Origin of the sequence: Nocardia sp. JMUB6875, assembly GCF_041154655.1 — a bacterium.
Classification (GTDB): Bacteria; Actinomycetota; Actinomycetes; order Mycobacteriales; family Mycobacteriaceae; genus Nocardia.
The window spans coordinates 1-102,181 of record NZ_BAAFGR010000004.1 but is presented as its reverse complement, the minus strand read 5'-3'; the positions used below and the strand labels follow the sequence as shown (position 1 = coordinate 102,181).

At 68.4% G+C, this 102,181-nt stretch carries 101 protein-coding genes and 2 pseudogenes; 56 read left to right on the top strand and 47 right to left on the bottom strand.

Going from position 1 to position 102,181, the window contains the following annotated elements:
* Positions 1 to 130: 130 nt before the first annotated feature.
* Positions 131 to 307: an SDR family NAD(P)-dependent oxidoreductase gene (locus ACAM49_RS02275; protein ID WP_369633769.1), complete on the bottom strand. Its 177-nt coding sequence runs from the start codon at positions 305 to 307 to the stop codon at positions 131 to 133.
* 8 nt (positions 308 to 315) lie between these two features.
* Positions 316 to 720, bottom strand: coding sequence for a DUF3224 domain-containing protein (locus tag ACAM49_RS02270; protein ID WP_369633763.1), 405 nt, complete (start codon positions 718 to 720; stop codon positions 316 to 318).
* Between the two features lie 142 nt (positions 721 to 862).
* Between ACAM49_RS02270 and ACAM49_RS02265 the strand changes: the two genes are divergently transcribed.
* The 3 genes from ACAM49_RS02265 to ACAM49_RS02255 all read left to right on the top strand — a co-directional run bounded on the left by ACAM49_RS02265 (position 863) and on the right by ACAM49_RS02255 (position 4,149).
* Positions 863 to 2,245, top strand: a complete 1,383-nt coding sequence (locus ACAM49_RS02265; RefSeq protein ID WP_369633762.1) for a DUF1731 domain-containing protein — start codon at positions 863 to 865, stop codon at positions 2,243 to 2,245.
* Between the two features lie 90 nt (positions 2,246 to 2,335).
* On the top strand, positions 2,336 to 3,913 hold the full coding sequence (locus ACAM49_RS02260; RefSeq protein WP_369633768.1) for a cytochrome bc complex cytochrome b subunit: 1,578 nt from the start codon (positions 2,336 to 2,338) through the stop codon (positions 3,911 to 3,913).
* Positions 3,910 to 4,149: a hypothetical protein gene (locus ACAM49_RS02255; RefSeq protein WP_369633761.1), complete on the top strand. Its 240-nt coding sequence runs from the start codon at positions 3,910 to 3,912 to the stop codon at positions 4,147 to 4,149. The genes ACAM49_RS02260 and ACAM49_RS02255 overlap by 4 nt, the downstream gene beginning before the upstream one ends.
* Positions 4,150 to 4,300: 151 nt before the next feature.
* On the opposite strand, the pseudogene ACAM49_RS02250 reads toward ACAM49_RS02255, so the two are convergent.
* A pseudogene (locus ACAM49_RS02250) lies at positions 4,301 to 4,486 on the bottom strand (hypothetical protein); the annotation flags it as partial.
* A gap of 130 nt (positions 4,487 to 4,616) precedes the next feature.
* Positions 4,617 to 7,070, bottom strand: coding sequence for a DNA helicase PcrA (gene pcrA, locus ACAM49_RS02245; protein WP_369633760.1), 2,454 nt, complete (start codon positions 7,068 to 7,070; stop codon positions 4,617 to 4,619).
* A 359-nt stretch (positions 7,071 to 7,429) separates the two neighbouring features.
* On the opposite strand from pcrA, the gene ACAM49_RS02240 reads away from it, so the two are divergent.
* Positions 7,430 to 7,735, top strand: a complete 306-nt coding sequence (locus ACAM49_RS02240) for a chorismate mutase (RefSeq protein WP_040812813.1) — start codon at positions 7,430 to 7,432, stop codon at positions 7,733 to 7,735.
* A 167-nt stretch (positions 7,736 to 7,902) separates the two neighbouring features.
* Here the strand turns inward: ACAM49_RS02240 and ACAM49_RS02235 are convergent, their stop codons facing one another.
* Complete coding sequence (locus ACAM49_RS02235; protein WP_369633759.1) at positions 7,903 to 9,354, bottom strand: NAD-dependent succinate-semialdehyde dehydrogenase; 1,452 nt, start codon at positions 9,352 to 9,354, stop codon at positions 7,903 to 7,905.
* Between the two features lie 109 nt (positions 9,355 to 9,463).
* Here ACAM49_RS02235 and pgi point away from each other — a divergent pair, with 109 nt between their 5' ends.
* On the top strand, positions 9,464 to 11,104 hold the full coding sequence (gene pgi / locus ACAM49_RS02230) for a glucose-6-phosphate isomerase (protein ID WP_369633758.1): 1,641 nt from the start codon (positions 9,464 to 9,466) through the stop codon (positions 11,102 to 11,104).
* Positions 11,105 to 11,199: 95 nt separating this feature from the next.
* On the opposite strand, the gene ACAM49_RS02225 is transcribed toward pgi, so the two are convergent.
* The gene (locus ACAM49_RS02225; protein ID WP_369633757.1) at positions 11,200 to 12,477 is read right to left on the bottom strand and encodes a M23 family metallopeptidase; all 1,278 of its coding nucleotides are present in this window, start codon (positions 12,475 to 12,477) and stop codon (positions 11,200 to 11,202) included.
* Between the two features lie 427 nt (positions 12,478 to 12,904).
* On the opposite strand from ACAM49_RS02225, the gene sucC reads away from it, so the two are divergent.
* The 6 genes from sucC to purH all read left to right on the top strand — a co-directional run bounded on the left by sucC (position 12,905) and on the right by purH (position 20,140).
* On the top strand, positions 12,905 to 14,071 hold the full coding sequence (gene sucC / locus ACAM49_RS02220) for an ADP-forming succinate--CoA ligase subunit beta (RefSeq protein ID WP_040812808.1): 1,167 nt from the start codon (positions 12,905 to 12,907) through the stop codon (positions 14,069 to 14,071).
* 15 nt (positions 14,072 to 14,086) lie between these two features.
* On the top strand, positions 14,087 to 15,001 hold the full coding sequence (sucD, locus tag ACAM49_RS02215) for a succinate--CoA ligase subunit alpha (RefSeq protein ID WP_369633756.1): 915 nt from the start codon (positions 14,087 to 14,089) through the stop codon (positions 14,999 to 15,001).
* Positions 15,002 to 15,174: 173 nt separating this feature from the next.
* Complete coding sequence (locus tag ACAM49_RS02210; RefSeq protein ID WP_369633755.1) at positions 15,175 to 16,182, top strand: DUF5336 domain-containing protein; 1,008 nt, start codon at positions 15,175 to 15,177, stop codon at positions 16,180 to 16,182.
* Between the two features lie 120 nt (positions 16,183 to 16,302).
* Positions 16,303 to 17,832 (top strand): DUF6350 family protein, encoded by a 1,530-nt coding sequence (locus tag ACAM49_RS02205; RefSeq protein WP_369633754.1) that lies wholly within the window; start codon positions 16,303 to 16,305, stop codon positions 17,830 to 17,832.
* An 80-nt stretch (positions 17,833 to 17,912) separates the two neighbouring features.
* Complete coding sequence (gene purN, locus ACAM49_RS02200) at positions 17,913 to 18,569, top strand: phosphoribosylglycinamide formyltransferase (protein ID WP_369633767.1); 657 nt, start codon at positions 17,913 to 17,915, stop codon at positions 18,567 to 18,569.
* Positions 18,566 to 20,140, top strand: coding sequence for a bifunctional phosphoribosylaminoimidazolecarboxamide formyltransferase/IMP cyclohydrolase (gene purH / locus ACAM49_RS02195; protein WP_369633753.1), 1,575 nt, complete (start codon positions 18,566 to 18,568; stop codon positions 20,138 to 20,140). Before purN ends, purH begins: the two co-directional genes overlap by 4 nt.
* A 72-nt stretch (positions 20,141 to 20,212) precedes the next feature.
* Here purH and ACAM49_RS02190 read toward each other — a convergent pair whose 3' ends face one another.
* Positions 20,213 to 20,674 carry a hypothetical protein gene (locus tag ACAM49_RS02190; protein ID WP_369633752.1) on the bottom strand — a complete coding sequence of 154 codons (462 nt, stop codon included), beginning with the start codon at positions 20,672 to 20,674 and terminating at the stop codon, positions 20,213 to 20,215.
* A gap of 215 nt (positions 20,675 to 20,889) precedes the next feature.
* On the opposite strand from ACAM49_RS02190, the gene ACAM49_RS02185 reads away from it, so the two are divergent.
* Positions 20,890 to 21,450 carry a LysM peptidoglycan-binding domain-containing protein gene (locus tag ACAM49_RS02185; protein ID WP_369633751.1) on the top strand — a complete coding sequence of 187 codons (561 nt, stop codon included), beginning with the start codon at positions 20,890 to 20,892 and terminating at the stop codon, positions 21,448 to 21,450.
* 93 nt (positions 21,451 to 21,543) lie between these two features.
* On the opposite strand, the gene rpsR is transcribed toward ACAM49_RS02185, so the two are convergent.
* The 4 genes from rpsR to rpmB are packed head-to-tail and all read right to left on the bottom strand — an operon-like array spanning position 21,544 to position 22,558.
* Entirely contained in the window at positions 21,544 to 21,798 is a 255-nt protein-coding gene (gene rpsR / locus ACAM49_RS02180; protein WP_040695439.1) for a 30S ribosomal protein S18, read from the bottom strand.
* Positions 21,799 to 21,830: 32 nt separating this feature from the next.
* The gene (gene rpsN / locus ACAM49_RS02175; RefSeq protein ID WP_369633750.1) at positions 21,831 to 22,136 is read right to left on the bottom strand and encodes a 30S ribosomal protein S14; all 306 of its coding nucleotides are present in this window, start codon (positions 22,134 to 22,136) and stop codon (positions 21,831 to 21,833) included.
* 4 nt (positions 22,137 to 22,140) lie between these two features.
* Complete coding sequence (gene rpmG / locus ACAM49_RS02170; RefSeq protein WP_040812798.1) at positions 22,141 to 22,311, bottom strand: 50S ribosomal protein L33; 171 nt, start codon at positions 22,309 to 22,311, stop codon at positions 22,141 to 22,143.
* 10 nt (positions 22,312 to 22,321) lie between these two features.
* Complete coding sequence (rpmB, locus tag ACAM49_RS02165; protein ID WP_040812952.1) at positions 22,322 to 22,558, bottom strand: 50S ribosomal protein L28; 237 nt, start codon at positions 22,556 to 22,558, stop codon at positions 22,322 to 22,324.
* 113 nt (positions 22,559 to 22,671) lie between these two features.
* Between rpmB and ACAM49_RS02160 the strand changes: the two genes are divergently transcribed.
* Genes ACAM49_RS02160 through rpmF form a run of 3 tightly spaced genes read left to right on the top strand, consistent with a single transcriptional unit; the run spans position 22,672 to position 24,426 of the window.
* Positions 22,672 to 23,961 carry a GTP-binding protein gene (locus tag ACAM49_RS02160; RefSeq protein WP_369633749.1) on the top strand — a complete coding sequence of 430 codons (1,290 nt, stop codon included), beginning with the start codon at positions 22,672 to 22,674 and terminating at the stop codon, positions 23,959 to 23,961.
* A 4-nt stretch (positions 23,962 to 23,965) separates the two neighbouring features.
* The gene (locus tag ACAM49_RS02155; protein ID WP_369633748.1) at positions 23,966 to 24,250 is read left to right on the top strand and encodes a type B 50S ribosomal protein L31; all 285 of its coding nucleotides are present in this window, start codon (positions 23,966 to 23,968) and stop codon (positions 24,248 to 24,250) included.
* Between the two features lie 2 nt (positions 24,251 to 24,252).
* Positions 24,253 to 24,426 carry a 50S ribosomal protein L32 gene (gene rpmF, locus ACAM49_RS02150; RefSeq protein ID WP_369633747.1) on the top strand — a complete coding sequence of 58 codons (174 nt, stop codon included), beginning with the start codon at positions 24,253 to 24,255 and terminating at the stop codon, positions 24,424 to 24,426.
* Positions 24,427 to 24,447: 21 nt separating this feature from the next.
* Here rpmF and ACAM49_RS02145 read toward each other — a convergent pair whose 3' ends face one another.
* Positions 24,448 to 24,672 (bottom strand): hypothetical protein, encoded by a 225-nt coding sequence (locus ACAM49_RS02145; RefSeq protein ID WP_033085769.1) that lies wholly within the window; start codon positions 24,670 to 24,672, stop codon positions 24,448 to 24,450.
* 325 nt (positions 24,673 to 24,997) lie between these two features.
* Positions 24,998 to 26,026, bottom strand: a complete 1,029-nt coding sequence (locus ACAM49_RS02140; protein WP_369633746.1) for a DUF1906 domain-containing protein — start codon at positions 26,024 to 26,026, stop codon at positions 24,998 to 25,000.
* A 163-nt stretch (positions 26,027 to 26,189) separates the two neighbouring features.
* Here ACAM49_RS02140 and ACAM49_RS02135 point away from each other — a divergent pair, with 163 nt between their 5' ends.
* The gene (locus tag ACAM49_RS02135; RefSeq protein WP_369633745.1) at positions 26,190 to 27,026 is read left to right on the top strand and encodes a VOC family protein; all 837 of its coding nucleotides are present in this window, start codon (positions 26,190 to 26,192) and stop codon (positions 27,024 to 27,026) included.
* Between the two features lie 23 nt (positions 27,027 to 27,049).
* Here ACAM49_RS02135 and ACAM49_RS02130 read toward each other — a convergent pair whose 3' ends face one another.
* The 5 genes from ACAM49_RS02130 to ACAM49_RS02110 are packed head-to-tail and all read right to left on the bottom strand — an operon-like array spanning position 27,050 to position 32,317.
* Positions 27,050 to 27,796, bottom strand: a complete 747-nt coding sequence (locus ACAM49_RS02130; protein ID WP_369633744.1) for a hypothetical protein — start codon at positions 27,794 to 27,796, stop codon at positions 27,050 to 27,052.
* Between the two features lie 13 nt (positions 27,797 to 27,809).
* Complete coding sequence (locus tag ACAM49_RS02125) at positions 27,810 to 28,505, bottom strand: ATP/GTP-binding protein (RefSeq protein ID WP_369633743.1); 696 nt, start codon at positions 28,503 to 28,505, stop codon at positions 27,810 to 27,812.
* Complete coding sequence (locus ACAM49_RS02120) at positions 28,486 to 28,863, bottom strand: DUF742 domain-containing protein (protein WP_369633742.1); 378 nt, start codon at positions 28,861 to 28,863, stop codon at positions 28,486 to 28,488. The genes ACAM49_RS02125 and ACAM49_RS02120 overlap by 20 nt, the downstream gene beginning before the upstream one ends.
* 11 nt (positions 28,864 to 28,874) lie before the next feature.
* Complete coding sequence (locus tag ACAM49_RS02115) at positions 28,875 to 29,285, bottom strand: roadblock/LC7 domain-containing protein (protein ID WP_369633741.1); 411 nt, start codon at positions 29,283 to 29,285, stop codon at positions 28,875 to 28,877.
* Positions 29,282 to 32,317 carry an ATP-binding protein gene (locus ACAM49_RS02110; RefSeq protein WP_369633740.1) on the bottom strand — a complete coding sequence of 1,012 codons (3,036 nt, stop codon included), beginning with the start codon at positions 32,315 to 32,317 and terminating at the stop codon, positions 29,282 to 29,284. The genes ACAM49_RS02115 and ACAM49_RS02110 overlap by 4 nt, the downstream gene beginning before the upstream one ends.
* A 331-nt stretch (positions 32,318 to 32,648) precedes the next feature.
* On the opposite strand from ACAM49_RS02110, the gene ACAM49_RS02105 reads away from it, so the two are divergent.
* The 9 genes from ACAM49_RS02105 (at position 32,649) to ACAM49_RS02065 (ending at position 40,948) form a co-directional block, all read left to right on the top strand.
* A complete protein-coding gene (locus tag ACAM49_RS02105) occupies positions 32,649 to 33,338 on the top strand; it encodes a response regulator transcription factor (protein ID WP_040812943.1) in 690 nt (229 codons plus the stop codon).
* A 113-nt stretch (positions 33,339 to 33,451) separates the two neighbouring features.
* Complete coding sequence (locus ACAM49_RS02100) at positions 33,452 to 34,837, top strand: ATP-binding protein (RefSeq protein ID WP_369633766.1); 1,386 nt, start codon at positions 33,452 to 33,454, stop codon at positions 34,835 to 34,837.
* 504 nt (positions 34,838 to 35,341) lie between these two features.
* A complete protein-coding gene (locus ACAM49_RS02095; protein ID WP_369633765.1) occupies positions 35,342 to 36,715 on the top strand; it encodes a S1C family serine protease in 1,374 nt (457 codons plus the stop codon).
* Positions 36,716 to 36,813: 98 nt separating this feature from the next.
* Complete coding sequence (locus ACAM49_RS02090) at positions 36,814 to 37,308, top strand: molybdenum cofactor biosynthesis protein B (RefSeq protein WP_218003406.1); 495 nt, start codon at positions 36,814 to 36,816, stop codon at positions 37,306 to 37,308.
* Positions 37,305 to 37,559, top strand: coding sequence for a hypothetical protein (locus ACAM49_RS02085; RefSeq protein ID WP_369633739.1), 255 nt, complete (start codon positions 37,305 to 37,307; stop codon positions 37,557 to 37,559). Before ACAM49_RS02090 ends, ACAM49_RS02085 begins: the two co-directional genes overlap by 4 nt.
* Positions 37,560 to 37,806: 247 nt before the next feature.
* Entirely contained in the window at positions 37,807 to 38,478 is a 672-nt protein-coding gene (locus ACAM49_RS02080; protein WP_369633738.1) for an MspA family porin, read from the top strand.
* A 58-nt stretch (positions 38,479 to 38,536) separates the two neighbouring features.
* Positions 38,537 to 39,220, top strand: a complete 684-nt coding sequence (locus ACAM49_RS02075; protein ID WP_369633737.1) for an MspA family porin — start codon at positions 38,537 to 38,539, stop codon at positions 39,218 to 39,220.
* Between the two features lie 301 nt (positions 39,221 to 39,521).
* Positions 39,522 to 40,202 (top strand): MspA family porin, encoded by a 681-nt coding sequence (locus ACAM49_RS02070; RefSeq protein ID WP_369633736.1) that lies wholly within the window; start codon positions 39,522 to 39,524, stop codon positions 40,200 to 40,202.
* A gap of 65 nt (positions 40,203 to 40,267) precedes the next feature.
* On the top strand, positions 40,268 to 40,948 hold the full coding sequence (locus ACAM49_RS02065) for an MspA family porin (protein WP_369633735.1): 681 nt from the start codon (positions 40,268 to 40,270) through the stop codon (positions 40,946 to 40,948).
* 69 nt (positions 40,949 to 41,017) lie between these two features.
* Here the strand turns inward: ACAM49_RS02065 and mscL are convergent, their stop codons facing one another.
* The 5 genes from mscL to ACAM49_RS02040 form a co-directional block, all read right to left on the bottom strand.
* The gene (gene mscL / locus ACAM49_RS02060; protein WP_369633734.1) at positions 41,018 to 41,422 is read right to left on the bottom strand and encodes a large conductance mechanosensitive channel protein MscL; all 405 of its coding nucleotides are present in this window, start codon (positions 41,420 to 41,422) and stop codon (positions 41,018 to 41,020) included.
* Positions 41,423 to 41,500: 78 nt separating this feature from the next.
* Positions 41,501 to 42,148, bottom strand: coding sequence for an SAF domain-containing protein (locus ACAM49_RS02055; RefSeq protein WP_369633733.1), 648 nt, complete (start codon positions 42,146 to 42,148; stop codon positions 41,501 to 41,503).
* A gap of 87 nt (positions 42,149 to 42,235) precedes the next feature.
* A complete protein-coding gene (locus ACAM49_RS02050; RefSeq protein WP_369633732.1) occupies positions 42,236 to 42,538 on the bottom strand; it encodes an FmdB family zinc ribbon protein in 303 nt (100 codons plus the stop codon).
* 70 nt (positions 42,539 to 42,608) lie between these two features.
* Positions 42,609 to 43,196, bottom strand: coding sequence for a 5-formyltetrahydrofolate cyclo-ligase (locus ACAM49_RS02045; RefSeq protein ID WP_369633731.1), 588 nt, complete (start codon positions 43,194 to 43,196; stop codon positions 42,609 to 42,611).
* 25 nt (positions 43,197 to 43,221) lie between these two features.
* Positions 43,222 to 44,877 (bottom strand): purple acid phosphatase family protein, encoded by a 1,656-nt coding sequence (locus tag ACAM49_RS02040; RefSeq protein WP_369633730.1) that lies wholly within the window; start codon positions 44,875 to 44,877, stop codon positions 43,222 to 43,224.
* A gap of 197 nt (positions 44,878 to 45,074) precedes the next feature.
* Between ACAM49_RS02040 and ACAM49_RS02035 the strand changes: the two genes are divergently transcribed.
* The 4 genes from ACAM49_RS02035 (at position 45,075) to glpR (ending at position 49,345) form a co-directional block, all read left to right on the top strand.
* Positions 45,075 to 46,031: a UTP--glucose-1-phosphate uridylyltransferase gene (locus ACAM49_RS02035; RefSeq protein ID WP_369633729.1), complete on the top strand. Its 957-nt coding sequence runs from the start codon at positions 45,075 to 45,077 to the stop codon at positions 46,029 to 46,031.
* Positions 46,032 to 46,143: 112 nt separating this feature from the next.
* A complete protein-coding gene (gene glp / locus ACAM49_RS02030; RefSeq protein WP_369633728.1) occupies positions 46,144 to 47,403 on the top strand; it encodes a gephyrin-like molybdotransferase Glp in 1,260 nt (419 codons plus the stop codon).
* Positions 47,404 to 47,412: 9 nt separating this feature from the next.
* Complete coding sequence (locus ACAM49_RS02025; RefSeq protein WP_040812934.1) at positions 47,413 to 48,063, top strand: GNAT family N-acetyltransferase; 651 nt, start codon at positions 47,413 to 47,415, stop codon at positions 48,061 to 48,063.
* Between the two features lie 193 nt (positions 48,064 to 48,256).
* Positions 48,257 to 49,345, top strand: a complete 1,089-nt coding sequence (gene glpR, locus ACAM49_RS02020; protein WP_369633727.1) for a gephyrin-like molybdotransferase receptor GlpR — start codon at positions 48,257 to 48,259, stop codon at positions 49,343 to 49,345.
* Positions 49,346 to 49,401: 56 nt separating this feature from the next.
* Here glpR and ACAM49_RS02015 read toward each other — a convergent pair whose 3' ends face one another.
* Positions 49,402 to 50,385 carry a hypothetical protein gene (locus tag ACAM49_RS02015; RefSeq protein WP_369633726.1) on the bottom strand — a complete coding sequence of 328 codons (984 nt, stop codon included), beginning with the start codon at positions 50,383 to 50,385 and terminating at the stop codon, positions 49,402 to 49,404.
* Positions 50,385 to 51,131 (bottom strand): ParA family protein, encoded by a 747-nt coding sequence (locus ACAM49_RS02010; protein WP_369633725.1) that lies wholly within the window; start codon positions 51,129 to 51,131, stop codon positions 50,385 to 50,387. Before ACAM49_RS02010 ends, ACAM49_RS02015 begins: the two co-directional genes overlap by 1 nt.
* 322 nt (positions 51,132 to 51,453) lie before the next feature.
* On the opposite strand from ACAM49_RS02010, the gene ACAM49_RS02005 reads away from it, so the two are divergent.
* The gene (locus ACAM49_RS02005; RefSeq protein ID WP_369633724.1) at positions 51,454 to 52,359 is read left to right on the top strand and encodes a C40 family peptidase; all 906 of its coding nucleotides are present in this window, start codon (positions 51,454 to 51,456) and stop codon (positions 52,357 to 52,359) included.
* Here ACAM49_RS02005 and ACAM49_RS02000 read toward each other — a convergent pair whose 3' ends face one another.
* The gene (locus ACAM49_RS02000; RefSeq protein ID WP_369633723.1) at positions 52,360 to 53,832 is read right to left on the bottom strand and encodes a family 20 glycosylhydrolase; all 1,473 of its coding nucleotides are present in this window, start codon (positions 53,830 to 53,832) and stop codon (positions 52,360 to 52,362) included.
* Positions 53,833 to 54,023: 191 nt separating this feature from the next.
* Here ACAM49_RS02000 and ACAM49_RS01995 point away from each other — a divergent pair, with 191 nt between their 5' ends.
* Entirely contained in the window at positions 54,024 to 54,974 is a 951-nt protein-coding gene (locus ACAM49_RS01995; RefSeq protein WP_369633722.1) for an SMP-30/gluconolactonase/LRE family protein, read from the top strand.
* On the opposite strand, the gene ACAM49_RS01990 is transcribed toward ACAM49_RS01995, so the two are convergent.
* A complete protein-coding gene (locus ACAM49_RS01990) occupies positions 54,923 to 55,579 on the bottom strand; it encodes a TetR family transcriptional regulator (RefSeq protein ID WP_369633721.1) in 657 nt (218 codons plus the stop codon). The genes ACAM49_RS01995 and ACAM49_RS01990 overlap by 52 nt on opposite strands.
* A gap of 147 nt (positions 55,580 to 55,726) precedes the next feature.
* On the opposite strand from ACAM49_RS01990, the gene ACAM49_RS01985 reads away from it, so the two are divergent.
* Together ACAM49_RS01985 and ACAM49_RS01980 are read left to right on the top strand one after the other, a co-directional pair.
* The gene (locus tag ACAM49_RS01985) at positions 55,727 to 56,584 is read left to right on the top strand and encodes an SGNH/GDSL hydrolase family protein (protein ID WP_369633720.1); all 858 of its coding nucleotides are present in this window, start codon (positions 55,727 to 55,729) and stop codon (positions 56,582 to 56,584) included.
* A 188-nt stretch (positions 56,585 to 56,772) separates the two neighbouring features.
* Positions 56,773 to 57,480, top strand: a complete 708-nt coding sequence (locus ACAM49_RS01980) for a helix-turn-helix domain-containing protein (RefSeq protein ID WP_369633719.1) — start codon at positions 56,773 to 56,775, stop codon at positions 57,478 to 57,480.
* Between the two features lie 16 nt (positions 57,481 to 57,496).
* On the opposite strand, the gene ACAM49_RS01975 is transcribed toward ACAM49_RS01980, so the two are convergent.
* Positions 57,497 to 57,745 carry a hypothetical protein gene (locus ACAM49_RS01975; RefSeq protein WP_369633718.1) on the bottom strand — a complete coding sequence of 83 codons (249 nt, stop codon included), beginning with the start codon at positions 57,743 to 57,745 and terminating at the stop codon, positions 57,497 to 57,499.
* A 129-nt stretch (positions 57,746 to 57,874) separates the two neighbouring features.
* On the opposite strand from ACAM49_RS01975, the gene ACAM49_RS01970 reads away from it, so the two are divergent.
* Positions 57,875 to 58,831, top strand: coding sequence for an undecaprenyl-diphosphate phosphatase (locus ACAM49_RS01970; protein WP_369633764.1), 957 nt, complete (start codon positions 57,875 to 57,877; stop codon positions 58,829 to 58,831).
* Between the two features lie 73 nt (positions 58,832 to 58,904).
* On the opposite strand, the gene ACAM49_RS01965 is transcribed toward ACAM49_RS01970, so the two are convergent.
* Positions 58,905 to 60,545, bottom strand: a complete 1,641-nt coding sequence (locus ACAM49_RS01965; RefSeq protein ID WP_369633717.1) for a cutinase family protein — start codon at positions 60,543 to 60,545, stop codon at positions 58,905 to 58,907.
* Positions 60,546 to 60,758: 213 nt separating this feature from the next.
* On the bottom strand, positions 60,759 to 62,165 hold the full coding sequence (locus tag ACAM49_RS01960) for a lipase family protein (RefSeq protein ID WP_369633716.1): 1,407 nt from the start codon (positions 62,163 to 62,165) through the stop codon (positions 60,759 to 60,761).
* 178 nt (positions 62,166 to 62,343) lie between these two features.
* On the opposite strand from ACAM49_RS01960, the gene ACAM49_RS01955 reads away from it, so the two are divergent.
* Positions 62,344 to 63,162 (top strand): SDR family oxidoreductase, encoded by an 819-nt coding sequence (locus ACAM49_RS01955; RefSeq protein WP_369633715.1) that lies wholly within the window; start codon positions 62,344 to 62,346, stop codon positions 63,160 to 63,162.
* Between the two features lie 11 nt (positions 63,163 to 63,173).
* Here ACAM49_RS01955 and ACAM49_RS01950 read toward each other — a convergent pair whose 3' ends face one another.
* The gene (locus tag ACAM49_RS01950; RefSeq protein ID WP_369633714.1) at positions 63,174 to 63,377 is read right to left on the bottom strand and encodes a hypothetical protein; all 204 of its coding nucleotides are present in this window, start codon (positions 63,375 to 63,377) and stop codon (positions 63,174 to 63,176) included.
* A gap of 528 nt (positions 63,378 to 63,905) precedes the next feature.
* Here ACAM49_RS01950 and ACAM49_RS01945 point away from each other — a divergent pair.
* Genes ACAM49_RS01945 through xdhC form a run of 3 tightly spaced genes read left to right on the top strand, consistent with a single transcriptional unit; the run spans position 63,906 to position 68,717 of the window.
* A complete protein-coding gene (locus ACAM49_RS01945) occupies positions 63,906 to 65,393 on the top strand; it encodes a xanthine dehydrogenase small subunit (RefSeq protein WP_369633713.1) in 1,488 nt (495 codons plus the stop codon).
* On the top strand, positions 65,390 to 67,861 hold the full coding sequence (xdhB, locus tag ACAM49_RS01940; protein WP_369633712.1) for a xanthine dehydrogenase molybdopterin binding subunit: 2,472 nt from the start codon (positions 65,390 to 65,392) through the stop codon (positions 67,859 to 67,861). Before ACAM49_RS01945 ends, xdhB begins: the two co-directional genes overlap by 4 nt.
* A gap of 1 nt (position 67,862) precedes the next feature.
* On the top strand, positions 67,863 to 68,717 hold the full coding sequence (gene xdhC, locus ACAM49_RS01935; protein ID WP_369633711.1) for a xanthine dehydrogenase accessory protein XdhC: 855 nt from the start codon (positions 67,863 to 67,865) through the stop codon (positions 68,715 to 68,717).
* Between the two features lie 62 nt (positions 68,718 to 68,779).
* Here xdhC and ACAM49_RS01930 read toward each other — a convergent pair whose 3' ends face one another.
* The 5 genes from ACAM49_RS01930 to ACAM49_RS01910 are packed head-to-tail and all read right to left on the bottom strand — an operon-like array spanning position 68,780 to position 73,742.
* Positions 68,780 to 69,418: a histidine phosphatase family protein gene (locus tag ACAM49_RS01930; protein ID WP_369633710.1), complete on the bottom strand. Its 639-nt coding sequence runs from the start codon at positions 69,416 to 69,418 to the stop codon at positions 68,780 to 68,782.
* Complete coding sequence (locus tag ACAM49_RS01925; RefSeq protein WP_369633709.1) at positions 69,415 to 71,217, bottom strand: carbamoyltransferase; 1,803 nt, start codon at positions 71,215 to 71,217, stop codon at positions 69,415 to 69,417. Before ACAM49_RS01925 ends, ACAM49_RS01930 begins: the two co-directional genes overlap by 4 nt.
* Entirely contained in the window at positions 71,165 to 72,265 is a 1,101-nt protein-coding gene (locus ACAM49_RS01920) for an NAD(P)/FAD-dependent oxidoreductase (RefSeq protein ID WP_369633708.1), read from the bottom strand. The genes ACAM49_RS01925 and ACAM49_RS01920 overlap by 53 nt, the downstream gene beginning before the upstream one ends.
* Entirely contained in the window at positions 72,262 to 73,245 is a 984-nt protein-coding gene (locus tag ACAM49_RS01915; RefSeq protein WP_369633707.1) for a hypothetical protein, read from the bottom strand. Before ACAM49_RS01915 ends, ACAM49_RS01920 begins: the two co-directional genes overlap by 4 nt.
* Before the next feature lie 32 nt (positions 73,246 to 73,277).
* Entirely contained in the window at positions 73,278 to 73,742 is a 465-nt protein-coding gene (locus ACAM49_RS01910) for an SRPBCC family protein (protein ID WP_369633706.1), read from the bottom strand.
* 693 nt (positions 73,743 to 74,435) lie between these two features.
* On the opposite strand from ACAM49_RS01910, the gene ACAM49_RS01905 reads away from it, so the two are divergent.
* The 9 genes and pseudogenes from ACAM49_RS01905 to ACAM49_RS01865 form a co-directional block, all read left to right on the top strand.
* Positions 74,436 to 74,933, top strand: a complete 498-nt coding sequence (locus ACAM49_RS01905) for a nucleoside deaminase (protein ID WP_369633705.1) — start codon at positions 74,436 to 74,438, stop codon at positions 74,931 to 74,933.
* Positions 74,934 to 75,072: 139 nt separating this feature from the next.
* Positions 75,073 to 75,435, top strand: coding sequence for a YidH family protein (locus ACAM49_RS01900; protein WP_369633704.1), 363 nt, complete (start codon positions 75,073 to 75,075; stop codon positions 75,433 to 75,435).
* Positions 75,432 to 75,740 (top strand): DUF202 domain-containing protein, encoded by a 309-nt coding sequence (locus ACAM49_RS01895; RefSeq protein WP_369633703.1) that lies wholly within the window; start codon positions 75,432 to 75,434, stop codon positions 75,738 to 75,740. The genes ACAM49_RS01900 and ACAM49_RS01895 overlap by 4 nt, the downstream gene beginning before the upstream one ends.
* Before the next feature lie 49 nt (positions 75,741 to 75,789).
* Positions 75,790 to 77,694 (top strand): alkyl/aryl-sulfatase, encoded by a 1,905-nt coding sequence (locus ACAM49_RS01890; RefSeq protein WP_369633702.1) that lies wholly within the window; start codon positions 75,790 to 75,792, stop codon positions 77,692 to 77,694.
* A 111-nt stretch (positions 77,695 to 77,805) separates the two neighbouring features.
* The gene (locus tag ACAM49_RS01885; RefSeq protein WP_369633701.1) at positions 77,806 to 78,678 is read left to right on the top strand and encodes an aldo/keto reductase; all 873 of its coding nucleotides are present in this window, start codon (positions 77,806 to 77,808) and stop codon (positions 78,676 to 78,678) included.
* Between the two features lie 124 nt (positions 78,679 to 78,802).
* Complete coding sequence (locus ACAM49_RS01880) at positions 78,803 to 79,654, top strand: alpha/beta fold hydrolase (protein ID WP_369633700.1); 852 nt, start codon at positions 78,803 to 78,805, stop codon at positions 79,652 to 79,654.
* 48 nt (positions 79,655 to 79,702) lie between these two features.
* A complete protein-coding gene (locus tag ACAM49_RS01875) occupies positions 79,703 to 80,149 on the top strand; it encodes a VOC family protein (protein WP_369633699.1) in 447 nt (148 codons plus the stop codon).
* A gap of 22 nt (positions 80,150 to 80,171) precedes the next feature.
* On the top strand, positions 80,172 to 81,623 hold the full coding sequence (locus ACAM49_RS01870) for an NAD(P)/FAD-dependent oxidoreductase (RefSeq protein ID WP_369633698.1): 1,452 nt from the start codon (positions 80,172 to 80,174) through the stop codon (positions 81,621 to 81,623).
* A gap of 302 nt (positions 81,624 to 81,925) precedes the next feature.
* Positions 81,926 to 82,304, top strand: a pseudogene (locus tag ACAM49_RS01865) (ATP-binding cassette domain-containing protein); the annotation flags it as partial.
* A gap of 70 nt (positions 82,305 to 82,374) precedes the next feature.
* On the opposite strand, the gene ACAM49_RS01860 reads toward ACAM49_RS01865, so the two are convergent.
* The 3 genes from ACAM49_RS01860 to ACAM49_RS01850 form a co-directional block, all read right to left on the bottom strand.
* Positions 82,375 to 83,418, bottom strand: coding sequence for an alpha/beta fold hydrolase (locus ACAM49_RS01860; RefSeq protein WP_369633697.1), 1,044 nt, complete (start codon positions 83,416 to 83,418; stop codon positions 82,375 to 82,377).
* 86 nt (positions 83,419 to 83,504) lie between these two features.
* On the bottom strand, positions 83,505 to 84,023 hold the full coding sequence (locus ACAM49_RS01855; RefSeq protein WP_369633696.1) for a LuxR C-terminal-related transcriptional regulator: 519 nt from the start codon (positions 84,021 to 84,023) through the stop codon (positions 83,505 to 83,507).
* Positions 83,953 to 86,211, bottom strand: a complete 2,259-nt coding sequence (locus ACAM49_RS01850) for an AAA family ATPase (RefSeq protein ID WP_369633695.1) — start codon at positions 86,209 to 86,211, stop codon at positions 83,953 to 83,955. Before ACAM49_RS01850 ends, ACAM49_RS01855 begins: the two co-directional genes overlap by 71 nt.
* A 130-nt stretch (positions 86,212 to 86,341) precedes the next feature.
* Here ACAM49_RS01850 and ACAM49_RS01845 point away from each other — a divergent pair, with 130 nt between their 5' ends.
* The 3 genes from ACAM49_RS01845 (at position 86,342) to ACAM49_RS01835 (ending at position 88,405) form a co-directional block, all read left to right on the top strand.
* Positions 86,342 to 86,770, top strand: a complete 429-nt coding sequence (locus ACAM49_RS01845) for a hypothetical protein (protein ID WP_369633694.1) — start codon at positions 86,342 to 86,344, stop codon at positions 86,768 to 86,770.
* A complete protein-coding gene (locus ACAM49_RS01840) occupies positions 86,770 to 87,660 on the top strand; it encodes an alpha/beta fold hydrolase (RefSeq protein ID WP_369633693.1) in 891 nt (296 codons plus the stop codon). Before ACAM49_RS01845 ends, ACAM49_RS01840 begins: the two co-directional genes overlap by 1 nt.
* 160 nt (positions 87,661 to 87,820) lie before the next feature.
* A complete protein-coding gene (locus ACAM49_RS01835; RefSeq protein WP_369633692.1) occupies positions 87,821 to 88,405 on the top strand; it encodes a DUF308 domain-containing protein in 585 nt (194 codons plus the stop codon).
* Here ACAM49_RS01835 and ACAM49_RS01830 read toward each other — a convergent pair.
* Together ACAM49_RS01830 and ACAM49_RS01825 are read right to left on the bottom strand one after the other, a co-directional pair.
* A complete protein-coding gene (locus ACAM49_RS01830; RefSeq protein ID WP_369633691.1) occupies positions 88,394 to 89,422 on the bottom strand; it encodes a phosphotransferase family protein in 1,029 nt (342 codons plus the stop codon). The genes ACAM49_RS01835 and ACAM49_RS01830 overlap by 12 nt on opposite strands.
* A 2-nt stretch (positions 89,423 to 89,424) precedes the next feature.
* On the bottom strand, positions 89,425 to 90,537 hold the full coding sequence (locus tag ACAM49_RS01825) for a hypothetical protein (protein ID WP_369633690.1): 1,113 nt from the start codon (positions 90,535 to 90,537) through the stop codon (positions 89,425 to 89,427).
* Between the two features lie 119 nt (positions 90,538 to 90,656).
* On the opposite strand from ACAM49_RS01825, the gene ACAM49_RS01820 reads away from it, so the two are divergent.
* Complete coding sequence (locus tag ACAM49_RS01820; protein WP_369633689.1) at positions 90,657 to 91,274, top strand: TetR/AcrR family transcriptional regulator; 618 nt, start codon at positions 90,657 to 90,659, stop codon at positions 91,272 to 91,274.
* Positions 91,275 to 91,324: 50 nt separating this feature from the next.
* Here the strand turns inward: ACAM49_RS01820 and ACAM49_RS01815 are convergent, their stop codons facing one another.
* The 3 genes from ACAM49_RS01815 to ACAM49_RS01805 form a co-directional block, all read right to left on the bottom strand.
* Positions 91,325 to 91,687 (bottom strand): hypothetical protein, encoded by a 363-nt coding sequence (locus ACAM49_RS01815; RefSeq protein ID WP_369633688.1) that lies wholly within the window; start codon positions 91,685 to 91,687, stop codon positions 91,325 to 91,327.
* A gap of 205 nt (positions 91,688 to 91,892) precedes the next feature.
* Positions 91,893 to 92,843 (bottom strand): LysR family transcriptional regulator, encoded by a 951-nt coding sequence (locus tag ACAM49_RS01810; RefSeq protein WP_369633687.1) that lies wholly within the window; start codon positions 92,841 to 92,843, stop codon positions 91,893 to 91,895.
* Position 92,844: 1 nt separating this feature from the next.
* The gene (locus tag ACAM49_RS01805; RefSeq protein WP_369633686.1) at positions 92,845 to 94,074 is read right to left on the bottom strand and encodes an MFS transporter; all 1,230 of its coding nucleotides are present in this window, start codon (positions 94,072 to 94,074) and stop codon (positions 92,845 to 92,847) included.
* A gap of 143 nt (positions 94,075 to 94,217) precedes the next feature.
* Here ACAM49_RS01805 and ACAM49_RS01800 point away from each other — a divergent pair, with 143 nt between their 5' ends.
* Positions 94,218 to 95,105 carry a LysR substrate-binding domain-containing protein gene (locus ACAM49_RS01800; RefSeq protein WP_369633685.1) on the top strand — a complete coding sequence of 296 codons (888 nt, stop codon included), beginning with the start codon at positions 94,218 to 94,220 and terminating at the stop codon, positions 95,103 to 95,105.
* A gap of 4 nt (positions 95,106 to 95,109) precedes the next feature.
* Here ACAM49_RS01800 and ACAM49_RS01795 read toward each other — a convergent pair whose 3' ends face one another.
* Positions 95,110 to 96,495: an ammonium transporter gene (locus ACAM49_RS01795; RefSeq protein ID WP_369633684.1), complete on the bottom strand. Its 1,386-nt coding sequence runs from the start codon at positions 96,493 to 96,495 to the stop codon at positions 95,110 to 95,112.
* A 198-nt stretch (positions 96,496 to 96,693) separates the two neighbouring features.
* On the opposite strand from ACAM49_RS01795, the gene ACAM49_RS01790 reads away from it, so the two are divergent.
* From ACAM49_RS01790 to ACAM49_RS01780, 3 genes are all read left to right on the top strand, one after another.
* The gene (locus ACAM49_RS01790; RefSeq protein ID WP_369633683.1) at positions 96,694 to 97,344 is read left to right on the top strand and encodes a TetR/AcrR family transcriptional regulator; all 651 of its coding nucleotides are present in this window, start codon (positions 96,694 to 96,696) and stop codon (positions 97,342 to 97,344) included.
* Positions 97,341 to 98,264 carry a TauD/TfdA dioxygenase family protein gene (locus ACAM49_RS01785; RefSeq protein WP_369633682.1) on the top strand — a complete coding sequence of 308 codons (924 nt, stop codon included), beginning with the start codon at positions 97,341 to 97,343 and terminating at the stop codon, positions 98,262 to 98,264. Before ACAM49_RS01790 ends, ACAM49_RS01785 begins: the two co-directional genes overlap by 4 nt.
* Positions 98,265 to 98,420: 156 nt before the next feature.
* The gene (locus ACAM49_RS01780) at positions 98,421 to 99,725 is read left to right on the top strand and encodes a protein kinase (protein WP_369633681.1); all 1,305 of its coding nucleotides are present in this window, start codon (positions 98,421 to 98,423) and stop codon (positions 99,723 to 99,725) included.
* A 13-nt stretch (positions 99,726 to 99,738) separates the two neighbouring features.
* Here ACAM49_RS01780 and ACAM49_RS01775 read toward each other — a convergent pair whose 3' ends face one another.
* Positions 99,739 to 100,203, bottom strand: a complete 465-nt coding sequence (locus ACAM49_RS01775) for a DUF4189 domain-containing protein (protein ID WP_369633680.1) — start codon at positions 100,201 to 100,203, stop codon at positions 99,739 to 99,741.
* A gap of 11 nt (positions 100,204 to 100,214) precedes the next feature.
* Positions 100,215 to 100,655, bottom strand: coding sequence for a DUF4189 domain-containing protein (locus tag ACAM49_RS01770; protein ID WP_369633679.1), 441 nt, complete (start codon positions 100,653 to 100,655; stop codon positions 100,215 to 100,217).
* 167 nt (positions 100,656 to 100,822) lie between these two features.
* Here ACAM49_RS01770 and zomB point away from each other — a divergent pair.
* A partial coding sequence (zomB, locus tag ACAM49_RS01765) for a flagellar motor control protein ZomB (protein ID WP_369633678.1) occupies positions 100,823 to 102,181 on the top strand: 1,359 nt, incomplete at its 3' end.

Sequence of the window (102,181 nt, the reverse complement as noted above, 5' to 3'; positions counted from 1 at the left end):
CACCCCCATCGGTGAGATCTGGGTGTAGCGACACCGGAGGAGGTCCCGGTCGCGCCGCTGCTCGGGAGGCAGTTTCAGAACTCTGAAACCAGCTGCGCGACCGGGGCTTCCGTGTATTCCGGCGATGCGGCTAGGCCGTGCTGCCGTTCACCCGGATATTCTGCGCCGTAACCCAGTTCGCCTCGATTTTCGCGACCACCTCGTCGGCGAGATCGGGGGTGTGCGGATGATTGATGCCCACTCGGATGCCCTGTGCGGCAAGGGTTTCCGCGATCGAGCGACCGATACCGGTGGCGGCGCCGGTGATCGGGGCGGTTACTCGTACCAGTAGTCGAGCCAGATCTGCGCGCCCTCACCGAGATTGGCCTTGAAGCCGCCCTCGCCGCGCAGTCCGGTCAGGTCGCCGGTGCCGGAACCGGGAATCACGAACCACTCGCCGCTGACGATATTGTCGGCGACGGTGCCGGCGTCCTGCAGCAGGAAGGTGCCGGACTTGCCGTCCACCGTTCCCGTAATGCGTTCGATGCCAACGAAACTGGCGGTGCCGTCGGGGGAGGAGGACTGCAGGAATTCCACCACGCCGTCACCCTCGATACCGCCGGAGAAGCTCTCCTCCACATGGATTCGGGTGAGGACCGGGCCCTGTTCGGGCTCCTCGTAGGGGACGGGCTCGTACTTGTGCACCGTGATGGCGCCTTCGACGCGAATCTTCTCGCTCATTGCTCGCCTCTTGTTCTGGAATGCGCCGAAAGGGCGCATGGGTATCCTCCCTCACCTTCGAGCCGTGCGCGGGGTTCATCAAGCCCCCGCTGCGACGAAGGCCACGCTTCCGGCCGCCGCCCAGCGGTAATAGCGTCGGGGCATGCCTCGTACAACGACGTACACCCAGTGGATCGCGCTTCCTCCGAAGCGGTTGTGGAGCGTGCTCGGCGATCCGGCGCGCTGGCCCGAATGGAATCCCGCCGTCAGCGCCCTGAAACTGCATGCCGCGCCGGGTGCGGGCGTCACCGGCGACTACCTGCCGCGCGGGCGCGTGAACGAGGCCGTGCACGGGCGGCTCGCCAAGCCGTTCGTGCTGTCCACCTTCGTACCCGAGCACGAGCTCACCATCGAGCAGCCCGAACCGGCGGGCACCATGCGGATGCGCTGGGTGCTCACCCCGCGTGACGGCGGCACCGAACTCACCCAGCAGCTCACCTTCAGCGGCATCTCGGGCGCGGCCATGCGCAAGGTGGTCGGCGATCTGCTCGAGACCGACACCCACACCTGCTTCACGCGGCTGGCGCGCCTGGCCGGGCTCGAGCCCGCCGCCGACGCGCTGACCGTCGTGATCGCCGGTGGCACAGGGGCATTGGGGCGCATCCTCGCCGCCGACCTCGCCTGCCGGGGACAGCGCGTGGTCATCCTGACCCGCCACACCGTGCCGGAACTGCCCTACCCGCAATACGAATGGGACGGCCGCACGGTCGGCGCCTGGGCCGACGCCCTGCGCAATCCCGGCCGCACCGCGGTCATCAACCTGGCGGGCAAGCTCGTCGACTGCCGCCCCACCGCCCGCAATATCGCCGAATTGCGCCGCAGCCGTGTGGATTCGACCCGCGCGCTGGTGGAGGCGTCCAAGACCCTGGACCGTCCGATCGATTACTGGATCCAGGCCAGCACCACCGCGATCTGGGCCGACGCCGGTGAGACCCGCTGCACCGAGGCCACCCCGCTGCCCGAACCCGGCCTGCCGCAGATGACCGGCGTGGCCGCGCCCTGGGAGGCGGCCTTCGACGGGGCCAATGCCGCGCACTGGACGATCCTGCGCACCTCCATCGTGCTGGATCCGGACGCGCCCGCGCTGAAACGCCTGGCGGCCCTGACCAAGGCCGGGCTCGGCGGCAGCGTCGGCACTGGGCGGCAGTGGTTCAGCTGGATCCATTTCGAGGACTGGCTGGCCATCGTGCGCGCCGGACTCGGGCTGGACTCGCGGGTGACGCTCCCCAATGGCGTGCTGGTCGCGGCCACCGACTTCCCGGTTCGCAACAAGGAACTCATGGCCACCCTGCGCAGGCAGCTGCACCGGCCGTGGTCGCCGCCCACTCCGGCGCCCGCGCTGACCATCGGCGCGGTCTTCCTGCGCACCGATCCCGCGCTCGGGCTGACCGGTCGGCACGCCACCTCCGAGGTGCTCCGGCACAACGGTTTCCGCTTCCGCTACCCGACCCTCGACGAGGCGCTGTCGAACCTGCTGCCGCGGTGATCGCGCACCGCTGACAACCGAAAAGTGTGATCTACGACAAACTGTCGTATTCGGATGTCACGTTTCGAGGCCCGCCGGCGTCTGGTGTTCATGGGTACCACCGCGAACCGCGCCGATGCCGCCGACCAGCGGTATCACTTGGCCGCGGGCCTGAAACGCTCCATCAACAAGGTCTTCCCGACGCACTGGTCGTTCCTGCTCGGGGAGATCGCCCTCTACAGCTTCATCATCCTGCTGCTGTCCGGGGTCTACCTGACCCTGTACTTCGAACCCTCCATGACCGAGGTCGTGTACGAAGGCTCCTACCAGCCGCTGCGCGGCGTGCAGATGTCCGCGGCCTACCGCAGCGTCCTGGACATCTCCTTCGACGTGCGCGGCGGGCTGTTCGTGCGCCAGCTCCACCACTGGGCCGCCCTGCTGTTCCTGGCCTCGATGATCATCCACATGCTGCGGGTGTTCTTCACCGGCGCGTTCCGCAGACCGCGCGAGGCCACCTGGGTGGTCGGCGCGATCCTGTTGATCCTGTCCATGTTCGAGGGCTACTTCGGGTATTCGCTGCCCGACGACCTGCTCTCGGGCACCGGACTGCGCTCGCCCCTGGGCGGCATCACCATGGCCATCCCGGTCATCGGCACCTGGACGCACTTCCTCCTGTTCGGCGGGGAATTCCCTGGCACCGTGCTGATCCCGCGGCTCTACATCACCCACGTGCTCCTGTTCCCGGGAATCATGCTGGCGCTCATCGGCGCACACATCGCGCTGGTCTGGTACCAGAAGCACACCCAGTTCCCCGGACCCGCCCGCACCGATCGAAATGTGGTGGGCGCGCGCATCATTCCGGTCTTCTCGCTGGATCAGGGCGCGTTCTTCGCGTTCACGCTGGCCACCGTGGCGCTCATGGGCGGACTGTTCCAGATCAACCCGATCTGGAATCTGGGCCCCTACAACCCGGCCCAGGTGTCGGCCGGATCGCAGCCCGACTTCTACATGATGTGGACCGACGGCCTGGCCCGGCTCATGCCGCCCTGGGAGATCTACATCGGCAACTACACGATTCCCGCGCCGTTCTGGGTGGCGGTGGTGATGGGGCTGGTGCTGGTGGTCATCCCCATCTATCCGTGGATCGAGAAGCGCCTCACCAAGGACACCGCGCACCACAATCTGCTGCAGCGACCGCGAGATGTGCCGGTGCGCACCGGGATCGGGGCCATGGCCATCGCGTTCTACCTAGTGCTCACCTTCGCCTGCGTCAATGACATCATCGCCCTGAAGTTCGATGTCTCACTCAACGCCACCACCTGGTTCTTCCGCATCGCGCTGCTGGTGTTGCCGCCCCTGGCCTACTTCGTGGCCTACCGGTTCTGCCTGGGCCTGCAGCGCAGCGACCGCGCGGTGCTCGAACACGGCATCGAGACCGGCATCATCAAGCGCCTGCCGCACGGCGAATACATCGAGGTACATCAATCGCTGGGGCAGAGCGGCTATCAGGGCGCGCCGGTGCCGAAGAAGATGAACAAGCTCGGCGCCGCGGGCAAGCCCGGAATCGGCAGCTTCCTGACCGCCGACCCACCCGAAGAACGCGCGGCCCTCGACGCCGTCCATCATCATGAGGAACAGGCACAGCTCACCATGCTGAAGGCCAAGCAGGACACCGGGAGTCGGGAATGAAGCTCCGAACGCACACCGACGAAGCCGAATTCGGGCTGTTGGTGCCGGCGGCCACCGTCTACGACATGGTCTCCGCCCGCACCGTGCGCCAGTTGCTGCGCGAGCACGGGGTGCGCGCCACCATGGGTCGCACCCGTATCCACCGCTGGCGAAACCTCAAGGACCGCTTCCAAATCCTGGTCTTCCCAGAAGACGCGGTACGGGCCTACGACGTTCTCAGCCGCCACACCAGCTGACAGGACTAGGCGACCTTGATGGTGTGGGGGCCGACGCTGAGGGTGATCTCCACTCGCCCACCCAGCGCCTCGGCGTAGGCCCGGAGGGTGTCGAGTTCCATGGCGCGCCGAGATCGCCGTTCTCGATTTGAGATACGCGTGACTGAGAAACGCCGAGCACCGCGGCGATCTCGGACTGGGTCTTGCCCAGGGGCTTGCGGAGCTCCTCAAGGTGGTAGCCCGCGACGTAGGCATCGAGCCGCGCCGACGCCTCGGCACGAACTGCCGGATCCGCCAGTTCCGGGTGTAGGTGATGGGCTTCCGCCTTGATCTCACGCCAATTCCGCGCAGGGCTCATGACCTCTGCTACTTGTCCATGTCTTTCTCGGTCGGGATCGTTCCGGGCGGGCGGGAACCCATCCCCGTGGTCGCGCTCGTCACCGGCACGTGGGCGTGCTGCGCCCACGTGCCGAGCCCGCACCGATCAGTTAGAGCTTGGTCAGGGTGCGGCTGAACTTTGGGATCAGGCGGATCTTGCCGGCTGTGCCGAAGTCGATGGTGACGGTGGCCAGGTCGCCGAAGCCCTCGGCGGCGATGACTCGGCCCAGGCCGTACTTGTCGTCGTTGACGCGGTCGCCTACGGCCAGTACGAGATTGGTGTTGTTGCGTTTGGCTGCCGCGGCGGGGGCGGGGCGGCGGTCGCCGCGGTCGCGGAGGCCGGGGCGTTGGTCGGACCAGCCGTCGCCGCGGGTCCAATCACGTTCCAGGCCATCGTCTTCGCCGCGGCGGCGGAAGCCGCGCGAGGTTTGGGACGGGGTGGGCTCCAGGCGGCGCCAGTCCATCAGGTGGCCCGGGATCTCCTGCAGGAAGCGGGATTCGGGATTGGAGACGGGCTGGCCCCAGCCCGAGCGGACCACGGCGCGGGTGAGGTACAGGCGCTTGCGGGCTCGGGTGATGCCGACGTAGGCGAGGCGGCGCTCCTCCTGGAGCTCGGTGGGATCGCCCAGGGCGCGCATGTGCGGGAACTGGCCGTCCTCCCAGCCGGTCACGAAGACCACCGGGAACTCCAGGCCCTTGGCGGTGTGCAGGGTCATCAGAGTGACCACGCCCGAACCCTCTTCGGGGATCTGGTCGGCGTCGGCCACCAGCGAGACGCGCTCCAGGAACGCGGCCAGCGAGCCCGGCTCCGGCTCGCCCTCGGCCTGCTCGGGAATGATGCCCTCGGCCCGGGCGGCCTCCACATTGTTGCGCGCCTCGGAACTGAATTCGCGTGCGACGCTGACCAATTCGTTGAGGTTGTCCAGCCGCGCGCCGTCCTGCGGATCGTCGGAGGCCTCCAGTTCGGCGCGATACCCGGTGCGGTCCAGCACCGCCTCGACGATCGAGCCGACGTCGGGGAAGTCCATATCCGCCTGCGCGCCCGCGGCCCGGATCTCGTCGAGCAGCTCCAGGAATCCGGCGATCAGCCGCTGCGAACGGGAATTGAGCAGCGCCACCTTGCCTTCGGCCGCATCCCGGAGCGCCTGCGCGAAGCCGATATCGCGCTGCTCGGCATGCACCGCCACGCACGCCTCCGCGCGATCGCCGATGCCGCGGCGCGGGGTGTTCAGAATCCGGCGCAGGCTCACCGCGTCGTCGGGATTCTCCAGCACCCGCAGGTAGGCCACGATGTCGCGGACCTCCTTGCGCTCGTAGAAGCGCACACCGCCGACGACCTTGTACGGCAGGCCCATCCGGATGAAGATCTCTTCCAGCGCACGGGAATTGTTGTTGGTGCGGTAGAAGACCGCCACATCCGAGTAGTTGGCCTCACCCTGATCGACCAGCTTGTCGATCTCCCGCGCCACGAACGAGGCCTCATCGTGCTCGTTGTCGGCCACGTACCCGACGATCAGCTCACCGTCACCGTGATCGGTCCACAGCTTCTTCTCCCGCCGCCCCTCGTTGCGCGAGATGACCGCGTTGGCGGCCGACAGGATGTGCTGTGTGGAGCGGTAGTTCTGTTCCAGCAGAATGGTTTCCGCGTCCGGGAAGTCGCGCTCGAACTCCTCGATATTGCGGATCGTCGCGCCACGGAAGGCGTAGATGGACTGATCGGCGTCACCCACCACGCACAGCTCCGACGGCGGCACCCGGTTGTCGTCCTCCGGGGCGTCCGGCTCGTCGCCCCACAGGTTCCGGTGATGGCCCACCAGCTCGCGCACCAGCACGTACTGCGCGTGGTTGGTGTCCTGGTACTCGTCGACCAGCACGTGCCGGAACCGCCGCCGGTAGTACTCGGCCACCTGCGGATGCCGCTGCAGCAGCGATACCGTCTCGCCGATCAGATCGTCGAAGTCCAGGGCATTGGCCGCGCGCAGCCGCCGCTGGTACTCGGCGAAGACCCTGGCCACGATGCGCGGCAGTTCGGCATCCTCGGTCTCGGCGTCGGCCGCGGCCTGCTCGGGATCGATGAGCTCGTTCTTGAGATTGGAGATGGCGGTGGCCAGCAGCCGGGGCGTGTACTTCTTCGCGTCGATATCGAAATCGCGAATGATCATGCCCAGCAGCCGCCGCGAATCATCCGCGTCGTAGATGGAGAAGTTGGTGTTCAGCCCGGCCAGCAGCGAGGCCTGGGTGCGCAGGATGCGCACGCAGCTGGAGTGGAAGGTGGACACCCACATGCCCTGCGCGCGCGGGCCGACCAGCCCGGTGACGCGTTCCCGCATCTCGGCGGCGGCCTTGTTGGTGAAGGTGATGGCCAGGATCTCACCCGGCCGCACCCCGCGGGCGTCGAGCAGATAGGCGATGCGACGGGTGAGGACCGCGGTCTTGCCCGACCCGGCCCCGGCCACGATCAGCAGCGGCGTGCCCGAGTGCATCACCGCGGCCCGCTGTTGCGGATTCAATCCTTCGAGCAACTGCTCGGTCTTCATACCGTCCCGTGCCGCCGTTGTATTCATCGCCACCGTCGTAGTCATCGCCCGTCCACGCTACCGGCGCACACCGACAGACGACGGGCGGGATCGCACAGGTGTCCGATAAGTGCCGGTCCGGCGAACCCCCGGTGAACCGAATCGGGTCCGGAAACTCAGAAGATTCACAAACGAAGTTGTTTTGCTCGGGTCACTCTGCGTGGCACACTCGTCGAATGACCGGCTCGATGGCGACGCATTGCACTTGAGCTCGACCACGGGGGACGTGACCCCGATCCCGGGGGGACAATGTATGGCCAACAGGTCTGATTCTTGGTGAAGAACCGATCGGTAACAGGACGGGTCCAACCACCGATCGACGTTCGGGACCACGAGGAGTTGAAAGTATGAGCATCTCGACGACGGGACAATCCGAGTCCGCCACCGGGTCGGATTCCGCCCTGCCCTCCGAGGCTGAGATCGAAAAGCTGCGCTTGGAAATCGACAAGCTGGACGCCGAAATCCTCGCCGCCATCAAGCGCCGCACCGAGGTCTCGCGCATCATCGGACGCACGCGCATGGCGAACGGCGGGCCCAAGCTCGTCCACTCCCGCGAGATGAAGGTGCTGGAGCGATTCAGCGAGCTGGGCCAGGAGGGCCACACCCTCGCGATGCTCCTGCTCCGCCTCGGCCGCGGCCGACTGGGCCACTGATCACACCGACTCGTTAACGGACAGCACCGCTCGACCCGATACATCGGGCGGTGTGTCTTTCGGCGTGCCCACAGATCACGCTGCACACGGAGTTTCGGATGCAGCATCCCCAGGCCGCCCCGGGTGTTCAGACCCCGGGGCGGTTGTTCTGTTTCCGGGCGACGCCGCTACGGCAGTGCGATGTACTTCGTGTCGAGGTACTCCTCGATGCCCTCGAAACCGCCCTCGCGGCCGAATCCGGACTCCTTCACGCCGCCGAACGGCGCGGCCGGATCCGAGATGACACCGCGGTTGACGCCGACCATGCCGGTCTCCAGACCCTCGGCGACCCGCAGCGCGCGATCCAGGCTGCGCGTGTAAACGTATGCGACCAGCCCGAATTCGGTGTTGTTGGCCGCGGCGAGACCCTCCTCCTCGGTCTCGAAGCCGACGATCGGCGCGACCGGGCCGAACACCTCCTCGCGCAGGATGCGGGCCGCGGGCGGGATATCGGTGAGCACGGTGGCGGGATAGAACCAGCCCGGGCCGCCGGGAGCCTTGCCGCCCAGCTTGACCTGCGCGCCCGCCGCCACCGCGTCGTCGACCAGTTCGCTCACGGTGTCGAGCTGGTTCTCGTTGATGAGCGGTCCGAGGGTGGTCTCCGGATCGACGCCATTGCCGAGTTTGTAGTCGGCCATGGCCGCCGACAGCTTGTCGGTGAATTCCTGGCGAACCGCATTCTGGACGTGGAAACGGTTGGCGGCCGTGCACGCCTCACCGCCGTTGCGCAATTTGGCCAGCAGCGCGCCCTGCACCGCGGCATCGATGTCGGCGTCGTCGAAGACCACGAACGGGGCATTGCCGCCCAGTTCCATGGAGGTGCGCAGCAGGCCGTGCGCGGACTGCTCGACCAGCTTCTTGCCGACCGGCGTGGAACCGGTGAAGGTCAGCTTGCGCAGGCGCGGGTCATTGAGCAGCGGGGCGGTGACCGCGCTCGACCGCGAGGTGGTGATCACCGACAGCACGCCGTCGGGCAGCCCGGCCTCGCTGCACAGCTTGGCCAGCAGCAGCATGGTCAAAGGCGTTTCGCCGGCGGGCTTCACGATCATGGTGCAACCGGCCGCGAGCGCCGGGCCGATCTTGCGGGTGCCCATGGCCAGCGGGAAATTCCACGGCGTGATGGCCAGGCACGGGCCGACCGGCTGCTTGTGCACGAGGATGCGGCCGGTCCCGGCCGGGGCGGGCTGATAGCGGCCGTGGATGCGCACGGCCTCCTCGCTGAACCAGCGGAAGAATTCCGCGCCGTACTTCACCTCATTGCGGCTCTCGGGCAGGGCCTTACCCATTTCGAGCGTCATGAGCAGGGCGAACTCCTCGGCCCGCGCGGTGATCGCCTCGAACACCGCGCGCAGGATCTCCCCGCGCTGCCGCGCCGGGGTCGCGGCCCATTCGGCCTGCACCGCGGCCGCCGCGTCGAGGGCGCGGACCGCGTCGTCGGGAGTGGCGTCGGCGACGCGGGCGATGACCTCGCCCGTGGCCGGATTGTGCACCGGGAACGTCGCGCCCCCCGTGGCGTCCACCGGTCCGCCGATCCAGAGTTGCGTGGGAATGGATGCGAGTAATGCGGTTTCGGTCACCATTCCGCCAGCCTATGCCTCACCCCCGAATGTGACTCCTACGCTGGACGAATCCCGCGAATCACCGATGGTTACCTGCGGGTCAGATCGGCGACGTTGTAACCTCGCCCGAGTGAGCAGCGACATCACCGCGTCGGCGGTCTGGCGGAAACTGCACGACCATCATGCGTCGATCGGCACGCGACATCTGCGGGAGTTCTTCGCGGAGGATCCGGCCCGCGGCGACGAGCTGACCGTCCAGGTGGCGGACCTGCGCATCGACTACTCGAAGCACCGGGTGACGCGTGAGACCCTCGATCTGCTGGTCGAATTGGCGCACACCGCCGGGCTCGAGCAGCGGCGCGACGCCATGTTCGCGGGCGAGCACATCAATACTTCCGAGGACCGCGCGGTCGGGCACGTGTGGCTGCGGCGGCCGGGCGGGGAACCGCTCACGGTCGACGGCCAGGATGTCGAGTCCGATGTGCACGAAGTCCTGCGGCGCATGGGCGAATTCACCGATCAGGTGCGCTCGGGCCAGTGGCGCGGCGCGACGGGGGAGCGCATCACCACCGTCGTGAACATCGGCATCGGCGGCTCGGACCTGGGCCCGGCCATGGTGACCCTGGCGCTGCGGCACTACGCGGACGCGGGCATCTCGGCCCGCTTCGTCTCGAATGTCGATCCGGCGGACCTGGTTTCGAAGCTGCAGGGCCTGAACCCGGCGACCACGCTGTTCATCGTGGCGTCCAAGACCTTCTCCACGCTGGAGACGCTCACCAATGCCACCGCGGCCCGGCGCTGGCTGGTGGCCGCGCTCGGCGAGGAGGCGGTGGCCAAGCACTTCGTTGCCGTGTCCACGCACGCGCAGCGGGTGGCCGACTTCGGCATCGACACCGCCAATATGTTCGGCTTCTGGGACTGGGTGGGCGGGCGCTACTCGGTGGATTCGGCCATCGGCCTGTCGGTCATGGCGGTCATCGGCAAGGAGCGCTTCGCCGAGTTCCTCGACGGAATGCACCGGGTGGACGAGCATTTCAAGACCGCGCCGCTGCACGAGAACGGTCCGGCGCTGCTGGGTCTGCTCGGCGTCTGGTACTCGAATTTCTTCGGCGCGCAGTCGCGCGCGGTGCTGCCGTATTCCAATGACCTGGCCCGCTTTCCGGCCTACCTGCAGCAGCTGACCATGGAGTCGAACGGCAAATCGGTTCGGGCGGACGGCACTCCGGTGTCGACCAGCACCGGCGAGATCTTCTGGGGCGAGCCCGGCACCAACGGCCAGCACGCCTTCTACCAGCTGCTGCACCAGGGCACCGTGCTGTGCCCCGCCGATTTCATCGGATTCGCCCGCCCCACCGACGATCTGCCCACCCTCGACGGCACCGGCAGCATGCACGACATCCTCATGTCGAACCTCTTCGCCCAGACCAAGGTGCTGGCCTTCGGCAAGACCGCCGAGGAGATCGCCGCCGAGGGCACCGACCCGAAGATCGTGCCGCACAAGGTGATGCCCGGCAACCGCCCCACCACCGCCATCCTGGCCCCGCAGCTGACCCCGTCGGTCCTCGGCCAGCTCATCGCCCTCTACGAACACCTCGTCTTCACCGAGGGCGCCATCTGGGGCATCGACAGCTTCGACCAGTGGGGCGTCGAACTCGGCAAGCAACAGGCCCTGGCCCTCGAGCCGCTCCTGACCTCGCCGGAAGCTCCCGCCCCGCAAGGAGATTCCTCCACCGACGCGCTGATCGGCTGGTACCGCTCCAACCGTCGCTGAGTCCCGCTCGAGCCCGCTCCGGGGTCGTGAGGGCCCCGGAATACGCGAAAGGCGCGCCCGTCCGGGCGCGCCTTTCGTCTGTGTTCGTTTGCCGCTCAGTCCCGTTCGGGGCCCAGGGAGATGCCGCGGGAGGCGAGCCAGGGGAGGGGATCGATCTTGTCGACGCCGTTGAGCCAGACCTCGAAGTGGCAGTGCGGGCCGGTGGAGAAGCCGCGGTTGCCGACGGTGGCGATCTGGTCGCCCGCCAGGACGCGCTGGCCCTGGGAGACGGTGGCGGTGTCGATGTGGCCGTAGATGGTGACCGTGCCGTCATCGTGCAGCAGGCGCACCCACATGCCGAAACCCGAAGCGGGACCGGCCTCGAGGACGGTGCCGTCGGCCACCGCGTAGATCGGGGTGCCGATCGGGGCGGCGATGTCCACGCCCTGGTGCGCGACGCCCCAGCGGATGCCGAAGCCGGAGGTGAAGGTGCCCGCGGCGGTGAACTTGGTCCACAGCGGCCGGTACTTCGAGGCCTCCTGATTAGCCATATCGGCGGCGAACTGCTTGCCCTTGGCCAGGATGTCGTTGAACTGGTCCAGGCTGGCGGGCGCGCTCGGGTTCAGCACTTGCGGCGAGCCGGGCGCCCCGTCGCCGACCACCGAGGTGGCCGCGACTTCCTTGACCTGGTTGGCGGCCTGGTAGTCGACATTGGCGCTGTCGTGGCCACTCGCCTCGATGGTGGCCTGGCCCGCGGCCACGACCGCACCGGCGGCCACCGCGACGACCGCGGCGCGGCCCTTGAGCGCGTTGGGCGGTGCGGGCAGGCGGTGGGTGCCGCCCGCGCGGCGCTTGCCGGCGACCCGGGTGGGGCGCTCGACATCATCGGAATCCGCTTCGGGCGCCTCACGATTCACGCGCGCGCCGTCGCCGGAGAACTGGAGCTTCTCACCGGAGGCGGTCTTGAACGTGTAAACGGGGCGATACTCGTCGGAGGGGGTCGGATCCGCGTTCGGATCCCAGTTGGTCCGCGACCGCGCGGCCCAATCACTCGGATTCGGTGCGGCCCAACCGTTCGCGGTGGTCTGGGCGTTCCAGTCGGTCTCGGGCTGCGCGTCCCAGCTCTGCTGCTGATCCCAGTTCTGCTGTTCGTCCCAGTTCCGCTCGGACTGCCAAGGGGATTCGTCCCACTGCCGGGGTTCACCCCACTGCTGAGCGTTGTCCCAGCTCGCATCGGAGTTCCAGGCCTGCGTGGCGTCCCAGTCGCCGTGGGCGACCGCGCTCTGCGCCGCGAACGGGGCGTCGAAAGAGGTTGCGCCGCCGTAGGTCTCCGCGTCCTCTTTGTAGCGGTGGCCGCGTCGGGGCCGGTGCTGCGGAGCGTCGTGCTGCGTCAAGCCTGCCGTCCTCCTGTCCGTGACCGGGTTGTGACATCGACCGCAACGACGGTAACGAAACGATTGCGGCTCAGCAAGCGATGGACCTGGTTCGACACGCGGCTGTGACATTCATCACTCCGCGGGCGGGAATGTGCTCACTGTGCTGGGGGTAACCAAGTGAAGTTTGTCAACGACGCTGCGTAGTAGCCAGTGTCACTCTTCGGGATTCGTGTGCTCCACCTGGCACCGGGTCAACAAGCTACCGATGAGTAGCATTGACGAGGGGTTTTAGGGGCGCGGAGACAGTACCGTGACCTGCGCCACTTAGGCTGTATGCGGCTGATTTCCGCTCCATGTGACTGATTAGAGTCCGATCCGACCCGCCTCCGACGACGGGCCGCCAACCAAGACGTTGTCACAACAACGCAGACGAGACGGTGAGTACATGGATCTCTTCGAATATCAGGCGAAGGAACTCTTCGTGAAGCACGGAGTGCCTTCGTCGGAGGGCCGCGTCACGGACTCGGCAGAGGACGCGCGTGCGATCGCCGAGGAAATCGGCAAGCCGGTAATGATCAAGTCGCAGGTCAAAGTCGGTGGCCGCGGCAAGGCCGGTGGCGTGAAGTACGCCGCCACCCCGGACGACGCCTTCACCCACGCCTCCAACATCCTGGGCCTGGACATCAAGGGTCACATCACCAAGAAGGTCCTGGTCGCCGAGGCCAAGGACATCGCGGCGGAGTACTACATCTCCTTCCTGCTGGATCGTTCCAACCGCACCTACCTGGCCATGTGCTCGGTCGAGGGCGGCATGGAGATCGAAGAGGTCGCGGCCACCAAGCCCGACCGCCTGGCCAAGGTTCCGGTCGACGCCGTCAAGGGCGTGGATCTGGCCTTCGCCCGCAGCATTGCCGAGCAGGGCCACCTGCCGGCCGACATCCTGGATGCCGCGGCGGTCACCATCCAGAAGCTGTGGGAGGTCTTCATCAAGGAAGACGCGACCCTGGTCGAGGTCAACCCGCTGGTGCGCACCCCCAACGACGAGATCCTGGCCCTCGACGGCAAGGTGACCCTGGACGAGAACGCCGAGTTCCGCCACCCCGACCACCTCGAGTTCGCGGACATCGACGCCACCGATCCGCTCGAGCTCAAGGCCAAGGAGAACGACCTCAACTACGTCAAGCTCGACGGTGAGGTCGGCATCATCGGCAACGGCGCGGGTCTGGTCATGTCGACCCTCGATGTCGTCGCCTACGCGGGTGAGAACCACGACGGCGTCAAGCCGGCCAACTTCCTCGACATCGGCGGCGGCGCCTCGGCCGCGGTCATGGCCGCCGGCCTCGATGTCATCCTGGGCGACTCCCAGGTCAAGTCCGTGTTCGTGAACGTCTTCGGCGGCATCACCGCCTGTGACGCGGTCGCGAACGGCATCGTCGGCGCGCTGCAGACCCTGGGCGACGCGGCCTCCAAGCCGCTGGTCGTCCGCCTGGACGGCAACAAGGTCGAAGAGGGTCGCAAGATCCTCGCCGACTTCAACCACCCGCTGGTGACTCTCGCCCAGACCATGGACGAAGGCGCCGACAAGGCCGCCGAGCTGGCCGCGGCCAAGTAAAGGACACGAACCAACATGTCTATCTTCCTGAACAAGGACAACAAGGTCATCGTCCAGGGCATCACCGGCGGCGAGGGTACCAAGCACACCGCGCTGATGCTGAAGGCCGGCACCAACGTGGTCGGCGGTGTCAACGCGCGCAAGGCGGGCACCACCGTCAAGCACGTCGACAAGGACGGCAACGAGGTCGAGCTGCCCGTGTTCGCGTCCGTGGCCGAGGCCATGGAGAAGACCGGCGCCGACACCTCCATCGCCTTCGTGCCCCCGGCCTTCTCGAAGGACGCCATCATCGAGGCCATCGACGCGGAGATCCCGCTGCTCGTGGTCATCACCGAGGGCATCCCGGTGCAGGACACCGCCTACGCGTGGGCCTACAACGTGGAGAAGGGCAGCAAGACCCGCATCATCGGCCCGAACTGCCCCGGCATCATCACCCCGGGTGAGTCGCTGGTCGGCATCACCCCGGCCAACATCGCGGGCAAGGGCCCGATCGGCCTGGTCTCCAAGTCGGGCACCCTGACCTACCAGATGATGTACGAGCTGCGGGACTTCGGTTTCTCCACCGCCATCGGCATCGGCGGCGACCCGGTCATCGGCACCACCCACATCGACGCCATCGAGGCGTTCGAGAAGGACCCGGAGACCAAGCTCATCGTCATGATCGGCGAGATCGGCGGCGACGCCGAGGAGCGGGCCGCGGCCTACATCCAGGCCAATGTCACCAAGCCGGTCGTCGGCTACGTCGCGGGCTTCACCGCGCCGGAGGGCAAGACCATGGGCCATGCGGGCGCCATCGTGTCGGGCTCGGCCGGTACCGCCCAGGCCAAGAAGGACGCCCTCGAGGCCGCGGGCGTGAAGGTCGGCAAGACCCCGTCCGAGACCGCCGCTCTGGCGCGCGAGATCCTCGAGAAGGCTTCGATCAGCGCTTGATCGCTGTTGTGAACAGCTGAATACGAAGGCCGCCCGTCGAATTCGACGGGCGGCCTTCGTGCTTGTTTTCGGGTATTGCGGTAAGGCCACGGCTGGTGGTAGATGGTGCCCCCGGCCGTCAAGTGCAGTAGCGTCGGTGGAGGTTCGTGAACGACTCGATAGGAGACGACGACATGTCATACCCGACCGGGGGCTCGGGATTCAACGCGCCCCAGCCGACGCCCTCCTCCGCATCCGGATACGGCTCGCAGCCCGCAGGCGCTCCCGCTGCCGGTTCGGGAACCTCTCCAGTCGCGGGGAAGGGACTGCCCTTCTTCCTCACCGTTGGCATCGCCGCGCTCGGCGTCATCAACTTCCTGCTGGGCTTCGCGCCCTACATCGGGACCAAGTCCGTCGAGATCGGCGGCACCCGGGTGGGCGGTGACACCAGCTTCAGCCTGTTCGAGAACGCGGGTTCGGCCGCGCTGGTGACCATTCTGCTGGTGGCCGGTCTGGTGGCGGGCCTGTCGCTGCTGCCCAAGCAGGGCGCCAATACTGCCGTGGTGGCGGCCCTTTCGCTGGCGGCGTTCCTCGGCATCCTGTTCAGCTCCTTCGACCTCGGCGACAGCGTCACGCTGAAGTGGGGCGGCTGGGTGATCCTGTTCCTGAGCTTCGTGCAGGCCGTCGTGGCCGTGCTGGCGCTGCTGTTCGAGCTGGGCATCGTCAAGGCCCCGGAGCCGAAACCGGCTGCGGCGCAGGGTGGTTACGGCCAGCCGCAGCAGCCGTTCAGCACCACCGGGCCGCAGTCCTACCAGCAGCCCTCGTTCGGTCAGCAGGGCGGATACGGCCAGCAGCCGCAGCAGCCCTCCTTCGGCCAGCAGGGCGGTCAGCAGTCCTACGGTCAGCAGCCGTCCTACGGTCAGCAGGGCGGATACGGCCAGCAGCCCGCCGGATACGGCACGGGTTCGCAGCCGACCTACGGTCAGCAGCAGCAGCAGCCCTACGGTCAGCAGCAGCCGGGCTACGGCCAGCAGCCGTCCTACGGTCAGCAGCCGGCGCAGCCCGCGGGCAGCTCGGACGCCACCCAGCACTTCGGTGGCCAGCAGGCGCAGCGTCCGGCGCAGCCGTTCGGCGGCGAGCAGGCCGCGGATCCGGCGGCCGACGCCACCCGCGCCTTCCGTCCGGGCCAGGACGACAAGTAATTCGGTTCGTGGGAACGGCCCCCGGTGTGTCCGCCGGGGGCCGTTCTCTTTGCCCGCCCGCCGTTCTCACCCGGCGCGCCTGACCCCCCGGTTTCCGAGATGCTGCCACGCTGGTTGTCCATGAGTGCCCCGAAGACTGCCCTGGCTCGCCTGAGCGACCCCGACCTACGGGAGTCGCCGCGGCCGCCGGTCCGGCGGCGGGGCGGGGGTTTCGGATCGCTGACCCCCGAACGCGCCCGGGTGCTCATGCTGGTGGCTGCCCGGCCCTCGGCCATCACCATGCTGGTGATCTTCATCCTGGTGTACGGCACGCTGTTCGCGGCGGGCGGCGGGATGAGCGGTTCCTCGGGTGCGATCGCCGCGAGCTGGCTTGCGGTGCACCAGGTTCCGCTGGTGATCGGCAAGACGAGCATCGGGTTGTGGCCGCTGGTGCCGACCGCGATCATGCTGTGGATGGTGGCCCGCGAGAGCGCGGAGGCAGCCGGACCCGATTGTGAAACCGAGGAATTGGGCTGGGTGATCGGCGCGGCGGTCGGCGGGCCGCTGCTCATCACCGCGGTATGCCTGGCGGTCGCGGACGACGCGTCGGCGGTGGTGGCCTTGCAGCCGCCCGACACCCTGGCCGCGTTCGGCTGGGTTCTGGGTTTGAGCGCGCTGGCGGCGGCCGTCGGCATCGCGTCCCAGCGCTGGCGCGACCTGACCGATCTGCTGCCGATTCGCCTGCCGGACTGGGTGGTTCCCGGTTTCCGCGCGGGCATGACGGCGGTCGGCCGACTGCTGGCGGCCGGTGCCGCCGCCACCGTCGCGTCCTTCCTGATCCACTGGTCCCGCATCGGCGACACCTATCAGGCCGCCGGCGGAAGTGTCTTCGGCGTACTGGGTTTGACGCTGCTCTCGCTGGCCTACCTGCCGAACGTGGCGGTCGACGCGGTGAGCGTGCTGGCCGGCGGCCAGGTGCGGATCGGGCCGGGATCGCTGAGCCTGTTCCGGATCGAGGGCGCGCCGGTGCCCGCGGTGCCGGTGACGGCGGCGGTGCCGTCGGGTCCGGTGGCGGTGTGGTGGCTGGCGCTGCTGGTGGTGCCCGCGGCGGCCGGGGTGCTCGCGGGTCTGGATTGTGCTCGTACATCGAGGGATCGGGCGGCCGCGCCGTGGGCGACGTTGACCGCGGCCGGGGTCGCGGCCGTCGCCGTGGCGCTGCTCGGCGCGGTGGCCGGGGGCGAGCTCGGGACCTTCGGCCGGATCGCGCCGACTCTGGTGACGGCGGCGCTCGTCTTCGTCTGGGTGGCCGTCGCCGGATATGTCGGCATGGTGGGGTCGCGGTGGTTCGGCGGTCCGGCGGTGATCGCCGCCGACGAGTACGGGGACGAGTACTACGACGACGAGTACTACTACGAGGACGACGAATACGAATACGCGGACGACGACTACTACGACGACGAATACGAGGACGAGGAGGACGCGGACGACGAGCCCGCGCCCGCGTCCGCCGGGACCGGCGGCTGGTACGACGAGTCCGATCTGGACGGCGCGCTGGAGGCCGAACTGGTCGAGGACCAGGACGAGGACGTCGCCGCGGCCGGTGTGAAATCCGTCGAGAACTCCGACATCGTGGACGCGGAAGTGGTAGAAGGCGACCTGCCGGACAAGTAGCAATCGGGCGATAGTTACTCTTTAGGCGGCGGATTCGCCCCCGCCGTCCCTTCCCGCTCCGATACCCAGGGAGTAGTGCGCTGACGTCCACGCCCGCCCAGCTGCTGCCGCCGACCGCGCCCGCGACCATTGTCGTGCTGGCCTCCGGCACCGGATCTCTGCTGCGTTCGCTGCTCGAGGCGACCCGGCGACCCGGCTATCCGGCGCAGGTCGTCGCGGTCGGGGCCGATCGCGACTGCGCCGCCCTCGACCATGCGGAGGCCTTCGACGTCTCCTCGTTCAAGCTCGCGCTGAACGAGTTCGACAGCCGCGCCGAATGGGATGCCGCGCTCACCGAGATCGTCTCCGCCTTCGGGCCGGATCTGGTGGTGTCCGCGGGCTTCATGAAGATCCTGGGCCCGAAGTTCATGGACCGCTTCGGCGGTCGCATCATCAATACCCATCCCGCGCTGCTGCCCGCGTTCCCGGGCGCGCACGGGGTGCGGGACGCGCTCGCCTACGGCGTCCGGGTCACGGGTTCGACCGTGCACCTGGTCGATTCGGGTGTGGACACCGGGCCGATCCTCGCGCAGGAGGCGGTCGCGGTGCTGCCCGACGACGACGAGGACAGCCTGCACGAGCGCATCAAGGTCGTGGAGCGGCGGTTGCTGGCGGAGGTCGTCGCCGCCGTCGCTACCCGAGGCGTTGTCTCCGATGGACGAAAGGCAGTTATTCCAGATGAGCGAGTTCTCCGGTGAGTGAACGCAAGCCGATCAAGCGGGCCCTCGTAAGCGTCTACGACAAGACCGGTCTGATCGACCTGGCCCAGGGCCTGCATCAGGCGGGCGTGGAGCTGGTCTCGACCGGCTCCACCGCCAACAAGATCGCCGACGCCGGCATCCCGGTCACCAAGGTCGAGGACCTGACCGGTTTCCCGGAGACCCTCGACGGCCGCGTCAAGACCCTGCACCCGCGCGTGCACGCCGGCATCCTGGCCGACACCCGCAAGGAGGAGCACGTCGACCAGCTCGTCGAGCTCGGGGTCGAGGCGTTCCAGCTCGTCGTGGTGAACCTGTACCCGTTCACCCAGACCGTGGCCTCGGGCGCGAGCGTCGACGAGTGCGTGGAGCAGATCGACATCGGCGGCCCGTCCATGGTGCGCGCCGCCGCCAAGAACCACCCGTCGGTCGCGGTGGTTGTGAACACCGGTGACTACGCCGATGTGATCGCGGCCGTGCAGCAGGGCGGTTTCACCCTGCCCGAGCGGACCGCCTTGGCCGCCAAGGCCTTCCAGCACACCGCCACCTACGACGTGGCCGTGGCCAGCTGGATGACCAATGTGGCCGTCCCGGCCGCCGCGCCGGAAACCGATGCGGCGGACAAGTTCCCGGCCTGGATCGGCGCGACCTGGAACCGCGAGAACGTGCTGCGCTACGGCGAGAACCCGCACCAGGGCGCGGCGCTCTACGTCAACGAGGCCGGTCCGGCCGGGCTGGCGCAGGCGAAGCAGTTGCACGGCAAGGAGATGTCGTACAACAACTACACCGACGCCGATGCCGCCTGGCGCGCCGCCTACGACTTCGACGAGCCGGCCGTGGCGGTCATCAAGCACGCCAATCCGTGCGGCATCGCGGTCGGCGCGGATATCGCCGAGGCGCACCGCAAGGCGCACGCCACCGACCCGGTCTCCGCGTACGGCGGCGTGATCGCGGCCAACCGCGAGGTCTCCGTCGAGATGGCCGAGCAGGTCGCCGATATCTTCACCGAGGTCATCGTGGCCCCGTCCTACGCCAACGGCGCGGTGGAAGTGCTGCAGCGCAAGAAGAATGTCCGCGTGCTGGTGGCCGAGCCCGCCCAGCGCAAGGGCGCGGAGCTGCGCCCGGTCAGCGGCGGCGTGCTGCTGCAGGACCGCGACATCCTCGACGCCGACGGCGACAGCGCCGCCAACTGGACCCTCGCCGCCGGTGAGGCCGCCGACGAGGCCACCCTGCGTGATCTCGAATTCGCCTGGCGCGCTTGCCGGGCCGTGAAGTCCAACGCCATCCTGCTGGCCGACGAGGGCGCGGCCGTGGGCGTCGGCATGGGCCAGGTCAACCGGGTCGACTCCTGCAAGCTGGCCGTGGAGCGGGCCGGGGACCGGGCCAAGGGTTCGGTGGCCGCCTCCGACGCGTTCTTCCCGTTCTCGGACGGTCCGCAGATCCTGGTCGCGGCGGGCGTGCGCGCCATCGTGCACCCGGGCGGTTCGATCCGTGACAAGGACACCATCGACCTGTGCCGCGAGGCGGGGGTCACGCTGTACCTGACGGGCTCGCGCCACTTCGCGCACTGAGGCGGCGGCACAACGTCATTCACGAAGGGTGCGGATCGCGATCGCGATCCGCACCCTTCGTCGTTTCCATATCTACTTGGCGCTCAGTACTTTTCGATCACCCAGCGGGGACTTCAGCGGAATCTCCAGCGTGCCGAAGACCGCGATCATGGTGCACATCTTGCCGACGGCGGTGGGCAGGGTGCCGGACTTCAGATCCACGGTGACGGTGGACGAGGTCTCGGTGACGGCGGCGTCGACGCCGTAGCACTCCGGGGAGCCGGTCTGGAAGTTCACCGCGATCTTGTCGGGGGCCAGCCGGGTCCAGCTGTCGAAGGAGATGCTGTGCGGGCTGACGATGGTGGGGTCGGCGGTGAAGGCTCGCCCGATTTGTCCGTTGGGCGCCTCGGTGGGCGCACTGGTCGCGCTGGTGCTGGCGGTGCTGGATTTCGCTTGGCCGCCAGTGTCTTTCGAGTCGCCGCACCCCGTCACGGCGAGCCCGATCGATGCGGCCGCGGCGGCAGCGATCAGGCGGCGTCCCCTTGTCCCGGTCATGGCTGACACCCTAACGGCAGGGACCGGTCGGATGGTTCCGCGCGCGCGATCCCTTACTTTGGCGAATTTCTGGCGACGACACGCCGAAATCTTCGCAGACCCGGCGCGTATCCCTGCGCTGACCGGTGCAACGTGAGTAATCTCGATTCAGATGCGCCAATGCACTTCCGTGCCATCGCCTTACCTATGATCACCATCTCCCGAAAGGACACACCGTGGGCGACACATTGAGGGTCGGAGAAGAACTCAAGGCTGGGGAGTCGCTGACGGGTGGTGCCTACACCCTCGCGCTGCAACCCGACGGCAATCTCGTGCTCTCGGAGCCGGACGGCAACGTCGTGTGGTCGACCCTGACCCACGGCCAGGGCGTCGAGCGGCTGGCCCTGCAAGACGACGGCAACCTCGTGCTCTACAAGGGTGACGGCGCCGCCTGGTCCACCGAGACCAATGGCAAGGACGCGGACCGTCTGGTCGTCCAGGCCGACCGCAACGTCGTGCTGTACGGCAAGGACGGCAGCGCGCTGTGGTCTTCCGGCACCAACACCGACAACCCGCTGCCCGCGCCGGAGCCGGTTGCCACCCAGGCCGCCGCGGTCGAGGAGGTTCCCCCGCCGCCGCCCGCCGCGCAGACCTACACCGTCGAGCCGGGTGACACGCTGTGGGCGATCGCCGAGCGCTTCTACGGCGACGGCAACCGCTACCAGGAAATCGCCAACGCCTCCGGCATCGACAACCCGGATTCCATCAACCCGGGTCAGGTCCTGACCATCCCGTAATCGGCACTCCGCCAAGGATTCTGGGACGACAGCAAGAGGCTCCGATGCGAAAGCATCGGAGCCTCTTTCCTTTTCGTCGTTACGGGGTAACCGCTACCGGCTCGTGAACGGGAGCAGTGCCATCTCACGGGCGTTCTTCACCGCCACCGCCACCTGGCGCTGCTGCTGCGGGGTCAGGCCGGTCACGCGGCGCGACCGGATCTTGCCGCGGTCGGAGATGAACGTGCGCAGCAGGTTCACGTCCTTGTAGTCGACGGTCTCGACACCCGCTGCGATCAGGGGGTTCTTCTTCGGCCGACGGGCCTGCTCGGCACGGACCTTCTTCGACGGTGCTCGCTTCACTGCCATGTCAGCGGTTCCTCACACTCGATCGCGGATTCTTACCAGCTCGATTTGTGCACACCGGGCAGCTCTCCTCGATGAGCCATCGCGCGTACGCGTACGCGCGAAAGTCCGAACTTCCGGAGATGACCGCGCGGGCGTCCGTCCGCGGCGTCCCGATTGCGCAATCGTACCGGACTGGCATCGCGCGGCAGCTTGGCCAAGGCGGTCTGCGCGGCCAGGCGATCCTCGTCGCTGCTGGTCGGTTTGCGGATGATCTCCTTGAGTTCCGCTCGCCGTTCCGCGTAGCGGGCCACGATCAGTTTGCGCTGTTCGTTCTTCTCGATCTTCGACTTCTTGGCCATGAGATCAGCGGTCCTCGCGGAAGTCGACGTGCTTGCGGGCGACCGGGTCGTACTTCTTGAGCACCATCCGATCCGGATCATTGCGCCGGTTCTTGCGGGTGACATAGGTGTAGCCGGTCCCGGCCGTGGACTTGAGCTTGATGACAGGCCGGATGTCGGTCGATTTCGAGGCCATCTTCTCCCTTTCAGATCTTCTCGCCGCGTGCCCGCAGGCGAGTGACGACCGCTTCGATGCCGTCGCGGTCGATGGTCTTGATGCCCTTGGCCGAGACGGTCAGCGTGATGCGCCGGTCCTCGCTGGGCAGGTAGTAGGTCTTGCGCTGGATATTGGGGTTCCAACGCCGGTTGGTCCGCTTGTGCGAGTGCGATACGGACTTGCCGAAGCCCGGCTTGCGGCCGGTGACCTGGCAGATGGCCGACATGGGCACTCCCTTCCTGGGTGGTGGACGTTACTGACAATCGTTTTCGACAACGAAGTTATTCCAAGGTACATTGACTCGTCGGTAATTGAAAATCATTGTCGAAAGGGGGACCGGTGCCGTCCCAACGCAAGCCCGTGCTCGTTCTCGCGGGACTCCCCGGCCGCGCCGCCGACGGTGTGGATCGGGTCGCCCGCCTGCTCGGGTCCGAGCCCGGCACGGTGGTGGTCCGCCACGATCTGAGCGAACTGCGCGAGGGCGTGGTGCGCCGCACCGTCCGCCTCGACGGCCGCGAGTCCGTCTCCGTGCTGGAACTCGCGCACGGCTGTGTCTCCTGCACGCTGCGCGCCGACCTGCTGCCGTTCCTGTGCCTGCTGGCCGAGCGGGATTCGGTGCGGCGCATCGTGCTCGCGCTGGATCCGGCCTTCGAGGCGGAAGCGGTGTGCCAGGCCATCGAGGACGTCGTGGTGACCGGCGTCCTGGGGCGCGTCGACGGCCCGGCCGGGCGCAGCGTGCGCGTCGAGACCGTGCTCACCTGTGTCGACAGCCGGGACTGGCTGGCCGACGCCACCGGCGACGAGACCCTCGCCGAGCGCGGTCACGCCACCGCCGAGGACGAGCGGACCGTGGCGCAGCTGGCCGTGGGTCAGGTCGAATTCGCCGATGCCCTGGTGGTTTTCGACGGCGGAGCCGATCTGGTCGAGCGCGAGCGCACCAATGCCGTGCTGGCGCGGCTGACCCCGCGCGCCCCCATCACCTGGGTCGCCGCACCCGAGGTGCTCGACACCGAGGACCTGACCTGGCTGCTGCGCCGGGTCCCCGCCGACGCCCGCCGCGGCGCGGCCTTCGATCCGCACGCCCCGCTGCTGGCCGGCGAACCGCCGCTGGAGCCGGATTGCGGTGTGGCACTGGTGGAATTCGCCACCGACCGCCCCTTCCATCCCGACCGGCTGCACTCGGCCATCGACGTGCTGCTCGACGGCGTGGTGAGCGCGCGGGGCCGGGTCTGGCTGGCCACCCAGCCCGACGAGGTGGTGTGGCTGGAGTCCGCGGGCGGCGGCCTGCGGGTCGGCGGCGCGGGAAAGTGGCTGGCCGCCATGACATCCCGGGAAGTGGACGAGGTCGATCCGGAGCGCCGCACGCTGGCCTCGCTGCGCTGGCACGAGGAGTTCGGGGACCGGCACTCGTCGTTGGTGATCCTGGTCGCCGACGCCGATGCCGACGAGATCCGCCACGCGCTGCACTGGGCGCTGGTCGACGAGGACGAACTGCGGCAGGTGCGCTTCGCGCCGGAACGGGTGGCGCTGTGGGCGGACCCGTTCGGCGATCAGCACGAAGAACCGTGCGACACCACCCGATCCACACCCGTCGCGGGCGACAGCTCGACCCGAAACAACGAAAGGTGAAGTGATGAGAGAGGGAATCCATCCTGATTACCATCCGGTGGTCTTCCAGGATGTGAGCACCGGAAAGTGCTTCCTGACCCGATCCACCGCGGTATCCACCCGGACCATCGAATGGGAGGACGGCAATACCTATCCGCTACTGGTGGTCGACGTGACCTCGGATTCGCATCCGTTCTGGACCGGCAATCAGCGCGTGCTCGATACCGCGGGCCGGGTCGAGAAGTTCGAGCGCCGCTACGGCAAACGCGTTCGCGGCGGCCGCAATTCGACTACCGATAAGGAGAACTGACAATGGCCGTTCCGAAGCGCAGAATGTCGCGGGCCAATACCCACGCCCGGCGTTCGCAATGGAAGGCGACGCCGCCGGATCTGATTCCGGTGAAGGTCGGGGGAGTCGAGTACCGGATTCCGCGTCGGCTCGCGCGGGCGGTGGAGCGCGGCCTGATCGATCCGGGGAAGCTCTGACCGATCAGGCCGCTCGGGTCGCTAACCTTCCTTGGCGGCCAGGTCGACCAGCGTCGCCGCGAGGCGGAAATACTTGTTCTTGCCGAGATCGGCGATGGTCTTGATGCCCAGCGCATCCAGCAGCTTCTCGTCGTGCTTGTCGGTCAGACCGGCGAGTGCGGACGGGGGTGCGGCCAGGATGTCGTCGAGGGACTTCGTTTCGTAGGCCTTGTCGAGAGCTTTGTCGAGTACCACGCTGACGGCCACGGGGGCCTCCTTCATCTGGAACTGAGCAAGAGATCGGACGACGCCGACAATAGCCCCGAAGTTGCTGTCCCACCAGAGATCTGCCCGAGTGTTGCGGACCCGTGAACCCGCTGTCCGATTGTTTCCGGCGTGCGAAAAAGTCTTCCTAAAGTTGTGAACTCGTGGCCTGGCGACGGTATCCTCGTGCCTTGAGGGCGGGTTCTTCTGATCACAGAAGAACCCGCTCATCGCCACTTCAGGGCCAGTTCAGCGGGTGTTTCGACACCGTACGCGGACCCGTCGGCCGACATTCACACTCCGGATAAAATCCGACAAATCGACCAATTCAGTTGCTGGATGGCGTATTCGGCGCGCCCGCAACCGGAGCTTGTCCAGTTTCCACCGTCTGGTCCGAATGGCCGTCGGGTCCGGTGCCCCAGCCGGGTAACGGGACGCCCGGCAGCAACTGTTCGAGCCGGGCCAGCTGATCGGCGAACGCGGTGGCCGGGCCCTCTACGAGCGAGAAGGGGAACGGCCAGTGCCGCCCGCCGCCCAGCCGGTCCACCTCGGCCTTCAGCTCGGCGGTCGTGGCCTCCAGATCGCTGATCTCGGTGCGCAGTTCGTCGATCTTGGCGAGTGCGGCCGCCAGCCCGTCCACCACCGTCCGGTCGTGCCCCTGGGCGTCCTTGCCCAATTGCGGCCAGCCATTGAGGCCGGGCCCGCGCAACTGGGTCTGGATATCGCGCAGCACTTCGTCCTGTTCGGGTGTCAAGTCCGGTTCCTCCGTTTCCACGTCCCACTGGCCGAAATCGGCTCGGTCGGTTTGGTTCACATCGCAGCGCACGCCGTCGACCGTCACCTGCTCGCCGGTCTGATAGATCGAGATACGCGGATCGATATTCCCGCCGGACCAGGCCACCGTCTGCCACGCCCAGGTGGCGGCGCTCGTGTCCAGCGCCCGGCTCACCGGCCAGAACCCGCCGTAGATACCGACATTCGCGCGCCCGATGACGCTGGCCGCCCCGTCCAGGTAATCATTGATGGGCACCTGCTGCTGCGGGGTGGCGTCGAAATCGGCGGAGAAGTAGATGGGCCGATCCGCCCGCCCGCCGCAGCGCAGCACCCGGGCCAGCGCCGCGCGCGCGTCCGTCACGCCCGCGCCGTAGCCGTCGAGCATGCGCGCGGCGGTGGTCTCCCAGTTCGAGACGATCGAAATGCCGTGTGCGCGCAGGTCGTCCGCTTCGGCCGGAGTGAGCAGTTTGCCCGGCAGGGTGGGACCGCCGTCGGACAGATACCGGACGACGAAGTCGTACCCGGCGGCTTTGATGGCACTGGGGGCGGGCCTACCTGCGGCGTAATCCAGCCCGAAACGCATGCCTCTCACTGTAATTCGCGAGGCGGGCCCAATGTGCCGCTCTGACCGTTTTGCCCGCCGGAACGTGACGCGCCGCGAACCATCGCGGTGATCGTTCGAGAGTGGTTGACTGAGAGGCAATTTGTGATGTGCATCACTAGTTTTTCAGAAACGGAGATGACCGATGCCTGTTCGCAACGAAGCCTGGCCCCCGGGCACACCGTGCTGGGTCGACTGCCAGGTCGACGATCCGGTGAAGGCGGGGGAGTTCTATTCCGCGCTGTTCGGCTGGACCATGCAGGGCGGTGGGGAGGACGCCGGGGGCTATCTGATGGGGCTACGGGACGGGCAGGCGGTGGCCGGGATCGGGCCCAAACCCGAGGTGGGGGTGCCGTCGGTGTGGACCACGTATTTCGCGGTGGCCGATGCCGACGCCAGCGCCGAGCGGGTGACCGCGGCGGGCGGCAGCCTGCTGGTGCCCGCCTTCGACGTGATGGAGTTCGGCCGCATGTTCGTGGCCGCCGACGCCTCGGGCGCGCCCTTCGCGGTGTGGGAGGCGCGGGCGCACGACGGCGCGGCGGTGTACAACGAGCACGGCTCCTATGTCTGGAACGACCTGCACACCGGCGATTTCGAGGCCGCGAAGAGTTTCTACGGCGACGTCTTCGGCTTCACCTTCACCGAATTCGGCGACGAGGCCATGCGATACGCCACCTTCACCCCGCCCGGCGGGTCAGACGCGGTGGGCGGCATCAATGACGACAGCGTCAACGGCGTGGCCGCCGAGGTGCCCTACTGGCTGACCTGGTTCCAGTTCGAGGGCATCGACTCCGGCATCGCGCACGCGGTGGAACTCGGTGCGACCGTGCTCATGTCGGCCACCGACGGGCCGTTCGGCCGGATGGCCATCATGGCCGCGCCGCAGGGTGAACTGTTCGGCCTGCTCGATCCGACCACCACGGTGCCCGATCCGGATACCGCGGTGCTCGAGCCGGATACCACGGTGGCGCAGACCGACTGAACAGGCCGACAGCGATAAATCGTCTACCGCACCGCCGCCATGGGCGCCCGCGCCTCGCGGCGGTCCGGCGCGACCAGGATGGCGGTGATCGGAACCGCCAGCGACAGCGTGCCGATGATGAAGAACGGCACGAAGAAGTTGAACAGCACATTGCCCTGCGGCGTGGACTTGGACGGGTCCACGTGCACCTGCAGCCCGGTCAGCCCGGCGTAGTGCATGCCGGTCACCAGGATCGCGTAGACCACCGCGCCCAGCAGCACCAGCGGCACCGAGGACACCCAGAGGCTGAACCACAGGGTCAGCGCCGAGAGCACGAAGGCGATCACGTACACCGCGACCGTGGCCACCAGGCTGGTGTCCACGCTGCCCTGAATGCGAATCGCCTTCAGCAGCAACAGGTGCACGTCGCCGATGCCGAAGGCCATCACGGCCGCCGCGACCAGCAGCCGCCACCAGACCAGCCGCTTGCCGTTGATGAGCATGGCGATGAACACCGTCGCCGCGGCCAGCACCGAGAACAGCGTGATCGAGGCGTTGTCGTAGCGCAGCTGGGTGCCCTTGATGTCGAAACCCAGCATGGACACGAAGATCGGCATGGCGACCCCGACGCCGCCGATGGAGACCGCGGCCACGAACTGCCACACCAGCCGGAAGCGCTGGGTCACCGACTTGGTGGACTGGCGAATGCAGGCCAGCCCGCAAGCGGCCCCCGCGAAGGACACGATCAGTGCCAGCGCGATGACCCAGTAGCCCATCGAGAAATAGATCATCCGGTGATTCCCCCTAACCGCGAGCGGCGTTTTCGCGTTGTGCCGCCATCAGCCTTTCGATCGCGTACTCGGTGACGGCGGCGAGCGAGCGGCGCACCTCCGCCGGGTCCCGGGCGTCGATGTCCACGATCGGCACGCCGTCGCGCACGCTGAGCGCCTCGCGCAGTTCGGTGACCGGGAAGCGGGGCGCGTCCGGGAAGCGGTTGACCGCGATCAGGAACGGCAGCGATTTGGCCTCGAAGAAGTCGACGGCCGCGAAGCTGTCCTCGATGCGGCGGGTGTCGACCAGCACCACCGCGCCGATGGCGCCCTTGATCAGGTCGTCCCACATGAACCAGAACCGCCGCTGCCCGGGCGTGCCGAACAGGTACAGCACCAGGTTGCCGGGCAGGATGATGCGCCCGAAATCCATGGCCACCGTGGTGGTTTCCTTGCCGGGCGTGGCGGCGAGGTCGTCGACCCCGTCCGAGTAGCCGGTCACCATGGCCTCGGTGCGCAGCGGCACGATCTCCGAGACCGCGCCGACGAAAGTGGTCTTGCCCGCGCCGAATCCGCCCGCTACGACGATCTTGGTCGAGGCGGTGCGGGCCTCCTCGCCCGGTCGCGGGGGGTACTGCAGGGCCGGGTTGGGGAACTGCCCGGTCGTGTACGCGGGGGCCCCGTGCGGGCCACCGGGGTACCCTGCGCCGTCAAAGGGCGCGGAGTCCATGCAGGGTCCTCTCCATCAGGGAACGACGCTCGTCGAAGGTGGCCTGATCGCTCAAAGTCGAATGCACGCGCAGGGTTCCGGCGACGACGAGATCGCCGATCACCACCCGCACCATGCCCAGTGGCCGTCCCAGGTGCGCGGCGATCTCCGCGACCGAGAGCCGGGCGGTGCCCAGGCGCAGGATCTCGGTGCGCACGTCACCCGCGGGCCAATCGAAATGAGCGGTGTAGGACAGGGTTTCGACGACCGCCTCGAGCGGCAGGTCGACCGCCGGCTCGGTGCGGCCGGAGGTCAGTGCGTAGGGACGAACACGTGTGGTCGGTGGCCGATTGCCGCCACCGCCAAGGGGATTGGTCATGGGCGGCTCATCTACGAGGCCGTGCGGGCGGTGGCCGAGACCACGGACCCGACCCGGTCGACCAGCAGCGCCATCTCGTAGCCGATGCGGCCGATATCGTGCTGCTTGTTGGCCAGCACCGCCAGGTGCGAGCCATTGCCGACGCTCATGACCAGCAGGTATCCGCGCTGCATCTCCACGATGGACTGCATCACCTTGCCGCCCTCGAAAAGCTGTGCGGCACCGGTGGACAGGCTGGCCAGACCGGCGGTCACGGCGGCCAGCTGCTCACCGCGATCGGACGGCAGATGCGGGCTGGTGGCCTGCAGCAGGCCGTCCGCGGAGACCAGGACGGCGTGTGAGACGCCCGGAACCTCGCGGGTGAAGCGGGTGACCAACCAGTTCAGATTCTCGTCCGTGGTGGTGCTCTGGGTGTCGCTCATGCATGCCCTCCGTCGTTGTACTGGGAGTCGGCCCGCCCGGAACGGACGCCGCTGAGATGCCTGCTGAGGCTGTTGCGGATCTCTTCCGGATTGCGGCCTTCGCCGTCGTCCTCCTGGACGACGGCACCGGGCACCAGCTGGGCTCCGGGCCGCCGAATCGGCAGCCCGCCCTGGGTCCGGCTACTACTGGTGGGGTTGGCCGCCTCCTCGGCCGCGGCCCAGCCGGCGTCCGAGTTCGACGACCATGCCGCGCCGTTCTGCTCCCCGGCGGCGGGTTCGACCAGCCACTCGGAGACCATGCGCTGATAGATCGGGGTCGGGGCCCCGCCGACCGGACGCAGCCCGGTCGACGGCGCGGCCGGCCGCTGCGCGGCGGGTGCGGCGTCATTGCCGCGAATCTCGTTCTGGGCGTCGTCTTCCGGGGCTTCCGCCTCGGGTGCCGCGGCGACGACCTCGGCCGGGTTGCCGACGACGTAACCGTTCTCGGTCGGACGGGCCACGGGGTGCTCGCCGGTGCCGAAAGCGCTGTAGCCGTTGCCGAACGAGGTGCCGGCGCTCTCCGCCTCGGCGCTGAAGCCGTAGCCGGAGTTGTTGCCGCTGGCGGTGATCGGCGCGACCGGCTCGGGAATGTCCTCGGCCGGATCGGTGCCGCGCACCTCGCCCCAGAAGTCCATGGGCGCGGGGGCCGCCTCGGATTCCGGCTCCGGGCGCAGGATCTCCGGCTCCGGGCGCAGTGCCGTCACGCCGTAGGCGCGGGCCTCGTCGGGTTCGGTGAACGCGTCGGTGAAGCCGTCGGAGAAGCGGTCCTGCGACGCCTGCTCGCCCCGGACCGGCAGCTGACCGCGCACCGGAAGCTCGCCGCCGAAGACGGGCACCGCCGGCTGCTCACCGGTATCGCCGCCCGGCTTGCGCTGCGGCAGGCCGGAACTGGTGGTGAAGCGTCCGGTCGTGGTGGCCGGAACCGGTTCGGGCAGATTCGGCACCGGCGTCAGCCGCGGCGGCGTGATCACCGGCTGGGGCGCGGAGATCGGCCCCATGGGCACGCCGATCGGCCCGGAGGCCAACGGATTCGGAGCGGTCACCAGCGGATTCGGTCCGGTGGCCAGGGAATTCGCCCCGGGCGGCACCGGTAGCGCCGTCGGCACCGCGTACTGCCCGGTCGGATCCCCGCCGCGCTCCGGCGCGGGCGAGACCAGGCTGCCCGGCAGGTGCACGCTGGCGGTGATGCCCGGCTGCTGCACCATGGCCGAGGTGCGGCGCAGGCTCACGGTGATGTTGTGCCGCTTGGCCAGGCGGCCGACCACGAAAAGACCCATGCGGCGGGCGGTCTCGACATTGACCTCGCCACCGGAGGCCAGGCGGTCGTTGATGCCCTGCAGGTCCTCGGCGTTCATGCCGAGACCGCGGTCGGTGATCTCGATGAGGTAGCCGCCGTCCACCGCGCGCGCCACCGACACCGCCACCGGGGTGGTGGGCGGGGAGTAGCGCAGCGCGTTGTCGATCAGCTCGGCCAGCAGGTGCTCGATGTCGACGGCCGGTTCACCGGCGACGATGCCGTCGGGCACGGTGCCGATCTCGACGCGCTGGTAGTCCTCCACCTGGGAGACCGAGGACCACAGCATGTCCGACAGCGGCACCGGCGCGAGATGGCCGCGGCGCAGCGCGGTTCCGGCCAGCACCAGCAGGTTGTCGCCGTTGCGGCGCATGCGGGTGGCCAGGTGGTCGAGGCGGAACAGTGACTGCAGGCGCTCGGAGTCGTCCTCGTCGCGCTCGAGTTCCTCGATCAGGCCCAGCTGCTGCTCCACGAGGGATTGGCTGCGGCGGGAAAGGGTCTCGAACATGTTGCCGATCTGCAGGCGCAGTCGCGCCTGCTCGGCGGCCAGGTGCAGCGCCTGGGAGTGGATGTCGTCGACGGCGCGGGCCAGCTGGCCGATCTCCTCGGTGGTGTGCACGTCGACCGGCGTGATCTCCGGGGTCGCGCCGCCGGCGCGCACCACCTCGAGCTCCTGGGGCAGGTCGATGTGGGCCACCTGCAACGCATCTCGCCGCAGGCGGCGGACCGGGACGACCAGCGAGCGGGCCACGATCAGGGCCAGCGCCAGACCGGCCAGCAGCATCCCGATCACGATCGAGGTATCGCGCAGCACGTTGTTGCGGGCCTCGGTGGTGAGCTGGGCGAGCTTGTCGCCCATGGAGTTCGCGACCTGCTGGACTTCCTTGGCATAGGCGTCGGCGCTGGCGCGCAGCGAATCCTGCATGGCCGGCAGGCTGCCCGCGTCGGGCACGTTCTGCATCAGGATGCCGACGCGCGCGCCCGCACTGTCCTTGAGCACGTTGGCGTTCTCCGCCGCGTCCGGCACCAGGCCGCGGTACACCTCGATCATGGTGATCTCGGCGCCGATGGCGGTGAGCAGCTTGGTGCGCAGCGCCGGGTTGTTGCCCGCGCCCGGCACCGCGAGCATGACGCGCTCCTGGGTCAGCAGCCGCGAGGCGGTGAGCGCCGCGCCGTACTGCAGGAAGGACTGCTGCACCCGGAGGTCACCCACGGTGGGCGCGTTGGTGAGGGCCGTCTGGGTCCGGGTCTGGACCTCGTCGGCCTGATCGCCGATGGTCTGCGGGGAGCTGGTGCGCAGCGTGTTGCGCATGGTCTTGGCCACCGCGACGGCGGTGCCGAGCTCCTTGGTCACGCCGGGATCGGCGTTGGAGGCCTTGATGACGGTGTCCATGGCGGCCGTCGCCTGATCGAACTTGGCCGTGGCCGCGTCCAGCGCCGGGTCGACATCCTGGTTGCCGCCGGAGATGGCCGCGACCGCGAGTTCATTGGTGGAGGTGATGAATCCGACCGTGGCGTGCATGACGTCCATCTGGTCGGTCGCCGCGCTCAATTTCGAAATGGTCTGCAATTCGCTGTTGATGCGCAGTACCGCGAACGTCGCGGCGAGGAGCACCGGGAGCACCAGCACGATCCCGACCTTGCGGGTTACGGGCCAGTTGGACAGGCTGAATTGCCAGGACCGGGGTGCTGCTTCCATCCCGCTTCCGTCGCCTCCGCTTTCACGATTGACCCCCGGGTACGTATGCGGTTGTACGGCTTTGGGGTCGAACCCGCGCGGAACCAACTAGAGGTCTTCTTTTACGGCCTGCAACATACCGCGTGAGCTGAGTAACGGCAATTCGGGCGACTCAGAGGTTTAGTTTCCGAATGAGGGCTTGCCCCAACGCATTTCGCGCGGATTTGGGTGACACCGCAACCACTCCGCATCGGTCCTCCGGGAAACGCGCAGGTCAGCTTCCTCACTTGCCCGGCGTGTCGGAGGGGACCTTCTCAGTCACCTCTCAGTCGCTGTGGGCAGACTGATTGTCATGCGCATTCTGGTAGTCGACGACGACCGCGCGGTTCGTGAATCGCTGCGTCGCTCGCTGACCTTCAACGGGTACACCGTCGACCTCGCCGTCGACGGTCTGGACGCTTTGGAGAAGACCGCCAGTCAGCGACCCGACGCCCTCGTCCTGGACGTCATGATGCCCCGGCTCGACGGCCTCGAGGTGTGCCGCCGCCTGCGCAGCACCGGCGACGATCTGCCGATTCTGGTACTCACCGCACGCGATTCGGTCTCCGAGCGAGTGGCCGGGCTCGACGCCGGCGCCGACGACTACCTACCCAAGCCCTTCGCGCTCGAGGAACTGCTGGCCCGGCTGCGCGCCCTGCTGCGCCGCACCGCCGCCGATCCGGTCGACGCCGCCTCGGAGGCCATGACCTTCGCCGACCTGTCGCTGGACCCGGTCACCCGCGAGGTGCTGCGCGGCGAGCGCCCGATCAGCCTCACCCGCACCGAGTTCTCGCTGCTGGAAATGCTGATGGCCAATCCGCGCCGGGTGCTCACCCGCAGCCGCATCCTGGAAGAGGTGTGGGGCTACGACTTTCCGACCTCCGGCAACGCGCTCGAGGTGTACATCGGCTACCTGCGCCGCAAGACCGAGGCCGATGGTGAGGCGCGACTCATCCACACCGTGCGCGGCGTCGGCTACGTGCTGCGCGAAACCCCGCCGTAGGAGCCGAGCTCGTGGGTAGAACCGTTCCCCGGCGCCCGGTGGTGGCCGGGCTCGGCACGCGGACCGTCGCCGGTCCCGGGCCGCGGACCGAGGCGTCCGAACTGCGGCCGCCGATGCCGCTGACCCGATCGGTGTCGCTGCGCTGGCGGGTGACGCTGCTGGCCGCCTCCGTCGTCGCGGTGGCCGTGGCCTTCACCTCCATCGCCGCCTACGCCATGGTGGCGCGCTCGCTGTACGCCGACGTGGATTCGCAACTGCGGGCGCGGGCCTCGGTGATGATCGACAACAACCTCGACAGCCTCGGCTTCCAGTCGCTGGTGTTCGCCGGGCTGTACTCCAGCGATGTCGGTGTGGCCCTGGTCTTCCCGGACCAGTCACAGTACGTGCCGCCGCAGACCACCATCCCGCCGATCGGCCCGCAGGAGCGCGAGGTGGCCAGCGGCAAGCTCGGCTTCTCGCTGCGCACCGTCGACGATCAGCGGGTGCTGGCCCGGCGCACCCACTCCGGCTCCACCCTGGTGGTCTCGCAGCGGCTGCAGCCCACCAAGGAGGTGCTCGACCGGCTGGCCTGGCTGCTGTTCGTGGTCGGCGGCTGCGGGGTCATCGTGGCGGCCGCGGCCGGAACCACGGTGGGGCGCACCGGCTTGCGGCCCATCGCCCGGCTCACCGCGGCCACCGAGCGGATCGCCCGCACCGACGACCTGACCCCCATCCCGGTCACCGGCGACGACGAACTCGCCCGGCTCACCGAGAGTTTCAACACCATGCTGCGCGCCCTGGGCGAATCCCGGGAGCGGCAGCGGCGACTGGTGGCCGACGCCGGACACGAGCTGAAGACGCCACTGACCTCTTTGCGCACCAATATGGAATTGCTCATCGCCTCCTCGCGCCCGGGTGCGCCCCGCATTCCGGACGAGGACATGGCCGAGCTGCGCTCCGACGTGATGGCCCAGATCGAGGAGTTGTCCACGCTGGTGGGCGATCTGGTCGACCTGGCCCGCGAGGACGCGCCCGAGACCGTCTACGAGCAGATCGACCTCGGCGATGTGGCCGAACGGGCGCTGGAGCGAGTCCGGCGGCGGCGCACCGGAATCGAATTCGACGCCAAGCTGCGCCCCTGGTTCATCTACGGCGACGAACCGGGCCTGGAACGCGCGCTGCTCAATGTGCTCGACAACGCGGCCAAATGGAGTCCGGAGGGCGCGAAGGTATTCGTCACCATGCGTGAGAGCGGGCGCGGGCTGCTGGAATTCGCGGTCGACGACGCCGGGCCCGGCATTCCGCCCGCCGAACGCGAGTTGGTGTTCGAGCGGTTCTACCGGACCACCGCCTCGCGCTCCATGCCCGGTTCCGGGCTCGGACTGGCGATCGTGAAGCAGGTCGTGACCAAACACGGCGGCACCATCAACATCGATACTTCCGACCGCGGCGGCGCTTTGATCCGTATCGTGCTGCCTGGAGAAGGCGCTCCACCGCAATCCGTGGTGGCGGACAACTGAAAGCTCGGCGAAAAGCAAGCACGGTCTCAGTCCACTCTCAGTCGTTCCCGCCAGGCTTGGCGACGAGACTCGAGGAGAAAACGAGAAATGACCGAGGATTCGAACCAGCGGGGCACCGAGCCCGAGCGCAACGCCGCCGAGGCCGCCCAGCCGAACCCGCCCGCGACGCCGGGCGCCGAACCCGCCGCGCCCGAAACCCCAGAGACCACCGCCTCGGGCCTCCCCAAGCGCGACCCCAGCGGCACGGCCGCTCCCGAGGCCCCCGCGGCCGCGGACAAGCCCTTCGACGGCTTCGATGCCGCGGCCCCGCGCCCGCATCCCGCCGCGCCCGCCGGTTTCGGTGCGGCACAGTCGTTTTCCGGCGGCGCCGCACAGGCCCAGGGCCCCGGCGCCCCGCAGTCGCAGGGTTATGGCGTTGCGGGACAACCGGGTTCGGGTCCGGTCGGACCGCAGGGGCAGCCGCCCGCGCCGGGACCGTACGGCGCTGATCCGGCCACCCAGGTCATTCCGGGGGCGCAGCACCCCGGCGCTCCTGCCTACGGTGCGGCTTTCGGTGGGGGGCAGGCCTATTCGGAGCAGTTCGGCGGCAAGCATCCGACCCAGGAGATTCCGGTCGGCGCCGCCCAGCCGCCCTACGGGCAGGCGTACGCGGCGTCGGGGGCCGGGTACGCGACCGGTCAGCATCCGGCCTACGCGACGGGACAGCATCCGACACAGGTGATTCCGGGCCAGCCGGGACAGCCGGGCGTGCCCTACGGCCCGCCGCCGCAGAAGCGGTCCGGCAAGGCCGGTCTGGTCGCGGGTGCGGTGGCGCTGGCATTGCTGAGCGGCGGTATCGGCGGCGGCGTGGTGGCCCTGGCCAACCACAACGACTCCCATACCACCGTCACCAACGCGCTGGAGCAGCCGGTCGGCAAGGGCAAGGCCGAGCCCGCCCCCGCCGGATCGGTGCAGGCGGTGGCGCAGAAGGTGCTGCCGAGCGTGGTCATGATCCAGGTGGCCGGGACCCGCGCCGAGGGCGAGGGCTCCGGCGTGATCCTGTCCTCGGACGGCTTGATCCTCACCAACAATCACGTGGTCAGCGGAGCGGGACAGAACGCCAAGCTGACCGTGGCCTTCAGTGACGGCTCGACCTCCCCGGCGACGGTGGTGGGCGCGGATCCGATCTCGGACATCGCGGTCATCCGGGTCACCGGCAAGACCGATCTCAAGCCCATCGAGCTGGGTCAGTCCGCGAATCTGGCGGTCGGCCAGGGCGTGGTGGCGGTCGGTTCGCCGCTCGGCCTGGCGGGCACCGTGACCAGCGGCATCGTGTCCTCGCTCAACCGTCCGGTCTCGACCAGCGGCGAGCCGGGCTCGCAGGGCACGGTCATCGACGCCATTCAGACCGACGCCGCCATCAACCCGGGCAACTCCGGCGGCGCGCTGGTCGATATGGACGGCAAGCTGATCGGCATCAATACCGCCATCGCCACCATGGGCACCGCCGAGTCGGCGGGTGCGCAGAGCGGCTCCATCGGCCTGGGCTTCGCCATCCCGGTGGATACCGCGCGCCGGGTGGCCGACGAGCTGATCAAGAACGGCAAGGCCACCTACGCCCAGATCGGCATTACCGTGAAGGCGCAGGACGACGTGAACGGCGCGCGCGTCATGGACGTGTCGCCGGACGGCCCGGCCGCCAAGGCGGGCATCCCGAAGAACGCCATCATCACGAAAATCGATGACCAGGTGGTGGATTCGGGTAATTCACTGATCGCCGCGGTGCGCTCGCACCGGCCCGGCGACAAGGTCAAGGTGACCTACACCGATGACCAGGGCAAGAACCCGAAGACCGTCGAGGTGACCCTCGGCGAGGCAGCAGTGGAGGGCGGCCGATGATGATTCACCAGAAGGACCGGGAAGCGACACCGACGATCCGTGTCACCGCGGACGGGGGATGGGAGCTGTTGTCGGACAAGGACGCTACGGTGAGCACCATGGAAATCGATGCCGCTGTGGCGGGCCGTGCTCTTGTCGTGGTCGTCGACGACCGAACCGCCCATGGCGGCGTGGACTCGCTGGGTCCGCTGGTCACCGAACTACTCACCGAGGCCGGGTTCCTGGTGGACGCCTCGGTGTCGGTGCAGGCCGATGAGGTGGAGATCCGCAATGCGCTCAATACCGCGGTGATCGGCGGTGTCGACCTGGTCATCTCGGTCGGCGGCACCGGCATGTCCCCGCGCGATGTGACGCCGGAGGCCACCGAGGAGGTGCTGGACCGGGTGCTGCCCGGCATCAGCGAGGCGCTGCGCTCCTCCGGGCTGGCCTCGGGTTCGCTGGACGCCGGGCTCTCGCGCGGGCTGGCCGGCGTCTCGGGCAGCACGCTGGTGGTGAACCTGCCGGGTTCGCGCGCCGCCATCCGGGACGGCATGGCCACCCTGGGCCCGCTGGCCAGCCGCGTCATCGATGAGCTGTCCGGCCTGTCGGAATGACCGACGCCGAAAACCCACCCGAATCGAAGGACTCCGCCGAGCCGGAGCCGAAGGATTCCCCCGAGTCACCCCGTCCGGCCGAGCGCCGGGCGGGGTCTCGTCGTTTGACGCCCGCCGAGCGGGCCCGCCTAGCGCGCATCTTCGGTGACGAGCTGCCGTCCACGACCAAGGACGAGCGCACTCCCGAGCCCGAATCCGGTCGTGGCACCGATGAGTGGCTGCGTTCCCAGGTCCCGCCACATCACGGTTGAATCACGCTCGCATTGCGGGTGCTGAATATTTGCCATGGCTCTCACGTGGGGGATTTCCGTGTCCTTAATGAATTTGTTGCCATCTGGTAGCTGTTGTGGCTAAGGTCTCTCTCGGGTCAACAAAGCTACGGCTCTATCAGGTTTGAGTAGCGTGCTTGTGCGTTGCTCGGGGTGGCAAAGCCATGCCGTAGTGACCTCTTCAACCCCGGTGGTCGGGGTTGTCCGCAGAAAAACTGATGAGGGAACTATGAGCGAGAACCGGACTGCCGGTTTGCGGCGTGCCGCCCGTATCGCGGGTATCGGCGCGGCCGCCTCCGTGGCCTTGGGCCTGATGTCGACCGGCGCCGCCAACGCCGACACCTTCGTGCCGTTGCCGGACGGTCACAAGGTCGGAGCGGGCGTCACCATCGATCGTGTCGGCGAGCACGCCGTCATCTCGCCGTCGCTGTCGGCGAACGGCGCGGGGCGCACCGCCTGGCTCTCGGGCAAGGTCATCGCGAACGTCGACACCCCGGACGGCACCGTCGGCCCGAACAACGGCCCGAAGAACGGCCCCGGTTCGAACAACTCCTCGACCCACGGCACCTCGCAGGTCAACACCGGTTACATCATCGGCTGCCAGGTGAACATCTCCGACACCGCGATCAGCGCGGGCGTCTCCGGCGGCGTGAACCTCGGTGGCGCGAACGCGGGCGGCTCCGTCGGCCTCAACCTCGGCCCGGGCCAGGTCACCTTCGTCCAGGTGCAATCCAAGGACATCCCCAAGTCGGGCACCTACTCGATCGACTACAAGGACGTTCCGGTCGACGTGCAGGGCTGCGCGGGCTACGCCCAGGCGCGCGCCTACACCGTCGTCGAGGTCATCGGCGACAACTACTCGAAGACCACCCTCTACGGGCAGCCGTTCAGCCTCGGCTGACGTTCGGTCACCAATTCATTTCTCGCGTAAGCGAATTCGACCCTAGAGGGAAACAATCATGAACGTTCGCAAGACGATGGCGCGGGCCGCCGGCGTGGCCGCGGCCGCCACTGCCGCCCTGGGCCTGCTCTCGACCGGCGCGGCCAATGCCGACACCTTCGTGCCGCTGCCCGGCGGCTCCATCACCGAGACCATGGACGACGGCACCGTCGTGACCATCTCCATGACCGGTGAGTCGGCCAACATCAACCCGTCCATGGGCTCCACCCCGCTGCACCGCAACGCCTGGGTCTCGGGCACCGCGCGGGTGACGCTGTCGGGCACCAACGGCGCCGTCGGCGGCAAGATCGTCCCCGGCTACGTGGTGGGCTGCCAGGTCAACATCTCCGGTGGCGGCGCCAGCGGCGGCGCGAGCGGCGCGCTCGACGCGGGTGACCAGGTCTCGGTCAACAAGTCCGGCACCGGCCTCAACGGCGGCGGCAACCTGACCCTGGGTCCGGGCCAGTCCAAGGCCTTCTACCTGCTCGACCAGGAAGCGCCGGACGACTTCGGCAGCGAGGCGCACTACGTGCGCAACAAGTTCTCCGGCAGCTCGGGTTCGGTGAGCTGGTCGGATGAGACCATCGGCCTCAACGGCTGCGGCGGCTACGCCCAGGCCCGCTCGTTCGTGGCGGTCCAGGTCGAGACCGACAACGTCATCACCGCCTACACGCTGTGGGGTCAGCCCTTCAGTCTCGGCTGATCCAGTTTCCGCTCAGCGGAAACCCAAGGGGCCCGGTGCTAATCGCACCGGGCCCCTTTTGCTATGTATGAATTTCTCGACATACCTGCGGGTTTGTGTTCGGGAGTGAGCGGTCTTGTTCGCTCACGTCTCAAAGCTCACAGCGGTGATGTAAAGTGCCCTCCGTCGCTACGCGAAAAGAAATTGTTACCAGTAACACAGTGGCAACAATGTGGCGACAAACTCTACCGGGGATTCGGCCAGGATCCCATTTCAACCTCGGTGGTCGAGGTTGAACCGCTAGAACCTGATGAGGGGAAGTATGAGCGAGAACCGCACCCACGGTGTGCGTACCGCGGCCCGTTTTGCGGGCATCGGCGCGGCCGCGGCCGTGGCCATCGGCCTTATGTCCACCGGTGCCGCGAATGCCGACACCTTCGTGCCGTTGCCGGACGGCCAGAAGGTGAACCCGGCGGGCACCGTCACGATCACCCGTACGGGCGAACACGCCATCGTGTCGCCGTCGCTCGCAGCCAACGGTGCCGGCCGTGTGGTCTGGGTGAGCGGCAACGCCTCCGCGGTGATCACCGATACGCCGGAAGGCACCGCGGGCCCGAACAACGGCCCGGCGGGTGGCGCCGGAACGAACAACTCGTCCACACACGGGATTTCGCAGATCAACACCGGCTACATCGTCGGCTGCCAGATCTCCATCGGCGAGGACGCGATCTCGGCCGGCATCTCCGGCAGCGTCAGCCTGAACAGCGCGGGCGTCGGCGGTTCGCTCGGCGTCAGCCTCGGCCCGGGCCAGGTTGCCTTCGTGCAGATCGACTCGAAGGACGTCCCCAAGGCGGGCACGTACTCCGTCGAGTACCGCGATGCGGAGATCGAGATCCAGGGTTGCGCGGGTTACGCCCAGGCGCGTGCGTACACCGTCGTCGAGATCATCGGCGACCACTACTCCAAGACCACCCTCTACGGCCAGCCTTTCAGCATCGGCTAAGTGGTCTCCGCCCGCCAAAACCTTTCTCGCGTAAGCGAATTCAAAACCTGAGGGACAAACCAGAAATGAACATCCGTAAGACCGTGGCGCGGGCAGCCGGCGTGGGTGCCGTCGCCACCGCAGCTCTTGGCCTGTTCTCCGTCGGCGCCGCCAACGCCGACACCTTCGTGCCGCTGCCGGGCGGCGAAATCACCCAGACCCTCTCCGACGGCACCGTGGTCACGGTCAAGCTGGTCGGCGAGTCGGCCAATATCAGCCCGTCGATGGGTGCCACCCCCGTGCACCGCAACGCCTGGGTCTCGGCCTCGGCGCAGGTCCACATCTCCGGTGACACCACCGCCACCGGCGGCAAGATCTTCCCGGGCTACGTGGTCGGCTGCCAGGTCAGCATCGACGGCGGCAACGTCAGCGGCGGCGCCAACGGCGGCGTGGAGTGGGACAGCGAGGGTAATGGCAAGCCGACTGCCAGCATGAGCACCGGTGCCAACCTGACCCTGGGACCGGGCCAGGCCAAGTCCTTCTACGTTCTCGACCAGGAAATGGCCGACGACTTCGGCAACGAAGTCCACAAGAAGCGCAACAAGTTCAGCGGCACCGACGGTTCGGTCACCTGGTCGGATGAGACCATCGGCCTCAACGGCTGCGGCGGCTACGCGCAGGCTCGTGCCTTCGTGAGCGTCGAGGTCGAGACCGACAACGTGATCAGCTGGGTCACCCTGTGGGGCCAGCCCTTCAGCCTGGGCTGAGTTCCCGCGCTGTTGTAATACCAACGGACCCGGCGCTTTTCGCGCCGGGTCCGTTTGCGTTGTCCGCCTTCAGCTTTCGTGTTTGCCGCCCGCGCTGCGTTCGGCCAGCAGGTCCCGGATCTGGTGCAGCAGTTCGTTGTCCGAGAGTGCGGCGTCCTCGGCGGTCCCGCCCCAGCGGGCCTTGGCCCGGTTGGCCGGGACCACCACGATGAAGTACAGCAGCGCCGCGATGATCACGAAGTTGATCGCCGCGGTGATGATCGGCCCGACGGCCACGAAGGTGGCGGGCTTGCCGGCCACCAGTTGGAAGCCCAGCCCCAGATTGTCGGTCTTGCCGAATACCGCCAGCAGCGGGGTGATGATGCCGTCGCTGAACGCGGTGACGATGGCGACGAACGCGGTGCCCATGACGACCGCCACGGCCAGGTCGACCACATTGCCGCGGAGCAGAAAATCCTTGAAACCCTTGAGCATTGCCGAAACTCCTCTACCTGAGGGATCGAACGCAGTGTTATGGGGTACCGGGCGATGCTAGTTCACGGGCGCGCCGGTTCAGTGGAACACCACCGTGAGGGCGCTGCGCAGGGAGGCCGCGGCCACCGCGGTGGCGCGCCGGGAATCCAGGGCCACCAGCACCACGCGGTCGGTGCGGCCGCGCGCGTCCTCCGTCCCCGATACCAGCACCACGGCCGCGTCGGCGGCCAATAGCCGTGCTGGACGGCCACTTCCGCCCGAATCCTCGCCCGCCACCACGTCCACCCGGTCCCCGGCGCGCAGGATCTCGGCAACGGCGTTGTCCGCCAGGCGAATCGGCACGATGCGCGCATCCGGCGCGTGCGCCGCGACGGCCGCCAGCCGCGGTCCCACCACCCGCAGCTCGGTGACGATCTCCCCGGCCGCCAGCGCGCCCGCCAGCGTGGCGCCGCGCAGCCGCCCGGCCTCGCGCACGGCCCCGGCGGGCAGCGTGGCCGTCTCCCGCGGCGCGGACCGCAGATCGCCGTCGCCGAGCACCCGGCCCGGCGGCAGGTCCCGCGCGGCCACCAGCACCTCGGTGCGCCCGGCGGCGGGATCGGTGCGAACGGCGAGGAAGGCCGCCAGAACGAGCAGCGCGACCGCCCCGACCCGGCGGAGCAGTACGGTGTCCGCCCAGGTCGGGCGGCTGCGGAACTCCCGGAGGAAGGCTCGGTACGGTCGCGTCATGCCGGGCAGCCTACGACCGCCCGAACGCCGACATGCCCGGGGGAAACCCGGGCTGTGGATAACAGAGAGGCTGTGGAAAAGCTCGAATCAGGCGGCGGAGGTGGAGCCGCTCGCCGAAGCGGTCGAGGCAGCCGGAGCCGGCGCGCTCGACGCGGTGGAGCTGGAGCCATTGTCGGAGGAAGACGGCTTGGCCGGCTCTGAGGAGGTCGAGCCGTTGCGGCTGTCGGTGCGGTAGAACCCGCTGCCCTTGAAGACGATGCCGACCGAGTTGAACAGCTTGCGCAGCTTGCCATTGCACCGATCGCAGGTGGTCAGTGCGTCATCGGAGAAGGACTGCACGATGTCGAACTTGTTGTCGCACTCGGTGCATGCATACGAGTAAGTAGGCATCGGGTAACCTCCACGCTCTTCGTCGATTTAGCACTCTACAGCTGGCAGTGCCAACGCTGCCAATCGGGTGTCAATTCCCGACGTGATCTTCGAGCCTCCGCAGCCCGCCGAACGGGGTCAACGCCCATCCCATTCGATGGTCGTGGGACTCCTCCGGCAAACGCCGCACGAGTTCGTCGTCGCGCACCACCGCGACCAATCGCGCATCGGCGCGGCATGCGCCCAAACTGCGATCGTAATAACCCGCGCCGCGTCCCAATCGGACTCCCCGCTCATCGACCGCCAATGCCGGAACCAGAATGGTCGCCGCCATTGCGATCCCATTCGCGACCGGGGCGCCCGACGGTTCCCGGAGGCCGAACCGGCCGCGCCGCAAGCCCTCCGGACCGGTGTACTCGGCCCATTCCAGGGGACCGGGCTCACCGGTCACGGGGAGCAGTACCCGCGCGCCCGCGGCGCGCAGCGCGTCCAGCATGGCGAGCGAGCCCGGCTCGCCGCCGACGGGCACGTAGGCGCAGACCACCTCGCCGCCGAGATCCGCGGCGGCCACCGCCGCGGCGAGCGCCGCCGCCTCGCGCGCGCGGACCTCGGCGGGCAGCGCCTTGCGGCGCGCGAGGATCTCCTCCCGCCAGGCCCGTTTGTCGCGTTCGTCCGTCACGCACCCAACCCTAGGGCGGGCGGGGTCAGCGATCCGAGCGCGGGCGGGTGAGGGTGAACGTGTCGATCGCCTTCAGCTCGCTGGTCGGCCCGGTGAGCGCGTAATAGGTGCCCTTGATCGTGGTGTCGCCGCCCGGCCGTCCGGCATCCACGTCGAAAGCGCAGAAGCCGTAGGGATGTTCGGCGTCCTTGAACGCCGACCAGGGCGCGTCCTCGAGCACGTACACCGGCGTCTTCTTCCCGGTGGCCGGGTCCGCGGCGCCGACGGCGGTGATGACGCGGCACTTGTCGCCGGGGAAGAACAGCTGGTTGGACGGCGCGGAGGTGCCGCCACCGCCGATCACCAGGTGCACGGTGCCCTTGCTGGTGTCGACGAGGTCCTTGCGGGTGTCGGCGGGCTTGGGTGTGAGGGTCTCGGACCCGGTCACCCCGCGCACGGGATGCGAACGCTCGTAATGGTGTTCGTGCCCGCACAGCACCAGGTCGACCTGGTACTTGTCGAACAGCGGCAGCCAGTCCTGCCGGATGCCCAGATCCGCGCCGTTGAACTTGTCGGCCGAGGAGATGGCGACCTGGTGCATGAACACCACCACCCAGTCGATGCCCTTGTCGGCGCGCGCCCTGGCCAATTCGGCTTCCAGCCACCGCTTCTGGGCCCCGCCGCTATACCCCTTGACGTAGCTGTTGCCGCCGTCCTGCAGGCAGATGTCGTCATTGGCGACCGCGATGACGCGCACGCCACCGACAGTGAAGGAGTACCAGAGGCCCTTGGCGTGCTCCTCGGCCCCGGCGTCGGGCACCGTGAAATAGGTCTGGAAGGCGGCGAAGCCGATCGGCCCGTTGCCGAGTTCGTTCTCGTGGTTGCCCGGCGCGGGCATCCAGGGCCGGTAGCGCGCGGAGCGGGAGTTGTTGGCCCACCAGTCGTTCCAGGTGCGCAGCCGGTCGGTGGCGATATTGGCGTAGCAGAGGTCGCCGTTGACCAGGTTGAACAGCGGGGCCAGCGATTCCACGGCGGAGGTGACGTCGCCGGCGTACTGGGAGCCGAGGTTGTCGTTGAGGGCCTTGCCGTCGACGATCTTGCCGACGGTCGGGGTGCCCTGGTCGCCGAAGCTGGTGAACCGGAACCTGGCGCGGCCCGCGGGCGCGGTGCGGATGGTGCCGAGCTCCGGCGGCGCGCCGTCGTGCCCGGCGGCGTAGACGTAGTCGGTGTCGGGGGACAGGCCGGTGAGGCGCGCGTGGTGGGCCTGAATCTCGATGCCGGACTTGGCATCCCGATAGGTCCGGGTCTGCGCCTGGACGCTCTTGCCGAAGCCGGCGTCGGCGGTGCCGTAGCGCACGGTGGGCGCGGTCACCGAGCCGGTGGTGTGCCAGCTGACCACGACCTCGCGCGCGGCGTCGGCCCCGAACTGCAGGTGCAGTCCCGAAACCCGCGGCGCGGCAGCGCGATCGGGGGTGGTCACCAGTTCGGCCGAGCGCGGCCAGGCCGCGGCGCCGGATCCATTGCCGCGCAGTGCCACGGCACCGCCCGCACCGGCCGCGATTCCGGCGATGCCCGCGATGGCCGAGGCCCCGAACAGCCGGCGGCGGCTCAGGCCGCGCCCGGCATCGGGGGAGTTCACGGCCGGTGTGGCGGGATTCTCGGGGGTGGAGTCCGGGCTGTGGGGATCCTCACGGTCGGTCATAGGTGTCAGTCAACAACCGCTGGGTACGACCTAGATCACGGCGCGGCGAACGCCAAATGAAATGAACGGGTCGGTCTGCCAGATGGGCCCGGGTCGGCGTTCGGTGCGCCCTCGGCCGTCCGGCCCCTTAGGCTCTCGGAGATATCGAGGCGGCCACGAGCGACTTCGAGCAGATGACGATGGATAGGGTGAATTTCATGACAGCTAATGGCGGCGGAGCCGTGTCGCCCGGCGGAGCAGACGCCTGCTTCCGCACCGCGGTGGTTCCCGCGGCGGGGCTCGGCACCAGGTTCCTGCCCGCGACCAAGACGGTGCCCAAGGAGCTGCTGCCGGTGGTCGACACCCCGGGCATCGAATTGGTCGCCGCCGAGGCCGCGGAGTCCGGCGCCAACCGGCTGGTGATCGTGACCTCGCCCGGAAAAGACGGCGTGGTCGCGCATTTCGTCGAGGACCTGGTGCTGGAGAGCACCCTCGCCGAGCGCGGCAAGTTCCATCTGCTGGAGAAGGTGCGCAAGGCCCCGGGGCTGCTGGACGTGACCTCGGTGGTGCAGGAGGAGCCGCTGGGTCTGGGTCACGCGGTGGCGCAGGCGGAATCGGCGCTCGACGACGACGAGACCGCGATCGCGGTGCTGCTGCCCGACGACCTGGTGCTGCCCTCGGGCGTGCTGGAGTTGATGGCGAGTGTGCGCTCGGCGCACGGCGGTTCGGTACTGTGCGCCATCGACGTGCCGAAGGAACAGGTCAGCGCCTACGGCGTTTTCGACGTCGAGGAGCTGCCCGACGGGCCGTCGGATGTGCTGAAGGTCAAGGGCATGGTGGAGAAGCCGGCCGTCGAGGACGCGCCCTCCACCTTCACCGCCGCCGGGCGATACCTGTTGGACCGCGCCATCTTCGACGCGCTGCGCCGCATCACCCCGGGCGCGGGCGGCGAACTGCAGCTGACCGACGCCATCGCGCTGTTGATCGCGGAGGGCCACCCGGTGCACGTGGTGGTGCATCGTGGGTCGCGACACGATCTGGGCAACCCGGGCGGTTATCTTCGTGCTGCGGTCGATTTCGCTCTGGAACGCGAGGAATACGGTCCGGCCCTGCGCGAGTGGCTCGAGCAGCGGTTGGCGCCGGGCTGGAATCCCCAGCTGACCTCGCACGAATAGAGTTCGTGCGCGGGAAGATGGAACCTCGTGCGCGGGAACATGGATAGGGTGCGCACCGACACAGGCGAATCGGTCGCGACGGACGCGGCGGGCGAGACAACGGAAGGGCGGCATGCGCTCGGTTGAGGATCAGCAGATCAAGGTGACCGCCGCGGCTGTGGCCCCGCGGCCGGTTCGGGTCGCGATCAGCGAGGCCCAGGGACTGCTGTGTGCCGAGGATGTGGTGACCGAGCGCCCGCTGCCGGGTTTCGATCAGGCCGCCATCGACGGATACGCCGTGCGCAGTGTGGATGTCGCGGGCGCGGGCGCGAATATCCGCGACGAGGACGGCAATTCGGTGGATCTGAGCCTGCCGGTGGTGGGCGAGGTGGCCGCGGGTTCGCGGCAGCCGATCCGCCTGCAGCCCCGCCAGACCGTGCGGGTGGACACCGGCGCGCCGCTGCCCACCCTCGCCGATGCCGTGCTGCCGCTGGAGAACACCGACGGCGGCCGGGCCCGGGTGAAGGTCTACGAACCGGTGCGCTCGGGCGATTACGTGCGCCGCATCGGCGATGACGTGCAGCCCGGCGATCTGGCCGTGCGCGCGGGCACCATCATCGGCCCGGCCCAGGTGGGGCTGCTGGCCGCGGTGGGCAAGGACAAGGTGCTGGTGCATCCGCGCCCGCGCCTGTCGGTGCTGTCGGTGGGCGGCGAGCTCGTCGATATCGACCGCACTCCCGGGCCTGGTCAGGTCTACGACGTGAACTCCTACGCCCTGGCCGCGGCCGCGCGCGACGCGGGCGCGGACGTGAACCGGGTCGGCATCGTCAGCTCCGATCCCAAGCGGCTGCGGGATGTGGTGGAGGGCCAGCTGGTTCGCTCCGAGGTCGTGGTGATCGCGGGCGCGGTCGGCGGCTGGGCCTCGGAGCAGGTGCGCGAGGCCCTGGAGGGTCTGGGCGAGCTGGAGATCACCCGGGTGGCCATGCATCCGGGTTCGGTGCAGGGTTTCGGCCTGCTCGGCCGCGACGAGGTGCCGACCTTCCTGCTGCCCTCGAATCCGGTTGGCGCGCTGGTGGTTTTCGAGGTCATGGTGCGGCCGCTCATCCGGATCGCGCTGGGCCGCCGCCATCCCATGCGGCGCGTGGTGCGGGCGCGCACCATCCTGCCGATCGCCTCGATCCCGGGCCGCCGCGGTTACCTGCGCGCGCAGCTCATGCGCGACGAGCAGACCAGCGACTACCTGGTGCAGCCGCTGGGCGGGCCGAACGGCGCGTCCTCGCATCTGCTGGCCACCATGGCCGAGGCCAACAGCCTGATCGTCATCGATCCGGACGTCACCGAGGTGCGTACGGGGGACGAGGTGCGGGTCGCTTTCCTCGCGCAGCGTGGGTGAGGCGTGGACATGAACGTCTTCCGGACCGCCCAGCATCCGGGGTGGCCCGCGCATCTCGGGCCGGTGCGCGTCGCGGCGGGCACCGTGACGCTGCGGCCGATCCGGCTGCGTGACGCCTCGGCGTGGAGCCGGATTCGCATCCGGGACCGGGATTATCTGGAGAAGTGGGAGCCGACGGGCCGCGGCCCGTGGGAGGCCCGCAACCATTCCAGCAACTGGCCCGCGCTGTGGTCGGCGCTCAAGGCCGAGGCCCGGCGCGGCGCCATGATCCCGTTCGTCATCGAGGTGGACGGCTCGTTCGCGGGCCAGCTCACGGTGGGCAATATCGTGCGCGGCGCACTGCGTTCGGCGTGGATCGGCTACTGGGTGTCGAGCGAGCTGAGCGGCCGGGGCGTGGCCACCGCGGCGCTGGCGCTGGGCCTGGACCACTGCTTCGGCGAGGTCGGCCTGCATCGGGTGGAGGCCACCGTGCGCCCGGAAAACCTTGCCAGCCAGGCGGTTCTGCGCAATGTCGGCTTCCGCGAGGAGGGCCTGCTGCAGCGCTACCTCGATGTCGACGGCGCCTGGCGCGACCACCTGCTGGTCGGCATGACCGTCGAAGAGGTCTCGGGCACGGTGGTGGACAGGCTGATTCGCGCCGGACGCGCCACCAAAGCCTGAAAACTAGCTGTGTGTTTCCACCTTACGGGGTGGTTGTTACTAGTGTTGCGGGTGTGGTCGGCGCGCCTGTGGGGAATTACCTTGCGGTGGATTTACCCTACGGACGTCGGTGGTGCGTCCGCCTACCAACCGGTAGGCGCTGCGGTGCACGTCGAAGGGACAGCTATCTGGGCGGGACGGAGGTGTGACGGCAATGCCGAATTCGATCTTGTGGATCGGTTTGGTGGTGCTCTGGGTCTTCGTCCTGTTCCCCATGCTCGCCAACCGTCATCCCCGCATCCGTCAGCACACCGACGCCGCCCTGTCCACGCGGGTGTTGCATCGCGGTGGTGCCAAGCGACGCACCAGGAAAGGTCCGGCGACCGGACATGAGACCGACCCGGACTACGTGCCGGTTCGCAGGAAGCTTCAGCACCCGAGCGAGGATCCGGAGGATCGGATGACCAGATCGGACGATAGCCCCACTGCGTCGGACGAGAAGGAAGTCGAGACCGAGGGGCCGGGGGACGGGGCCCAGGTGACCGCCGAAGCTTCCGAGCCCGAGAAGGATTCGGTCGAGGTCGTCGCCGAGGCGGAGGAGGAAGCCGAATCCGCTTCTGCCGCAACAGAATCCGAGACGGAACCCGAAACCGCAACGGACGAGGGGGAATCCGGGACCGGCAGCCTCGATGAGGCGGATGCCGAGACCGACAGTACCGACGAACCCGAACCCGAGCCGGAGGCCCCCCAGCGCGCCCGTATGCCCGCGCTGCGCGAACCCGAGCCGGAACCGGAACTGGATTCCGACGACGAGGATTTCGTGCCCACCCGGCGCGGACGCGGCGGCTACGACCCCGAGGCCGACGCCGCCGCCCGCGCGGCCCGCTACACCTTCCGCCAGCGCGCCGTGCTGGGCCTGGTGCTGTCCACGCTGATCTTCGCCGCCGCCGGATTCGCCGTCCTGCCGGTGTTGTGGTGGCTGGCGGCCCTGTCCGGCGCGGGCCTGGTGGGCTACCTCGCATACCTACGCAAACAGGTCCGCCTGGAGGAGGACATCCGGCGTCGCCGCGCCGCCCGTGCGGCCCGCCGCCGTACCGAGGAGGCCGAGGAGCCGCCCGCCACCCGCGAGCGTCCCCGCCCCGACCGCGAGCAGACCCGCACCCAGCTGCGTCGCGCGGTCCTGGTCGAATCCGATGACGAGGATCCGCTTTTCGAGCACCTGGAGCTGTTCGACGCCGCGGCCGCCCGCGCGACCCGGCAGCGGGCCACCGGCGGCCGGGAGTACCGCGCCGTCGGCGAATAGCCCGGAGCAACGAGAAGGGGCCCGGCCGTCAGGCCGGGCCCCTTCTCTGTCTGCGCTCAGTTCGGGATCTTCTGCTCGATCAGTTCCGCGAGAGTCCGGAGCTTGGCGGCGAATTCGCGGGCCGCGTCCGGATGATCGGTGGAGCCCTTCACCACCTTCTGCGTCAGCGCGGCGAGCCGGGACTCGACGGAGCTGAACACATCCGTGGTCTGCGGCTGCTCCTGCTCGGCGAGATCCCCGCGCAGCCACGCCTGCAGCCGCTGTACGACCTCCTGCTCGTCGTAGTCGTCGCGCAGCACCGCGACCGCCTCGCGGAGCTTGCCCGCGGTGACCTTCACATCGGCGGCCAGCGTGGTGTACACGGTGACCGCCGCCTCCTCGCCGTGCGCCGCGGCCACCGGCAGCAGTTCGCGGATCTGTCCCTCGTTGATGGACGGCGCGACCGGATGCAGCCGCGCGGCCAGCGGCCAGGCCCGGATCAGCTTGTGCGCGTAGGACCGCTGCATGTCCCAGCGCTTCTCGACGTAGTCGTCGAAGGTGGCGTGATCGGCCCGGTAGAGGCGACCGTCGCGCACGATCTGCAGGGCGCGCCCGGCGGTCCAGAATGCCACCCGCAAGGCGTCGATGGAGGATTCGCAGACCTCGAGCTGTTCGGACTCCGAACGGCTCAGCGGGCCCTCGCCGCCCGTGGCGGGCAGGGGCAGGTCCAGCACCGAGGGCGCGGGCGCGGCCGCCGCGGGTACCGGATCGGGTGGCGCGGGTTCGGGTTCGGCGGCGATCACCTCGAGCACCGGCCGGACCGCCTCGGCGGCGGGTCCGGCCTTCGGCGCGGTGACGGTCTTCGCGGCGGCCTTCGGTTCGGCCTCCGCTGCGCCGGGCGACATCAGCACCGCGGTCGCCGCCTTCGACAGTTGCGGCGTGCGCGGCCATTTGGCGTCGCGCAGCGGCGAGACCGGGGGAGTGTGCTCGGCCTCGTCGGAGAGCGGGTTGCGGCCCAGCCCGCCGCCACCGATGGAACTCTTACGACGCTGCGGTGGCATCAGGCAGACACCTCCACCGGTACGAGGTCGGCCGCCGCGGCCTCGAGATACGGTCGCACCAATTCGTCACCGACGGCACGATATTCGCCGAGATCCTCGATCGGGTTCTCGGCCCCGTCGCCGACTTCGCCGTCGGCGGCCTCGCGATACCACTTCCAGGCGCTGACACAGGAATCGAAGACGTCGTATCCGGCGTCCTCCAGATTGCCGCGCTGGGTGCGGTATTCGGTGGACACATTGACGCCGTTCTTCATGGTGACGGGAACCTTTGTCATGAGCACGCGCACCCGAATGGCGCGATCGCTTTCCGCGGCGGCCTCTTCGGCGGCCCGATAGGTACTCGGCACGCGCTTGACTTCCGAGGGGCTGACGCTGGTGACCAGAATCAGTTCGTCGCTCACCGGGACCGCCGCCTTGAAGATCTCCGCGGATTCACCGCCGGCGTCGACGATGATCACATCGTATTTCCCGGAATTGTCGGTGATGCAATCGTTCACATGCCTGGACGGGAAGGCCAGCAGTTCGAAGGGGATCTCCACCTCGGCCTTCTGCAGGCGCCGATACCAGGAGTAGCCGGTCTGGCTGAGCGGGTCGGCGTCGATCACGAGCACTCGAAGTTCATGCACCGTGGCGAAATACGAGGCGAGGAAGAAGGCGGAAGTCGTCTTGCCCACGCCCCCTTTCAGATTCCCGAGCGTCACGACCAGTGGTTCGGGAAGATTCGGTAGTACACCGGATTCGGTCATCGATCATCCTCCTGATGATGGGGAGGGCGGTTTTTTCCGTTCGCCAGTCTCACACGCGCGGGGGTGCGCGCCCGTCATGGCGCGCGCGAAGTCGTGGATTCGGTGCGAAATCGGCTGTGTCCAAGCGTGAAATCCGCTGTGTCCAATTGGACACAACCGTCAATGGTTACCGTTTCGTAATGAATAACACGCATGTCATTCATTGCACCCCCTGCACTTCCGGCGAAATATGCAATCTCGGATCGGCTGGCAGTACCGAACATTCGCGAGTGTTGGACGGAAACCGAATAGCTTTCACGGCTTGATCGGAGGACGACCGCTCATGGAAACGATCGGTGATAGACAGAAGGTTCGAGTTCTTCCGCGGCTGAGCCTGCGGGCCCTGGTGACAGGAGTCCTCGGCGCGGCGGCCGTCGGAGCCGCCCTGCTCTTCACGGCGGGCGAGGCGCACGCGGCGCCGGTGACCGTTCCGGGTATCGGCGAGATCGAGATCCCGAACGAGATCGCGGCGCAGTTCGGAATCATCGTTCCGGCACAGGAATCCACGGCTGGGGAAGCCGGGGATTTCCGTCCCGTGACGAATCCCGACAACGATGCCAGGACCTCGGGTGTGGGTGAGGCGGACGCCTCCCGCATGGTCGCGATTCCGGAACGGGTCGCCATCACCCCCGCGGAGCCGGGCGCGGATTCGATTCCGGTGCAGGCGCTCTCACCCGAGCCGCTGCGTCCGGCCGCCCCGGCCCCCGCGCCGGAGGTCCGCTCGGTGGTGGTGGCCGGACTGGGCAGCTTCTCGATTCCCAGCAGCCTGCCCCCGCTGGTCGGCATTCCCGGCGTGACCGATGCCGCGGCCGTGCCCGCCCCGATGCCCGCGGCCATGCCGAAGCGGACCGCTGGACAGCGCGCGATCGAGGCGGCCACCAGCAAGCTCGGCGCGTACTACCGCGCGGGCAGCAACGGCCCGGACTCCTTCGACTGCTCCGGATTCGTGCAGTGGTCCTATCGCGAGGCCGGAGTCGAGTTGCCGCGCACCAGCTATTCGCAGCTGGCTTCGGGAACCCCGGTTCCGCTGGACGAATTGCAGCCGGGCGATCTGGTGTCCTACTACGGCGGCGGCCACTCGGCCATGTACCTCGGCGACGGGAAGATCATCCACGCCAGCGACTACGGGTCGGGAGTGAAGATCTCGCCGCTGAACAATATGCCGGTGACCGGAGCCCGCCGCTTCTGATCAGGGCCAGGCGACAGCCGCGGTACGGGCGATGAATTCCGGATACGCGAGACCGCCGGTGCCCGACCACAACTGCTGGGCCATGACCGCCAGGCGAGCGCGCAGGGGAGTGACGATCTGCTCGGGAGTCAGCGCCGTCGGATCATCGCACCAGACGAAGACCATGGAACCCCGCAACCGGGACCGATCGGATTCGGGCAGCCGCTGCCCGTTGACGAAGAGTCCGGGATCCCACGCCCAGAGCAGTTCGGGCGGAGCGTTCAGCGCCGCCGCCGGACCGCCGGTAGCGAAGTAGGTGGGCGTGAACGCGGCATTGAGGATCGAATGTCCGGCCCGGGTGAACTCCTCGGGCGTGCGACCGCCGGGCAGCCAGGGCAGGCCACCGGCGCTGGACGACCAGTACTGCACCACCAGTTCGGGTTTCGGTGACAGCAGGCCCGCATGGTCGAACCCGTCGTTCCAGACCCGCGGGGTCTTGCCGAAGGACTCGACGATCTCGGCGGCCCAGTTGGCGAAGCCGACGATCACATCGCCGGGTTCCGCGCCGGGGCCGAAAGTGCCTGTGGCGTAATCACCCAGCTGCGGATAGCGGGTGTAGTCCGAGACGTACTCGTCGCAACCCAGATGCCAGTACCGGCCCGGGAACTGCGGCACGAACTCCCGCAGGATGTCGCTGATCAGTTGGTAGGCAGCCGGATTGGTGAGATCGATCTTGCCGCCTACGCCGCCCGCGATCGTATTGTCCTGTGCCGCATCCTGTGCGGTGGTCCGCGCCGGGCGCAACACCAGATCCTGATGCTCGGCGAGGATGGCGTTCATATGGCTGGGCATATCGATCTCGGGCACGATCTCGATGCCGTAGGAGCGGGCGTAGGCGAGGATCTCGCGGAGATCGGCGGCGCTGTAGTGCTCCGGTGAAGTGATCTCCGGGTGCGTGATGCTGGCCAGCCGGAAGCCCTGGGTGTCCGACAGATGCAGCTGCAGCAGATTCATTCGCAGGTACGCGGCATCGCGGATGCGAGCCTTGACCCAGTCGACCGGAAAGAACTCGCGCCCGGTGTCGAGCATGAGCCCGCGCTCGGTGTAGTCCGGATGATCCTCGACCGTGCCGCCGGGGAGCGTGGAACTCTGGCGCAGCCATTGCAGCGCGGTTTGCGTGCCGTGTGTCATGCCCGCCGAATCATTGGCGGTAATGGTCAATCGGTCGGTCAGGACAATGCGATAGGACTCCGCGTCCGGGGTTCCCGTTTCGCCGCGACGCAGCACGATATCGCCAGGTCGATCATCATTTTCGGCGGTGGAAATCGGTTTTCCGGCCCGCGTCAGATCCTCGGCCAGGCGCTGCGCGGTTTCCCGATATTCGCCGTCCGCGACAATGCGGGATTCGGGCCCGAGGGTGAATCCGGTCGTCCCCGCGGCCGCCGGTTCCCAGTGTCGAATGCTCGGTACCGTGACTGGAAGTTGTTGTGCCACAACGGGATCCGCTGAACCCGTTGATATGTGGACAACTGCCCAGCTGGCTGCCAGGGCGAGGCAGGCGGTGAATCGGCGCACCGGCCGACCGCGGCGAAAAGAATTTCCGGGCACGGCGACCATTGAACCCGTCAAGCCCCGAAAACGTCATACGATGCAGAGATTCATCGGCGAAATCCGTGAGGTGGGTCATGGGGATCAATAAATCGGCGGCGGTCGCGTTGGCGACGCTCACCTTCGCCGCGCTGTCGATATTCACCGCCGCCCCGGGATCGGCCGCCCCGGTCTGCGCCGGCGCGGGCCAGCCGACCTTCACGGTCGCCTCGGTGCCGGGCGCCGCGCTCGAGGGGTTCACCGTGGACCCGGCGGGCCGGGCCTTCGTCACGGATCTGGTGAGCGGTCAGGTCTTCCGCATCGACGCGCCGGGCGCGCCCGCGATCCCGATCGCGCGGGTGCCCAGCGGCGGCGCGGGCGCGCTGGCCTGGCTGCCGGACGGCCGCCTGCTGGTCGGATACGGCGCGGACGCACGGGCCGCGATCGGCGACGCCATCCGCGCGGCCGGGATCGTCACCGTCGATCCGGATACCGGCGCGATGGCCCCCTTCGCGTCCGGACTCTCGGCCGCGGACGGCATGGACGTCGCCCATGACGGAACCGTCTATGCCACAAACGATTTCGGATCGCTGGTAGGCCGCGTGTATCCGAACGGCGCGGTGCAGGCGGACTGGGCGAACTTCCCCAGCGCCAATGGCGCGGTGCTGAACCGGGACAACTCGTTCCTGTACGTTTCGCGCACCTTCGTCAATCCCGGCGTCAGCCGGATTCCGACCAACGCCCCCTGGGCTCCGCAATCGCTGCTGGACCTCTCCGGCGGTGACTTCTTCAATGCCCCGGACGGTTTGACGCTCGATTCACTGGAACGCCCTGTGCTGCCGTTCAATACGTTGGGCCAGGTCGTCCGCATCGACGCGCCGGGCGCCTACTGCGTGCTGGGCTTCGGCCCGCAGCTGACCAGCGAGGTGCAGTACGGCCGTGGCGGCCAGGGCTTCTCGGCCGGGCGGCTGTTCGGCATCACCTTCACCGGTCAGGTCTACGAGATCCCCGGCGGCTTCGATCCGGACGCCCGCACCGCCGCGCCCTGAGCCGCGACCGGCTCGGTCAGCAGTCCGACGATCATGGCGATAATGCTGGCCTGCGCGTCGTTCCGCTCGGCGGCGGTGGGCAGGTCCTGGCGCTCGTAGTCGGCGAGCAGGGCGAACATGACGGTGCTCATGGCCCGCAGCCGATAGGTCTTCTGCGCCCGGGTCAGATCGGGCATGGCCTTGTAGAGCCGCGCCACGATCACCCGGGTGGCGTGCCAGCGTTTCTCGTGCAGGTCGGGTCCGCTCACGGCCGGATGCGCCCGCGCCTGTTCCAGGAATCGTGCGTAGTGCGTGGAGCCCTCGGCGTAGGGCACGTCGAACATGGGCCGCACCAGCACCGCGACCAGCGCGGCCACGCTGTCGGGCGCGCCGGAGGCCTCGTGGTCGGCGAGCAGTTCGGTGCGCCGGGACTCCAGCGCGGGTTGGTGCCGCTCGATGATGGCGGTGATGAGCCCGTCGCGGGAGCCGAAGTGGTAGTGCACCGCGGAGTTGTTGCGCTGTCCCGCCGCCACCGCGATATCGCGCAGCGCCACATCCGGTCCGCGTTCGGCGATGGAGCGCTCACCGGCGAGCAGGATCAGCTCGCGCGCGTCAGGACTGTTCACCGGGGTCACTATAGGGCCGGGCGCGGTTCGGAGCGCACACGGCTCACCCGGCGAGCTGACCTGCTAGTTAATCGAACATGCTTCATAAATTAAGCAACTATGTTTAACGGGGCGGGTTCCGAATCCCGGCCTGCTCAGGGGAACATGATGAGAAGACTGCCGATCATGCTGGCCGCCGTCGCCGGAATCGTGCTGGCCACCGTCCCCGCGCACGCCGATCCGGGTATCGGAAGGTATGTGGCACTGGGTGATTCGTACGCGGCCGTCGGAGACCTGCTCGATCAGTACGGTACGCCCGGCTGCTTCCGCTCCCGGAAGAATGTCGCCAATTACGTTGCCGCCGAACTACGCCCGGCCGAATTCGTCGATATGACCTGCGGCGACGCCACCACCGCGAATATGACCGTCGCCCAATCGGTCACCCTCGCGGTGAATCCGCCGCAGTTCGACGCGGTGACCCCGGATACGGATCTGATCACCATCAGCATCGGCGGCAATGACCTGAATCTGCCGAATACCTTCGGCCCGTGCGGGGCGCTGGCCGTCACCGATCTCGACGGGAATCCGTGCGAGCGCTACTACACGGCCGGCGGGGTCGATCGGCTCGGCGATCGCCTGGAGAACGAGATCCGGCCGCGCATCGCGGCGGTGCTGCGGGCGCTGCGCGATCGCGCGCCCGCCGCGCGCATCGTGATGGTGAACTACGCGAGCCCCCTGCCGGAGTCCGGGAGTTGCTATCCCGCAGCGTCTTTCGTGCGCGGCGATGTGCCGTACCTGCACGGCGTCGTCGCCCGCTTCGCGGCCGTCCAGCTCGAGGAGGCGCGGTGGATCGGAGCCATCGGCGTCGATGTTTTCGGGGTGCCCGGTCATGACATGTGCCAGCCGGTGGGTCCGCGCTGGATCGAGCCGCTGGTGCCCGCCGCGGCGACCACGCCGTTCCATCCGAATTCCACTGCGACGGCGGCGATCGCGCGTCTGGTGACGGCGGCGCTGAATTCGAACTAGGGCGAACGCTACGTTGCGTTCACAAGACGGGTAATGAACGAATGCCGTGGGGAACGGGAGAATGCCTGTAGTACACGGGAATTCGAGTTGCGGTGCGATTCCAACCTAATGCAATCACGCAGGTCGTGTGTTGCAATAGGTTGGGAGCCGCGCCGCTTCGGCGGCAATCTGATGAAGGAGCCGCGCAGGTGCCCGGAGGAAGACTCAATCAGGAGGATCGCCGTCTCATCGCCGCGGGTCTGTCCCGCGGGCTCGGCTACGCCGACATCGCCCGTCAGCTCAATCGCCCCACCTCCACCGTGAGCCGGGAGGTGACCCGCAACGGCGGTCCGGGCCGCTATCGGGCGGAGACGGCGCAGGCCGCCACCACGGTGCGCTCGCGCCGCCGCGTGTCCCGACCCAAGCGCGTCGAAAAGCCTTCCGGTGCAGACGAATACGGCCGCAGCCCGGCTCTGCTGGCGGAATTCAGCACGGCGATCGCGGTGCTGTTCGCGCAGACCGGGATGCCCAAGACGGCCGCCGCGGTATTGGCCCGGCTCTATGCCGCGGATTCGGGCAGTCTCACCGCCGCCGAGCTGGTGGCGCAGCTGCGGGTGAGTCCGGCGACGGTGTCGGCGGCGGTCGGCCAGCTCGAGCAGCGGGCGCTGATCCGGCGCGACCGGGATCGGGGCAGTCGCCGGGATCGCTACGTGATCGAGGAATCCGCCTGGTATCGGGTGACTCTCGCGGCGGCGCGCGTCAACGAGCGTTTGGCCGCGCAGGCCCGGGACGGTGCCGAGGCGCTGGGCGCGTCCACGCCCGCCGGGGTCCGGCTGCTGGGCATGAGCGAGTACCTGGAGCGGGTGGGCCTGGATATGGTCCGCTCCGCCGAACGCTGGCGTGAACGTCTCGGCTAGCGACCCGACCGCCCGCCTACAGATTCGCGATGGCGATTCCGGGGAATCTGCGGTGAATGCGATCCACATACCGGCGCACCGTGGAAAGTTCGGCATTGATGGTCTGCCGGGCTTCAGCGGTGGGTGCGGATTGCAAACGCCGCGTCAGTTTGACTACATGTCTTTCCAATTCATTCAGGAAGATGCGAGCCTGCGCTAACTCGGGATCCTCGCTGGTCTCGGGATTGTCGAAACCCCTGTACTGCATATCGCGGAAGTATTCCACGCAGCAAGGCTCCGCGCGGCGCAATTGGATTGCGTCCGGGCGGGATCGGACCGGTGGTATGCCCTGAACCCCACCGACCCCCGATCGAGTAGCCTCGCGAATCGATCCCCGCACCGCGCTCCGACAGGAATTCGTATGGCCATCAGCTACCTGGAATCGATCGTCGTCGGCGCGCTGCAAGGGGTGAGCGAGCTGTTCCCGGTCTCCAGCCTGGGTCACAGCATCCTGCTGCCCGCCTGGGCGGGCGGCAAGTGGGCCGACGATCTGAGCATGTCGGCCAAGGACTCCCCGTATCTGGCGCTGCTGGTGGCCATGCACGTCGCGACCGCACTGGCCCTGGTGATCTTCTTCTGGCGGGACTGGGTCGGCATTCTGCGCGGCCTGTGGGATGTCGTGCTGACCCGCCAGATGCGTACGCCCGAAGCACGATTGGGCGTGCTGCTGGTGGTCGCGACAATTCCGGTGGGCATCGCGGGGCTGCTGCTGGAGAAGGCCGTCCGCAACTATCTCGGGACGCCGGTCCCGACGTCGATCTTCCTGGCGATCAACGGCTTCGTGCTGCTGTCCGCGGAGATCATGCGCAAGCGCGAGCCCGAACCCGATTTCGTGGTTTCGAGCCCGACCGGGCGCACCGGCGACCTGTCCATGGAGGACACCGTCGTGCTGCCGATGACCGATCCGGCGCACGCCTCCGATGTGCGCCTGTCCCGCCTGAGCTTTCGCGACGTCACCCTGATCGGCTCGGCTCAGATCGCGGCCCTGTTTCCGGGCATCAGCCGCTCGGGCAGCACCATCGTGGCCGGCCTGTTCAAGGGCATGCGGCACGAGGACGCCGCCCGCTTCGCCTTCATGCTGGCCACCCCGGTCATCCTGGCCGCGGGCGTGCTGAAGATGCCGGAGCTGTTCAAGCCCGAGAACCACGAGATCCTCGGCCCGGCGCTGGCGGGCAGCGTGGTGGCGGGCGTGCTGTCCTATATCTCGGTCAAATTCCTCACGGCCTACTTCGAGACCAAGACGTTGACGCCGTTCGCGATCTACTGCCTCGTGGCGGGGCTGGGCAGTTTGGTCTGGTTCAGCATTCGCTGAGCCTTTATCCGCATACGAAAAATGCGCTGGTGCGAAACCCGAAAGGGTCCCGCACCAGCGCATTGTCGTCAGATCAGTGACCCGCGGTGGTGGTCGTCGTGGTCGTGGGCGGAACCGTCGTGGTCGTCGTCGGCGGCACCGTGGTGGTGGTCACCGGCGGCGTCGTCGTGGTGACGGGCGGCGTGGTCGTCGTGGCCTCCGGCTTGACCGTGGTGGTCGGCGGCGCCGTGGTGGTGGTGGTGGTCGGCGGCGTGGTGCCCGTGGTGGTCGGGGTGGTGGTCGCCGGAGTCGTGGAACCCGTTGCCGGAGTGGTGGTTCCGGAGGTGCTGGCGCGCGTCGCGGCGGCCAGGGCCTTGGGCGCGGTGGTGGTCGTGGTCGGGTTCAGCGTCTTGGGATCGAGCTGCTTGGCCTGCGCCTGCTTGGCCAATTCGGTCAGCCACGCGGCCGCGTACTCCGCGGAGCTCACCTGCTTGCCGTTGTCCGGATTCTGGTCGTGCCAGTAGTCGAAGTGGTGGCCGGTGCCATTGGGGCCCAGGGTCAGGTTGTACGGGTCGTTCAGCAGCACCGGAATGGTGTTCTGGTTGGTGGTGATCAGCCCGATGACCTCGTTGAACACCTTCTGCGGCAGGTACGCCAGCGGCGACATGTTCTCGGCCGCGATATTGTCCGCGGCCACCGGCGTCGGATTGTCCTGGTTCGGCTTGTAACCCGGCGCCGACACCTTCAGCAGCACATCGAGGAAGGTCTCCTTGCTGGTCCACCAGCTCGGATTGTGCGCGATGTCGGCGAAGGCGTCGCCCGCGATCTTGCCCAGCACCATCGCCACGTCGATGCCGGTGGTCGGCGTGATGGTGTTGTCGTTCTGAATCTGGTCGACATTGATCTGCCGGCCCACATTGATGGCCAGCTGCAGCAGCGAGATGTTCTTGGGCGCGGCGCAGGTGAGATCGCCGTCGGAGCAGAAGGAGGCGATGCGCCCGTTCAGCGCGCCGAAGTCACCGGCCTGGTCCGGCAGCGCGCCCTGGCCACCGGCCACGTACTTGCCGTTCTGGTACTGCTGCCCGAAATTGTCGGGATGGTTGGGGTCCTTCGCGCCCGGGAACGGGCCCTCGCCCTCGGTGCGGCCCGCGTCGGCGAGGATCACCACACCGGCCACATTGCCCGGATCGACGATCCCGTATTTGCCGTCCGCTCCGGCACTCTGGTGCCCGACGTCCATGGCCACCCGGCGCGCCACATCCGCGCCCTCGCTGTAGCCGACAATGGCGTACTTGGTGTTCGGGCAGGCCGCGGAGATATCGCGCATGACCTGCTCGGTATTGGCGACACCGGTCTTGACGGCGTCCTCGTAGCTGTTCAGATTCGCCGGGTAGGAGACGTAAACCGCCCAATACGAATTGGAGTCGACCTGACCGCCCGGCGCGTTCACCACCGGGTCCACCCAGTGGCTCTGGTAATCGTCCGACAGCGCGGCGGGCAGTTCGTTGCCGTTCGCGTCGACCAGCATCTTCGTGGTCCCCGGCTGCGGCGAGTCATTGCGCCCGGCCACCGAGATGGTGACCATGTCATGGCATTCGGTGACCGATGCCTTCAAGGCCGGATCGGCCTGCTTCGAGTCCGGTGACGACGTGATCGCGAAGGTCGCCGCGACCGCCGCCGCCACACCCAGCGCGGCCGGTGCGGCAACCGCCGATGCGATGCGATGTCGCTTCATGAAGTCGCGAATATCCACGCGAGAAATCCCCATTTCACCCCGACAGTGAACCGTCAGGCCCCCTGTTCAGGTCGGGCCATCTACCGACAGACACGTCGTCGCGGGAGATCCGAGCGTTACTTTTGCGAATGAGTCGTTATCGCACCATGACTCGAATGCGCCGCCCCGGAGTGGGCTGGGTCACACCGGCGCGCGGTCCGCTCCTCGATTCGGTCAAGCCCCGATCGGCTTGCCGAAGAAGGAGGCGAGGGTTTCGCCGATGGTGTCGCCCAGGGTTTGGAGTTCGCCCGGGGTGCCGAGCATCGAGGGGGAGTCGGTGGTCGAGCAACCCGGTTGGGCCGCAACGCCGTTGAGGCGGTCGAAGAGCCACATGAGGGCGGCGGGGCCGCCGACCACTTCGGCGACGACGTGTTCGCTGGCCCAGTCGCGGGTGTAGGTGATCTGGGCGGACGGGTCCTGGCAGTAGGTGTTCACGAGTTGGTCGGCGGAGGCGAGGGGGAGGATCTCGTCCCACTTGGAGTGCCACATGAAGATCGGCATGTCGGGGAGGCTCTTGCCGAGGCGGGTGTCCTCGAGGACGGCCTGGACGGCCGGTTCTCGCAGCGGGTCAGGCGAATTGATCAGGCCGGTGATGTTCAGGAACGGCAGGATCGAGGACTGGTACTGCACGCAGAACGGTGATTTCACCGTGCGCAGCAGCTGGCCGAGCGGATTGAGTTTCTGATCCAGCAGGGCGTCGAAGTCCGGGTACTCGCGGGCCAGGCCGAGGACGGCGCCGAGGACCAGGCCCGCGGTGGCCTGGTTGTTGGCCATGAGCAGGGCCGCGCCCAGATCCGCGCCGGTGCCGCCGGAGGCCGCTCCGACGATATTCAGTTCCGGCGCATAGGTTTTGCGCAGTTCCGCGGCGTGCATGGTGGGCATCGAACCGCCCGAGTAGCCGTACATGGCCACGGGCGCGGTCGCGCCGACGCCGAGCGGCGCGAACGAGGTGGCGGCGCGAATCCCGTCGAGGGTGATGCGCCCGGCCAGCGGGCCCGCGGCGTAGGCCGAATTCGGGCCCTGGTGGTCCGGGATCACCACCGCGTCGCCCTTCTGCAGGGCGGCCTGCGCGAACAGGAATTCGGCGGGCGCGACGATCTGGCCGACGAAGGTCGCGGCCGAGAACTGTTGCAGCGCATAGGAAGGACTGCAGTAGCCCGCGGTGGAGTCCTCGGCGATCTGCACCGAGAGCAGCTTGCGCGGCGTGGGGGAGACCCCGCGCGGCTTGAGCAGCGTGGCCACCGCCGGGATGGCCTCGTCGCGAGAGTTGTTGGAGCGGTAGGAGACCTGCCAGGCGTCCACATTGAGCGGGATGAGCCCGAAGTTGGCGATGTTCACCTGCCGGACCGCGAGGATCTGGCCGGGCGCGGCGGCCGCGACCTGGTCGGCGGGCGGATTGTAGAAGCCGGGATCGAGTTCCGGCGGCAGCGGAAGAATCCGCGCCGGCTGGATCGATGGCAGCGCCGGAGCGTCCGCCGGATCGGCCTGCGCCGGTGCCGCGGCCAAACCCGCCACCACGAGCGCGCTGACGGATATGGTCCCGAGCCGCACCAGCCGCCCGGTCAGTCTCCTGGTCCTCATCGACCTGTTCCTCACCCTGAATCCCACTTGTGAGACTAAGTAGTCTCAATATGCCGCGATCACTATCGCACGCATGTGAGCTGGCTCGCAATATCCGTAGGTGGCGGAAAAGGTCCATTCAAATTGAGCTGGTCGCGACCCTTGCTTGGAGCGCACTCCAACTCGCTAGGGTCGATTCATGAGCAAAGTCTGGTTCATCACCGGTGTCTCACGGGGTTTCGGACGCGAGTGGACCCTCGCCGCCCTGGAACGCGGCGACCGGGTCGCGGGTACCGCCCGCGAGCTGAGCACGCTCGACGACATCGTCGCCAAATATCCCGATGCCTTCCTGCCGCTGCGCCTCGACGTCACCGACCGGGCCGCCGACTTCGCCGCCGTCCAGCGCGCCGCCGAGCACTTCGGCCGCCTCGACGTGGTCGTGAACAATGCCGGCTACGGTCAGTTCGGCATGATCGAGGAACTCTCCGAGCAGGAATTCCGAGATCAGCTGGAGACCAACGTCTTCGGCGCCATGTGGATCACCCAGGCCGCCCTGCCCATCCTGCGCACCCAGGGCGGCGGCCACATCCTCCAGGTCTCCAGCATCGGCGGCATCTCCGCCTTCCTGAACCTGGGCGCCTACCACGCCTCGAAGTGGGCGCTCGAGGGCTTCTCCCAGTCCCTGGCCCAGGAGGTCGCCCCCTTCGGCATCCACGTCACCCTCATCGAGCCCGGCGGCTTCGACACCGACTGGGCGGGTCCCTCGGCCCGCCACGCCACCCCGAATCCTGCCTACGACCCGGCCCGCGCGGCCCGCGCCGCCCAGCGCAACGCGGTCAAGCGCGGCGACCCGACCGCCACCGCCACGGCCGTCTTCGCCGTGGTGGACGCGGAAAAGCCGCCGCTGCGCATCTTCCTCGGCGAGGCGCCCCTGGGCATCGCGACCGCCGACTACGAATCGCGGCTGGCCACCTGGCGGGAGTGGCAGCCGGTTTCGATTGCGGCCCAAGGCAACTGATCGACCGGAGCTCAGACGCGGCGGCGGCCGAAGAGCGGCCGCCGCGAACTCCATTGGCGGGAACGGGAAACGCGGGCGCTGAACCCGGCCATGTGCAGGGCCAGGCCCAGTAGCCCGGCGATGACGAAGACGCTGACTCCGAAACCGGAAGTGCGGTCGGCGAGCTCGAGCAGCAGGGCGATGCCGAACAGGACCGCGGCGACGATGGCGAACATACCGGTGAGATACCCACCTCTGGTCGGTGAAACATACAAAGCCCATCCGCGAGTCGGATGGGCTTTTCGTATGTTCTGACGAAAGCGTGTTTATTTGTGCGATAAACCGATTCGCGTGAAGGTCGTCGAACCGCTGGTCATAGGTTCGTGCAAACTGTTCGCGACCACCCCGGATCAGCTTGACCGATGTGCTCCGCGCCACGTACTTTCGGGGTTACCGACACATGTGAGCTGAACGAAGGAGGCGAGTCGGATGTCGAACGGTCCCATCGAAGGCACCCCCGACCTGCGTCACCTGGCTCACCGGACCGCCTGGGTTCCGGGTCGTGTAGCGCACGGCTTCTGAGCAGCCCTTTTCCGGCGTGCCCCGAACGTGGCCCCGGCACATTTCGATCTCTGTCACGGCCTTCGGCATGCCCGCGTGCCGTTTCGCGCTCCGGGTTCTCGGGCGGCGTCACCGAAATAGAAAGCTCCTGAAATGGCGACTAGGATTATCAGATCGACCGCGCAGCGAAATGAGGTTGTGCAATGGTAGAGGCGCGGATCACGGTCAACGGGAAAGTCACCCCGATTTCCCCGGCGGCTCCCCACACCACCGTCTTGGATTTCCTGCGGGACCGCGGTTTCACCGGGAGCAAGGAAGGCTGCGCCGAGGGCGAATGCGGCGCCTGCTCGATCATGGTGGCGCGCCCCGGCGTGGAGCAGCCCACCGACTGGATCGCCATCAACGCCTGCCTGGTGCCCGTCGCCTCGCTCGACGGCCAGGAGATCGTCACCGCCGAGGGCCTCGGTGAGCTCGACGGCTCCGGCGCACCCACCGAACTGCACCCGGTGCAGAAGGAGATGGCGGTGCGCGGCGGCTCGCAGTGTGGTTACTGCACCCCGGGCTTCATCTGTTCCATGGCGTCGGAGTACTACCGGCCGACCCGTTGCGCCTCCGCGCACGCGGCCGAGGACAACGCCGCAGAGTCGGCCGACGGGCACGATCACGAGCACGGCCCCAATGGTTTCGACCTGCACTCGCTGAGCGGTAACCTGTGCCGCTGCACCGGTTACCGCCCGATCCGCGATGCCGCCTTCGCACTCGGCGAGCCCGAGGCAGACGACAAGTTCGCGCAGCGCCGCGAGCAGGAGGCCCCGGCCCCGGTCGCCACCGAGTACAGCCAGGACGGCCGCACCTTCCGCCGCCCGGAGACCCTCGCCGAGGCCGTGCAGCTGCTGCGCGACCGCCCGGACGCGGTGCTCGTCGCCGGTTCCACCGACTGGGGCGTCGAGGTCAATATCCGTTCGCGCCGTGCGGATTACGCGATCGCCATCGACCGCCTGCCCGAACTGCGCGGCCTGCAGATCGAGGCCGATCACATCGAGATCGGCGCGGCCGTGCCGCTGACCGAGATCGAGCGCCGCCTCGACGGCAGCGTGCCGCTGCTGGCGGAACTGTTCCCGCAGTTCGCCTCCCGCCTGATCCGCAACAACGCCACCTTCGGCGGCAACCTGGGTACCGGTTCCCCGATCGGTGACTCGCCGCCGGCGCTGCTCGCGCTGGGTGCGTCGGTGGTGCTGGCCTCCGCCGACGGTGAGCGCGAGGTCGAGCTGGCCGACTACTTCACCGGCTACCGGCAGAGCGTGCGCCGCGCGGACGAGCTGATCCGCGCCGTGCGCTTCCCGCTGCCGCTGGCCAAGGTGACCGCGTTCCACAAGATCGCCAAGCGTCGCTTCGACGACATCTCCAGTGTCGCCGTCGCTTTCGCGCTCGATATCGAGGACGGCGTGGTCAGCCGGGCCCGCATCGGCCTGGGCGGCGTGGCCGCCACCCCGATCCGCGCCCTCGACACCGAGGCCGCGCTGATCGGCAAGCCGTGGTCCACCGAGACCATCGAGGCCGCGGCCGCGATCCTGCAGGGCGAGGGCACGCCGATGAACGATCACCGCGCCAGCTCCGAGTACCGCGCCGCGATGCTCGGCCAGAGCCTGAAGAAGCTGTACGCGCAGACCACCGAGGCGGTGCTGTCATGAGTCATCTGTCCGAGCGTCCCGAGAAGCCGGTCGTCGGCGTCCCGATGCCGCACGAGAGCGCGTCGCTGCACGTCACCGGCACCGCGCTCTACACCGACGACCTGGTGTACCGCACCAAGGACTGCCTGCACGCCTACCCGGTGCAGGTGTTCAAGGCGCACGGCAAGATCAAGTCGCTGAACACCGACGCCGCGTACGCGGTGCCGGGTGTGGTGCGGGTGCTCACCATCGCCGACGTGCCGGGCGTCAATGACGCGGGCATGAAGCACGACGAGCCGCTGTTCCCCGAAGAGGTCATGTTCAACGGCCACGCGGTCGCGTGGGTGCTGGGCGACACCCTGGAGGCGGCCCGGCTCGGCGCCGCGGCCGTCGAGGTGGAGCTCGAGGAGCTGCCCTCGCTGATCACCGTGCGCGAGGCCATCGCGGCCGAGAGCTTCCACGGCGCGCGCCCGACCATGATCCGCGGCGATATCGATGAGGGTTTCGCCAACTCGACGCATGTGTTCGAGGGCGAGTTCGAGTTCAAGGGCCAGGAGCACTTCTACCTCGAAACCCATTGCGCCCTGGCGCAGGTCGACGAGGCCGGGCAGCTCTTCATCCAGTCCAGCACGCAGCACCCGTCGGAGACGCAGGAGATCGTGGCGCACGTGCTCGGGCTGCACAGCCACGAGGTCACCGTGCAGTGCCTGCGCATGGGCGGCGGCTTCGGCGGCAAGGAGATGCAGCCGCACGGGTTCGCGGCCATCGCCGCGCTCGGCGCCAAGCTCACCGGTCGCCCGGTTCGCCTGCGGCTCAACCGGACCCAGGACCTCACCATGTCCGGCAAGCGGCACGGCTTCCACTCCTCGTGGAAGATCGGCTTCGACGCCCAGGGCCGCATCCAGGCCCTGGACGCGACGCTGACCGCCGACGGCGGCTGGAGCCTGGACCTGTCGGAGCCGGTGCTGGCGCGCGCCCTGTGCCACATCGACAACACCTACTGGATCCCGAACGCGCACGTCGCGGGTCGCATCGCCAAGACGAATACGGTGTCCAACACCGCGTTCCGCGGTTTCGGCGGCCCCCAGGGCATGATCGTGATCGAGGACATCCTGGGCCGCTGCGCCCCGCTGCTGGGCCTGGATCCGGCGGAGCTGCGCGAGCGCAACTTCTACGCGCCCAACCAGACCACGCCCTACGGTCAGCCGGTCGGGCAGACCGACCGCATCGGCAAGATCTGGCACCAGACCCAGGACAACGCGGACTGGGCCGAGCGGCAGCGCGAGATCGCGGCGTTCAACGCCGCGCACCCGAACACCAAGCGCGCCTTGGCGATCACGAATATCAAGTTCGGCATCTCGTTCAACCTGACCGCCTTCAACCAGGGCGGTTCGCTGGTGCTGATCTACAAGGACGGCTCCGTCCTGATCAACCACGGCGGCACCGAGATGGGCCAGGGCCTGCACACCAAGATGATGCAGGTGGCCGCGACCACGCTGGGCATCCCGCTGCACAAGGTGCGGCTGGCGCCGACGCGAACGGACAAGGTGCCCAACACCTCCGCGACCGCGGCCTCCTCGGGCGCGGACCTCAACGGCGGCGCGATCAAGAACGCCTGTGAGCAGCTGCGGGCGCGCCTGGTCCAGGTCGCGGCAACCCAGTTGGGCGGCAACGCTTCCGACATCCGCATCATCGACGGTGTCGCGACCCTGCTGGGCAGCGACAAGACACTCGACTGGGACACGCTGGTGCATACCGCGTACTTCCAGCGGGTGCAGCTGTCGGCGTCGGGCTACTACCGGACCGAGGGCCTGCACTGGGACGCGAAGATCTTCCAGGGCTCGCCCTTCAAGTACTTCGCCTACGGTGCCGCGGCCGTCGAGGTCGAGGTGGACGGGTTCACCGGCGCGTACAAGACCCGCCGCGTGGACATCGTGCACGATGTGGGCGACAGCCTCTCGCCGCTGATCGACATCGGTCAGGTCGAGGGCGGGTTCGTGCAGGGCGCGGGCTGGCTGACGCTGGAGGACCTGCGCTGGGACACCAGCGACGGCCCCAACCGCGGCCGGTTCCTGACCCAGGCGGCCAGCACCTACAAGCTGCCGTCCTTCTCGGAGATGCCCGAGGAGTTCAATGTGACGCTGCTCGAGGACGCCACCGAGGAGGGCGCGGTCTACGGCTCCAAGGCCGTCGGCGAGCCGCCGCTCATGCTGGCCTTCGCGGTGCGCGAGGCGCTGCGGCAGGCCGCCGCCGCGTTCGGGCCCGACGGCACCAGCGTCGATCTGGCGTCGCCCGCGACGCCGGAGGCGGTGTACTGGGCCATCCAGGGCGCGCGCCGCGGTGACGTGGCCGCCAAGGCGCTCACCAACGGGCACGCCGGCAACGGTCACGCCGCGAATGGCAACGGCCACAACGGCAATGGCAACGGCCACGCCAATGGCAACGGCAACGGCGTCGCCGTCGGCACGACCGCGCTGAGCGGAGTCTGACATGACCTGGGTGGCCGCGGTCGAACGGTTACGAGCCCGCCGGGAACCCGGCGTGCTGGTGACCGTCGCGACCGTGCGCGGTCACGCGCCCCGCAAGCCGGGTGCGAAACTGGTTGTGGGACAGACGGAGTCCTGGGGTTCGATCGGCGGCGGCAATATCGAGGCCGTCGCCATCGACCGGGCGCGCGAGCTGATGGCGTCGTCCGATCCGCAGACGGAGATCATGGACTTCGCCCTCAACGACAAGGTCACCAACCGGCACGGCGTGCAGTGCTGCGGCGGCGCGGTCAGCGTGCTGCTGGAACCGCTGCCGGTGGTGCCCGCCGTGGCGCTGTTCGGCGTCGGGCACGTGGGCTACGAGCTGGCCCGCATCCTGGCCCGCCAGGAGCTCGACCTGCATCTGATCGACACCCGGCCGGAACAGCTTGCCCCGGAACGGCTCACGGTGCTGGACGACGCGGTGGCGCAGGTGCACGTGCACCGGCCGCTCATGCTCCCCGAGGAAGTCATCGCGGAGCTGCCGCCCGGCACCCACGTGCTGATCATGACCCATGATCACGCCGAGGACGCCGCGCTGTGCGATACCGCCTTGCGCACACCGGAACTCGGCTCGATCGGCCTGATCGGGTCGGCTGCCAAGTGGGTGCGGTTCCAGAAGAAGCTGGCCACCGAGGGCGGCTTCGACGCGGCCACGATCGCCCGGATCAAGACGCCGATCGGGCTGCCGGATATCACCGGCAAGGAGCCGATCGTCATCGCGGTGAGCGTGGCGGCGGATCTGATCAAGACGTTCGAGGCCGAGCGGCACGCGAAGAACAGTGTGGCGCAGGTGCATTCGATCGCGGACAGCGCGTAGCAAGAAGAACGAAGCAGGCCCCGGTTCTCATCGAGAACCGGGGCCTGCTTCGTGTCCAGCGGTCAGCGCAGGTGGGCGGTGTCGTTGAGCGAACGCACGCTCGCGCTCCCGTCGGGGTAATACGCGACCTCCGAGAGCGAGGCCGCCGCCAACTCCATACGGAACAGCGACTCCGGCGGCGCGCCGAGCGCCAGCCGCACCAATGTCCGCAGCGGCGCGACATGCGAGACCACCAGCACCCGCTGCCCCGGGAATTGCGCCAGCAGTTTGTCGCGCGACTCCTCGACGCGGCGGGTCACGGAATCCATTGATTCGCCGGTGCCGCCCGGCACCGCCGCCGGTGAAGCCAGCCATTCCGCCAGCTCTTCCGGGTAACGCGCGCGGATCTCGGCGAACGTGAGCCCTTCCCACACACCGAAATCCGCCTCCCGCAGCCCCGCGGCGACCTGGACCTCGAGGCCCAGTTTCCCGGCCGTGGCCGCCGCGGTCTCCCGGCAGCGGCGCAGCGGCGAGGACACCACCGCGTGCACCGGGCCGAGGGTCGCGAGCACGCCCGCGACGGCCTCGGCCTGCCGCCGTCCGGTGGCGGACAGCTCCGGATCGGAGCCGCCGCTGCCGGAGAATCGCCGCTCGGGCGTCAACGCCGTCTCGCCGTGCCTGACCAGCAGCAGCGTCGTCGGGTCTCCGGATGCGAATGTCATTTCGCCGGTTGGGCTTTCGTGACGAGATAGTTGCCGAGCACCAGGTAGTCGATCTCCGTGCCCAGGAAGCAGCGCAGCGCGTCGCCCGGGGTGCAGACGATCGGTTCGCCCGCCACATTGAACGAGGTGTTGATCAGGCAGGGCACATCGGTGAGGGCGGTGAAGCGGCGCAGCAGCGCGGCCAGGCGCGGGGTGTCGCGATCGGTGATGGTCTGCACCCGGGAGGTGCCGTCCACATGCGTCGCGCCCGGGATGACGTCCTGGTACTCCGGCCGCACCGGGAACACGAAAGTCATGTAGGGAGAACGGGTTTTGCGGCCCATCTCGAAGACCTTCGGGGCGTCCGACTCCAGCACCAGCGGTGCGAAGGGACGGAACGGCTCCCGGTGTTTGACCCGGGTGTTGATGACGTCCTTGATATCCGGGAACTTCGGGTTGGCCAGGATGCTGCGGTGGCCCAAAGCCCGTGGGCCGTGCTCGATCCGGCCCTCGTACCAGCCGATGACGACCTTCTCGGTGAGCAGCTTCGACACCTGATCGACGACCTCGTCATCGTCGAGCCGGGTCCAGCCCACCTGGTCGCCGAACTCACGCAGCGCCTGTTCGATGGCCGTATCATCGTATTCCGGTCCGAGATAAGGGGTTACGTGCGGCGTGGGCCGCGTCGCACCCGCCGTGTCCGGGTGGTTCAGCCAGGCATACGCGGCCGCGCCGATCACGATGCCGGTATCGCTGGCCCCGAAACTCACCGCCATGTCCTCGAACCACGAGCCCTCGAACAGGGGAGTGTTGTTGAGGCAGTTCAACGCCACCCCGCCCTCGAACAGCAACTGCTGCCTCAGGTCGGTCTTGCCCTCGAGCGCCCGAAGCTGGTGGCGCGTCACGATCGTCAGCATTTCCTGGGCGGCCGCGGCCACCCGGGCCTGGTATTCGAGGGTGTCCTCGAACGGGCCGAAGTACTGCTCGAACAGCGGGTCCAGGCTGCGCGGATTGTCCGTCTGCAGCGGAATGCGGAAGGAGTATCGGCCGTGGGAGTGCAGTTGGACGAGATCCTCGACGAACGGATTCGGCACCGGCGGCCGGGCGTACCCGGACAGGCCCATCACCTTGTACTCGTCGTTGTTCGGGACGAAGCCCAGGAAGCGGGTGATCGCGCTGAACAGCATGCCGATCGAGTTCTCCGCCCCGATCGTCGATTCGTCGAAGACCCGGATGCGGCCGTCGCGGATCTCGCCCATGACCGACGAGAACCGTTCCGCGCGACCATCACTGACCAGGAACGCGCTGTCCTTCAGCCCGGCCAGGTAATAGCCGGTCATGGCGTGGGCGAAGTGGTGCGGCACGAACACCACCCGGTCCGGATCCGGCGTGAACCCGGTGCGCGCGGCGAAGTCGGCCAGGATCGCCTCCGGGCTCACGACCTCGGCGGCCAGATTGCGGATGCCGCGCAGCAATTGCTGCTGCGCAACGGAATTCATGGGTGCGGCGGAGATATCGGCCAGCAGCTGATCCACCACTTCGGTGTCCCACCGCCACGGGATGGCGATGAGATCGATATCGGAGAATTCCAGCCCCGCGTGCTCGAGACACCACCGCACCGATTCGACCGGGAAGTCGGTGGTCTTCTTCTCCCGATTGAGCCGCTCCTCCTCGACCGCGGCGACCAGTTCGCCGTCGATCAGCAGCGCGGCCCCGGCGTCGTGGCCCATGAGGTAGTGCTTGTCCCGGCCGACCGCGCCGAAGTTCTCAGCGAAGAACTCCGAGACGCGGCTGAATCCGTTGCACGCCAAGACGATCATGAGTGTTTCCTTCCGTGCCGAGTATGAGGTCGCGGACCAGCGCGCCGGCGGCGGGCGCCTGGCACAGGCCCTGGCCGGAGAATCCCGCCGCGTAGACGAAGGCGCGCTCGGGATCGCGGCCGATGAAGGGCACCCCGTCCGGGCTGACGTCGAGGTCGCCGCTCCATCCCTGGTCGATGCGCTGCCCGGCCAGGGCGGGGTAGGTGGTGGCGAGCTGCCGCGATACCCGCTCGAGCCAGGACTCCCGGGTCTCGTCCGGACCGGGGCGGCCCATGCCGATGAGGATCCGGTCGCCCCAGGAGCGAATCCGCAGGCTGGACGGGTGCAAGGTCATCGGAATCGCGGTGTGGCCGGCCGCGGCGGGCGCGTCGGTGAGCAGCAGGTCCACGGGATAGGTGCTCACCGGGAGGTCCACGCCCGCCAGGGCGGCGACCGTGTCCGCCCACGGCCCGGCCGCGCAGACGATGGTGTCGGCACGGATGGTTCCGGCGGAGGTGTGCACGAGCCCGTCGGGATCGATCGCGGTCACCGCCGTCCCGGTGCGCAGCACGGCCCCGGCCCGCTCGGCCGTCGCGGCGAAGGCGCGCACGATCGCCGCCGGATCGCAGGAGTACGCCTCGGGCGACCAGGCCGCCGCCACAATGGAATTCGCGTCCAGCAGCGGATTGCGCCGGGCCGCCTCGGCGGCGGTCACGAGTTCGACCTCGACCCCCGCGGCGTGCTGCGCGGACCGCTCCCGCTGGAAGTCCTCCACCTGGTGTTCGTCGGTGAACAACACCAGGAATCCGACCCGGTTCAGGCCCAGGTCGATCCCACTGCGCTCGGCGAGGGCGTGATACGCGGCGAGGCTGCGCACCGCGAGCTCGCCGACCAGGGCGCTGTCCGGAAAGTAGGTCCGGACCACCCCGGCCGTATTCGCGGACGCTCCCGAACCCAGCTCGCCGCGCTCGAGCAGAACCGTCTCGACCCCGGCCTCGGCCAGCTGGGCGGCGATCGAGGTGCCGATGACGCCGCCGCCGATGACCAGGACCTCGGTGCGCTCGCTCATGAGCGTGCGACCTCGGCCGGGCGCTGCTGGCGCAGGTGGTCGCCGCTGTCCCACGGGTACAGGTGCAGGTTCCAGCCGCCCAGGGTGTTGACGTAGAGCGCCAGCTGGCTCACCACGGCCAGGAAGTCGTCCCGGTCGAGCTGGTCGAGGCAGGCCAGGAACCGCTGGGTGAACGCCCACAGCGGCTCCAGGCCGCAGTACCCGAGGAACTCGGCCGGAACACCCACCAGCAGTCGCGTCATGTGGCGCAGCGAATCCATCGGCATACCCTGCACCGCGGCGCGGACCAGACCGCCGTAGGAGGCGTACCCGAGCGGGCGGGTCTCGCCGTTGACGAACAGCAGGGTGGGCAGCACGGTGTCGAAACTGCCCGCGCCCGAAGGGATCACGCCCCGATGCAGCGCGGCCAGCTCGGCCGGTTCGGTCAGCCAGATCAGCTCGGTCTCGGCGTGCACATCGTGGATCAGCCGGTTGGCGTCCGCGTCGGCGGCGGTCAGGTGCGGAATCCGGTGGCCGCCTTCGCTTCCCGCGCGGCGCACCTCCACCAGGATCGGCTGCTTGGTCGAATACACCGAATCCCACACGGCCTGACCGGCCTCCAGCAGCGCGGCGATGTCCTCGTCGCGGATGCGCCCGACGGGCGCGGCGGGCATCGGCTCGGTCAGCGTGCCGTACTTGATGCCGAGATGCTGGAGCGCGGACAGGAATACCGTGCCGTCGGGTGCGTCGCGGCGGTCCGCGATCTTCTCCGACGCGGGCACGTGCAGCAGCGAGGGGATCGGCGCCACGTGGTACAGGTGCTGGCCCGCGACCAGGGCGTGGCCCTGCAGGCTGCGGTAGGGCAGCGCCTCCCACAGTGCGTCGGCCAGTTCCGCATTGCGGCCGTCGAGTTCGGCGGTCACGGTGAGACCCAGTTCGGGCCAGGCGATCTCGATATGTCGGTGCGACGGCTCGGTGTGGTTGGGCGATGACTCTGCCAAGGTGTTCTCCTTCATTGCGATATCGCCCGCCGCTAGGCCCGCGCGAAGTGGTCGCGCACGGAATCGACCTGCTTGGCCATCATGTCGATGATGGTTTCCACGACCTCGGTGTCGGCGTCCGCGGCGACGGTCAGCTCGCGGGTCCAGTCGAAGAAGCAGCGGTTCGGGTCATTGGTGATCTCGCGGACGCGAATGGTGCCGAGGTAGCGCTGCACGCCCATGGTCGGCTCGATGGAGCGGTAGGACTGCAGTCGCTTTTCCTCGTCGCGCCCGCACACCTCCTGCTGGACCAGGCCGTCGCTGAACACCAGCGTGAAGTTGTAGAGCGACGGAACCCGTTCCGGCCCACCGTCTCCGACCCAGTGCACATCCTTGGCCGCGGGTCCGGACACGATGGCCACCAGGCGCAGGGCATCGCGGACCGTGGCCCAGACCGTGTCCGGATCGGCGTCGACGACACTCGAGTGGTACATCGTGTGCTTCCGCTGTATGGCCACGAAAACTCCTTGTCCGGCAACGTGATTGCCCTCGACTCTGCAGACTTCGCAATGAAGTACACAGGCGGCCGGACGGTAGCGGCCAGGCATGGAAGCCACGAAACGGGGCGCGCGTCACAGTGCGTATTTCGTAGACTCCTACGAGATTTCTTTCTATTCGAAAGACGTTGGGCGGCAACAAGAATCAAGTGCTACCGCGGGAAGTTTCCCCGGCGCGGCAAACCCGTGGGGAATTCGTTCGGATGACGGGTCTACCGGGCCTGGCCCTGCACCGGGGCGGAAATCCGTGCCGTCGGCCCGACCGATGAATCGGTGGTCCAGCAGATCGTCGGCAACGTCGATATCCGGTCGCGTCCCACTCAGTGGATCGATGCTTCTGGCCTGTCGCGCGACAGCTACCCGTCCGATTTCGCCGTGCGGACCAGGCCGTAATGGGGTAATTTGCCACCCTCGGCAACCGAAGAATTTCACACGGTTTGTTAATCCCTACGAAAACCCGGCCCCCGCCGCCGACCCGGTTCATGTCTTCTACCCCTAGCCGACACCGTCCGGTTGGCTGTGTACTCCTCATCACAAGTTGCAAATGCAAGGGATGAGCGCCGTGGACCGCCGACCCGCCACACGGGCGGAAACAGTCGGACCGCCCGGCCCCGCATCCGGGGGAGTCCCCGCGTGATCCGTGAAGGAGTGACCGTGACCGTCAAAGAGAAGAGCCTCCAGGAGCTCGAGCGCGACTGGCTGGACGAGGCGATCAGGTTGGCGACCAACAGCGTCGCGAACGGCGGCGGCCCCTTCGGCGCGCTCGTAGCCAAGGACGGCGAGATCGTCGCGGTCGGGCACAACAAGGTGACCTCGACGCTGGACCCGACCGCGCACGGTGAGGTGACTGCCATGCGGGCCGCGTGCCAGGCGCTCGGCACCTTCTCCCTCGAGGGCTGCGTCCTGGTCACCTCGTGCGAGCCCTGCCCGATGTGCCTGTCCTCGGCCCTGTGGGCCCGCGTGGACCGCATCATCTTCGCCGCCGACCGGCACGACGCCGCCACCGCCGGCTTCGACGACCGCGTCTTCTACGAGCTGTTCGAGGTGCGTACCGAGGGCAACTGGCCCACCACCCTCGAGCGTCTCGACCTCCCCAACCGCAACGCTCCGTTCGAGGCCTGGCTGGCCAAGACCGACCGCATCGACTACTAGCAGGTCGACACCGAGAACCCCGGGTCCATTGGGCCCGGGGTTCTTTTGCGTCCGCCAAATGATGCCGCGCCAATTGGCGAATTTTCAGCTATTGGATGATTGGGTGGATCGGGTAGCCGGGCGAGGAGAGGAAGTTGCCGTGGTCGATGATCCCGATGATCGCGCGGAACCGGCCGAGGTTCCGGTCGACTACCGGTTCACCTTGGCCAACGAGCGGACCTTCCTCGCCTGGATTCGCACCGCGCTCGGCTTGCTGGCCGGTGGCGTGGCCGTGCACACCCTGGTCCAGCCGTTCCATCACGCCGGGGTGCGGCGGTTGCTGGCCATGAGCTGTCTGGTGCTGGCGTTCATGGTGGCGATCGGGGCGTATACGCATTGGCGTGATGTCGCCATCGCCATGCGCCGGGGGTTGCCGCTGCGGGATACGCCGATGGTGCCGATCCTGGCCTTCGGCATCGCGGTCGTCTCGCTCATCGCGGCCTGGGGGATGGTGTTCCGATGACGGCGCCGACCTTCCCCGAGGAGCGCACCGCGCTGGCATGGCGTCGCACCTCGGTGGCGTCCATGGGTACGGGGGCCTTGTTTCTCAGTCACGCGGTGAGCAATGGCTGGCGCGGTGCGGCGGTCGCTCCGGTGTGCGCGGTGATCGCGCTCATGCTGTTGGCGCTCATGGCGTTTCGGCGCAATCGGGCGCTACTAGGTGCGCGTGAATACGACGGGACACCGCAGATCGTGCTCACCACGGTGGTCGTGGTGAGCGTGACGGTGGTGGCCGCGGTGATCGGGTTCACCGATCCCGTGCGATAGCGGGCAGTTTCGATCCGTGCCGGGCGACCGGCCGAAAAGGAGGCAGGCAGTGAGCACAGCGACCGAACCCAGTGATTACATCATCGAGCAGCAGCAGCGGGTCACCTCGGAATTCTCCTTCGCCGACACCACCGACCAGCAGGACGCCGACCGCGGGTTCATCGCTGCGCTCGAGCCCGGCGTGGTTGAGGACGCCGACGGAAACGTGGTGTGGGACAACGACTCCTACGACTTCCTGAAGGGCTCCTGCCCGTCCTCGGTGAACCCGAGCCTGTGGCGGCAGTCCGGGCTGAACATCCGGCAGGGCCTCTACGAGGTGACCGAGGGGATCTATCAGATCCGCGGCCTGGACCTGTCGAACATGACCATGATCGAGGGCAAGACCGGCGTGATCGTCATCGATCCGCTCATCTCCGCGGAGACGGCGAAGGCGGGCCTCGAGCTGTACCGCGCCCACCGCGGCGACCGGCCGGTCACCGGCCTCATCTACACCCATTCGCACGTCGACCATTTCGGCGGTGCGATGGGTGTGACCACCGAGGCCGACGCCGAATCCGGGCGCTGCCCGGTGATCGCGCCCGCGGGCTTCCTCGAGCACGCCGTCGCCGAGAACATCTACGCCGGAACGGCAATGGCGCGCCGGGCCGCCTACATGTACGGCGCGGCGCTGCCGCGCGGGCCGCACGGCACCGTGGGATCGGGTCTGGGACAGACGACTTCGACCGGCACCGTCACCCTGATCGCGCCGACGCTCGACATCACCGAGACCGGGCAGGAGGAGACGATCGACGGGGTGCGCATCGTCTTCCAGATCACCCCCGGCACCGAGGCGCCGTCGGAGATGAACTTCTACTTCCCCGACCATCGCGCCCTGTGCATGGCCGAGAACGCCACACACACCCTGCACAACCTGCTGACCCTGCGCGGCGCGCTGGTGCGCGACCCGCACGTGTGGGCGCAGTACCTGACCGAGTCGATCAACTTGTTCGGCTACGACTCCGACGTCGTGTTCGCCTCCCATCACTGGCCCACCTGGGGCACCGAGCGTCTGGTGGAATACCTTGCACTGCAACGGGATCTGTACGGCTACCTGCACGACCAGACGCTGCGCCGGCTCAACCAGGGCTATGTCGGCTCCGAGATCGCCGAGGCGATCGAGCTGCCGCCCGCGCTCACCGCGGCCTGGAGCACCCACGGCTACTACGGTTCGGTCAGCCACAATGTGAAGGCCATCTACCAGCGCTACATGGGCTGGTTCGACGGCAATCCGGCGCACCTGTGGGAGCATCCGCCGGTCGAATCCGCCAAGCGCCATGTGGAATTCATGGGCGGCGCGGACGAGGCGCTGCGCAAGGCGCGCGTCTCCTTCGACGACGGCGACTACCGCTGGGTGGCGCAGGTGCTCAACTACGTCATCTTCGCCGACCCGTCCAACGAGGCCGCCAAGACCCTGCTGGCCAGCACCTACGACCAGCTCGGCTACGGCGCGGAGAACGCCACCTGGCGCAACTTCTTCCTGATGGGCGCCTACGAACTGCGCAACGGCAAGGTCGGCACCCCGACCAAGGCCAGCTCGCCGACCATGATGGCCGCGCTGACCATCGAGCAGGTCTTCGACGCCATGGCGCTGCGCCTGGACGGCCCGAAGGCCTGGCACGAGAAAGCCATCAGCGACTGGCGTTTCACCGACGAGAAGCGCACCCACCGCCTGGAACTCCGCAACGGCGTCCTGATCCACTTCGACCGCCGCGACGGCGACAAACTCCCGCCCGCCGACGTCACCTTCACCCTCACCCGCCCGACCTTGATCGGCGTTCTCCTGGCAGGCCAGGATCTCGGCGCGGCCATGCAATCCGGCGCTCTCACCATCGACGGCGACGCCCAGAGCTTCGCCAAACTCGCCACCCTCTTCGACGAGCCCGACCCCGATTTCGCCATCGTCACCCCTGAGTAGACGAGTGGCGTACCCCGCGAGCGTCATGACGTACGTCATCCGACGCTCGCGGGGCTGTTCGCCGGGTGCCTAGCTTCGCACGGATACCCAATTATGAAAGGGATTCCTGCGATGACTACCACTTTCAAGCTCGGCGGCGAGCTCGATGTGAGCCGAATCGGCTACGGCACAATGCGATTGGCGGATCAGGCGCCCGGTTTCGACGATGCGGTGCTGCACGTCTGGCGGGCGCCCGCCGATCGGAAGAGCGCGATCGCATTGCTGCGGCGGGCGGTCGAGGCGGGGGTGAACCTCATCGATACCGCCGATGCGTACGGGCTCGGTGAGAGCGAGGAGCTGATCGCCGAGGCGCTGGCGCCGTATCGCGAGGATGTGGTGATCGCGACCAAGGTCGGTGCGGTGCATCCGTCGCCGACCGAATGGCTGTCGCTGGGGCATCCGGCGTATCTGCGGCAGCAGGCCGAATTGTCCCTGCGGCGACTGCGAGTGGATCACCTCGATCTCTTGCAACTGCATCGGGTCGATTCGGCCTATCCGCTCGCCGATCAGGTCGGTGCGCTGCGCCAGCTGGTCGACGAGGGCAAGGCGCGGCTGATCGGGTTGTCGGAGGTCGGCGTCGAGGAGATTCGGGCGGCGGCGGAGATCACGCCCATCGCCAGCGTGCAGAACCTCTACAACCTCTCCCACCGGGTCGCCGAGGATGTCGTGGAATACACCGCCGCGCAAGGCATCGCGTTCCTGCCCTGGTTCCCGCTCGGTTCGGGCGCGCATGTCGGGGCCGATGGCGTGCTCGCGGAAATCGCCGCCGAACTTGACGCGACTCCGGTGCAGGTGTCGCTGGCGTGGTTGTTGCACCGCTCGCCGACCATGCTGCCGATTCCGGGCACCGCCTCCGCGGAGCATCTCGATCAGAACATCGCCGCGGCGCGGATCCGGCTGTCGGACAGTCAGTTCGAGCGGCTCTCGGCGATCGCCGCGCCCTGAGTACGTCACGGTCGATCCCCGACTACGTCACGGTTGCCGTCAGCTGACAGATGTGGCGGCAGGGGTCCGGGAACGAGAGTTGAAGCCGCACAAGGTGCAGTAACGCTCTCGAAGGGACAAGGACATGATCGACATTCGACGCATCGGCAAGCGGCGCGGCGCCCGGGCCATCGCGGCGGTCACCGCCGCGGTGGCGGCCGGCAGCCTGGCGGTGGCCTGCACCGCGAGCACCGTCACCCACGCCGGACCGAACGAGGACGCGCCGAAGCCGACCGTGGTGCTGGTGCACGGCGCGTTCGCGGACGGCTCGAGCTGGAACGATGTCATCGACAAGCTCCGCAAGGACGGGTATCCGGTGGTGGCCGCGGCGAATCCGCTGCGCGGTCCGGCCTCCGACGCCACCACGCTGAAGGGCCTGATCAGCCATATCAACGGACCCGTGGTGCTGGTCGGGCACTCCTACGGCGGTTCGGTCATCAGCGCGGCCGCGGCGGGCAACGACCAGGTGAAGAGCCTGGTCTACGTCGCGGCCTTCCTGCCCGCGCCGGGTGAGACGGCGCTCGAGCTGACCAACAAGTTCCCCGGCACCACCCTGCCCGGCACCCTCGACCCGGTCGCCTTCACCGCCCCGGACGGCAGTGCCGGCACCGATCTGTACATCCAGCAGGCCAAGTTCCACGATCAGTTCGCCGCCGACGTGCCCGCCGACCGCGCCGCCCGGGCCGCCGCGTCGCAGCGTCCGATCCTGCAGGCCGCGCTGGAGGAGAAAGCGACCGTGGCGGCGTGGACCGACAAGCCCAGCTGGGATGTGGTCACCACCCAGGACCTCAATATCCCGGTCGCGGCCCAGCGGTTCATGGCCGAGCGGGCGCACGCGCAGGTCACCGAGGTCGACGCCTCGCATTCGGTCGCCGTCTCGCACCCGGATCTGGTCGCGGGCGTGATCGAGCGGGCTGCCCAGAGCTCCGCCCACTGAACCGCACTCGGCCCACTGACACGAAAAGCATTCGAGGAGAACACGATCATGGATCTGAAACTGGAAGTAATCGTCCTGCCCGTCGCCGACGTCGACCGCGCGAAAGCCTTCTACGTCGAGCGGCTCGGCTTCCGACTCGACGCCGATTTCCCGGTGGACGAGGGCTACCGCGTCGTGCAGGCCACCCCGCCCGGTTCGGAATGCTCGATCATCTTCGGCACCGGCGTCACCGCGGCCGCGCCCGGCTCGGTGCAGGGCCTGCATCTGATCGTCACCGATATCGAAAAGGCCGTGGCGGAGCTGACCGAACGCGGGATCACGGTCGAAGGACCGTTCCACGACGCGACCGGAGCCTTCCACCACGCCGGGGCGAAAGACCGTGTGCCGGGTGCGCATCCGGAGCGCAGCAGCTACGGCTCGTTCGCGGCCTTCACCGATCCCGACGGCAATTCCTGGTTCCTGCAGGAAATTACCCGGCGCGCGCCGGGCCGCTGAACCGATGAGCGAGGCTGAACCCATGTCAGACAAGGAAATCCACACCTACGATGTCGTGGTGATCGGCGCCGGGCCGGTCGGTGAGAATGTCGCCGACCGGAGCCGCGCGGCCGGACTGAGCACGGTGATCGTCGAATCCGAACTTGTCGGCGGCGAATGTTCCTACTGGGCTTGCGAACCCAGCAAGGCGCTGCTGCGACCCGTCCTGCTCTACGGCGAGGCCGCCCGCTTCCCCGGTGTCGGCGGCGCGGTCACCGGTCCGCTCGACGCGGATGCGGTGCTGAAGCATCGTGACCGGACGTCGGCCGACTGGAACGACCGGGACCAGGTCGACTGGCTCGATTCGGCGTGCATCGACCTCGTACGCGGCCACGGCCGTCTCGACGGGCCGCGGCGGGTGACCGTCCACACCCCCGAAGGCGGCATCGTGCGGCTCGCCGCCCGGCACGCGGTGGCGGTGTGCACCGGCACCTCCGCGGCACTCCCGCCGCTGCCGGGCCTGGATGCGTTGCGTCCGTGGACGAGTCGCGAGGCCACCAGCGCCCGCGAGGTGCCCGATCGGCTCGCGATTCTCGGGGCGGGCGTAGTCGCGGTCGAAATGGCCACCGCCTGGCGGGGATTGGGCGCGCAGGTCACGCTCATCGCCCGCGAATCCCGGCTGCTGGGCCGCGTCGAGGCCTTCGCCGCGGACCTGGTCGCCGATCGGCTCCGGGAGGCCGGTGTCACGCTGCATGTGGGTACAACCATCGAGACGGCCGAGCGCGCGGGCGGGCCCGACGACGCTGTCCACATCACACTTGCCGACGGCACGCGACTGGTCGCCGACGAGCTGCTGCTCGCGACCGGACGCGCGCCGCGCACCGAGGACATCGGGCTGGAAACCGTCGGCCTGACGCCGGGGGAGTGGCTCGGCGTGGACGACGCCTATGCCGTGACCGCCGTCGATGGCGAGTGGTTGTATGCGGTCGGCGATGTGAATCGCCGTGCGCTGCTCACCCATCAGGGCAAATACCAGGCGCGGATCGCCGGGGCCGCCATTGCCGCCCGGGCGCGTGGGCTGGCGCTGGATACCGGGCGCTGGGGTGCGCACGCGGGGACCGCTGACCTCGAGGCGGTGCCCCAGGTGGTCTTCACCGATCCGGAAATCGCCGCGGTCGGTCTCACCACCGAGGATGCCGCGCGGGCCGGGCGGACAGTGGATGTGGTCGATTACGAGATCGGCCGGGTCGCGGGCGCGATCCAGCACGATCCCGGGTATCGAGGGCACGCCCGCGTGCTCATCGATCCGGAGCGCCGGGTGATCGTCGGCGCCACCTTCGCCGGAGCGGGCGTCGCCGAGCTGCTGCACTCGGCCACCGTCGCCATCGCCGGTGAGGTTCCGATCGACCGGCTGTGGCATGCGGTTCCCTCATTCCCCACCATCAGCGAGATCTGGCTTCGGCTGCTGGAAACCTATCGCGATCAACGGGTCTGACGCCGCTGGTAGGGTGGTTTCGTGCTCATCGAGGAAGTCGACAGAATCTAGCCGCCAGTCGAAGGCGGCGCATTTCCTCACACCGGCGCGATTCCACTCATCCGCGCCCTCGCGCCTTCGTCTGCTTTCCGCACCCTCATGAATTCACGCGGCCCGCTCGTTTCCCGAGCAGGAAGAGTCGACGACCCATGTCCATATCCATGCCCTCTGCTGTCGTCCTGCAGAACCTGTCCTTCGAATGGCCCGACGGAAGTATCGCGCTTGCCGGGCTCACCGGTACCCTGACCGCCGGGCGCACCGGCCTGGTCGGCCGCAACGGCGCCGGGAAATCCATGCTGATCGAGGATCTGCTGCACGGCCGCCGTCCCGAACGCGCTGTCCTGCATACGGATCGGGTGGGTTATCTGCCGCAACGCCTCGACAATCTGGACGAGCGGGCCAGCGCGCTGGAGAACGTCCACGCGGTGGCCGTCACCGTCGTGACCGGCACGATTCGCAATCAGCTGGCGCGGTTGCTGCTGCGCGGCAGTGCGGTCGAACGTCCCGTCTCGACGCTGTCCGGCGGTGAGCGCTTCCAATCTCGTGGTCAGCCACGACTATCCGTTCCTGCGCCGGATCGGCGTCGATGTGGTGCTCGAGCTCGAACCCTGCGGCCGCATCCACCGACGGGACACGCTCTAGCGGCGTTGTAGAACATGAGAATGCCGGGCCCGCTGATGTTTTCGCGGGCCCGGCATTGGTTTTTCCGGTTTCAGAGGTGGTCGGCGTCGATAATGGCCTGGGCGAACGGATGCGGAGCTTCCTGCGGGACATTGTGTCCGATGCCGTCGAGCACGCGGTGCTCGTACTTGCCGGTGAACTTGGCCCGATAGCCCTTCCCGTCCTTGGCCGGGCCGTCGAAATCGCTGCTGATCGTGATGGCGGGTACGGAGATCGCCGGGCCGGTCGCCAGCCGCTGCTCGTACGAATCGTATTGCGGCTCACCGGGAGCCAGGCTCAACCGCCACCGATAGTTCGAGATGACGATCGCGACGTGATCGGGATTGTCGAAGGCGGCGGCGCTGCGGTCATAGGTGGCGTCGTCGAACTTCCAGGCGGGGGAGGCGCGCTGCCAGATGAGCTTGTCGAAATCGTGGCGGTTGCGCTCGTAGCCCAGGCGACCGCGCTCGGTGGCGAAGTAGTACTGGTACCACCAGCCGAGTTCGGCCTCCGGTGCGAGCGGCTGCTGCTGAGCCGCCTGCTGGGTGATGATGTAGCCGCTCACCGCCACCATCGCCTTGACCCGCTCGGGCCACAGGGCGGCGATGATATCGACCGTGCGTGCGCCCCAATCGAATCCGCCGAGCACCGCCTTGTCGATGTGCAAGGCGTCCATGAAGTCGACGATGTCGCGGGCGATGGCCGACTGCTGGCCGTTGCGGACGGTGTCGGGGGAGCGGAAGGTGGTCGTGCCGTAGCCGCGCAGGAACGGGACCAGCACCCGGTAACCGGCGTCGGCCAGCTGCGGCGCGACATCGACGTAGCTGTAGGCGTCGTAGGGCCAGCCGTGCAGGAGGATCACCGGCTGGCCGGTGCTGGGGCCGAATTCGGCGTAGCCGATATTGAGCACGCCCGCGTCGATCTGCTTGATCGGGCCGAGGGAGGTGTGCGCGCCGGATCCGGCGCGCAGGTCCGCACCCGCGGCCGTGGTGGCGGGAGCGGGGGTGGCCGTGGTTTCGGTCGTGCACGCGGTCAGGGTGACCGCGGCCAGGCCCGCGGCGAGGGCGCCGCCGAGAAGTCTTCTGCTGAAATCCATGCCCTCGACGCTAGGAATCGGCCCGGCCCGGCGGCGAGCGTCGAATGACGTAATCGGTGTCGCCCGGTTACGTCATCCGACACCGGTCATGCGGCCGAATCGTCCGCCGGGGGCAGCAGCGCCGCGAGATCGCCGCGCGAGCTGATCCCCAGCTTCGGGAAAATCCGGTGCAGATGCGTGCTGACCGTCCGATGCGACAGGTACAGCCGCTGCCCGATCTCCCGGTTGGTCAATCCCTGCGCCGCCAGCTGCGCGATGCTCAACTCGTGCGGGGTGAGCTGATCGCGGGCGTCCGGATTCCGGTTCGGACTCGACTCGCCCGCGCTGCGCAGTTCCAGGCGGGCCCGTTCACTCCACGCCGTGAAGCCCAGGGCATCGAAAGTCTCACGGGCCGTGCGCAAATGGGCGCGTGACTCCACCACCCGGCGCTGCCGCCGCAGCCATTCGCCGTAGGCCAGATGCAGGCGGCCGCGTTCGGCGGGCCAGCCGGTGAGATCCGCCTCGAGGGCTTCGGCGAACAGCTTCTCGGCATCATCACCCGCCAGTACCGCCCGGGCGTAGCGCAACCCGATGTGCAGGGCGGGCGACGACGTGGACGCGGCCACCGGCTCCACGTCGCGAAGCAGGTCGCGCAGGGCATCGGTCTGCCCGGCGCGGACCGCGGCCTCGGCGAGTTCGGCGAGGAAGGACGCGTGTCGACAGCGAATAGGACGGGTCGCGTGGATCGTGCAGGCGGGCCAGGTCGGTGAAGGCATCGTCGAATCGGCCCTCGCCCAGCGCGATCAGTCCCCGGGTGAGCAGCACCTTGCCCAGCACCGGCCGGGAGCCGGCCGCGAGACCGACGCGTTCGGCGTCCGTCGCGAGCGCCGCGGCCTGCGGATAGTCGCCACGCAGCGCCGCGATCTCGGCCTGGATCGCGACGACCGACGCATGCATGAAGGTTTGCTGGGTCTCCAGGGCGAAGGCCGCGGACTCGGCCGCGATGGGTGCGGCGGTGGCGAGGTCGCCGACCCGCACCAGGCCCCGGGCCTGGATCGCGAGGGCGCGGGTCAACAGCCCGAGCCGGCCGGACGACCGGAATCCGGCCGCGGCCGCGGTGGCGAAGTGCACGGAGAGGTCGAAGGCGCCGACCTGGTGTGCCGCGCTGCTGAGCAGATGATCGACCTCCGGATCGCGTCCCGTGGTCGCGGCCAGCACCCGCAAGTGACCCAGGACCTGCTCGCCGCGCTCGAACGGAGCCACGATCGAGTCGACCGCGAGCTTCCGCGGATCGCCGTCGGGAACACCGAAGGTGTCGGCTACGGCGAGCACCGCGCGCCGGATATCGGGACCGGGTTCGGACCAGTAGCACCGCATGGCCGCGCCCCACAGGATGCGCAGCGCCGAATCGGTATACCCGTCGGCGGCGACGGAGGCGGCGAGTGCGGCCAATTCGCCTATGTGCGAGGGATTCTCGCGCATGCCGTCCTCGAATCCGCTGAGGATCCAGTTCGCCGTGGCCTGCTGTCCGCTCGTGAGCGGCAGGGTGCGCGCGGTGTCGACCAGTCGTTCGACCGTCTTCCGCTGACCGGAATCGACCGCCAGTTCCGCCGCGCGCAGCAGGCGATCCGCGCGCCGGCCCGGCGTGGCGCTGAGCGCGGCCGCGCGCTCCAGGGCGGCGATCGCGCCGCCGCGGTGCCGGGACCGTTCGGCGGCCTGTTCGAGGGCGGTGGCCACGTCCTCATCGGCCCCGGCCACGCCCGCCGCCCGATGCCACACCTGGCGATCCGGTGACTCGGCGAGCGTCTCGGCCAGTGCCAGATGGGCACGGCGTCGCTGCTCGGCCGTGGCCGAGGCCACCAAGGCCGAGCGGACCAGTGGGTGGCGGAAAGCCACTGCGCCGGAGGCGATATCGATCAGGTGGGCCGTCACGGCGGGTGTGAGGATCTCCGCGGTCGCCGGGGAGCCTTGGACAATCCCCGCGGCGGTGAGTGTCTCGGTGATCGAGTCGCTGTCGTTCAGGGCCGCGACGAGCAGGGCGGCCCGGGTCGGTTCGGGCAGGGTCGCGCCACGCGCCGAGAAGGCGCGTTCCAGCCGCTCGGTCAAGGGCAGCATCATGACCGGTTCGGCGAGATCCGTTGCCGCGGTCGGAAGTTCGGTCAGGGCCAGCGGATTGCCGTGGGCCTCGGCGAGCACCCGGCGGCGGACCTGGACGGGCAGTTCCGGTACGACGCTGTCGAGGAGTGCGTTGGCCTCGTCCTGGGGGAGCGGCCGCAGGCGCAGGGCGGTGAGTCCGGCCTCGCGCAGCGGTGAACCCGTGCCGTCCCGCAGCGTGGCCAGCACCGCGACCGGTTCGGATTCGATGCGGCGCACCACGAAGGCGAGCACCTCGGCGCTGGCGGGATCGAGCCAGTGCACGTCCTCGGCCACGAGCAGCAGCGGCCGCTCGAAGGCGGCGTCGGCCAGCACGGTCAGGGCCGCCAGGCCCACCAGGTGCGGGCTCGGTTCCTCGGTACTGTCCGACATGCCCAGAGCGGTTGTCAGCGCGTCGAACTGGCGCGCGGGCAGGGCTTGGAACTCGCGGCGCAGGGGGTACAGCAGGCGATGCAGACCGGCGTAGGCGAGGCCGTGCTCGGCCTCCAGACCGACCGTCCGCAGTACGCGCAACCCGGTGGCAACGGCGACGGCCGCCTCGACCAGCGTGGATTTTCCGATCCCCGGCTCGCCTTCGATCAGGAAGCCGCTGCGGTCGCCGGGGTTGTCCACGAGGGCGGACAGTTCTTTCAGCTCGGTGTCTCGTCCGAACATCGGCATGTGTGGCGGTCTCCTCCCGGACCCGCGATGACGTACGGGACCTGCCGCGAGATTACCGAAAAACAGTTACGTCACCTCAGCGTCAACTGACAGATTCGGCGCCCTGCCTGCGGCGGCGAAGGTGATTCCCATGACAACCGTTCGCTTTCACCTGATGTCCACCCTGACCCCCGCCGAGGTCGTCGCCGTCCTCACCGACTTCGGCCCGACCCGCTCCGAGGCGTGGCCGAGCATCGACGCCGAGCACTTCACCGTCCACGACCGCGGCGAGAACTGGGCCGAGGTCACCGAGGGCACCGCCGCCGCCTGGGAACGCGCCCGCTACCAATGGAATCCGGACGGCGACACCGTGGTGATCACCACGCTGGATTCCAAGCTCTTCGGCGCGGGCGGCGGCTGGGTGTTTCGCGCCACCCCCGACACCTTCGGCACCCGGGTCGACGTCGAACTGACCCGGACCCCCAAGGCGCTCAAGGGCAAGCTGCTGGCGGCGCTGCTGCCGCTGGTCGGCCCGTCCTCGCTGCGCAAGGCGTTCGCCGGCCCGCTGAAGGCGGAGTGATGCCCGCGAATCCTGCCCTCGCCCCCGGCGTCCACAGCTTCGACTCCGACGGAATCCTCCAGCGCTACCACGTCTTCGGTCGCGGACCGGTTTGCCTCGCGCATCCCGGCGGGCCCGGAATCCACTGGGAGTACCTGCGCATGCCCGAGCTCGAGGAACACCTCACCATGGTGTACATCGAGGCGCTGGGCACCGGCGAATCCGGCCGTCTCCCAACGCATCCGAACGGCTACAGTCGCGGGCGCTACAGCCTCGCGCTGCAGCGGATCATCGAGCACCTGGGCGTACCCGAGGCCTATCTGCTCGGCCATTCCCACGGTGCGTTCGTCGCCGCCTACCACGCGCTGCACCGCCCCGAGCGGCTCGCCGGCGTCATCCTCTACGAGGGTGCCCCGGTCACCGGCCCCGAGCACAGTGCCGAGGCCGGACGCCGCTTCCAGGAGTTCGCCGCCGCCCACGCCGACCGCCCCGAACTGGCCGAGGTGCTCGCGGCAGCCGCTGCCATGCAAGACATTACGAGCGACGAACAAACCGTCGCGGTAGCCCGCGGCATCCTCCCCGCCTACTTCGCCGACTACTGGTCCGACGAACCACGATGGGCTGCCTTCCGCGCCGGCATCCAGGCCACCTACATCTCCGGCCTGAACGCCGACCTGACCCCCGACCTCATCGACGACCGTGCGTCCCTCCCGAATTCGACCATCCCCACCCTGATCATCGTCGGCCGCCACGACGTCATCTGCGGCCCCCGCTGGGCCGAGGAACTCCACACCCTCATCCCCGACTCGCGCCTGGTGATCCTCGAAAACAGCGGCCACCTGGGCCATCTGGAGGAACCAATCCGCTTCACCACCGCGGTCCTCGACTTCGTCTTCTCCTCGAAAGGCTGACCGCCATGCCCTCGTTCCGCGCAGTCCGCAGCGATCTGGCCTTCGCCACAACCATTTTCACGGGCCCGGTAGCCCTGTGGCTCTGGTCCGAGCTCGCCGTACTGCACGGACGAGGGCCCACCCCCTCCGACTTCCTCAACCACTCGAACGGACAGCTCCCATGACAACAACTGCGGCACACGCCACTTCCGCTTCCGAACGTTCCTCCGTCATCCGTGTCTCCCTGATCCGCGGCCTCCTGGCCCTCCTCTGGGCCGCCGCCTTCGCCGCCGCCTCAGACCCCCTGAACGCCGTAGCCATCGCCCTCCTCGTCATCTACCCCCTCATCGACGCCGTCTCCTGCGCCGTCGACTACCTCGCCACCCCCAACCCCTCCGAACGCCGAGTAACCGCGTTCAACGGCATCCTCAGCACCACCATCGCCATTGCCCTCGGCATAGCCGGCACCGCGGGCGGCGTCCCCGCCGTCCTGACCGTCTTCGGCGCCTGGGCAACTCTCTCCGGCGCTGCCCAACTGGTCGTAGGCATCCACCGCCGGGGCCCCGTCCTCGGCAAACAATGGCCAACCCTGATCTCCGGCGGCCTGTCCGCCCTGGTCGGAGCCGTCTACATCGCCCAAGCCGCCGGTGATTCCCCGACCCTGGATGTGCTGTCGGTCTACGCCACCGGCGGCGGCATCTTCTTCCTGGTCCAGGCCGCCCTGTTGCTCTGGAAGGCCCGGACACGCAGAGCGTCAGGAGAGTAGTTGCTCGAGGCGGGTGGTGCAGAAGGCGGTGATGTTCATCTCCGGTGGGAGTTTGGCCTGGTTCGTCATGCGAAGCAGGGGAATCGAGAGCAGCACCACCCCGAGTACTTCGTTGTAATGCAAGTGGCGCACCGGGCGACCGGTGCGTTTCTCGTAGTACTCGATCGTCTCGGCGCGGGAGGGGGTGCCCGGGAGCGGGGTGTGGCCCTCGAATTCGCTGCTGGCCCAGTCCAGGAAGAGCATCCAGGCCAGGTCGGCCTCGCCATCGCCCAGGAAGGCCATTTCCCAGTCGAGGACGCCGGTTACCTGGAAGTCCTTGTCGTAGAGGATGTTCGACATGCGGGCGTCGCCCCAGCAGAGGGACACGCGCTCGGGCTCGTAGGCGTTGTCGCGGAGGTGGGCGAGGGCCCGGCCGAAGATCTCCGGTTGTTGGCCGCCGCACGCCCAGGTCATGGCGGCGTCCAGGTAGCCCACGAGCTGGTGGACGGGTCCGTGGCCGTGGCGGGGGAAGGACAGGAAGTCCAATCGGAGTTCCCGCCAATCCAGTTCGTGGATGGCGGCCATGGTGTCGACGCAGCCCCACCACATGCGTTGCCGCTGTTCGGGTGTGGCCTCGAAGTAGGTGCCGGCCGAGTGGTACGACGGGTAGTCGCTGGGGGAGTCGCCCGGGAGGCGGTTCATCACGTAGTAGGGGCTGCCCAGTGCACCGGTGCCGCGATCCAGCCAGGCGACGGACGGCACCGGGATGGCGGTCCCGGCCAGCCGTTGCATGACCAGGACCTGCCGGAGCAGGTCGTAGTCGGGGAACAGGGCGTTCTCCGGCGGGCGGCGCAGCACCAGGGGCACCGTGCCGTTCTCGCCCATGGCGTCGAACAGGTATGTCTCGGTGGAGAATCCGCGCGCGGTGCGCGCGAACTCGGCGACCGTGGACGATCCGAGCTGCGGAAGATGCTGCCGCAGCGCCGGTTCCAGTGCGGCCGGTAATTCCTCCGGAGAGGGTCGGAGCGCGTTCGTCATCGTTACCCCGCGAATCCGTACCGCGCGTTGCGGCCGTAGAACACCATTTCGACGAGGCCGTAGCCGACCTTGCCCTCGTGCTCGACGCGACACAGAGTTCCACTGAGCGCCTGGACCTTCTGTAGGTCGGCGGTGTCGGTGAGGTCGGCCGCGAAGCTGTCGCTCCAGTACGGTCCGCGCCACAGCCCGGAGCCATAGCCGCGGTACACGTCGTATCCGGCCAGGCCCGGCCAGTAATTGGTGACCCGCGACAGGGTGAACTCGCGGTCCCGGCCGTCGGCGCTCTGGGTGACGAACTTGCCGCCCTTGATGATTCGGAAGTCGTCGCGGAAATCCAGGTCGTGCTTCACGTCGAGGATCGGGATCGGCGGAGCGGCCGAATCGATGGGCTCGAAGATCGCGCCCTCGAAGTGCCAGCGCTCGCCGTCCGCGGTCTCGCGCTGCGCGAAATGCACCAGCTCATCGTCGAATTGGAAGATGCCCATGTAGTACAGCACCCCGTCGGGCATTTCCGCGGGCTGCAGGCCCTCGCCCTCGGACAGGCTGCCGCCGCCACCGCCGTGCCGGGTGCCCCAGGAGTGATCGCGCCCGAACCACCAGTTGTCCGGGTCGATGTCGATGCGCTGCCCCTCGACCTCCAGCCAGCCGCTGATCCGCCCGTTCTGGTAGTACCGCCGGGCGTCCTCGCGCACCCGCCCGCGGCTGCGGAAGAACGCGGGTTCCTGTTCGTAGGCGGGGAATTGGCCCTCGAAGTCGAGTTGCATGCGGATGCCGTGCTCGTTGTCGTCGAGGGTGGCGCGCACCTTGCGCAGCGGTTCGACCACCTCGTAGCGGTAGGGCCCGACCTGCCAGCTGTCCAAACCGTCCGCCTGCCCGATGATCTCGCGCGACATCCGCACCACGTGCGCCACCTTGTCGTCGATGGTGATCATCACGTAGGCGTCCACCACATTGCGGTTGGGGTAGCGCGCCAGGCCGGTCATCACATTGACCGAGCCGGATTTGTCGAAGCCGTACAACACGATTCGCTCGGTCCAGCGCAGGTCGCTCTGCAGCGTGTGGTCGAAGGTGGTGGGCAGCTGGTGGATGAGCAGTTCGTCGTGAGGAGTGAGCATCGGTGGTCCTCTCATGGAGCCCGGCGACGCATCGCCGTAATTCGAATACGCGATGAACCGTATTTCAACCGAGGTCCGGAGATATCCTGTTTCGCGAAACTCGCCGACAGGAGATCTCCGTGACCCAGCCCGCCCCGCGCTCCGGTCCCGGCCGCCCGCGTGATCCGCAATTGGACGCGCAGGTGCTCGCCGCCACCCAGGAACTGCTGGTCAGCGATGGTTACGAGGCCACCACCATTGCCGCGGTCGCCCGCCGCGCCGGCGTCGTCGCCACCTCCATCTACCGCCGCTGGCCCAGCAAGCGAGCCCTGATCGAGGACGCCGCCTTCACCCTCGACACCGGCAACTACCCCGTCCCCACCGGCGACCTGCGCGCCGACCTGCTGGCCTGGACCCGCCTGTTCCTCGACGCGGCCGCCTACCCGCCGGCCCGTTCGGCCCTGCCCGGCCTGCTCGCCGCCTATCACGACAATCGCGAGGAACACCGCCGCATCCTCGACCTGGGCGAGCAGCCGACCCGCGCGGCCCTGCGCGAACTCCTCGCCGACGCCGCGGCCGCCGGACAGGCCTCGCCCGCCTGCGATGCGGACGCGGTTTTCGAGCTGCTCCGCGGCGCAACGCTTTTCCGTGCCCTCACACACGGTGACGAGAACGCCGACGCCTTCTGTCATCAGATCGCCGACGCCCTGCTGGCCGTCGCGGCCGCTCCCGCGCGAGTGACATCGGCGGTGGACTGACACGAGAAAGGCCCGGATCCGGCCGGATCCGGGCCTCGCAACGTGCGTCTTTACGGCTGGTAGACCTCGACGTAGGCGTTGGTGGCCACGGCGATGACACCCGGTCCCATACCGGTGCAGCCCACCGAAACGGGCTGGCCCGACGGTGTGAACGGGTAGCTGAGCGACTTGTACGGTCCGATGGCGTACAGCGGGAACGGCCCGCTGGCGTAGAGGCCGACACAATCCAGGTGCACGACGTAGTTGGAACCGCCGTCCGGAGCGCAGACCGCGGTCGCGTCGGTCAATCCTCTCGTGACGCTGCAGTCCTGCGGCGCGGCCTGTGCGCTACCCGCGCCGAGGACGGCCGCGAAGCCCAGGCCCGTAATGCTGACCGCGGCAATCCGTGCGGCGACACCCAATGACGTTCTCATGAAACTCCTTCAGTTCGCAGTGCAGGTAGAGCGGGGCCGACCTCACGATCGGACGACCCGACCCTGGGAATCGAAGCGTTCCGATATTCATCGGACGAATGACCGTTTTCGCTACCGGGTAATTCTTCTGAGTCCGAAACCGGCTGGAAAACAGTGTTTTCCGGTGGCAACGACCAGCACGGTCTCCGACGCCAGCCCGCCGATGTCATGCGGCCACCCCCTGGACCGTGCTGACCAACTCGTCGACCAGGGCCTTCGGGGCGCGATCGGTCCACATGACCACCGCGTCGATCGGGGGCGCGTCGGCCACCGGGAGCACCCGGGAACCACTGTCCGCGTGCCGCCGGGCCATGGATTCCGGTGCGAGCCAGATCCCCTGCCGCCGGGCCGCGATGATCGGACCGTCCTCCACGTCCAGCACCGCCGGATCGCGCAGCGCCCGGTCCGGGCGCAGGGTGCCGACCCAGCCGCGTTCGACGCTGTCGGACACGAAGATCGCGGGCAGCACCACCGGATCGGCGGCCAGCTCGGCCAGCACCAGCGCGTCGTGCTCGGCGAAACGGTGGTCGCGGGACACCGTCGCCACCCAGGGCTCGGAGCCGATGACGGTGTGGCGCAAGCGGGTTCCGTCCAGTGGGAGCCAGCCGAATCCGGCATCGGCCCGGCCGGATTCTAGGGCGCGCACGCCCTCGGGCATGGTCCGCACGCTGACCAGATCCACCTGTAGACCCGGTACCGCCGCTTCGAGGCCGTCGGCGACCCGGATCAGGAAGGGGGTGGTCCGGCACGGGCAGCACACCACGCGCAGGCGGTTGATCCGTTGTCCCGCAACCCTGTTCACCCGCTCGGCCAGCTCCACCCAGCCGTCGACGAGGGCCTGCGCCCCGGTCGCGAGTTCCCGTCCGGCATCGGTCAATTGCGTTCCGTGTGAACCGCGGACCAGCAGCACCGCCCCGAGTGTCCGCTCCAGCTGCCGGATCTGGGCCGAGAGCGTCTGCCGCGTGAGGTGCAGCAGCGTCGCCGCCCGCGTGATATCGCCCGCCGCCGCTACTGCCAGGAAGGATTCCAGCAGTCGAATGTTCAACTCCGGCAGGGCGTCACGGGCGATCGGCTCGTACAGCCGCCGATCCCGCTCCGCCGCACCAATACCCGGCATGTCAGACCTCCGCCTCGGAACGGGTGCTCCGGGTCGCCCACACCGCCGCGGCGGCGAGCCCCGCCAGCGCCGCGCCGACCCACAGCACGGCCCGCAGCGCCAGATTGTCGGCGACCAGCCCGCCGAACAACGCGCCCAGCGCGATCGCGAGATTGAACATGGAGGTGTTCAAGGCCGTGGCCGCCTCCGCGGATTCCGGTGCGGCACGCAGAATCCAGGTCTGCACACCCACCGGGATGCCGCCGAACGCCAGGCCCCACACGATCAGCAGCCCCAGCCCCGTCACCACCGTGCCGCCGACCAGTGCCATCAGCACCAGCACGGCCGCCAGCAGCCCGGCAATCGTGATGAGCGCCTTGCGGATATCGTGCCCGCCCAGCGCACCGGCCACGAAATTGCCGATGATGCCCGCGACTCCGAAGGCCAGCAGCGACGGACCGACCAGCGCCTGGTCCATCCCGGACACGTCCTGCAGGATCGGGCTCACGAACGTGAACGCGGTGTAGTGCCCGCTCACCAGTAGGAACGTGACCAGCACCCCGGCCCGTACCACCGGATTGCGGAACTGCTCGGCCAGCGTGCGCACCCGCACCGGCTCGGTGGCGGGCAGCGGCGGCAGCAGGAGCAGCAGCGCCACCACGACCACCAGGCCCAGTCCGCCCAGCACCCCGAAAGCCACGCGCCAGTCGGTCAATTCGCCGATCAGCGTGCCGGCCGGGACGCCGAGCACATTGGCAGCGGTCGCACCGCCGAAGGCGATGGCGGTCGCGCGCGGAATGAACCGCTCCGGCACCATGCGCACCGCGATGCCCGCCGCCAGCGCCCAGAAGCCGCCGATGGCGATGCCGACCAGGAAGCGCGAGGCCAGCAGCAGCGGGAAGTTCGGCGCGAACGCCGACATCAGATTCGCCCCGACCATCAGGGTGATCAGCCCCAGCAGCACCACGCGCCGATCCAGGCGGCCGATCGCCACCGGCAGCAGCGGCGCGGTCGCCGAGGCCACCAGGCCCGGCACCGTCACCATCAACCCGGCCGTGCCCTCGGAGACGTCGAGCGCACCACCGACCGAGGTCAGCAGACCGACCGGTAGGGCCTCGGACGTCACCATCGCGAACGTCCCCATCGCCACCGCCGCGACACCCAGCCACCGGTGCAATGGCACCCGCTCCGGTGTGGATTCCGGTGTCGGAGCCGGGGATTCCTGTGCCGGAGAACCGACAGCGCTCACCATGCGCACACTCCTCATCTGTGAGAATCCCCGCCGGTCACGGTGACCGGCGGGGCCTCGATTTAGAATGGTCAGCCCCCTGCGGCCGAACAACGACGAAAAGTGCAATGCCGCATTAACCGCGGAGTAAGCGAGACGGGAACTTCGTGGAACTGCGCGACATCGAGATCTTCTTGACGCTCGCCGAGGAACTGCACTTCGGCCGCACCGCCGAGCGCCTGCACGTCACCCCCGCGCGCATCACCCAGGCGATCAAGAAGCAGGAGCGTCAGATCGGCGCCCTGCTCTTCGAGCGCACCAACCGCAGCGTCCGCCTCACCACCGTCGGCGAACAGCTGCGCGACGATCTGCTCCCGCACTACGAGGGCCTGGCCTACGGCATGCGCCGCGCCAAACTCGCCGCCAGCGGCCAGACCGCGGTGCTGCGCCTGGGCCTGATGCCGTTCAATATCAGCGAGTTCCGCGTCTTCTGGGACGAGTTTCGGGATCGGCATCCCAACTGGCAGTTGAAACTTCGCCGCATGCACTACACCGACCCGTTCGAGCAGCTGCGCAGCGGCGAATTCGACGCCGTGGTGCTCTGGCTGCCGGTGCGCGAACCCGATTTCGTGGTCGGGCCCACGCTGTTCCACGATCCCCGGGTCCTCGCCGTCGCCGACGACCACCCGCTGGCCGACCGCGAGACGGTCACCCTGGAGGAGACCACCGAATACGTGCACGCCATGGCCCCGCTCGGGTCCCGCTACTGGGAGGACGGCTACCTGCCCTTCGTCACGCCCGGCGGCAACCCGGTCAACCGCGGCCGCCCGGCCCTGCACGCCGACGACCTGATCGACATGATCAGCACCGGTGAGGTCGTCCACATCTTCCCCGGCCACGTGCGCCGGCACTGGGGCATGAGCAATATCCGGTTCATCCCGGTCACCGACATGCCGCCCATCTCCTACGCCCTGATCTGGCGCTCCGAACTCGAATCCGAGCCGATCCGCGCCGTGGCGGAGGTGATCGGCGAACTGGGCGCGCGGCAGCTCTGACCGCTCACCAGTACTGGTTGCGGGATCGCTGGGCGGGCCGCGGCGGGGGAGTCGGCTGTCGCCGCTGGGGCGGGACGCGGGGCTGCGGGTGCGTGACGGTCGCGGGCGTCAGCGGGTGGGTGTCGTAGGCGGATTCGGCGTGTTCGGCCTCGTCGACGCCGTTCACCTCGGCCTCGTGGTCGACGCGGAAACCCAGCAGCCGGTGGATGATCCAGGCGAGCAGCAGGGTGGCGAGGAAGGAGTAGGCCAGCACCGCCAGGGCCGCGACGGCCTGCCGTTCGAGCTGGGTGAGACCACCGCCGTAGAGCAGGCCGTTACCGCCGGCCGGGTTCACCGAGGCGTCCGCGAACAGGCCGATCAGCAGCGTTCCCACCAGGCCGCCGACCAGGTGGACGCCCACCACGTCCAGCGAATCGTCGTAGCCGAAAACGTATTTCAGGCTCACCGCGAGCGCACAGCACACCCCGGCCGCCAGTCCGATGCACAGCGCGCCGATGGGCCCCACGAAACCGCAGGCGGGTGTGACGGCCACCAGACCGGCGACCGCGCCGGACGACGCCCCGATGGTGGTCGGCTTCCCGTCGCGCAGCTGTTCGACCACTATCCACGCCAGCGAGGCCGCGCCCGTCGCGATGGTGGTGTTGGTGAACGCCAGGGCGGCGAGATCGCCTGCGGTCAAGGCGGATCCGGCATTGAAGCCGTACCAGCCGAACCACAGCAGCGACGCGCCCAGCAGCGTGAACGGAACATTGTGCGGGCGTGGGACAGTGCGCGGCCAGCCGTGCCGCTCACCGATCACCAGCACCACCGCGAGCGCGGCCGCGCCCGCGTTGATGTGCACCGCAGTACCGCCCGCGAAGTCGAATGCCTTGAGCCGGTTGACGATCCAGCCGCCGACATCGGTGGAATTGCCCGACGCGTCGGAATCGGTGAACCCGCTGGCGCTGAAAACCCAATGGGCGACCGGGAAATACACCACGGTCGTCCACGCGACCGTGAAGACCACCCAGCTCCAGAATCGGGTCCGTCCCGCGATCGCCCCGGTGATCAGGGCCGTCGTGATGATCGCGAACATGAGCTGGAACATCACGAACGCCATCGTCGGAATCTGGTGTCCCGCAGGGCCGGACAGCGTTCCGTGCGTCATGCGCAGCAGGCTGTGCGACATACCGCCCACCAGCCCTTGATAGGCATCGTCGCCGAACGCCTCGCTGTAGCCGTACAACAGCCACAGGGTCGACACGACGCCCAGGCAGACGAAGTTCATCATCAGCATGTTCAGCACGCTCTTGCCGCCCACCATGCCGCCGTAGAAGAACGCCAGCCCCGGCGTCATCAACATGACCAGCGCGGCGCTCGCCAGCACCCACGCGGTATCTCCCGAATTCACACTCGTACCTCATATCCCACGGGAATTCGCGCACAGCATCGGAAAATGCTGTTTCCCCCAGTGGCCCGTTGGTGTTTCGAGGTGGTGAATTCGACGGCGGCCGGTCGTGCGACCGCGCGAAGCGTGCCGTCGCCGGGGATAAGGATCTGCGTGAACCAATTCCTGGCCGGTTTAACGCAGCCGCTTTAACTTGAGGGCATGGCGGCGAAAGCGCAGATCCTGGCGGCGGCGGAACGTCTGTTCGCCGAATTCGGCATCGAGTCGGTGTCGTTGCGGCAGATCGCGGTCGCCGCGGGACAACGCAATACCTCGGCGGTGGCGTATCACTACGGCAGCAAGGAGGCGCTGGTCGAGGCGATCTACGTGTGGCGGATGACCACGGTGAACGCGCAACGACTGGCAGGGCTGCGCGCACTCGGGACGGAAGCGAGCGTCGAGCAACTGGTGCGCGCCCTCGTCGAACCACTGGCCGCGACGCTGCACGATCCGGAGCGCGGCGACGAACCCAGCTGGTATCTGCGCTTCATCGCCGAAACCCTGTGGCGCCCACAGTTCGATCCGGTCGTCAACACCCTGCGCCGTCCCGAGGCCGAGAGCGTCCGGCTCGTCGTCGCGGGCCTACGCGGTGCGCTCGACGGGCTCGCCCCCGAGCTCTTCGACGAGCGCATGCGGCTGGTCTCCATGCTGGTGGTCACCGCGCTGGCCGACCGGGAACGCCGTCTCCAGGAGCCGGATCCGCCACCGCATCTCGGCGACCTCGGGCTCGAGGTGCTCGTCGCCGCGGCCACCGCCATCCTCACCGACCCCTGGCCACCTCGAAATCGACCGACAGAACAAGGAATACGATGACTGCCTCCTACGCCACCTTGGGCGACCTGCTGACCGGCCGCTCCCTGGCCGCCGGGCCGCGCACCCTGCACCGGCTGCCCGGCGGCGCCGACAGCGCGCCCTACGAACTCTTCACTCTCACACCGCAAACCAATCTGATCGGCGCGGAGATCTCGGGCATCGATCTGCGCGAGCCGGTCGGCCCGGAACTGTTCGCCGAACTCGACCGCGCGCTGCTGGAGTGGAAGGTGCTGTTCTTCCGCGACCAGCACCTCACCGGGGCGCAGCACCGCGACTTCGCGCGGCTGTGGGGCGAACTCGAGGTGCACCCGTTCCTGCCGCAGGGCGATGTCCCCGAGATCGTCCGCTTCGCCAAGGACGCCGACAATCCCGGCGTCGAGAACGCCTGGCACACCGACGTCACCTGGCGCGAGCGCCCCGCGCTCGGCTCGGTGCTGCGCGCCATCGAGGTGCCCGCGGCCGGTGGCGACACCCTGTTCGCGGACATGGCGGCCGCCTACGACAACCTGCCCGAGGACCTCAAGGCGCGCATCGAGGGCCTGGACGCGGTGCACGACTTCACGCTGCCGTTCGGCCGCTTCCTCGACGCCGACGAACTCGCCCGCCGCCAAGCCGAATTCCCGCCGGTCGCCCACCCCGTCGTGCGCACCCACCCCCGCACCGGCCGCAAGACCCTGTTCGTCAACGCCGTCTTCACCACCCACATCGTCGGCCTGGACACCGACGAGAGCGAAGACCTGCTGCGGCAGCTCTTCCTGCACGCCCGCACCCCGGAATACCAGGTCCGATTCCATTGGGCCGCAGGCTCGATCGCCTTCTGGGACAACCGCGCCACCCAGCACTACGCGGTCAACGACTACTTCCCGCAGCGCCGCGTGATGGAGCGCGCCGCCATCCTCGGCGACCGCCCCTACCGCTGATCCGGCACCGCCGGGTTCGCCCGGCGGACAGGGATCGAAGCCTGCCCCGGGCATCGCGGTTGCGATAGATTCTGTCGGGGCCGCACCCATGCCCGGGCATACCGACCGCGCTGTCCGGGGTACGCGGCCCCGATCAGCGTGTGGGGAGGGTCGTCCGTGAGTTTGCAGCCGGGGGCTGTGTTTGCCGGATTCACCGTGGAGCGGCTGCTCGGCGCGGGTGGGATGGGCGCGGTGTATCTGGTCGGGCATCCGCGGCTGCGAAAGCAGGTGGCGCTCAAGGTGCTGGCCGGTACCTTCACCTCGGATACCAAGGCGCGGGCGGCATTCGAGCGGGAGGCCACGCTCGCGGCCGGACTCGATCATCCGAACATCGTGTCGGTGTACGACCGCAGCGCCCCGGACGATCCGGCGTTGTGGCTGGCCATGCGCTATGTCGGCGGCGGTGACGCGGCGGGGCTGCTGAGCGCGCACCCGGGTGGACTGGAGCCGGAGCGGGCGGTGCGATTGCTCGAAGACGCCGCGCACGCATTGGATTACGCGCACGCCCGTGGGGTGCTGCATCGGGATGTGAAGCCGGCGAACCTGCTCATCGAGAACGATCAGCGGCACGGGGAATCCGCGGTGCTCACCGACTTCGGGATCGCGCGCACGCTCGACGACACCGTCACCCTGTCCGGGATCGCGGCCACCTTCGCCTATGCCGCGCCGGAACGGTTCAGCGAGGAGCCGGCCGACCATCGCGCCGACATCTACTCCCTGGGCTGCACCCTGTTTCAACTGTTGACGGGACAGCCGCCCTTCCCGCGCAAGGATCAGGCGGCCGTGATCGGCGCGCATCTGACCGCGCGACCGCCGTCGCCACGCGAGCTGCGCGCCGAACTCCCCGCCGAGTTGGATGCGGTGATCGCCACCGCGCTCGCGAAGTCGCCGAACGACCGGTATCCCAGCTGCGCCGCCCTCGTCGGGGCGGCCGCTGAGGCGCTGACCTCCGCCGTGGTGGCCGTGCCGGAACCGCCACGGCCGGTGGCGCTTTCGAAAGCCGCGCTCCCGGACCTGCCGGAGCTGCCGACCGAACTCGACAGACCGCTCGAGAAGACCCGATCCATCCGGCGGCCCACGGTGGTATCGGGGCTGGCCGTCGCGGGCGTGAGCGTGATCGTCACCGGCGTGATCGCCATGCGCGGCCACTCCGAACCGCCCGCCACGCCGCTCAGCCCGACCAGCTCGCCCGTGACTGTGACACAACAGGTTACGTCGACGACGGCGCCCGTCCAGACCACCGCGCCGACGACCTCGACGCAGCCCCCGGTCGTGACCACCACGGAGGATATTCCGCCCCCGATCAGCTACCAGCCTCCCGTGCAGCAGCCGAGGTACACGCCGCCCGCGATCCAGACGAACCCGGCCACCGAGGCCCCGGGCGTGATTCCGCAGACGCGGTCGCTCCAATACGGTCAGTGAGGCCGGGCCGGACTCACCTGGCGTTCGCGGTGCAGATCGTGTCGAGAACGAAGGCGGGCTTCACGATCCGGACGACCCACGATTCGAGGATGGGACCGGCGGACTTCAGCGCGGCCCGCTCGGCCTCGGCGGCCGTGGCGCCCGTGCCATAGGTGTACATCGGTTGTATCGACAATCCGGGGACGTTCGGCAGCACAGTCCACGGAAAGGCCGAAATATCACGCTCGACCACCGAGCCGCACTCGTTCTGGATCCGCACCGCGATATAGCAGCCGACCGGTTTACCGCACGCGTCCAGCGCGGCCTGATCCGCCGAACTCTGGTTCGGATAGTCGAAGGCCTCACCCACCCGGTCCCCGCCGAGGGCGATCGCACCGTACAGATATCCGCTCGCCTGCGCCGACCCGGCGGCCGCGACCAGCAGCGCCCCGACGACCGGAATCACCATGGCCCAGGCGAATTTACGCGAGACCGACATATGATCGCCCCTCATCCCGCGTTCGAGGTGCAGATGGTGTCCAGCACGAACGCCGGACGCACGACCCACCAGACTCCCGGCACCGAAATCGGTTCCAGGCCCGCCATCCGCATCGCGTTGGCCGATGCCTCGGCGGCCGTGGCGCCGGTCGCCGTCCAGTACTGGGGCCCGGTGCCGAGCGGCCAGGCGATATCGCGTTCGACCACCGAACCGCACTGGTTGTAGAACCGCGCCAACACCGTGCACAGGCCCGCGTCACCACAGGCTTTGACGGCCGCCGCGTCGGCCTCCTTCTGGGTTCGGTAGTCGGTGGCCTCACCAACCCCCTTGGTCCGCACCGCGATCGCGCCGTACAGATCCTCCTCCGCCTGCGCGCTCCCCGCTCCCGCGACGACCAGCGCCGCGGCCGCCGGAATCACCGCTACGAGAGCGGACTTCCCCAACAACGACATTCAACAACCCCCGGACTCGAACGTAGAGATACCGGGGCGATCATGGCGGCAATCACCGCACCTGTCCAGGGGGAATCGGTGCCGATCTTAATGATCTTGAAAGGGGATGTCGCGCCCACGCTTTCTGTGGCCTGCCCGGCCGGGGTGGGGGACTCCAAGATTGCGATGTGGGGAATCGTATTGACAGAATCGGCCTGATCGGTGGAATCGTCTTGGTCGCAGGGCTTTTCGCGATCGGGGGCTGGGAGCGGCGGTGGATCGCCGACGACGGTTTGACCGTGCTGCGCACGGTGCGAAACCTGCTGGCGGGCAACGGTCCGGTGTTCAACGCGGGTGAGCGGGTCGAGGTCAACACCAGCACGGGGTGGACGTACCTCATCTGGGCCGGCAGCTGGGTGACGCGGGCGCGGCTGGAGTACGTGGCGGTGGGGCTCGGGCTGATCCTGTCGGTGGTGTCCATCGTCGTCGCGATGGCGGGTACGGCTCGGCTGTGGGGCGGCGGTCGATTGCTGCTTCCGGCAGGCGCTCTCGTCTATATCGCCTTGCCGCCCGCTCGCGACTACGTCACCTCGGGGCTGGAATCCAGTCTGGTGATCTGCTGGCTCGCGGTGCTGTGGTGTTGGCTGATCACTTGGAGCCAGTCGGAAAAGTCGAGGCTGACAAGCTCTCTCGGAGTGGCATTCTTCGCGGGTCTGGCGCCGTTGATCAGGCCAGAGCTGGTAATTGTCGGTGCACCAGCGGTTTTCATGATCCTCTGCGCGCCGCTGTCCGAGACTCGGTTGCGGCCGTGGGTATTCCGCGCGTCCACCGTTCTGGCCGCGGCTCTCGTGCCGGTGGGCTATCAGATCTGGCGGATGGGCTACTACGGACTGCCCTACCCGAATACGGCCGTCGCGAAGGATGCGAGCGGCGCGAAATGGCGGCAGGGCCTCGCCTACCTCTGGAATCTCGTCGGCCCCTACTGGCTGTGGGTTCCATTGCTCCTGTTGAGCATCGCCTCGCTGTTCACGCTGCGATCCCGGCTACCCCGCGGCGGCATCGCCGCATGGCGGCGGACACCCGCCGCGGTGGTCGCCCTCATGCTCGGCGCCGGACTGCTGTTGACCGCCTACGAGATTCGTGTCGGCGGTGATTTCATGCACGGTCGCATGCTGCTGCCGCCACTGTTCTGCCTGCTACTGCCCGTCATGGTGCTCCCGCTGAAATCAGCTGCCGAGCCGTCGAACTCGCGCCCCTACCGCATCGCGGCGGCCGCGGCCCTGTCCGCCATCGCGGGCTGGGCATTCATCGCCTCGGACGTGACCGCCATCGAATCCGGCAACGCGATAACCACCTCCGGCATCGCAGACGAACGCCTCTACTACATCCGCACCACCGGCCACCCCCACCCCATCCGCGCCGAGGACTACCTCGACTACCCCCGCATCCGAGCCATGCTCCGCGAGGTCTCCCGCAACCCCAACGGCGGCCTCCTCATCAACACCCCGTCCTTCCAGGACTGGCAAACAGTCCCACCCCCGAACACC

Coding starts and splice junctions, on each gene's coding strand:
- ACAM49_RS02055 (WP_369633733.1), bottom strand. CDS start 42,148: ATGACGCGACCGTACCGAGCCTTCCTCCGGGAGTTCCGCAGCCGCCCG.
- ACAM49_RS02085 (WP_369633739.1), top strand. CDS start 37,305: ATGACCGACGCCGAAAACCCACCCGAATCGAAGGACTCCGCCGAGCCG.
- ACAM49_RS02100 (WP_369633766.1), top strand. CDS start 33,452: ATGCCGCTGACCCGATCGGTGTCGCTGCGCTGGCGGGTGACGCTGCTG.
- ACAM49_RS02110 (WP_369633740.1), bottom strand. CDS start 32,317: ATGGAAGCAGCACCCCGGTCCTGGCAATTCAGCCTGTCCAACTGGCCC.
- ACAM49_RS02140 (WP_369633746.1), bottom strand. CDS start 26,026: ATGCGTTTCGGGCTGGATTACGCCGCAGGTAGGCCCGCCCCCAGTGCC.
- ACAM49_RS01775 (WP_369633680.1), bottom strand. CDS start 100,203: ATGTCGGTCTCGCGTAAATTCGCCTGGGCCATGGTGATTCCGGTCGTC.
- rpsN (WP_369633750.1), bottom strand. CDS start 22,136: ATGGCCAAGAAGTCGAAGATCGAGAAGAACGAACAGCGCAAACTGATC.
- sucD (WP_369633756.1), top strand. CDS start 14,087: ATGTCTATCTTCCTGAACAAGGACAACAAGGTCATCGTCCAGGGCATC.
- ACAM49_RS01995 (WP_369633722.1), top strand. CDS start 54,024: ATGGGGATCAATAAATCGGCGGCGGTCGCGTTGGCGACGCTCACCTTC.
- ACAM49_RS01790 (WP_369633683.1), top strand. CDS start 96,694: ATGGCGGCGAAAGCGCAGATCCTGGCGGCGGCGGAACGTCTGTTCGCC.
- ACAM49_RS02260 (WP_369633768.1), top strand. CDS start 2,336: ATGGGTACCACCGCGAACCGCGCCGATGCCGCCGACCAGCGGTATCAC.
- ACAM49_RS01885 (WP_369633701.1), top strand. CDS start 77,806: ATGACTACCACTTTCAAGCTCGGCGGCGAGCTCGATGTGAGCCGAATC.
- ACAM49_RS02115 (WP_369633741.1), bottom strand. CDS start 29,285: ATGAGCGACACCCAGAGCACCACCACGGACGAGAATCTGAACTGGTTG.
- ACAM49_RS02155 (WP_369633748.1), top strand. CDS start 23,966: ATGAGAGAGGGAATCCATCCTGATTACCATCCGGTGGTCTTCCAGGAT.
- ACAM49_RS01945 (WP_369633713.1), top strand. CDS start 63,906: ATGGTAGAGGCGCGGATCACGGTCAACGGGAAAGTCACCCCGATTTCC.
- ACAM49_RS01960 (WP_369633716.1), bottom strand. CDS start 62,165: ATGAGGACCAGGAGACTGACCGGGCGGCTGGTGCGGCTCGGGACCATA.
- ACAM49_RS02090 (WP_218003406.1), top strand. CDS start 36,814: ATGGAAATCGATGCCGCTGTGGCGGGCCGTGCTCTTGTCGTGGTCGTC.
- ACAM49_RS01830 (WP_369633691.1), bottom strand. CDS start 89,422: ATGACGAACGCGCTCCGACCCTCTCCGGAGGAATTACCGGCCGCACTG.
- ACAM49_RS01870 (WP_369633698.1), top strand. CDS start 80,172: ATGTCAGACAAGGAAATCCACACCTACGATGTCGTGGTGATCGGCGCC.
- ACAM49_RS01930 (WP_369633710.1), bottom strand. CDS start 69,418: ATGACATTCGCATCCGGAGACCCGACGACGCTGCTGCTGGTCAGGCAC.
- rpsR (WP_040695439.1), bottom strand. CDS start 21,798: ATGGCAGTGAAGCGAGCACCGTCGAAGAAGGTCCGTGCCGAGCAGGCC.
- ACAM49_RS02190 (WP_369633752.1), bottom strand. CDS start 20,674: ATGACCGGGACAAGGGGACGCCGCCTGATCGCTGCCGCCGCGGCCGCA.
- rpmB (WP_040812952.1), bottom strand. CDS start 22,558: ATGTCGGCCATCTGCCAGGTCACCGGCCGCAAGCCGGGCTTCGGCAAG.
- ACAM49_RS01810 (WP_369633687.1), bottom strand. CDS start 92,843: ATGCCGGGTATTGGTGCGGCGGAGCGGGATCGGCGGCTGTACGAGCCG.
- ACAM49_RS02015 (WP_369633726.1), bottom strand. CDS start 50,385: ATGCCACCGCAGCGTCGTAAGAGTTCCATCGGTGGCGGCGGGCTGGGC.
- ACAM49_RS02255 (WP_369633761.1), top strand. CDS start 3,910: ATGAAGCTCCGAACGCACACCGACGAAGCCGAATTCGGGCTGTTGGTG.
- ACAM49_RS02120 (WP_369633742.1), bottom strand. CDS start 28,863: ATGACCAATCCCCTTGGCGGTGGCGGCAATCGGCCACCGACCACACGT.
- ACAM49_RS01875 (WP_369633699.1), top strand. CDS start 79,703: ATGGATCTGAAACTGGAAGTAATCGTCCTGCCCGTCGCCGACGTCGAC.
- glpR (WP_369633727.1), top strand. CDS start 48,257: ATGCCGAATTCGATCTTGTGGATCGGTTTGGTGGTGCTCTGGGTCTTC.
- ACAM49_RS02050 (WP_369633732.1), bottom strand. CDS start 42,538: ATGCCTACTTACTCGTATGCATGCACCGAGTGCGACAACAAGTTCGAC.
- ACAM49_RS02025 (WP_040812934.1), top strand. CDS start 47,413: ATGAACGTCTTCCGGACCGCCCAGCATCCGGGGTGGCCCGCGCATCTC.
- ACAM49_RS01785 (WP_369633682.1), top strand. CDS start 97,341: ATGACTGCCTCCTACGCCACCTTGGGCGACCTGCTGACCGGCCGCTCC.
- ACAM49_RS02070 (WP_369633736.1), top strand. CDS start 39,522: ATGAGCGAGAACCGCACCCACGGTGTGCGTACCGCGGCCCGTTTTGCG.
- ACAM49_RS01955 (WP_369633715.1), top strand. CDS start 62,344: ATGAGCAAAGTCTGGTTCATCACCGGTGTCTCACGGGGTTTCGGACGC.
- ACAM49_RS02040 (WP_369633730.1), bottom strand. CDS start 44,877: ATGACCGACCGTGAGGATCCCCACAGCCCGGACTCCACCCCCGAGAAT.
- ACAM49_RS02105 (WP_040812943.1), top strand. CDS start 32,649: ATGCGCATTCTGGTAGTCGACGACGACCGCGCGGTTCGTGAATCGCTG.
- ACAM49_RS02210 (WP_369633755.1), top strand. CDS start 15,175: ATGTCATACCCGACCGGGGGCTCGGGATTCAACGCGCCCCAGCCGACG.
- ACAM49_RS01850 (WP_369633695.1), bottom strand. CDS start 86,211: ATGCCGATGTTCGGACGAGACACCGAGCTGAAAGAACTGTCCGCCCTC.
- ACAM49_RS01770 (WP_369633679.1), bottom strand. CDS start 100,655: ATGTCGTTGTTGGGGAAGTCCGCTCTCGTAGCGGTGATTCCGGCGGCC.
- ACAM49_RS01840 (WP_369633693.1), top strand. CDS start 86,770: ATGCCCGCGAATCCTGCCCTCGCCCCCGGCGTCCACAGCTTCGACTCC.
- ACAM49_RS02205 (WP_369633754.1), top strand. CDS start 16,303: ATGAGTGCCCCGAAGACTGCCCTGGCTCGCCTGAGCGACCCCGACCTA.
- ACAM49_RS02265 (WP_369633762.1), top strand. CDS start 863: ATGCCTCGTACAACGACGTACACCCAGTGGATCGCGCTTCCTCCGAAG.
- ACAM49_RS02065 (WP_369633735.1), top strand. CDS start 40,268: ATGAACATCCGTAAGACCGTGGCGCGGGCAGCCGGCGTGGGTGCCGTC.
- ACAM49_RS01845 (WP_369633694.1), top strand. CDS start 86,342: ATGACAACCGTTCGCTTTCACCTGATGTCCACCCTGACCCCCGCCGAG.
- ACAM49_RS01835 (WP_369633692.1), top strand. CDS start 87,821: ATGACAACAACTGCGGCACACGCCACTTCCGCTTCCGAACGTTCCTCC.
- rpmF (WP_369633747.1), top strand. CDS start 24,253: ATGGCCGTTCCGAAGCGCAGAATGTCGCGGGCCAATACCCACGCCCGG.
- ACAM49_RS02080 (WP_369633738.1), top strand. CDS start 37,807: ATGAGCGAGAACCGGACTGCCGGTTTGCGGCGTGCCGCCCGTATCGCG.
- ACAM49_RS02125 (WP_369633743.1), bottom strand. CDS start 28,505: ATGGACTCCGCGCCCTTTGACGGCGCAGGGTACCCCGGTGGCCCGCAC.
- ACAM49_RS01985 (WP_369633720.1), top strand. CDS start 55,727: ATGAGAAGACTGCCGATCATGCTGGCCGCCGTCGCCGGAATCGTGCTG.
- sucC (WP_040812808.1), top strand. CDS start 12,905: ATGGATCTCTTCGAATATCAGGCGAAGGAACTCTTCGTGAAGCACGGA.
- ACAM49_RS02240 (WP_040812813.1), top strand. CDS start 7,430: ATGAGCATCTCGACGACGGGACAATCCGAGTCCGCCACCGGGTCGGAT.
- ACAM49_RS02270 (WP_369633763.1), bottom strand. CDS start 720: ATGAGCGAGAAGATTCGCGTCGAAGGCGCCATCACGGTGCACAAGTAC.
- ACAM49_RS02130 (WP_369633744.1), bottom strand. CDS start 27,796: ATGATCTATTTCTCGATGGGCTACTGGGTCATCGCGCTGGCACTGATC.
- ACAM49_RS01925 (WP_369633709.1), bottom strand. CDS start 71,217: ATGATCGTCTTGGCGTGCAACGGATTCAGCCGCGTCTCGGAGTTCTTC.
- ACAM49_RS02010 (WP_369633725.1), bottom strand. CDS start 51,131: ATGACCGAATCCGGTGTACTACCGAATCTTCCCGAACCACTGGTCGTG.
- ACAM49_RS01895 (WP_369633703.1), top strand. CDS start 75,432: ATGACGGCGCCGACCTTCCCCGAGGAGCGCACCGCGCTGGCATGGCGT.
- ACAM49_RS01860 (WP_369633697.1), bottom strand. CDS start 83,418: ATGGATTTCAGCAGAAGACTTCTCGGCGGCGCCCTCGCCGCGGGCCTG.
- ACAM49_RS02235 (WP_369633759.1), bottom strand. CDS start 9,354: ATGGTGACCGAAACCGCATTACTCGCATCCATTCCCACGCAACTCTGG.
- ACAM49_RS02035 (WP_369633729.1), top strand. CDS start 45,075: ATGACAGCTAATGGCGGCGGAGCCGTGTCGCCCGGCGGAGCAGACGCC.
- ACAM49_RS01815 (WP_369633688.1), bottom strand. CDS start 91,687: ATGAGAACGTCATTGGGTGTCGCCGCACGGATTGCCGCGGTCAGCATT.
- ACAM49_RS01920 (WP_369633708.1), bottom strand. CDS start 72,265: ATGAGCGAGCGCACCGAGGTCCTGGTCATCGGCGGCGGCGTCATCGGC.
- rpmG (WP_040812798.1), bottom strand. CDS start 22,311: ATGGCCTCGAAATCGACCGACATCCGGCCTGTCATCAAGCTCAAGTCC.
- ACAM49_RS01950 (WP_369633714.1), bottom strand. CDS start 63,377: ATGTTCGCCATCGTCGCCGCGGTCCTGTTCGGCATCGCCCTGCTGCTC.
- ACAM49_RS02005 (WP_369633724.1), top strand. CDS start 51,454: ATGGAAACGATCGGTGATAGACAGAAGGTTCGAGTTCTTCCGCGGCTG.
- glp (WP_369633728.1), top strand. CDS start 46,144: ATGCGCTCGGTTGAGGATCAGCAGATCAAGGTGACCGCCGCGGCTGTG.
- ACAM49_RS01880 (WP_369633700.1), top strand. CDS start 78,803: ATGATCGACATTCGACGCATCGGCAAGCGGCGCGGCGCCCGGGCCATC.
- ACAM49_RS01965 (WP_369633717.1), bottom strand. CDS start 60,545: ATGAAGCGACATCGCATCGCATCGGCGGTTGCCGCACCGGCCGCGCTG.
- ACAM49_RS01825 (WP_369633690.1), bottom strand. CDS start 90,537: ATGCTCACTCCTCACGACGAACTGCTCATCCACCAGCTGCCCACCACC.
- pcrA (WP_369633760.1), bottom strand. CDS start 7,070: ATGAATACAACGGCGGCACGGGACGGTATGAAGACCGAGCAGTTGCTC.
- ACAM49_RS02075 (WP_369633737.1), top strand. CDS start 38,537: ATGAACGTTCGCAAGACGATGGCGCGGGCCGCCGGCGTGGCCGCGGCC.
- ACAM49_RS02135 (WP_369633745.1), top strand. CDS start 26,190: ATGCCTGTTCGCAACGAAGCCTGGCCCCCGGGCACACCGTGCTGGGTC.
- xdhB (WP_369633712.1), top strand. CDS start 65,390: ATGAGTCATCTGTCCGAGCGTCCCGAGAAGCCGGTCGTCGGCGTCCCG.
- xdhC (WP_369633711.1), top strand. CDS start 67,863: ATGACCTGGGTGGCCGCGGTCGAACGGTTACGAGCCCGCCGGGAACCC.
- ACAM49_RS01805 (WP_369633686.1), bottom strand. CDS start 94,074: ATGGTGAGCGCTGTCGGTTCTCCGGCACAGGAATCCCCGGCTCCGACA.
- mscL (WP_369633734.1), bottom strand. CDS start 41,422: ATGCTCAAGGGTTTCAAGGATTTTCTGCTCCGCGGCAATGTGGTCGAC.